The organism is Paraciimarium castrense LEGE 11436 (genome assembly GCF_056633055.1).
In genome coordinates, this window is record NZ_JBSJOW010000006.1 from 54556 (window position 1) to 167486 (window position 112931).

General features: G+C 67.3%; 103 protein-coding genes and 4 tRNA genes (2 of these 107 only partly in view). 53 read left to right on the forward strand and 54 right to left on the reverse strand.

The window, feature by feature from the left end; all coding sequences use genetic code 11:
- The 3 genes from ACWJIO_RS10095 to ACWJIO_RS10105 form a co-directional block, all read left to right on the forward strand.
- On the forward strand, positions 1-267 hold the 3' portion of the coding sequence (locus ACWJIO_RS10095) for a hypothetical protein (RefSeq protein WP_480313232.1). It extends 36 nt beyond the left edge of the window; 267 of the gene's 303 nt are visible here — the last part of the coding sequence; the start codon falls outside the window, past its left edge; the stop codon is at positions 265-267.
- Positions 268-355: 88 nt separating this feature from the next.
- Positions 356-1792, forward strand: coding sequence for a 3-isopropylmalate dehydratase large subunit (gene leuC / locus ACWJIO_RS10100; protein WP_480313233.1), 1437 nt, complete (start codon positions 356-358; stop codon positions 1790-1792).
- 28 nt (positions 1793-1820) lie between these two features.
- Complete coding sequence (locus ACWJIO_RS10105; protein WP_480313234.1) at positions 1821-2480, forward strand: 3-isopropylmalate dehydratase small subunit; 660 nt, start codon at positions 1821-1823, stop codon at positions 2478-2480.
- Here the strand turns inward: ACWJIO_RS10105 and ACWJIO_RS10110 are convergent.
- Together ACWJIO_RS10110 and ACWJIO_RS10115 are read right to left on the reverse strand one after the other, a co-directional pair.
- Positions 2428-4926 carry a DUF3769 domain-containing protein gene (locus ACWJIO_RS10110; RefSeq protein ID WP_480313235.1) on the reverse strand — a complete coding sequence of 833 codons (2499 nt, stop codon included), beginning with the start codon at positions 4924-4926 and terminating at the stop codon, positions 2428-2430. The two genes, ACWJIO_RS10105 and ACWJIO_RS10110, sit on opposite strands and share 53 nt — an antisense overlap.
- Positions 4927-5258: 332 nt before the next feature.
- Positions 5259-5378, reverse strand: coding sequence for a photosystem II reaction center protein I (locus ACWJIO_RS10115; protein ID WP_186697384.1), 120 nt, complete (start codon positions 5376-5378; stop codon positions 5259-5261).
- Between the two features lie 159 nt (positions 5379-5537).
- Here ACWJIO_RS10115 and ACWJIO_RS10120 point away from each other — a divergent pair, with 159 nt between their 5' ends.
- Positions 5538-8462, forward strand: a complete 2925-nt coding sequence (locus tag ACWJIO_RS10120) for an alpha-mannosidase (protein ID WP_480313236.1) — start codon at positions 5538-5540, stop codon at positions 8460-8462.
- A 104-nt stretch (positions 8463-8566) separates the two neighbouring features.
- Here ACWJIO_RS10120 and psbN read toward each other — a convergent pair whose 3' ends face one another.
- Positions 8567-8716, reverse strand: a complete 150-nt coding sequence (gene psbN, locus ACWJIO_RS10125) for a photosystem II reaction center protein PsbN (protein WP_480313237.1) — start codon at positions 8714-8716, stop codon at positions 8567-8569.
- A 137-nt stretch (positions 8717-8853) separates the two neighbouring features.
- Between psbN and psbH the strand changes: the two genes are divergently transcribed.
- The 4 genes from psbH to ACWJIO_RS10145 all read left to right on the forward strand — a co-directional run bounded on the left by psbH (position 8854) and on the right by ACWJIO_RS10145 (position 10406).
- Entirely contained in the window at positions 8854-9054 is a 201-nt protein-coding gene (psbH, locus tag ACWJIO_RS10130; protein ID WP_480313238.1) for a photosystem II reaction center phosphoprotein PsbH, read from the forward strand.
- A 24-nt stretch (positions 9055-9078) separates the two neighbouring features.
- A complete protein-coding gene (locus tag ACWJIO_RS10135; protein WP_480313239.1) occupies positions 9079-9405 on the forward strand; it encodes a TatA/E family twin arginine-targeting protein translocase in 327 nt (108 codons plus the stop codon).
- Between the two features lie 91 nt (positions 9406-9496).
- Positions 9497-10144 carry an aminoacyl-tRNA hydrolase gene (gene pth / locus ACWJIO_RS10140; protein ID WP_480313240.1) on the forward strand — a complete coding sequence of 216 codons (648 nt, stop codon included), beginning with the start codon at positions 9497-9499 and terminating at the stop codon, positions 10142-10144.
- 4 nt (positions 10145-10148) lie between these two features.
- Entirely contained in the window at positions 10149-10406 is a 258-nt protein-coding gene (locus ACWJIO_RS10145; RefSeq protein ID WP_480313241.1) for a DUF3146 family protein, read from the forward strand.
- On the opposite strand, the gene ACWJIO_RS10150 is transcribed toward ACWJIO_RS10145, so the two are convergent.
- Genes ACWJIO_RS10150 through ntcA form a run of 3 tightly spaced genes read right to left on the reverse strand, consistent with a single transcriptional unit; the run spans position 10403 to position 12911 of the window.
- The gene (locus tag ACWJIO_RS10150; protein ID WP_480313242.1) at positions 10403-10849 is read right to left on the reverse strand and encodes a RuvC family protein; all 447 of its coding nucleotides are present in this window, start codon (positions 10847-10849) and stop codon (positions 10403-10405) included. The two genes, ACWJIO_RS10145 and ACWJIO_RS10150, sit on opposite strands and share 4 nt — an antisense overlap.
- Positions 10846-12114 (reverse strand): DUF3084 domain-containing protein, encoded by a 1269-nt coding sequence (locus ACWJIO_RS10155; protein WP_480313243.1) that lies wholly within the window; start codon positions 12112-12114, stop codon positions 10846-10848. The genes ACWJIO_RS10150 and ACWJIO_RS10155 overlap by 4 nt, the downstream gene beginning before the upstream one ends.
- Positions 12115-12170: 56 nt before the next feature.
- Positions 12171-12911: a global nitrogen regulator NtcA gene (ntcA, locus tag ACWJIO_RS10160; RefSeq protein ID WP_480313244.1), complete on the reverse strand. Its 741-nt coding sequence runs from the start codon at positions 12909-12911 to the stop codon at positions 12171-12173.
- 234 nt (positions 12912-13145) lie between these two features.
- Here ntcA and ACWJIO_RS10165 point away from each other — a divergent pair, with 234 nt between their 5' ends.
- A complete protein-coding gene (locus tag ACWJIO_RS10165; protein WP_480313245.1) occupies positions 13146-13793 on the forward strand; it encodes a cob(I)yrinic acid a,c-diamide adenosyltransferase in 648 nt (215 codons plus the stop codon).
- A gap of 11 nt (positions 13794-13804) precedes the next feature.
- Positions 13805-14398 carry a dCTP deaminase gene (gene dcd / locus ACWJIO_RS10170; RefSeq protein ID WP_480313246.1) on the forward strand — a complete coding sequence of 198 codons (594 nt, stop codon included), beginning with the start codon at positions 13805-13807 and terminating at the stop codon, positions 14396-14398.
- 19 nt (positions 14399-14417) lie between these two features.
- Here the strand turns inward: dcd and thyX are convergent, their stop codons facing one another.
- Entirely contained in the window at positions 14418-15143 is a 726-nt protein-coding gene (gene thyX / locus ACWJIO_RS10175) for an FAD-dependent thymidylate synthase (RefSeq protein ID WP_480313379.1), read from the reverse strand.
- 77 nt (positions 15144-15220) lie between these two features.
- Entirely contained in the window at positions 15221-15793 is a 573-nt protein-coding gene (locus ACWJIO_RS10180; protein WP_480313247.1) for a thioredoxin domain-containing protein, read from the reverse strand.
- A 69-nt stretch (positions 15794-15862) separates the two neighbouring features.
- On the opposite strand from ACWJIO_RS10180, the gene ACWJIO_RS10185 reads away from it, so the two are divergent.
- Positions 15863-16276, forward strand: a complete 414-nt coding sequence (locus tag ACWJIO_RS10185; RefSeq protein ID WP_480313248.1) for an NIL domain-containing protein — start codon at positions 15863-15865, stop codon at positions 16274-16276.
- Positions 16273-16782 (forward strand): hypothetical protein, encoded by a 510-nt coding sequence (locus ACWJIO_RS10190; RefSeq protein WP_480313249.1) that lies wholly within the window; start codon positions 16273-16275, stop codon positions 16780-16782. Before ACWJIO_RS10185 ends, ACWJIO_RS10190 begins: the two co-directional genes overlap by 4 nt.
- A 7-nt stretch (positions 16783-16789) precedes the next feature.
- Here the strand turns inward: ACWJIO_RS10190 and ACWJIO_RS10195 are convergent, their stop codons facing one another.
- Positions 16790-18859, reverse strand: coding sequence for a lytic transglycosylase domain-containing protein (locus ACWJIO_RS10195; protein ID WP_480313250.1), 2070 nt, complete (start codon positions 18857-18859; stop codon positions 16790-16792).
- Positions 18860-18873: 14 nt separating this feature from the next.
- On the opposite strand from ACWJIO_RS10195, the gene ACWJIO_RS10200 reads away from it, so the two are divergent.
- Both ACWJIO_RS10200 and glmM read left to right on the forward strand, forming a co-directional pair.
- Entirely contained in the window at positions 18874-19128 is a 255-nt protein-coding gene (locus ACWJIO_RS10200) for a hypothetical protein (RefSeq protein WP_480313251.1), read from the forward strand.
- A gap of 56 nt (positions 19129-19184) precedes the next feature.
- On the forward strand, positions 19185-20573 hold the full coding sequence (gene glmM / locus ACWJIO_RS10205) for a phosphoglucosamine mutase (protein WP_480313252.1): 1389 nt from the start codon (positions 19185-19187) through the stop codon (positions 20571-20573).
- Between the two features lie 33 nt (positions 20574-20606).
- Here the strand turns inward: glmM and hemN are convergent, their stop codons facing one another.
- From hemN to acsF, 3 genes are all read right to left on the reverse strand, one after another.
- Entirely contained in the window at positions 20607-21965 is a 1359-nt protein-coding gene (gene hemN / locus ACWJIO_RS10210) for an oxygen-independent coproporphyrinogen III oxidase (protein ID WP_480313253.1), read from the reverse strand.
- 29 nt (positions 21966-21994) lie between these two features.
- Positions 21995-22699, reverse strand: coding sequence for a biliverdin-producing heme oxygenase (locus tag ACWJIO_RS10215; protein WP_480313254.1), 705 nt, complete (start codon positions 22697-22699; stop codon positions 21995-21997).
- A gap of 110 nt (positions 22700-22809) precedes the next feature.
- Entirely contained in the window at positions 22810-23841 is a 1032-nt protein-coding gene (gene acsF / locus ACWJIO_RS10220; RefSeq protein ID WP_480313255.1) for a magnesium-protoporphyrin IX monomethyl ester (oxidative) cyclase, read from the reverse strand.
- Between the two features lie 9 nt (positions 23842-23850).
- On the opposite strand from acsF, the gene ACWJIO_RS10225 reads away from it, so the two are divergent.
- Positions 23851-24351: an ArsR/SmtB family transcription factor gene (locus ACWJIO_RS10225; RefSeq protein WP_480313256.1), complete on the forward strand. Its 501-nt coding sequence runs from the start codon at positions 23851-23853 to the stop codon at positions 24349-24351.
- The gene (locus ACWJIO_RS10230) at positions 24351-25025 is read left to right on the forward strand and encodes a pentapeptide repeat-containing protein (RefSeq protein ID WP_480313257.1); all 675 of its coding nucleotides are present in this window, start codon (positions 24351-24353) and stop codon (positions 25023-25025) included. Before ACWJIO_RS10225 ends, ACWJIO_RS10230 begins: the two co-directional genes overlap by 1 nt.
- Positions 25026-25059: 34 nt before the next feature.
- Here ACWJIO_RS10230 and ACWJIO_RS10235 read toward each other — a convergent pair whose 3' ends face one another.
- Genes ACWJIO_RS10235 through ACWJIO_RS10250 form a run of 4 tightly spaced genes read right to left on the reverse strand, consistent with a single transcriptional unit; the run spans position 25060 to position 29441 of the window.
- Positions 25060-26076 carry a BadF/BadG/BcrA/BcrD ATPase family protein gene (locus ACWJIO_RS10235; protein ID WP_480313258.1) on the reverse strand — a complete coding sequence of 339 codons (1017 nt, stop codon included), beginning with the start codon at positions 26074-26076 and terminating at the stop codon, positions 25060-25062.
- Between the two features lie 19 nt (positions 26077-26095).
- Complete coding sequence (locus ACWJIO_RS10240) at positions 26096-27415, reverse strand: IctB family putative bicarbonate transporter (protein ID WP_480313259.1); 1320 nt, start codon at positions 27413-27415, stop codon at positions 26096-26098.
- Positions 27416-27441: 26 nt separating this feature from the next.
- Positions 27442-28134: a tRNA (guanosine(46)-N7)-methyltransferase TrmB gene (gene trmB / locus ACWJIO_RS10245; RefSeq protein WP_480313380.1), complete on the reverse strand. Its 693-nt coding sequence runs from the start codon at positions 28132-28134 to the stop codon at positions 27442-27444.
- A gap of 2 nt (positions 28135-28136) precedes the next feature.
- The gene (locus tag ACWJIO_RS10250; RefSeq protein WP_480313260.1) at positions 28137-29441 is read right to left on the reverse strand and encodes an FIST signal transduction protein; all 1305 of its coding nucleotides are present in this window, start codon (positions 29439-29441) and stop codon (positions 28137-28139) included.
- Positions 29442-29499: 58 nt separating this feature from the next.
- Between ACWJIO_RS10250 and ACWJIO_RS10255 the strand changes: the two genes are divergently transcribed.
- Together ACWJIO_RS10255 and ACWJIO_RS10260 are read left to right on the forward strand one after the other, a co-directional pair.
- Positions 29500-30117, forward strand: a complete 618-nt coding sequence (locus tag ACWJIO_RS10255) for a DUF3177 family protein (RefSeq protein WP_480313261.1) — start codon at positions 29500-29502, stop codon at positions 30115-30117.
- Positions 30107-30400, forward strand: a complete 294-nt coding sequence (locus ACWJIO_RS10260; RefSeq protein ID WP_480313262.1) for a DUF7734 family protein — start codon at positions 30107-30109, stop codon at positions 30398-30400. The genes ACWJIO_RS10255 and ACWJIO_RS10260 overlap by 11 nt, the downstream gene beginning before the upstream one ends.
- Positions 30401-30422: 22 nt before the next feature.
- On the opposite strand, the gene ileS is transcribed toward ACWJIO_RS10260, so the two are convergent.
- Complete coding sequence (ileS, locus tag ACWJIO_RS10265; RefSeq protein ID WP_480313381.1) at positions 30423-33344, reverse strand: isoleucine--tRNA ligase; 2922 nt, start codon at positions 33342-33344, stop codon at positions 30423-30425.
- A gap of 90 nt (positions 33345-33434) precedes the next feature.
- Entirely contained in the window at positions 33435-34337 is a 903-nt protein-coding gene (locus tag ACWJIO_RS10270) for a Ycf66 family protein (protein ID WP_480313263.1), read from the reverse strand.
- Positions 34338-34468: 131 nt separating this feature from the next.
- On the opposite strand from ACWJIO_RS10270, the gene ACWJIO_RS10275 reads away from it, so the two are divergent.
- Both ACWJIO_RS10275 and crtR read left to right on the forward strand, forming a co-directional pair.
- Positions 34469-34551: transfer RNA gene (locus tag ACWJIO_RS10275), tRNA-Leu, on the forward strand.
- Between the two features lie 56 nt (positions 34552-34607).
- A complete protein-coding gene (gene crtR / locus ACWJIO_RS10280) occupies positions 34608-35630 on the forward strand; it encodes a beta-carotene hydroxylase (protein ID WP_480313264.1) in 1023 nt (340 codons plus the stop codon).
- Positions 35631-36581: 951 nt separating this feature from the next.
- On the opposite strand, the gene gatC is transcribed toward crtR, so the two are convergent.
- The gene (gene gatC / locus ACWJIO_RS10285; RefSeq protein WP_480313265.1) at positions 36582-36875 is read right to left on the reverse strand and encodes an Asp-tRNA(Asn)/Glu-tRNA(Gln) amidotransferase subunit GatC; all 294 of its coding nucleotides are present in this window, start codon (positions 36873-36875) and stop codon (positions 36582-36584) included.
- Between the two features lie 38 nt (positions 36876-36913).
- The gene (locus ACWJIO_RS10290; RefSeq protein ID WP_480313382.1) at positions 36914-37663 is read right to left on the reverse strand and encodes a creatininase family protein; all 750 of its coding nucleotides are present in this window, start codon (positions 37661-37663) and stop codon (positions 36914-36916) included.
- 177 nt (positions 37664-37840) lie between these two features.
- On the opposite strand from ACWJIO_RS10290, the gene ACWJIO_RS10295 reads away from it, so the two are divergent.
- Entirely contained in the window at positions 37841-38131 is a 291-nt protein-coding gene (locus ACWJIO_RS10295; protein WP_480313383.1) for a DUF6679 family protein, read from the forward strand.
- Between the two features lie 26 nt (positions 38132-38157).
- Here the strand turns inward: ACWJIO_RS10295 and ACWJIO_RS10300 are convergent, their stop codons facing one another.
- Positions 38158-38295 (reverse strand): hypothetical protein, encoded by a 138-nt coding sequence (locus ACWJIO_RS10300; RefSeq protein ID WP_480313266.1) that lies wholly within the window; start codon positions 38293-38295, stop codon positions 38158-38160.
- Here ACWJIO_RS10300 and ACWJIO_RS10305 point away from each other — a divergent pair.
- A complete protein-coding gene (locus tag ACWJIO_RS10305; RefSeq protein WP_480313267.1) occupies positions 38294-38917 on the forward strand; it encodes a DNA-3-methyladenine glycosylase in 624 nt (207 codons plus the stop codon). The two genes, ACWJIO_RS10300 and ACWJIO_RS10305, sit on opposite strands and share 2 nt — an antisense overlap.
- A 26-nt stretch (positions 38918-38943) precedes the next feature.
- Complete coding sequence (locus tag ACWJIO_RS10310; RefSeq protein ID WP_480313268.1) at positions 38944-39966, forward strand: aspartate carbamoyltransferase catalytic subunit; 1023 nt, start codon at positions 38944-38946, stop codon at positions 39964-39966.
- Between the two features lie 4 nt (positions 39967-39970).
- Here ACWJIO_RS10310 and ACWJIO_RS10315 read toward each other — a convergent pair whose 3' ends face one another.
- The 4 genes from ACWJIO_RS10315 to ACWJIO_RS10330 all read right to left on the reverse strand — a co-directional run bounded on the left by ACWJIO_RS10315 (position 39971) and on the right by ACWJIO_RS10330 (position 41234).
- Complete coding sequence (locus ACWJIO_RS10315; RefSeq protein ID WP_480313269.1) at positions 39971-40327, reverse strand: DUF565 domain-containing protein; 357 nt, start codon at positions 40325-40327, stop codon at positions 39971-39973.
- 294 nt (positions 40328-40621) lie between these two features.
- Positions 40622-40819, reverse strand: a complete 198-nt coding sequence (locus ACWJIO_RS10320) for a hypothetical protein (RefSeq protein ID WP_186697351.1) — start codon at positions 40817-40819, stop codon at positions 40622-40624.
- 77 nt (positions 40820-40896) lie between these two features.
- Entirely contained in the window at positions 40897-41070 is a 174-nt protein-coding gene (locus tag ACWJIO_RS10325; RefSeq protein ID WP_480313270.1) for a PCP reductase family protein, read from the reverse strand.
- A 91-nt stretch (positions 41071-41161) separates the two neighbouring features.
- Positions 41162-41234, reverse strand: a tRNA-Ala gene (locus tag ACWJIO_RS10330).
- A gap of 49 nt (positions 41235-41283) precedes the next feature.
- Here ACWJIO_RS10330 and isiD point away from each other — a divergent pair.
- Positions 41284-41502 (forward strand): protein IsiD, encoded by a 219-nt coding sequence (isiD, locus tag ACWJIO_RS10335; protein ID WP_186697349.1) that lies wholly within the window; start codon positions 41284-41286, stop codon positions 41500-41502.
- Positions 41492-42769 (forward strand): bifunctional phosphopantothenoylcysteine decarboxylase/phosphopantothenate--cysteine ligase CoaBC, encoded by a 1278-nt coding sequence (coaBC, locus tag ACWJIO_RS10340; protein WP_480313271.1) that lies wholly within the window; start codon positions 41492-41494, stop codon positions 42767-42769. Before isiD ends, coaBC begins: the two co-directional genes overlap by 11 nt.
- 21 nt (positions 42770-42790) lie before the next feature.
- On the opposite strand, the gene ACWJIO_RS10345 is transcribed toward coaBC, so the two are convergent.
- Positions 42791-43225, reverse strand: a complete 435-nt coding sequence (locus tag ACWJIO_RS10345) for a hypothetical protein (RefSeq protein WP_480313272.1) — start codon at positions 43223-43225, stop codon at positions 42791-42793.
- A gap of 102 nt (positions 43226-43327) precedes the next feature.
- On the opposite strand from ACWJIO_RS10345, the gene psbO reads away from it, so the two are divergent.
- The 4 genes from psbO (at position 43328) to ACWJIO_RS10365 (ending at position 48036) form a co-directional block, all read left to right on the forward strand.
- Positions 43328-44149 (forward strand): photosystem II manganese-stabilizing polypeptide, encoded by an 822-nt coding sequence (gene psbO, locus ACWJIO_RS10350; protein WP_480313273.1) that lies wholly within the window; start codon positions 43328-43330, stop codon positions 44147-44149.
- 146 nt (positions 44150-44295) lie between these two features.
- Positions 44296-45456: a sulfate adenylyltransferase gene (gene sat, locus ACWJIO_RS10355; protein ID WP_480313274.1), complete on the forward strand. Its 1161-nt coding sequence runs from the start codon at positions 44296-44298 to the stop codon at positions 45454-45456.
- A 71-nt stretch (positions 45457-45527) separates the two neighbouring features.
- The gene (gene ftsH3, locus ACWJIO_RS10360) at positions 45528-47372 is read left to right on the forward strand and encodes an ATP-dependent zinc metalloprotease FtsH3 (protein ID WP_480313275.1); all 1845 of its coding nucleotides are present in this window, start codon (positions 45528-45530) and stop codon (positions 47370-47372) included.
- Between the two features lie 22 nt (positions 47373-47394).
- Positions 47395-48036 carry a bifunctional 4-hydroxy-2-oxoglutarate aldolase/2-dehydro-3-deoxy-phosphogluconate aldolase gene (locus tag ACWJIO_RS10365; protein ID WP_480313276.1) on the forward strand — a complete coding sequence of 214 codons (642 nt, stop codon included), beginning with the start codon at positions 47395-47397 and terminating at the stop codon, positions 48034-48036.
- A 6-nt stretch (positions 48037-48042) separates the two neighbouring features.
- On the opposite strand, the gene aroC is transcribed toward ACWJIO_RS10365, so the two are convergent.
- Together aroC and psbA are read right to left on the reverse strand one after the other, a co-directional pair.
- Positions 48043-49134 carry a chorismate synthase gene (gene aroC / locus ACWJIO_RS10370; protein ID WP_480313384.1) on the reverse strand — a complete coding sequence of 364 codons (1092 nt, stop codon included), beginning with the start codon at positions 49132-49134 and terminating at the stop codon, positions 48043-48045.
- Positions 49135-49330: 196 nt separating this feature from the next.
- Positions 49331-50410 (reverse strand): photosystem II q(b) protein, encoded by a 1080-nt coding sequence (gene psbA / locus ACWJIO_RS10375; RefSeq protein ID WP_186697343.1) that lies wholly within the window; start codon positions 50408-50410, stop codon positions 49331-49333.
- Between the two features lie 213 nt (positions 50411-50623).
- Between psbA and cofG the strand changes: the two genes are divergently transcribed.
- From cofG to ACWJIO_RS10415, 8 genes are all read left to right on the forward strand, one after another.
- The gene (cofG, locus tag ACWJIO_RS10380; protein ID WP_480313277.1) at positions 50624-51598 is read left to right on the forward strand and encodes a 7,8-didemethyl-8-hydroxy-5-deazariboflavin synthase subunit CofG; all 975 of its coding nucleotides are present in this window, start codon (positions 50624-50626) and stop codon (positions 51596-51598) included.
- 32 nt (positions 51599-51630) lie between these two features.
- Positions 51631-53211, forward strand: coding sequence for a photosystem II high light acclimation radical SAM protein (locus ACWJIO_RS10385; RefSeq protein WP_480313278.1), 1581 nt, complete (start codon positions 51631-51633; stop codon positions 53209-53211).
- A 74-nt stretch (positions 53212-53285) separates the two neighbouring features.
- Positions 53286-55430, forward strand: coding sequence for a peptidase domain-containing ABC transporter (locus ACWJIO_RS10390; RefSeq protein WP_480313279.1), 2145 nt, complete (start codon positions 53286-53288; stop codon positions 55428-55430).
- Positions 55427-56572, forward strand: a complete 1146-nt coding sequence (locus ACWJIO_RS10395) for an HlyD family secretion protein (protein WP_480313280.1) — start codon at positions 55427-55429, stop codon at positions 56570-56572. The genes ACWJIO_RS10390 and ACWJIO_RS10395 overlap by 4 nt, the downstream gene beginning before the upstream one ends.
- Before the next feature lie 668 nt (positions 56573-57240).
- Complete coding sequence (locus ACWJIO_RS10400; protein WP_480313281.1) at positions 57241-57489, forward strand: hypothetical protein; 249 nt, start codon at positions 57241-57243, stop codon at positions 57487-57489.
- Positions 57490-57631: 142 nt separating this feature from the next.
- Positions 57632-60115, forward strand: a complete 2484-nt coding sequence (locus ACWJIO_RS10405) for a T3SS effector HopA1 family protein (RefSeq protein ID WP_480313282.1) — start codon at positions 57632-57634, stop codon at positions 60113-60115.
- Complete coding sequence (locus ACWJIO_RS10410; protein ID WP_480313283.1) at positions 60100-60792, forward strand: response regulator; 693 nt, start codon at positions 60100-60102, stop codon at positions 60790-60792. The genes ACWJIO_RS10405 and ACWJIO_RS10410 overlap by 16 nt, the downstream gene beginning before the upstream one ends.
- 38 nt (positions 60793-60830) lie before the next feature.
- Positions 60831-62249 carry a sensor histidine kinase gene (locus ACWJIO_RS10415; RefSeq protein WP_480313284.1) on the forward strand — a complete coding sequence of 473 codons (1419 nt, stop codon included), beginning with the start codon at positions 60831-60833 and terminating at the stop codon, positions 62247-62249.
- Positions 62250-62310: 61 nt separating this feature from the next.
- On the opposite strand, the gene ACWJIO_RS10420 is transcribed toward ACWJIO_RS10415, so the two are convergent.
- Genes ACWJIO_RS10420 through ACWJIO_RS10430 form a run of 3 tightly spaced genes read right to left on the reverse strand, consistent with a single transcriptional unit; the run spans position 62311 to position 64747 of the window.
- Complete coding sequence (locus tag ACWJIO_RS10420) at positions 62311-63123, reverse strand: CPBP family intramembrane glutamic endopeptidase (RefSeq protein WP_480313285.1); 813 nt, start codon at positions 63121-63123, stop codon at positions 62311-62313.
- A 32-nt stretch (positions 63124-63155) separates the two neighbouring features.
- On the reverse strand, positions 63156-63479 hold the full coding sequence (clpS, locus tag ACWJIO_RS10425) for an ATP-dependent Clp protease adapter ClpS (protein WP_186697336.1): 324 nt from the start codon (positions 63477-63479) through the stop codon (positions 63156-63158).
- 41 nt (positions 63480-63520) lie between these two features.
- Positions 63521-64747: an LL-diaminopimelate aminotransferase gene (locus ACWJIO_RS10430; protein ID WP_480313286.1), complete on the reverse strand. Its 1227-nt coding sequence runs from the start codon at positions 64745-64747 to the stop codon at positions 63521-63523.
- A gap of 98 nt (positions 64748-64845) precedes the next feature.
- Between ACWJIO_RS10430 and ACWJIO_RS10435 the strand changes: the two genes are divergently transcribed.
- The 3 genes from ACWJIO_RS10435 (at position 64846) to ACWJIO_RS10445 (ending at position 70654) form a co-directional block, all read left to right on the forward strand.
- Positions 64846-67521: a TIGR03960 family B12-binding radical SAM protein gene (locus ACWJIO_RS10435; protein ID WP_480313287.1), complete on the forward strand. Its 2676-nt coding sequence runs from the start codon at positions 64846-64848 to the stop codon at positions 67519-67521.
- Positions 67522-67937: 416 nt separating this feature from the next.
- Complete coding sequence (locus tag ACWJIO_RS10440; RefSeq protein WP_480313288.1) at positions 67938-70016, forward strand: Rne/Rng family ribonuclease; 2079 nt, start codon at positions 67938-67940, stop codon at positions 70014-70016.
- 53 nt (positions 70017-70069) lie between these two features.
- The gene (locus ACWJIO_RS10445) at positions 70070-70654 is read left to right on the forward strand and encodes a ribonuclease HII (protein ID WP_480313289.1); all 585 of its coding nucleotides are present in this window, start codon (positions 70070-70072) and stop codon (positions 70652-70654) included.
- On the opposite strand, the gene ACWJIO_RS10450 is transcribed toward ACWJIO_RS10445, so the two are convergent.
- Positions 70639-71163: a DUF1997 domain-containing protein gene (locus tag ACWJIO_RS10450; RefSeq protein WP_480313290.1), complete on the reverse strand. Its 525-nt coding sequence runs from the start codon at positions 71161-71163 to the stop codon at positions 70639-70641. The genes ACWJIO_RS10445 and ACWJIO_RS10450 overlap by 16 nt on opposite strands.
- Positions 71164-71233: 70 nt before the next feature.
- On the opposite strand from ACWJIO_RS10450, the gene pheA reads away from it, so the two are divergent.
- Positions 71234-72076, forward strand: coding sequence for a prephenate dehydratase (gene pheA, locus ACWJIO_RS10455; protein ID WP_480313291.1), 843 nt, complete (start codon positions 71234-71236; stop codon positions 72074-72076).
- Here pheA and ACWJIO_RS10460 read toward each other — a convergent pair.
- From ACWJIO_RS10460 to ACWJIO_RS10500, 9 genes are all read right to left on the reverse strand, one after another.
- Positions 72045-73079 carry a methyltransferase domain-containing protein gene (locus ACWJIO_RS10460; RefSeq protein WP_480313292.1) on the reverse strand — a complete coding sequence of 345 codons (1035 nt, stop codon included), beginning with the start codon at positions 73077-73079 and terminating at the stop codon, positions 72045-72047. The genes pheA and ACWJIO_RS10460 overlap by 32 nt on opposite strands.
- Positions 73080-73119: 40 nt before the next feature.
- Positions 73120-73767 (reverse strand): LON peptidase substrate-binding domain-containing protein, encoded by a 648-nt coding sequence (locus tag ACWJIO_RS10465; protein ID WP_480313293.1) that lies wholly within the window; start codon positions 73765-73767, stop codon positions 73120-73122.
- A 102-nt stretch (positions 73768-73869) separates the two neighbouring features.
- Positions 73870-74190 carry a 30S ribosomal protein S10 gene (gene rpsJ / locus ACWJIO_RS10470; RefSeq protein WP_186697327.1) on the reverse strand — a complete coding sequence of 107 codons (321 nt, stop codon included), beginning with the start codon at positions 74188-74190 and terminating at the stop codon, positions 73870-73872.
- 212 nt (positions 74191-74402) lie between these two features.
- A complete protein-coding gene (tuf, locus tag ACWJIO_RS10475; RefSeq protein WP_480313294.1) occupies positions 74403-75602 on the reverse strand; it encodes an elongation factor Tu in 1200 nt (399 codons plus the stop codon).
- Between the two features lie 39 nt (positions 75603-75641).
- A complete protein-coding gene (gene fusA, locus ACWJIO_RS10480) occupies positions 75642-77717 on the reverse strand; it encodes an elongation factor G (RefSeq protein WP_480313295.1) in 2076 nt (691 codons plus the stop codon).
- Positions 77718-77802: 85 nt separating this feature from the next.
- Positions 77803-78273 carry a 30S ribosomal protein S7 gene (gene rpsG / locus ACWJIO_RS10485; protein WP_186697324.1) on the reverse strand — a complete coding sequence of 157 codons (471 nt, stop codon included), beginning with the start codon at positions 78271-78273 and terminating at the stop codon, positions 77803-77805.
- Positions 78274-78358: 85 nt separating this feature from the next.
- A complete protein-coding gene (gene rpsL / locus ACWJIO_RS10490; protein ID WP_186697323.1) occupies positions 78359-78733 on the reverse strand; it encodes a 30S ribosomal protein S12 in 375 nt (124 codons plus the stop codon).
- Between the two features lie 69 nt (positions 78734-78802).
- Complete coding sequence (locus ACWJIO_RS10495; RefSeq protein WP_480313296.1) at positions 78803-79144, reverse strand: AIR synthase; 342 nt, start codon at positions 79142-79144, stop codon at positions 78803-78805.
- 49 nt (positions 79145-79193) lie between these two features.
- On the reverse strand, positions 79194-80894 hold the full coding sequence (locus tag ACWJIO_RS10500; protein ID WP_480313297.1) for a phosphodiester glycosidase family protein: 1701 nt from the start codon (positions 80892-80894) through the stop codon (positions 79194-79196).
- A 311-nt stretch (positions 80895-81205) separates the two neighbouring features.
- Here ACWJIO_RS10500 and gltB point away from each other — a divergent pair, with 311 nt between their 5' ends.
- The gene (gene gltB / locus ACWJIO_RS10505; RefSeq protein WP_480313298.1) at positions 81206-85816 is read left to right on the forward strand and encodes a glutamate synthase large subunit; all 4611 of its coding nucleotides are present in this window, start codon (positions 81206-81208) and stop codon (positions 85814-85816) included.
- Positions 85817-86503: 687 nt separating this feature from the next.
- The gene (locus ACWJIO_RS10510) at positions 86504-87445 is read left to right on the forward strand and encodes a glycosyltransferase family 2 protein (protein WP_480313299.1); all 942 of its coding nucleotides are present in this window, start codon (positions 86504-86506) and stop codon (positions 87443-87445) included.
- 123 nt (positions 87446-87568) lie between these two features.
- Here ACWJIO_RS10510 and ACWJIO_RS10515 read toward each other — a convergent pair whose 3' ends face one another.
- Entirely contained in the window at positions 87569-89380 is a 1812-nt protein-coding gene (locus ACWJIO_RS10515; protein ID WP_480313300.1) for a glycosyltransferase family 2 protein, read from the reverse strand.
- A 302-nt stretch (positions 89381-89682) separates the two neighbouring features.
- Between ACWJIO_RS10515 and ACWJIO_RS10520 the strand changes: the two genes are divergently transcribed.
- From ACWJIO_RS10520 to ACWJIO_RS10530, 3 genes are all read left to right on the forward strand, one after another.
- Positions 89683-89889 carry a transposase gene (locus ACWJIO_RS10520; RefSeq protein WP_480313385.1) on the forward strand — a complete coding sequence of 69 codons (207 nt, stop codon included), beginning with the start codon at positions 89683-89685 and terminating at the stop codon, positions 89887-89889.
- Between the two features lie 75 nt (positions 89890-89964).
- A complete protein-coding gene (gene istA, locus ACWJIO_RS10525) occupies positions 89965-91572 on the forward strand; it encodes an IS21 family transposase (RefSeq protein WP_480313301.1) in 1608 nt (535 codons plus the stop codon).
- Entirely contained in the window at positions 91487-92140 is a 654-nt protein-coding gene (locus ACWJIO_RS10530) for an ATP-binding protein (RefSeq protein WP_480313386.1), read from the forward strand. Before istA ends, ACWJIO_RS10530 begins: the two co-directional genes overlap by 86 nt.
- Before the next feature lie 49 nt (positions 92141-92189).
- On the opposite strand, the gene ACWJIO_RS10535 is transcribed toward ACWJIO_RS10530, so the two are convergent.
- From ACWJIO_RS10535 to lipA, 3 genes are all read right to left on the reverse strand, one after another.
- The gene (locus ACWJIO_RS10535; RefSeq protein ID WP_480313302.1) at positions 92190-92984 is read right to left on the reverse strand and encodes a sulfotransferase; all 795 of its coding nucleotides are present in this window, start codon (positions 92982-92984) and stop codon (positions 92190-92192) included.
- 14 nt (positions 92985-92998) lie between these two features.
- A complete protein-coding gene (locus ACWJIO_RS10540) occupies positions 92999-96598 on the reverse strand; it encodes a glycosyltransferase (protein WP_480313303.1) in 3600 nt (1199 codons plus the stop codon).
- A gap of 1147 nt (positions 96599-97745) precedes the next feature.
- Positions 97746-98645: a lipoyl synthase gene (gene lipA, locus ACWJIO_RS10545; protein WP_480313387.1), complete on the reverse strand. Its 900-nt coding sequence runs from the start codon at positions 98643-98645 to the stop codon at positions 97746-97748.
- A gap of 124 nt (positions 98646-98769) precedes the next feature.
- On the opposite strand from lipA, the gene ACWJIO_RS10550 reads away from it, so the two are divergent.
- Positions 98770-98843 (forward strand) — tRNA-Pro (locus tag ACWJIO_RS10550).
- A 7-nt stretch (positions 98844-98850) separates the two neighbouring features.
- Here the strand turns inward: ACWJIO_RS10550 and cobJ are convergent.
- The gene (gene cobJ, locus ACWJIO_RS10555) at positions 98851-100671 is read right to left on the reverse strand and encodes a precorrin-3B C(17)-methyltransferase (protein WP_480313388.1); all 1821 of its coding nucleotides are present in this window, start codon (positions 100669-100671) and stop codon (positions 98851-98853) included.
- Positions 100672-100694: 23 nt separating this feature from the next.
- Positions 100695-102044: a hypothetical protein gene (locus tag ACWJIO_RS10560; protein ID WP_480313304.1), complete on the reverse strand. Its 1350-nt coding sequence runs from the start codon at positions 102042-102044 to the stop codon at positions 100695-100697.
- 524 nt (positions 102045-102568) lie between these two features.
- Here ACWJIO_RS10560 and psaA point away from each other — a divergent pair.
- The 4 genes from psaA (at position 102569) to ACWJIO_RS10580 (ending at position 108011) form a co-directional block, all read left to right on the forward strand.
- The gene (psaA, locus tag ACWJIO_RS10565) at positions 102569-104872 is read left to right on the forward strand and encodes a photosystem I core protein PsaA (RefSeq protein WP_480313305.1); all 2304 of its coding nucleotides are present in this window, start codon (positions 102569-102571) and stop codon (positions 104870-104872) included.
- Between the two features lie 19 nt (positions 104873-104891).
- Complete coding sequence (gene psaB, locus ACWJIO_RS10570; protein ID WP_480313306.1) at positions 104892-107114, forward strand: photosystem I core protein PsaB; 2223 nt, start codon at positions 104892-104894, stop codon at positions 107112-107114.
- A 100-nt stretch (positions 107115-107214) separates the two neighbouring features.
- The gene (locus tag ACWJIO_RS10575) at positions 107215-107604 is read left to right on the forward strand and encodes a fluoride efflux transporter FluC (RefSeq protein ID WP_480313307.1); all 390 of its coding nucleotides are present in this window, start codon (positions 107215-107217) and stop codon (positions 107602-107604) included.
- On the forward strand, positions 107601-108011 hold the full coding sequence (locus ACWJIO_RS10580; protein ID WP_480313308.1) for a fluoride efflux transporter FluC: 411 nt from the start codon (positions 107601-107603) through the stop codon (positions 108009-108011). The genes ACWJIO_RS10575 and ACWJIO_RS10580 overlap by 4 nt, the downstream gene beginning before the upstream one ends.
- A 53-nt stretch (positions 108012-108064) precedes the next feature.
- On the opposite strand, the gene ACWJIO_RS10585 is transcribed toward ACWJIO_RS10580, so the two are convergent.
- From ACWJIO_RS10585 to ACWJIO_RS10595, 3 genes are all read right to left on the reverse strand, one after another.
- Positions 108065-108388, reverse strand: coding sequence for a hypothetical protein (locus tag ACWJIO_RS10585; protein WP_480313309.1), 324 nt, complete (start codon positions 108386-108388; stop codon positions 108065-108067).
- Positions 108389-108581: 193 nt separating this feature from the next.
- Positions 108582-109073: a photosystem I reaction center subunit XI gene (locus tag ACWJIO_RS10590; RefSeq protein WP_480313389.1), complete on the reverse strand. Its 492-nt coding sequence runs from the start codon at positions 109071-109073 to the stop codon at positions 108582-108584.
- Positions 109074-109129: 56 nt separating this feature from the next.
- The gene (locus tag ACWJIO_RS10595) at positions 109130-109246 is read right to left on the reverse strand and encodes a photosystem I reaction center subunit VIII (protein ID WP_006910603.1); all 117 of its coding nucleotides are present in this window, start codon (positions 109244-109246) and stop codon (positions 109130-109132) included.
- A gap of 90 nt (positions 109247-109336) precedes the next feature.
- Between ACWJIO_RS10595 and ACWJIO_RS10600 the strand changes: the two genes are divergently transcribed.
- On the forward strand, positions 109337-109885 hold the full coding sequence (locus tag ACWJIO_RS10600) for a hypothetical protein (protein WP_480313310.1): 549 nt from the start codon (positions 109337-109339) through the stop codon (positions 109883-109885).
- Here the strand turns inward: ACWJIO_RS10600 and ACWJIO_RS10605 are convergent.
- Both ACWJIO_RS10605 and ACWJIO_RS10610 read right to left on the reverse strand, forming a co-directional pair.
- Entirely contained in the window at positions 109831-110796 is a 966-nt protein-coding gene (locus tag ACWJIO_RS10605; protein WP_480313311.1) for a glycosyltransferase family 2 protein, read from the reverse strand. The genes ACWJIO_RS10600 and ACWJIO_RS10605 overlap by 55 nt on opposite strands.
- Positions 110797-110821: 25 nt before the next feature.
- Positions 110822-111586: a C40 family peptidase gene (locus tag ACWJIO_RS10610; protein WP_480313312.1), complete on the reverse strand. Its 765-nt coding sequence runs from the start codon at positions 111584-111586 to the stop codon at positions 110822-110824.
- 17 nt (positions 111587-111603) lie between these two features.
- Between ACWJIO_RS10610 and ACWJIO_RS10615 the strand changes: the two genes are divergently transcribed.
- Entirely contained in the window at positions 111604-112533 is a 930-nt protein-coding gene (locus tag ACWJIO_RS10615; RefSeq protein ID WP_480313313.1) for a serine hydrolase, read from the forward strand.
- Positions 112534-112592: 59 nt separating this feature from the next.
- Here ACWJIO_RS10615 and ACWJIO_RS10620 read toward each other — a convergent pair.
- Positions 112593-112681, reverse strand: a tRNA-Ser gene (locus tag ACWJIO_RS10620).
- 41 nt (positions 112682-112722) lie between these two features.
- Positions 112723-112931, reverse strand: partial view of an alanine racemase gene (gene alr / locus ACWJIO_RS10625; protein WP_480313390.1) — the final stretch only. It continues 979 nt past the right edge of the window; only the last 209 of its 1188 coding nucleotides appear in the window; its start codon lies off the right edge, out of view; it ends in the stop codon at positions 112723-112725.

Genomic DNA, 112931 nt, shown 5'->3' on the forward strand with positions numbered 1-112931 from the left:
ACTGCGGCGCAGGGCCAGGCCCTGGCGGCGGCCACGGACTGGCAGCGCTACCGCGACTTCTACCTCGGCGAAGGACGCCCGCAGCTGCTGCGCTTCTGTGACATCTGGCGCGACGCCAATGCCCAGGGGCACTCGCTCTGGGAGCCGGGGCTGGTGCGTCAGCTCAACGCTCCCCTGGCCCGGGATGGCTTCACGGAGGCCCAGATCGATGCCCTCACCGCCGGCCAGGTGGTGGCCATGAGCCAGGTGTGCACCGGCATCCGCTGAACAGGGAACCCGCGCAAGGCCGGGCCCGAGCCCCTGGCAGGGGAAAGCCATTGACTACCGTGTTCGATTGCGCCTCAAGAGGGATCCGGTGAGCGCCGCCACGCTGTACGACAAGGTCTGGGACCTGCATCGGGTGGCCGAACTGCCCGGGGGGGCCACCCAGCTCTTCATCGGTCTGCACCTGATCCACGAGGTGACCAGCCCCCAGGCTTTCGCCGCCCTCCAGGACTTGGGCCTGGGCGTGCGTCACCCTGAGCGCACCGTGGCCACAGTGGATCACATCGTGCCCACCACGTCCCAGGCGCGGCCCTTTGCCGATCCCCTCGCTGAGGCGATGCTCGCCACCCTGGAGCGCAACTGCGCCCAGCACGGCATCACCCTGCATGGCCTGGGCAGCGGCCGCCAGGGCATCGTGCACGTGATCGCCCCCGAGCTGGGCCTCACCCAGCCGGGCATGACCGTCGCCTGCGGCGACTCCCACACCTCCACCCACGGCGCCTTCGGTGCCATTGCCTTCGGCATCGGCACCAGCCAGGTGCGCGATGTGCTGGCCAGCCAGAGCCTGGCGATGGGCAAGCTCAAGGTGCGCCGCATCTGGGTGGACGGCTGTCTGCAGCCGGGCGTCTACGCCAAGGATCTGGTGCTGCACATCATCCGCAGCCTGGGTGTGAAGGGCGGTGTGGGCCATGCCTATGAATTCGCCGGTCCGGCCATTGCCGCCCTCTCAATGGAGGAGCGCATGACCCTCTGCAACATGGCGATCGAGGGCGGCGCACGCTGCGGCTACGTCAATCCCGACACCACCACCTTTGCCTACCTCAAGGGCCGTCCCTATGCGCCCGAGGGAGAGGCCTGGGAGCGGGCTGTGGCCTGGTGGAGCAGCCTGGCCAGCGGTCCGGAGGCGGTGTTTGATGACGAGGTGCGCTTCGATGCCGCCGCCATCGCCCCCACCGTGACCTGGGGCATCACGCCGGGCCAGGGCATCGGTGTGGACGAGGCGATTCCCACCCTGGAGCAGACCCCCGCCGATGAGCGGCCCCTCGCCGAGGAGGCCTACCGCTACATGGATCTGCTGCCCGGTGCCCCGATCGCCGGCACCCCGGTGGATGTGTGCTTCATCGGCAGCTGCACCAACGGCCGGCTCAGCGATCTGCAGGCGGCGGCCGCCGTGGCCCGCGGCCGCCGGGTCGCCCCCGGCCTCAAGGCCTTCGTGGTGCCGGGCTCCGAGCAGGTGGCGGCCGCCGCCGAAGCTGAGGGTCTTGACGCGCTGTTCACGGCCGCCGGCTTCGAATGGCGCGAGCCGGGCTGTTCGATGTGCCTGGCGATGAACCCCGACCGGCTCGAAGGCCGTCAGATCAGCGCCAGCTCCAGCAACCGCAACTTCAAGGGCCGCCAGGGCTCGGCCTCGGGCCGCACCCTGCTGATGAGCCCGGCCATGGTGGCCGCCGCCGCCGTCACCGGCCGGGTGTGCGACGTGCGGCAGCTGCTGGCCGCCGCGCCGGCCACCCCCGTGCCCGCCGCCTGAATCCCCCCTCATCACCGTGACCAGCGCCATGACCACTGCCCCCTTCCCCAGCGGTCCGATCAGCCAGGTGGCCGGCACCGCCGTGGTGCTGCGCGGCGATGACATCGACACCGACCGGATCATCCCGGCCCGCTTTCTCAAGTGCGTCACCTTCGAGGGTCTCGGTGAGCAGGTCTTCGCCGACGACCGGGCCGAACTGCGGGGGGCCCATCCCCTGGACCGGCCCGAGCACCGCGGCGCCAGGCTGCTGCTGGTGAACCGCAACTTCGGCTGTGGCTCCAGCCGCGAGCATGCCCCCCAGGCCCTGATGCGCTGGGGCATCCGCGCCCTGGTGGGCGAGAGCTTCGCCGAGATCTTCCATGGCAACTGCCTCGCCCTGGGCCTTCCCTGCCTCACCGCACCCCATGGGCTGATGCTGGCCATCCAGGAGGCTGCCGTCGCCGCCCCCGCCACCCTCTTCAGCCTGGATGTGGCGGAGGCCACGCTGCGGGCTCCAGGCCAGAGCTGGTCCCTGGAGCTGGACGCCGGCCCCCGCCAGATGCTCAGCACCGGCCAGTGGGATGCCACCGGCCAGCTGCTCTCCCACCACGAGGCGCTCAGCCGCACCCTGGCGGCCCTGCCCTATGCCAACGGCTTCAGCCGCCGCGGTGCTGGGGGCGAGGCACGAACGGGGTCCCACTGCCGTTGAAGTCGAAGTCGTTGAGGCGGATGCGAATGCCGCCGATGCCGTCATAAGGGCTGTAGAAGATGCCCACCTCGTAAGCCCGCTGCTGCAGCTTCAGCTCCACGTAGGAGTAGCTCACATCGCCGTTGAAGCGGGAGCGGCTGTCGATGTTGATCGTGGCGCCGGCCTCCAGCACCAGGGGGCCGTAGATCTGCTGGGCGGCGTTGAAGCTCACTGTGCGCAGGTCCACGGCCCGATCGAAGCCGAAGGGACTGCCGCCATCGAGCAGGGTGCCTGCCAGGGAGGCGGAGAAGCGGGTGTAGTCGAGCACAGGCCGTTCGAAACGCCCGATGGTGAACGACGGGCCCGCCGCCAGGGTGAGGGTGTTCTGCTGGGCCCCGTCCTGGTAGAAGGCCGTGCTGCCGTTGATGCCGAAATCCAGGCCGAGGCCGGGAATCACCGGGATCGGCGCGTAGCGCAACTGGGCCATGGTGTCGGGGTTGGCGCCATCGCGGTTTTCCCACAACCGCAGGGAGCCGTTCACGCCCCCCCGCAACACGCTGCGCCACTGGGTGTCGAGGTTGTCAGTGTCGAACAGGGCCGCCTGGTAATTGCCGCTGAGGGCCCGCCAGTTGAGGCGCAGCGGGGTGAAATAGGGGGTGCCCTGAGGGGGCTCGTCATCGGCTCGGCTGCCGGTCAGCTGAGCCTCGCCCTGGAGCTCGGCCCCGTAGGAGTACACCAGGGTCTGCAGTCCCAGGCTGCCGTTGTAGATGCGCTCCCGGTAACTGCCGAACAGCGCCCCCTGGGAGCTGCTGTGGCCCGGCAGGGCCAGAGGGGTGCTCAGCTGGGCGTTGCTGCGGGTGCCGGCGCGGAAGTTATCGGGATTGAAGGTGGAGAGGCTGGCATCCCCGAGCAGGCGGAAGCGCCCCACGGGCACATCCAGCAGGGCGGCCAGGCCGAAGAGGTCACCGAAGCGGGCTTGCTGCACCACGTCAGGCCCGGCCAGGGAGGTGCCGGGGCGCACATAGCTCTCGGTGCGATCTTCGATGGCGCGCTGGATCATCAGCTGGGGCTGCAGCCGCAGCACCCCTTCCCGACCCAGCCGCAGCGGCGGCAGGTTGTAGCCGAGGTAGACGCCGTCCCGGTCCCGACGGTCGGAATCCAGGCTGAAGGCGCTCTGCTGCTGGCCGATCTGGGCATCGCGCAGGCCTCGCACCGAGAAGCGATCCCCCAGCAGGATGCGGCTGTCGCGACTGCTGATGCTGGTCACCCCGTCAGGGCGGATCCGGGCCTCCACCCCCCGCGCATAGATCCAGGCCTTGGCGGGGGTGAAGGGGTCGTTGGTGAAGGCCACCGCATCGGCGAACCAGCCCTTGCGCTGGATGCGGATGCTGGTGGCCTGGAAGCGCAGGCGCGTCAGCGGGCCTTCCTTCGGGGGCCGGGGCCGGTAGCTGCCGAATCCCCCGGGGGCGTCACTCTGCTGCTCGATCAGGGGGGCCAGGTCGAGCTTGATCGTGGTGTCCTGGCTCTGGCGGTAGCGCACGCCGCTCACCCGCTGGTCGATCGGAGTGCTGGGCTCTGCTGGGCCGCTGCTGCCGTTCCGCTGTTCGGCCTGCTTGCCGGCCTCCTTCTCGCCCGCCTCCTGGTCGCCCGTGCCCACGCTCTCGCCGGGGGCGCGGGGCTCCATGGCCACGTCGTTGAGGATCTGCCCAAGGGAGCTGTTGCGAGGGCTCCCATCCCCTCCGGGGCAGCCCACCGGTGCGGGCATGGTGGGCTGCGAGCGGCGCCCCGGGGGCAGCAGCTCCAGCAGCGGACGCGCCTGCGGATCGGCGGTCAGCTCCGGACAGGCAAAGCTGTCGTCAAGGGCTACGGCGGGCTCGCTGGGGGCTGGCGCTGGGGCGGCGTCGCTGGCTTCGGCCTGCTCTGGTTCGGGGAGCCCCTGAAGCCCCACGCCCATCGGCCGCAAGGCCCCGAAGTCGCGGGCGAGGGTCTCCTGATCCACCACCCCGTAGACGTCGGTGATGGTGCCGGAGCCCTCCCAGTCGTTGTAGCGGAGGCTGCCGGCCTGCAGCATCTGGTCGCCACGGATCAGCCGCAACTGGCCGGTGGCGAGCACACTGCGCCGTCCGTCGCGCAGCTCGATGCGGTCGGCCAGCAGCCGCCAGCCGTCAAAGCGGGCCTCCACGTTGCCGCTCACCGTCAGGGTGCCCGAAGCGCGGTCGTAGCTCTGCCGATCCGAGCGGACCACCAGCAGGCGTCGCTCAGCGGCTTGCTGGCCGGCGTCGGCCGGGGCCTCCGCGCTGGCTGGGGGCAGAACGTCGGCGGCCTTCTCCGCTTCGCTCGGGTCACGCGGTGAGTCGATCGGGGTTGGGGCGGCGGCCCCCACGGCAGGGGCCAGAGCACTCAGCACCGCCAGGGCCGCCAGCCAGGTCCCGCGCCGCTGGCGCAGACGCCCTGGGTGGGGCCTCATGCTCATCAGGATGATGGCTGGCAGACGACGGGCATCAGGGCCGGGGGGACGGGGCATCGGCAGGACCCACAGTGCTGGCTCATGAGCGGAGCAGGGCCTGTCGGGGGACGGGCATTCAACTGATCGCCCGCTGACGGGCCGTCCGTTTGCCGAGCAGGCCCCATGCGCTGCTCAACCCTCTGGGGGTTGGAGGCCCGACGCAACCCGTCGCTCCCCAGACACAACCTTCAGAGACCTCGATCCGCGGCCTCCATGTTCCGGCTCAGATCCGTAGCCCAGAGGGTTCGCCCAGCCCTGGCTCCATCCGCTGAGCGCAGCGCTGAGGCTGGAGGTCACTCTTCGAGGTCTTTGCGGCTTGGGGTGCGGCTGGGGTCGCTGGCCAGGAAGCCGAAGACGAAAACGCCGATGAAAAAGAAGACGACCGAATAAACCGAGATCTTGAGAGCGAGCATGGTTCGGTCTTGTGCGGAGCGGGCAGGTAACAGGGAGTGACGGCCACCTCTGAGGACTGGGTCGACCCTCTGGCAGCGGCACCATCCTATGGGACCTGGCCTGCCATCCAACGATGCTCAGGGCCAGGACCGCAGGCCTGAAGCCTCACAAGCCTCACTTTGAAACGAATCAGTCCCATTCCCGCTCCGCTCAACCTGCAGGCCCTCTGGCACGGTCCGCGGCCAGGCGGTGGCGTCGGCCCCGCCCTGGAGCATCCCTGGGGAGCGAGGCACCGGCCGGACTGGCAGGCCCGAGGTCTGGTGATCTGGCCCCGGGGAGGTCACTGGACCTGCCTCACCCTGCAGCTGTCCTGCCCCGGGACGTGGCAGGCGGCCCAGGCGGAGACTGCCGGCCTGCGGGCCCGGCTGGCCCTGCGCTGGTGGGCCGATCAGGCCGAGCTCTGGGTCGATGGCGCCCGGATGCACTGCGGCGACCTCTTTGATACTTCCTGCCGCTGGCCCCTGCCCCAGCGCTGGTGGCGGGGGGAGGCGCTGCGGCTGGAGCTGCGGCTGCGCAGCCCCCTGCACGACGACGGTGCCCTGATCCACAGCAGCATCGAACTCGAACCCCTGGATCTGGAGGATCCCCTCGGGGTGCTGCAGCCGACCCGCCAGGCCCTGCTGGCCCTGCGTCAGCAGGCCGGCCAGCCCGAGGCGCTGCCCCCTGGGGCGGGGCTGCACGTGCTGGGCCACGCCCATCTCGATCTGGCCTGGCTGTGGCCGGTGGCCGACACCTGGCGGGCGGCCGAACGCACCTTCAGCTCCGCCCTGGATCTGATCGATCGCTTCCCCGACCTGCACTTCGCCCACTCCACCCCGGCGCTCTACGCCTGGCTGGAGCGCCAGCGCCCTGCCCTGCTGCGGCGCCTCCAGGCGGCCGTGCGCGCCGGCCGCTTTGAGCCGATCAACGGCCCCTGGGTGGAAACCGACTGCGTGCTGATCAGCACCGCCTCGCTGCTGCGCCAGTTCCAGGAGGGCCAGCACGACAGCCGCCGCCGCTTCCCGGGCCTGAGCCATCAGCTGGCCTGGCTGCCCGACAGTTTCGGCTTCGGGGCGGGTCTGCCGGCCGTGGCCGCGGCCACCGATGTGCGCTGGTTCTGCACCCACAAACTGTTCTGGAACGCCACCAACCCCTTCCCGCACCGGCTGTTTCGCTGGCGCAGCCGCTGCGGCAGCGAGCTGCTGGCGCTGATGAGCGCGCCGATCGGCACCGATGGGGATCCCCTCGCCATGGAGCGGCACCGGCTGGAGTGGCAGGGGGCCACCGGGTTGCCCCAGGCCCTCTGGCTGCCGGGGGTCGGCGACCACGGCGGCGGTCCCACCGCCGAGATGCTGGAGCAGCTGGAGCTGTGGCGGCACCAGCCCGAGGCGGCTCCCCAGACCCACGGCAGCCTGCGGTCCTTCCTGGCGGGCCTTGAGCCCCTGCGCCCCCAGCTGCCGGTGTGGCGCGATGAGCTCTATCTCGAGCTGCACCGGGGCTGCGCCACCACCCGGCCCGACCAGAAACGCCACAACCGCACCCTGGAGCGGCTGCTGCGGGAAGCCGGGCTGGCCGCCGTGCTGGCGGGGGGGCGCCAGCAGCCCGACTGGCAGCCCCTGCTGTTTCAGCAGTTCCACGACATCCTGCCGGGCACGGCGATCCCGGAGGTGTTCGAGCAGGCTGAGCCCGTCTGGAGAGCCGCCCGCCGCCAGGCCCGGGCCAGCCGCGATCGCCACCTCCAGCAGTGGCTGGGCCTCACCCCTGCCGGGCCTCCGGACACTGACCAGGGCGGCCCTGAGCGGTGGTGGGCCGTGCAGCTGCAGCCGCTGGCGGCGCGGCGCCGGGTGCGGCGCCTGCCGGCCGGCTGCTGGAGTGCTGCCGGCGCCCTGTTGCCCCAGCAGGGCGCTGCCGCCGGGGGGCACTGGGTGCAGCTCCCCGCCCTGGCCGGGGTGGTGGCCCAGCCCCTGGAGCGCCATGGGGCCGTGGCTGCCGCCCAGCCGCCGGAGTCGCAGTCATCAGTGGTGGAGCAGCCGGTCTGGACCGCCGGCCAGCGGGCCGGCAACGGCCTGATCGCCGTGGAGCTCGGCCCGCAGGGCGTGGAGCAGCTCTGGGACCAGGCCGGCCGCAGCCTGCTGGCCGAGCCCCTGGGCTGGTGCCGCTACGCCGACCGCGGCCAGTTCTGGGATGCCTGGGACCTGGCCCCCGACCACGCTGACCACCCCCTCCCCTGGATCTGGCAGGGGGCACCGGTGTGGCGTGAGCGGGGGCCGCTGTGCGCCAGCTTTGTGTGGCGGGGGCGTCTCGGCCGCAGTCGGGTGCGGCTGGAGGGACGGCTGCTCGCCGCCACCCCCTGGCTCGAGCTGACGTTGAGCTTCGACTGGCACCAGCGCCATGAGCTGCTGCGGCTGGAGCTGCCCCTGGCGGAGCCCGCCCAGCGCTGGGCGGCCGACACCTCCGGTGGGGTGCTGGAGCGTCCGGCTGTGGCCGTGACCGCCCGCGAGCAGGCCCGCTGGGAAGTGGCCACGATCAGCTGGCTGGCCTCCGCGGGCCGGGATGGTGGCCTGGCGGTGCTGCTGGACGGGCCCCAGGGGGTGTCCTGTGATGCCGGGCGGCTCGGGGTGTCGCTGCTGCGGGCTCCCACCTGGCCCGACCCCGGCGCCGACAACGGCCGCCGCCGCCAGCGGCTGGCCCTGATGGCTGCGGCTCCCACCTGGGCTCATGCGGCCATCCCAGACCATGCCCAGTGCTTCCGCGAGCCGCTGTGGCTGGGGCGCGCCGGGGCAGCGGGGCAGGGGGGGGCGGCCCCCCTGGAGGGTTTGCCCCCCCTGGCCGAGGGGCTGGCCCTGGTGGGGCTCTGGCCCAGTCGTCAGTCGGGCGACGGGGAGGCGGCCCAGGCGGTGATCGCCGTGGCCAACCAGTCGGCCTGTCGCCGCCGGCTCGAACTCGGCCACGGCTGGAGCGTGCGGGAGAGGGTCAATGGACTCGAGGAGACCGTTGCAGGAGTGTGGGAGCGCGAGCTTCAGCCCTGGCAGCTGGGGTTCTGGCGCCTGGACCGCAACGGCTGAGACCGGGTCCATCGCTCTGCATGCGGCCGAACCGGCTGTGCCTGACAAATCCCGACGAAGCCCCTGAATCTGGCCTTCCGGACGCCGTCAGCCTCGCCCAGGCCTCAGTCCTCGTGGTCGTCGAAAGGATCGGTGAGCTGGCGGGAGGGCGGCCCAAAGGCCATGTAGATGCCGAAGCCGGTGAGGCAGAGCAGCACGGCGAGCACCGCGAGGGCGACGGAGAGAGCAGGGGAGCCGCTGGTGCTGGGATCCATGGGGGAAGGCAGGGGGGCGGGCGAAAAGTGGGCAGGGCCCCAACGATCCGTCACATCTCTCGAAAGCCTGGCGCGCAAGGCCTTGAGGAGTCCTACAGTAACGATCCCGACACCTCAGGCGAGAGGCCCAAGCAGCCATGGCTCAACGCACACCGCTCGGAGATCTGCTGCGTCCCCTGAACTCCGAATACGGCAAGGTCGTGCCCGGTTGGGGCACCACGGCCGTGATGGGCGTCTTCATGGCCCTCTTTCTGGTGTTTCTGCTGGTGATCCTGCAGCTGTACAACCAGTCTTTGCTGCTCGAAGGCATCAACGTGAACTGGAACGGTGCAGGCTGAGCCTCACCCCTGCAGCGCCCTGCGATGAACATCTTCGGAATCGGACTGCCCGAGATGGCCGTGATCGCTGCGATCGGCCTGCTGGTGTTTGGTCCAAAGCGATTGCCTGAGCTCGGCCGCACCCTGGGCCGCACGCTCAAGGGGTTCCAGTCGGCTTCCTCCGGATTCGAGCAGGAGTTCCGCACCGCCATCAACACCTTTGATGCGGTTGCCTCCGATGACGAGAGCGCTGCGGCTCCAGTCCCTCCAGCCCAGCTCTCAGCCCCACCGGCGGACGCTGATCCAGTGCCAGACACTGCTGCCTCCATTGAGGACAGCTCCGCTGCTGCCCCGGCCCCTCCCGAGGCCTGAGCAACCCTCCCGCCGGATCCAGCCCAAGGGGTCGGGTCACACCGGCGGCGAGTCTGCCTACCGCTGTGCGGCTATGGTCGCCAGCCTTGCCATGACGCGATCCTTGGCGGCAGAGCGGCCCACCAGCAGTCCCTCCCTGCAGCTGGTGGTGGGGCTGGGGAACCCCGGCTCCCGCTATGCGGGCACTCGCCACAACGTGGGCTTCATGGCCCTGGAGCGGCTGGCCGCTGCCGCTGGCGTGACTTTTCGCCAGCAGGGCAAACTCCATGGCCTTGTGGCTGATCTGGGTCAGGGGGAAGGGCGCCTACGACTGTTGATGCCCCAGACGTTCATGAACGAGAGCGGCCGTTCCATTCGCGCTGCCCTCGGCTGGTTTTCAATTGAGCCCGCCCAACTGCTCGTGCTCGTGGATGACATGGACCTGCCCCTGGGTCGGCTGCGCCTGCGCGTCAGCGGCAGTGCCGGCGGCCACAACGGCCTGCGCAGCACAATCAGCCACCTCGGCAGCCAGGACTTTCCCCGACTGCGCATCGGCATCGGTGCCCCGGCCGACAATCCTGCCGAGCGACGCGCCCGCACCGTGGGCCACGTGCTGGGACGCTTCTCCGCGGCCGAGCAGCCTTGCCTTGAGGACGTTCTCACCGAGGTGGAGGCGGGCATCGGCCTGATCCAGCGGCAGGGGTTGGAACGGGCCGGTAATCGATTGAACAGTTTTCAGCCCCAGCACCCCTCAGCCTGAGCGGATGGCCTCTCTGCCCCTCACCACGGCCCAGTTGCGGGTGTTGCACCAGAGCTTCAGCCATCGACGGCTGGAGGGGGAGGTGAGCGCCGCTGGCTTCCACTGGACCTTCAGCTGGGCCTTTGACCGCGGCGAACTGCAGGTGGAGCCCTCCCTGGGCCGGGCGCTGATCCAGGACGCCCTGCTGCGCTTCCTGCTCAAGGCTGACTACCAGCTTGAGCCCGGCGGTGACTACGCCTTCACGGTGCGCGCCCGCTTCTAGGCGGGCCAGTGCCGCAGCAATGCGGTGCCATCCCGGCTGAGCGGGTGCCCGAGCCAGCGCTCCAGCAGCAGCTGGGCCACCACGTCATCGACATCCCGGGGGGGAAGCCGCAGGCCGCGCGGCAGCAGGCGGCGCCAACTGCGGGCTCCCTCCAGCTCCCAGAAGCGGGCACGGGCCTCCAGGGTGGTACCCCGCTCATCCACCGGCTGGGGCTTGAGGCCGCTGCCCAGCAGCTGGGCGGCCCAGGCACGGCTGCCGGTGCCGTTGCCGAACACCACCTCGGTGAGCCCTCGCTGCTGGTGCCAGTGCAGCAGCAGTTGCAGGGCCTGTTCCGGCGGCAGGATCGCGGCCTGCAGCAGCACCCAGGCCCCGCGATCGGCCAGCACCACCCCGCACTTGTTGCGGCCGGGATCGAGACCCGCCAGCAGGCGTGTCCCACTCACGGGCGGCCTGGTCTCGCGGGACTGGCTGCACCGGAGACTCCTTCGGTGGCGCCAGAAATCCTCAGCTCCACAGAGATCGGATCCGGGGTGTCGGCGTCGCGCAGGGCCACCGCCTCGAGCTGCACCACCGAGGCGGCTGGGCGCTCCGCCAGGCGGCGGGTGAGCTGGTTGAAGCCGGCGGCATCGAACTGCAGCCCATCCTCCATCGTTCCCTGGCGCTGGGCCTGGGCATAGGCAGCCGCCAGCAGCAGGTTGAGCCGTCGGGCCAGCTGGTCGGGGCTGCGCAGGCCGGCCTCGATCGTGGTGCGGGCCATCACTTCACCGGCTGCCACCACCCGCCGGTTGGGGCGCAGGTCGGGGAAGGCCAGCACCTGCCGCTCGCCGCGCAGCACGTTGGCAGCAGAGAGAATGCTCACCACCCAGGTGCCGGGCCGCTCCAGCAGGCCCTCGAGGCGGCTGATGTCGTTGCTGGGCACCAGCAGGATCTGCCGGTCCACCGCCTCCCCGGGCAGCACGCGCCTGAAGGCGTTGAGGTTGGCCTGCTGCAGCAGGGCATTGATCACTTCGCGGGCCTGGCCGGGGTTGTCCAGCTTCACCTTGGCACTGGCCAGGGGCTGGCCGGTGGTGATCACCACGTCGCCGCGCCGCAGGGCGATCAGGTTGTTCTCGAGCTCCCGCAACTCCTGGGCCCCTGCCGCGATCCGCTGCCGCACTGCGGCCAGTTCAGCCTCGGTGCGCTGGATTTCAGCGTCCCGGCCCCGTACCACCTCGCTGAGGCGAGCCCGCTGACCCTCCAGGCTCACGTTCTGCTTCTCGAGCGCCAGCTTGTCGCGCTCCAGCCTGGCGCGCTGGGCCTGCAGGGGGGCCAGCTCCTTGCGCAGTGCAGCACTGCGGCGTTCGGCCTGGGCCAGCTCCTGCTGCACCTTGCGCTGACCCGCCTGGGCCCGGGCCACCTCCGCCTGGCTGGTGCTGAGCCGCTGGCGGCTGGCCTCGAGCTGGTTGCGGGTGCCGCTGAGCCGCTCCTCCAGTTGGTCGAGCTCGAACAGGCCCGTGCGCAGGCGCTCACTCACCAGCAGCATCAGCCCGAGGGACATGGCGCTGATCAGGCTGCCCGTGAGCACCGTGATCAGCACGGCGGTACGCCGCGGCCGCAGGTTGAACAGGCTCAGCCTGGCCTTGCCGACCCGGCTGCCCAGTCGGTCGCCCAGGGTGGAGAGCACTCCGCCCAGAACCAGCAGCGCCAGGATCAGGAGCCAGCCCGACACAGGTGTCCTCGTATGGAGCCAGTATCCCGCCCTGGCCGCCGTGCTTCCGGCTGAGCTCAGCTGAAGCGCTTGGCCAGGGCGATCGGATCGAACACGGTGATCTTTTTGCGGTCGATCTGCACCAGTCCCTCGTTGCGAAGGTCTCCCAGCAGGCGGGTGATCGTCACGCGGGTGGAGCCGATGGCCTCGGCGATCGCCTGGTGGGAGAGGCGCAGGTCGATGGTGATGCCCTCAGTGCCGGGCACGCCGAAGTCGCGGCAGAGCACCAGCAGAAAACTCACCAACCGCGAGCTCATGTCGCGGTGGGTGAGGGTCTCGATCATGGTTTCGGTCTGCAGAATCCGCGAGGAGAGGCCCTGCAGCAGCAGCAGCCCCACGCTGGCGTCCTGTTCGATCGCCTTGCGCACGGAGGTGGCCGGTGCGCTGAGGAGCTCCACGCGGGTGAAGGCGATGGCGTGATAGAAGCGATCGGAACGCTGGCCCGTGAGCAGCGACAGCACCCCGAAGAGACTGTTCTCCCGCAACAGGGCCACAGTGATTTCTTCCCCAGACTCATAGACACGCGAGAGCCGCACGGCTCCACGCCGGAGCAGGTAGACCCGCTCGGCCGGATCCCCCGGGAAAAAGATGGTCTTGCTGCGCTCGATCGACTCGACGCTGCTCCCCCCCAGGGCGCGGATCACCTCCAGCAGGGTCTGGTTGGCCTGGCCAGCGGCACCGATGCCGCCCACCACCCCTGGTGTGCCGCTGCTGGGCGTGTTGGCCGTACGGCTGAACCCACGTGTGGCGCCAACCATGGCTGGGTCAGGCAGATCGGCGGACCCTATAGATGCACAGGGGGGCCTCATGTAGCAATGGGCACGCTTTGGGGCCGGTACATCCCAGCGCACCGGCGGGCGTGTGGTTCCGACCAGAGGGCCGTGGGCCTGGAGTCGGCCGCTGCTGGGCGCCTGCACCCACTACAGGTGGTGGTTGTGCCCAGCGCTACGCCACGTGACCGCTACATTCAGTCCTGCGTCGCTGCAGGGTCCATGACCGCCAGTCTCTCGAGCAGCCCCGGTTCCGGAGTCCGGCTTGAGGTGGTGGGCCCGGCGCCTGCTGAGGCCACTGGGCTGCCGGCCCACCGGCCCGTCGCCCCCTTGGCAGTCGCTGGGGCGGGCCTGCCGGCGACGGTGCGTCCGCTGCGCCTGCTGGCCCAGCCGGAGGGCATGCTCCAGGTGCACACCGCTCCGTTCCGGGGCAGCGTGGCGGCGGTGCTCAGCCTGGCCCTGCGCAGCGCCGGTCTCGGCAGCAGGGTGCTGGTGAGCCAGTTGCTCAAGGGTGGGGTGGAACAGGGTCTGGCCGCGAGCCCGTGGCTGTGCGGGCGCCTCCAGTGGCTGCGGCCGGCAGTGGTCACCTGCCTGGCTGAGCCGGCTGCAGACCATGGCGTAGACATCCGCGCCGCGGTGCTGGAGGTGTGGCAATACAGCCGCCAGCAACTGCTCCAGGGCGCCGTGGATCTGATGGTGCTCGATGAGCTCGGCCTCGCCGTGGAGCTGGGCTACCTGCCTCTGCAGGAGGTGCTCGCCACGCTGGAGCAGCGTCCGCCCCATCTGGATGTCATTCTGACCGGACCCTCCATGGCACCCGAGCTGATGGCCCTGGCCGACCAGGTCACCCAGCTCCGCCGCGGCCACTAGGCCGGCCTCCGATGCTCAAGAACGACCGGTGGATCAAGCAGCAGGCGGCCAGCGGCATGCTGGAGCCCTTCCAGGCCACGCTGGTGCGCCACCTCGACCCCGAGCAGCCCAGCGGTCCAGTGCTCAGCTTCGGCTGCTCCTCCTACGGCTACGACCTGCGCCTCTCGCCCCAGGAGTTCCTCATCTTCCGGCATGTGCCGGGAACGGTGATGAATCCCAAGCGCTTCAACCCTGCCAATCTGGAGCCCGCACCCCTGCACGAGGATGAGGATGGGCGTTACTTCATCCTGCCCGCCCATTCCTATGGCCTCGGGGTGGCCCTGGAGCGGCTCACGGTTCCGCCCAACATCACCGTGATCTGCCTGGGCAAGAGCACGTACGCCCGCCTGGGCATCATCGTCAACACCACGCCGGCCGAGGCCAGCTGGGAGGGCCACCTCACCCTGGAGTTCAGCAACTCCTCAGGGGCGGACTGCCGCATCTATGCCGATGAGGGCATCTGTCAGCTGCTCTTCTTTGAGGGCGATCCCTGTGACACCACCTATGGCGACCGGGCCGGAAAGTATCAACATCAGCCTGAACGGGTGACCCTCGCCAGGGTGTGAACCCCTGTCGGGGCCTGACTCAGGGGGCCAGCCGAGCCTTGTGCAGCCTGCTGCGCTGATACCAGTCGGCGATCTGAGGGGCCCACAGTTGCAGCTGGGGCCAGATCAGATCGCAGAGGGCGCGGATCTCCTGCTGGGCGTCGCGTTTGGCCCGCAGATCGAGAAAGTGCAGCAGGGCCCGCAGCGTGAAACTCACCACGAAATGCTGGCGGTAGTCGAAGGGCAGGATGCCGCGGGCATGCTCCTCGGCAAAGCCGGCCGCCAGCAGGTCGGCGTAGCGCTCGGCAGCCCGGCGGCAGAGGTCGAGGTCGATGGCCCGCTGCTCAGCGGTGTAGGCATACTTTTTGCCCTGACGGTCGCTGTAGCTGCCGAGCGGACGCAGGTAGAACACCTCCTCCAGGTCCAGCTCGCCGCTGGCGGCCTTGGTGATGCGATCTCCCGTGTAGCGCATCGACTGCACATCAAAACTCACCCCCACGCGGTGGGTGCGGGCCTGCTGCATCACCGAGTGGGGAAACCAGCCCACGTTGAGCACGATCTGGGCATGCTCGAGCGGCCCGTAGTGACCCCGCTCGCCGGCCAGCAGCCGCTTCACGCAGATCTCGCCCGCCTGCTGCTCATCGGGCCAGGTGGAGCGCTCGGCCGCCACGAAGCCCTCGCTGTAGTCCTGGTGCATGGCGGCATACACGCACAGCTGGGGGCTGGGGGTGGCGGCCAGCAGCGCGACGCGAAAGCGCGGGTCCATCACCTCCGCCTCGGCTGACGGGGCCGCTGTGGGCTCGGGGCCGGACGGTGGGGTGGAGGGGGCTGGCATGGCAGACCTCAGCCGTGGCTGCGCGGGCCTGCCATCGTGCCAGGCGTCGCAGCCGTGCCGGCCGGCAGGCCTTCGCCTGCGGCCAGGGGGCTGACCGCCCCCACTCCGGCCAGGGCCGGCAGCTGCCGGCCCTGGGTGAGGGCCAGGGCCAGGGCCTCGAGTTCCTCGGCGCTGCGGGCGCCGATCGAGCGGCCCACCGGGTCGCCGCCCCCGTCGAAGAGCTCCAGCTGGGGGATGCCATTCACCGCGTAGCGCTCCAGCTCCGGCTGCCAGCGGGGGTTGTCCACATTGAGGAGCACCAGATCGAGCTCACCGCGGTAGTGCCGCTCCAGGCCGTCCATGGCCGGGGCCATGGCGCGGCAGGCCTCACACCAGTCGGCGTAGAACTCCACCAAGGTGGGGCGGCCGTTGGCCAGGGCCACGGACAGCTCGGGGGAGCGCCGGGCCAGGGCGTCCAGCGGCGCCTGGGGTTTCAGTCCGCCTCGCAGCCAGAACACCGCCGCTGCCAGCACCACGCCGATCAGCACGAGCACCAGGCGCTCGCGCTGGCCGAGGCCCTGGGCCGGTGAAGAGCTGCTCATCGTGGATAGGGTTGGGGAGATAGCACCGCTTGCGGTGCACTCTGCCAGCCCTGCCCCGCCACCGGTTCCGTGAAGCGGCGACTCACCCTCCACTTCCCCCGCGAGGCTGTGCACCAGCCGATCACCTACCGCCTGGCGGTGGATTTCGATGTGGCGGCCAAGATCCTCCGCGCCCAGATCGCTCCCAACCAGAGCGGCACCATGGTGGTGGAACTCTCCGGTGACATCGACGAACTCGAGGCGGCCGAAGCCTGGCTGGAGGATCAGGGCCTCGGCCTCAACCGGGCCCCCGGGCAGATCGCCGTGGATCGCGACCGCTGTGTCGACTGCGGCATCTGCTCCAGCGTCTGCCCCAGCGGTGCCCTCGGGTTCAGCGCTCCGGCCTGGAGCCTGCACTTCGATGCCCCCCGCTGCCTGGTCTGTGAGCAGTGCATCCCCAGCTGCCCGCTGGACGCCATCGCCCTGGTGCTGGACCCGCTGTGATCGCCTCGCTGTCTGCGGCGCTGTTGTCGGCCCTGCGCCTGGTGGCGCTGCCCTTCCGGGCGCCGATGCTGCTGGTGCTGGGGGCGATCTCGGTCTATGAGGGCCTGCATTGGAGTCGGCCCCTGGCCGGCGGCACGCTGCCGCCGATCGGCGCCCTCGATGCCGATGCCCTGGCCAGCCTGTTCTGGTCGATCGACTGCCTCCACGCCCTGGTGGTGGTGGTGGTGTGCACGATGCCGGACGTGCTGATGCGCCAGCTCTCCAGCCTGATGGCCGCGAGCCGGGTCATCACCCTGGTGGTCACCTTGTTGCTGGCGGTCACCGGAGGCCTCTACCTGCTGCACCTCAACGCCCTGGCCAACATGTTGATCCTGGCCTCTGCCGTACTGCTGGCCCGGCTCGACCTGGCCCGGGTGCGGGTCGTGCCGCCGCCCCAGAACCTGGCCCTGGCCCTGGGGGCGCTGGTGTTGCTCGGGGCGACGCTGGGGCGCTGGCTGGCCGGTTAGGACCCATTCAGGGACAGACTGGTACCCCCTGGCCCTGGACATCCCAGAGATTCCCCAGCACCTTCTTCACGTAGATCCTGGTTTCGGGGAAGGGAATCGCCTCCACCCACAGCTCCGGAATGGTCTCCAGCCAGGGGCTCTGCCAGTCCGCCACGGCGTTGGGTCCGGCGTTGTAGCTGGCCGTGACCAGCAGTGGATTCTTCCCCCAGCGGGTCATCAGCCCGCTGAGGTAGCGGGCCCCGAGATCGGCGTTGCGCTGGGGGTCTTCCAGGGCCCCTGGGGCGAGGGGGCCAGCAGCCAGCTCGGCGGCGGTTTCGGGCAGCAGCTGCAGCAGGCCCACGGCCCCGGCCGCTGAGCGCACTGCCGTGCTGAAGCGCGACTCCTGCCGGGCCACCGCCGCCAGCAGGGTCGGGGCCACCCCGGCCTGGCGCCCCGCCCGGTTCAGCTCGGCGCTGAAAGCAGGCTCCGCCAGGCTCTGGGCCACCTGTTTGACCGTGGGGCACTGGTCGGCGCGCAGCTGCAGGCTCGCCTGCTCCAGCTGGCTCAGGCCGGTCCAGTGGTCGCCAACACCACGGCGCAGGCGCCCTTCGAGCAACAGGCGCTGCGTCCCCTCCAGACTCCGCTCGGCCCGATCGTCGCGCCATTGCTCCCAGGCCTCCAGCGGTTGGCCCAGGCGCCAGAGCTGGTCGAGATCGTCCTGACCGCTGCTCAGGGGCCGCCATGTCGGTCTGAGCAGGGGTGGTGCCGTGGCGGGGTCGAGATCGATGTCGCCGCGGCCGAGACGCAGGGAGGCACGCCAGCCGTAGTAGCCGCCGGGATGGCGGGCCAGCAACGCCGCCCAGCCCGCCCTGGCCTCGGGACGCTGCCCCTGCTGCCATTGGCTCAGGGCCAGCCAGAACCGACGCCGGGCGTCCACGGGGGCAGGCAGTACCGCCGGATCGAGCGCGCTTGTGCCCAGCAGCACCGCCGCCCCCCGCCAGTCTTCCCTGAGCAGGCGTTCCCTCGCCAGCCGCCACTGCAGCTCCCAGCTCGCCGGATCCTGCGGCCAGCGCTGCAGCACCGCCACGGCCGAAGAGGTCTGGCCCACCACCAGGGCACGTCGCGCCTGCACGGCAGCGCTCTCCTGCAGGTGAGCGGGCAGCTCCCCGAGACGCTCCAGGCTGGAGCTGGTGGTGCCCTCCGCCAGCAACGTCGCGGCCTGGCGGGCGGCGGGGCTGGCGGGGTGCTGCTGCGCCAGCGCCAGCAGCAGGGCTTCGCCCTCCTCGCGGCTGTCAGGGCTGCGGATCAGCAGACGCCCCCTCTCGAGCTGGGTGGCGGGGCTGCCCGGGCTGCCGTCCAGACAGCGCTCGGCGGCCTCCAGGCTGCCCAGGCTCACCAGGCTTCGCGCCAGCAGATCGCGCTCCTGCTCACTGAGGCTGGCCTGTGTGGACTGGCCCTCCATCTGCGGGTCGCAGGCCGCGGCGATCACCGGGTCGGCGCCGGGCCAGCGGGCTCCCCAGCGGGCCAGGTGGATGGCGCCGGCCGGGCCGGACTCCAGGGCGGCGGCCAGGGCAGCCGGGTGGGCCGGGAAGTGGCTGAGCAGGCGCTGGCGCAGGGCTGGCTGGTCACGGCCCAGCGTGTAGAGGGCATCGGCACTGGCCGGATGGAGGGGAAAGCGCGCCAGCAGCTGCTGCCACAGACGGGTACTGGCGGCCTCGTTGCCCGTGCGGTTGGTGCTCTGGGCGGCCCGTTTGAGCACCACCGCCGCGAGGGGATCGGCGCCCCAGCCCTGGTTGCGCAGCAGCTTGGCGATCCGTTGCGGGTCGCCGGCCTGGCCATCCCCAGCCGAGCCGGAGGCGGTCCGGCCGACCCGACTGCCGCCTTCAGCCTCCTGCCGCTCTTCCTCGGCGGCCACCAGCAGCAGCGCCGCCTGGCGACGCCGGACCGGGTCGGGCTCGAACCGCCGCTGGGCCTCCAGGGCTGCCACGGGGGTGAGGGGATTGGGCCAGGCCCGCTGCTGCAACAGCTGGCGGCCGAGCACCAGGGCTACGCCGCTGCCCAGACAGGTGAGCGAGAGCAGCAGAGCGAGGGATCGCAAGAGCGCGGCGGCGAATGCAGGCCATTCTGGAGAGCTGTGATGCTTGCGCTCCGGTGCGGTTGCCTTCCCTGCCCCCCCTGCTCTCGACCCTGCCGGGGGCGGGGCAGCGGCTGCGCAGCCTGCGGGTGTGGGCCCTGGCTGGGGGGGTACTGCTGCTGCGGCCTTTCTGGCCCCTCAGCCTGCTGCCTGGCTGGGTGGTGGGGCTGCTGCTGCTCTGGGCCGTGCTCGAGCTGCAGCGGTGGATCTGGTGGCCGCGGCGCTGGCGCTGAGAGGCTTCGGCCTCCCCCTGGGCTGCACGTAGCCTGCGGCGAACCGATGCGTTGCGATGGCCGACACGGCTCCCCATCCGCTGGGCCAACCCCTTGGCGACGCGGTGCCCGGATTCGGCACGGACGGCATCCGGGGCCATGTCGGCACCCTGGTGACACCGGCCCTGGCCCTGCAGCTGGGCTACTGGGCCGGCCAGGTGCTTCCCCCTGAAGGGCCGGTGGTGATCGGCATGGACAGCCGCCAGAGCGGGCCGATGCTCACGGCGGCCCTCACCGCTGGCCTCACCGCCGCCGGTCGCAGGGTGTGGCAGCTCGGCCTCTGTCCCACGCCGGCGGTGCCCGGTGTGATCCGCCGGGCCGGTGCCGCCGGCGGGGTGATGGTGTCCGCCAGCCATAACCCTCCCCACGACAACGGCATCAAGTTGTTCGGGGCCTCGGGCGCCAAGATCGGCCCTGCCCAGCAGAGCGCCATCGAGGCGGGGCTGGCCGGCGCGGCCCCGCTGGTGGGCTTCAGCGGCAGCGGCACCGTCGTGCAGCGGGCCGACCTGATGGCCGACTACCGCCAGAGCCTGCTCGACAGCGTCGAGGGCCGCCGGCTGGATGGCTGCCGGATCGTGCTCGATCTCTGCCATGGCTCGGCCACCGCCTGTGGCGAGGACGTGTTTCGGGCCCTGGGCGCCGAGGTCACCGTGCTGCACGGCGAGCCCGATGGCTCCAGGATCAACGTGAACTGCGGCAGCACCCAGCTCGAGCCGCTGCGCCAGGCGGTGCTGGCCCAGGGCGCCTCCATGGGCTTCGGCTTCGATGGCGACGCCGACCGCATGCTTGCCGTTGACGGCCGCGGCCGCACCGTGGATGGTGATCAGGTTCTCTACCTGTGGGGCTCGGCCCTGCTGGGCAACGGCCTGCTGCCGCAGCAGCGGATCGTCGCCACGGTGATGTCCAACCTGGGCTTCGAGAGGGCATGGCAGGCCAAGGGCGGCGTGCTGGAGCGCACCCCCGTGGGCGATCAGCACGTGCACCGGGCGATGGAGGAGCTCGGGGCAGGGCTGGGCGGTGAGCAGTCGGGTCACATCCTCTCGGCCCGCCACGGCATGAGCGGCGACGGCCTGCTCACCGCCCTGCAGGTGGCGACCCTGCTGCACGGCGAGGGCCGCAGCCTGGCCGACTGGCTGGACGCCAGTTTTCAGCCCTATCCCCAGCGGCTGGTCAACGTGACCGTGCCGGATCGCCGCCGCCGCCAGCAGTGGCAGCTGTGCGAACCGCTGCGCCAGGCCGTGGAGCAGGCCGAGAGTGCCATGGCCGGCCAGGGCCGGGTGCTGGTGCGCGCCAGTGGCACTGAGCCCCTGCTCAGGGTGATGGTGGAGGCCTCCGAGCCGGCCGCGGTGGCCCATTGGGCCGAGCGGCTGGCGGGCCTCGCCGCCCAGCACCTCAACCCGGCCTAGCCCCCGCTGCCACCAGCCGGCTGGATGGCCCGCTCAGAGCAGCCGTGAGCCGCTGGCCCGGCGGCTTTGCTGCGGATCGAACACGGCGGCGATGCTGCGGATCAACCAGCGGCCCTGGGTCGTCACCTGCGCCTGGCCGCGGCCGCCGCTCTGCTGCAGCTGCACCAGACCATCCCGCTCCAGGGCCTGCAGCCGCTGCCATTCGGCGCCGAAGCGCTGCAGATCCATCTCCACCGCGAAGCAGCACATCACCTGGCGGATCAGCTCGCGCCGCTCCAGCACCTCCGGCTCCCGCACCTCCAGACCCCGCTCCACCGGCAGCCGGCCCTGCTCCAGGGCCGCCGCCCACTGCTTGAGATCGCGCAGGTTCTGGGAGAACAGATGGGGGAACTGGCTGATGGCCGTGGGTCCCACCCCCAGCAGCTCCAGCTCGCCGCCGGTGGTGTAGCCCTGGAAGTTGCGATGCAGGCGGCCCTGCCGCGCAGCCCGGGCCAGGCTGTCGCCGGCCAGGGCGTAGTGGTCCATGCCGATCGCCTCGTAGCCGCTGCCGCCGAGCTGCTGCTGGGCGTCTTCGAGCATGGTGATCCGATCGCGGGCCGTGGGCAGATCGGCCGCGGCAATCCTGCGCTGCAGCGGCAGCTGCTGGGGCAGATAGGCGAAGGAGAACAGCGAGATGCGATCCGGATGCAGCTCCTGCACGAGGTTCAGGGTGTGGCGGAAGCGCTCGGGGGTCTGCAGCGGCAGGCCACAGATCAGATCCACATTCACGCTGGCGAAGGCGGCCTCCCGCAGCCAGCCCATCACCCGGCGCAGCTGCTCCACCGGCACCACCCGGTTCACGGCCTGCTGCACGCGGGGGTCGGCATCCTGGATGCCGAAGCTGAGGCGGTTGAAGCCCAGCTGCCGCAGCTGCAGCACGGCATCGCGGCTGAGGAATTCTGGGTTCACCTCGATGGAGGCCTCCAGCTCCGGCTCCAGATCGAAGTGCCGCTCGATCAGGGCCCACAGCTGGGCCGTTTCCTGGCAGTTGAGGTAGTTGGGGGTGCCGCCCCCCCAGTGCAGCTGGGCCAGCCGCCGCCGCTGGGGCAGCACGGCGCTGATCAGCTCCAGCTCCCGGGCCAGGGAGGCCAGGTAGGGCTCCACCACCCTGGAGCCCAGCTGGGTGGTGACCCGGTTGCAGCCGCAGTACCAGCAGGCATGGCGGCAGAAGGGCACGTGCACATACAGCGACAGCGGTGCCGCGCTGGGCTGGGCCAGCTGGGCCTTGAGCTCGCCCTCCCCGACGGCGCCGCTGAAGGCTGCTGCCGTGGGGTAGCTCGTGTAGCGCGGCACGGGCTGGTCGTACTTGAGCAGCAGCTCAACCGGGCTGAGCGGGGAGGCGACGGGTGGCATCGGGGCAAGGGGTGGGGGGTGGATGGGGCTCAGGCGGGCAGGGGAGTGGGCGCCAGGTCGCCCAGCTCCGCCAGCAGCCGCTGGGTGGCGTGGAAGGCCAGCTCCGCCTCCTCCAGCAGCTCCTCCTCCTGCTGCGGGGTCAGCGTCAGGGCTTCGATGCCGTCGTGCAGGGCCTGCTTGAGGGAGGGGATGTCGCGCCCAAAGGCCCAGAAACTCACATCGCTGAGCCCATGGCGCCTGAGGATCGCCCTGGCCTGCTCGGCCAGTTGCTGGCCGCCGGAGAGGTCGCCGCCGTAGCGCACATAGACGTGGGCCATCAGCCGGTGGGGAGCCTGGGCTGCCAGCGAGCGCAACTGCTCCAGCCAGATGGCGGCCGCCGCTGAGGGGGGGGTGGCCGGCAGGTGGTTCAGCAGGGCCAGGTCGTGGGCCAGGGCGGTGGAGCGGGCCAGGTCCGGCCAGGGCAGCTCGGTGGCCCCCAGGGCTGCGGCGAGGGCCGGCGCGTTCTGCTCCAGCAGGGCGTAGGCGGGAGCCAGGGCCCGCAGCAGGGCGGCCAGCTGCAGGGGATGGGCTTCCCCGGCCAGCAGGGCCCGCGAGAAGTGCATCCCCTCGGCGCGGTGGTGGGCCTGGCCGATGCGGGCATGCAGCTTGCGGACCCGGGGGCCGAGCTGCCGCCGCCGCCGGGCGTCCTCAGCGCTGGCGTGGTCGGAAATGGAGGCGGGATGGGTGGTGGACATGGTGAAACCGGCAATCAACGACATAACGATAGCGTTGTAAAGCCCTGGCGCAACAATGGCAGGGGTGCCTGTTGTGTTGCGTCACGTGCCGGGGGATTGGCCGTGCGGCCTCACGCCGGGGCCGAACCTGCAGCCACCATCGGCTGGCAGAACTGGCGCAGCAGCAGCGTGGCGAAGCGTCCCTGCAGCACCAGGCGGCGCAGAGGCCTGTTCCTGGCCTGGCGCAGCTCCCGAAAGGTGGTCACCAGGCGATCACGCAGGGCCAGGAACGCGCTCTCCTCCAGATCAAACACCACCGGAAAGGCCCGGCGGGCGGTGCGGTTGGTCTGCCGCATCACCTCGGCGTCGAACTGGTTGGGATCGAGGCCCAGCAGCTGGTAGAAGTCGCCGCGCTCACACACGGTGAGGCTGTGGGTGAGAAACACGCTCCAGAGGAAGAAGCGGCTCAGCAGGCGCCCGTGCCAGCCGCTGTTGAGCCCGGGCCAGCAGCGGATCAGCATGTTGAAGATGTCGCCATGGCGGTTTTCGTCCTGACACCAGGGCTCGAAGAAATCAAACAGCGGCGCGAACGAATTCTGCGGATGGAGCTTGAGGTGCCGATCGATCAGGATGTAACGCCAATAGCCGATCTTCTCGGAGAGGTACACCGAATAGAGCACCCAGTTGAGGGGGAACCAGGTGATCGGGCGCTTGCCGCCCATGGCCGGCAGGTCGATCTCGATCCCCTCCGCCACCAGGGCCCGGTTGAGAAAGCCGGCGTGGCGGGCCTCATCGCGGGCCATCAGGCTGAACAGGCGGCTGAGCTCCGGGCGCTGGGCCCGCTGCAGCTGGCGAGAGAGCTCCTTGAACAGCAGGAAGCCGGAGAACTCCGACACGCAGGAGCGCACCAGATAGCTCTCGTAGGCCGTTTGTTCGGTCTCGCTGAGGCTGGAGAGCCGGCCCAGGCCAGCCCGACGATCGAAGTGGTCGCGGTTGTAGTCCGTTTCCATCTCCTGGAGCATCGCCTCGAACGACGCCCGCTGAGGGTCCAGGTCGGTGCGGGCGGCCTTGCCGATCTCCGTGGTGTAGAAGCGCGGCGTCAGCAGGTCTTCGCGCAGGTGCGGAGCGGAGCCGGCTGCCGCCGTGGCGGGGGCTGTGGTCATGGCCGAGACATGAGCAGGGAGGAGGAGGCGCGGCCAGGCAAGGCCCGCACACCCGCCTCAACTTATAACGTCATCGTGATGCTGCGTCATCTGCATGACGCTGAATGGCGTTACAATTCAGCCCTTGGCTCCTGCTCCAACACGCTCGCCCTGCGCCGCCCGCCTCTCACACCCACCCCGCACACCTGCCCCGCACTCCCGCCGATGGACCACCTGGCCGACTACTTCAAAGTGTTTTCCGAGCCCAACCGCCTGGCGGTGCTCGAGGCCTTGCGGGCCGGCCCGCTCAACGTCACCGCCGTGGTGGAGGCCACCGGCCTCAGCCAGGCGCTGGTGTCGAAGCACCTGAAGCTGCTCACCATCGCCGGCGTGGTGCAACGCCGCCCCGAGGGCGCCCTGGTGTATTACGCCGTGATCGATGCGGCCGTGTTCCAGCTGATGGCCGAGGCCCAGCGCCTGCTGCTGCAGTCCCGGCGCCAGCAGCTCGACGCCCTGGCCGCGATCCTCTGATGGCTCCGAGCCCCGGCGCCGGGCCCTTGCCCAGCACGCTCGACGAGCTGCGCGCGGCCCTGGAGGCCGGCGTGCGCGAGCTCGGCGGACTGCAGCTGGCTGAGCTGGATGCCCACGACCTCGACCTCTCCGGCTGCGACCTGCGCGGCGGCTGCTTCAAGGAGGCCCGCTTCGGCCGCGCCAGCCTCAGCCAGGCGAGCGTGGAGGGCTGCCGCTTCCAGCGGGCCCTGATCTGGGGCGCCGACCTCTCTGGCCTCAAGGCCGCCCATTCCTTCTGGCAGGAGGCCGACCTCTCCGGCTCCCGTCTCCAGGCCGCCGACTTCTCGGCGGCCCAGCTGCACCGCTGCTGCCTGCGCGGGGTGGTGGCCGCCGGCAGCTGCTGGGCCCAGGCCCGGCTGGTGGAGGCCGATTTCCGCTCCGGTCTCGACCAGCTCACCGACCTGGGCCAGGCCGATTTCCGCAGCGCCGACCTCTGCTTTGGACTGCTGCAGGGGGCCAACCTGCATGCCGCCAACCTGCGGGGCTGCAGCCTCTATGGCGCCAGCCTGGCCGGCGCTGACCTGCGCCAGGCCGACCTGCGCGGCTGTGACCTGCGGGACACAGACCTGGCGGGGGCCCAGCTGGAGGGCGCCCAGCTCGATGGTGCCCTGCTGCCGCGCCATCTCACGGCCTAGGCCGCTGCCGGCTGCTGGACGTGCGCCGTCGCGCTCAGAGCTGTTCAGCCGCGAGGGCCAGGGCTCCGGCGCAGGCGTCGCCAGCGGGCGTGGCGAGACTGGCCTGGGGCAGTTGGCTTTCCAGGGCCAGCTCCAGCTGCCGGCGCAGGCCTCTGAGGTGCTCCAGGGCTCCACCCATGGGCCAGATCCTGGGCTGCTCCAGGTTCAGCTCGCGGGCGATGGTAGCCGCCATCGCCGCCAGGGCCCCGGCATGGCGACGCACGATGGCCCGGGCGGCGGCATCGCCGTCTTCGGCGCAGGCCACCACCACCGGGGCCAGCCGCGCGAACCCCGCCGGGCCGAATTCCGGTGTCACCACCAGGGCCTTGATGGCCTGGGGACTGTGGGGCTGATCCGGATCAAGGCCCAGCTCGTCCCACAGCCGCCGCCTCAGATCGCTGCCGGGCCGGCGGCCATCGGCCATCTCCAGGGACACACCCAGCCCATCGCGGCCGATGTCCATGGCCGAGCCCATCCCATCCAGCAGCCAGCCCCAGCCGGCACAGCGGTGCTCCCGGCCCTCACGGTTGCGGCCCACGGCGATCGTGCCGGTGCCGCTGATCAGCACCAGCCCCTCCGGGGCGGTCCCCATGGCGCCGCGCAGGGCGGCGCGCTCATCGCCGGTCACCAGCAGGCGACCGTGGGGCAGCTGCAGGGCCTCGGCGGCCAGCCGGGTTCCCTCGGCCTGGATGGCGCTGCCCACTTCGATGCCGCTGGCTCCGATGCCCACCGCCGCCAGCAGGGGATGGTGGCCCGGCAGGTGCTGCTGGCGCGCTCCAGCGGGCACTGGGGCCCCGTCGCTGAGGCCGGAGGCCGCCAGGGCCAGGGCCAGGCTGGTGCGCAGGGCCTGGCAGAAGGCCTCGGGGCCGCCCGGGGCAGCGAGGTGGCGAACGCCGGGGCCCTCGCCCTGGGCGAGGCAGGACCAGCTGCCGCCGGGGTTGCACTGGGCCAGCCGGCAGGTGGTGTGGGTCTGGCCGGCATCGAAGCCGGCGATCAGGGCTGGGGGGGGCATCGCCGGCTGTGCCATCGCTTCAGCCCTGCAGGCGGCGCCGCTGGCTGGCGGCAGCCAGGGTGGCCACGCTGAACCAGGCGCTGAGCTGCACCTCCGGCCGGAAGAAGATCGTGTCGGTGAGTCCCTGCACCGTCAGGCCTGCGATCACGGCCAGGGCCGCCAGGGCGGGCAGGGCGTCACTGCCGCCAGCGCCCCAGCTGCGCAGCCCCTCCCGCACGCTCGTGAGCACCAGGCCCACCCCCACCAGCAGCCCCGGAATGCCCGCCTCCACGGCCAGTTCCAGGGGGATCGAGTAGGCGCTCAGGGCGTTGAACTTGGGCTGCTGGAACAGCGGGTAGATGCGGTTGAAGGCCTCGTTGCCCGGGCCGATGCCCAGCCACGGACGGGCCTGGATCATGTCCAGGACCGCCAGCCACACATTGATGCGGAAATTGTTGGAGCTGTCCTCGCGACCCGCCACCAGGCTCATCACCCGCACCCGCAGAGGCTCCACCTGGGTCACCAGCACCACCAGCACGGCCGAGGCCAGCAACAGCAGCAGCAGCGGAACCAGCCGCCGCCAAAGCAGCGGCCAGCTGCGGGTGAGCCCCAGGGCCAACAACAGCAGCACCACCGCCGCCTGCGCCACCAGAGCCATCCAGGCGCCGCGGCTGTAGGTGAGCATCAGGGCTGCCGTGCCCAGGGCCAGGGCGCTGAGGGCGAACAGCCTGGAGGGCCAGCCCTGCCAGCGCAGCAGGGCCGCCACGGCCAGGGGCAGGATCGGCAGCAGGTAGCCGCCCAGCAGGTTGGGGTTGCCCAGGGTGCTGTAGATGCGCACCGTGCCGTCACTCACCGAGTTGGGATCGGCCCAGCCGGCCAGGGCGCTGGTGTCGGCGTAGAGCTGGCGCAGCCCGATCACCGAGGTCAGCAGCTGGCCGCCCAGCAGGGCTGCCACCAGGCGGTCCCACCAGGCGGGCGCCTGCACCAGCAGCTCCTGCATCAGGGCGTAGACGCCCAGGTAGCTCACCAGCTTGAGCAGTCCCTTGGTGGCCTCCACCGGCACCGGCGAGAACCCTGTGGCCAGCAGGGCCACCGCCAGGATGGCCAGGATCCAGCCCTGCAGGGCGCCGATCCCCCCTGGCGGCCGGCGCAGGGCCAGCAGCAGCCACAGCAGGCCACAGGCCAGGATCAGCAGCGACATCCCCGCCCTTGTGAGGAAGGGGAGTCCGGCCAGCAGGGCGCAGAGGGTGAGGCCGGCGATCGGCAGCAGGCGCTTGGCCAGCGGGCCACCGCCCTGCCCCAGCAGCCCCTGCCAGCGCAGCAGCAACGGGGGAGACGCAGGCCGGATGGATTCAGCCACGGCGGCGATCGAGGTGTCTGGCGGGATTATGGGCGGGGGGCGCTGGCGGCCATCGGACCCGGCTCCAGCTCCGCCAGCGGCGGCACGGGCTGGTCATTGCGCCGGTAGAGCACCCGGTAGATCGGCAGGCCCCGGGCCAGCACGAAACTCTCCCGCTCGGTGGGCACCGGCAGCGGGTTGGTGGGGCGCCAGGGCCAGGGGTCGGCAGCGGGACGCGTGAAGCAGCCGCTCGCCTCGATCAGCGCCACCATCGGCAGCACCACCTGCTCCACATCGCTCTGGATGAACAGCTCGCGGCCTGGCAGCAGGGCGCTGGCCAGGGCGTGGAGCAGGGCGGGTTGCAGCACCCGTCGCTTGTGGTGCCGGTGCTTGAACCAGGGATCGGGAAACTGGATCGAGACGCGCTCCAACTGCCCCGGCTCCAGCCGGGCGAGCCAGGGCGCCAGGCTCACGTTGACATTGGCGTAGAGGATCCGGGCCTGGCCCAGCTGGCGGGCCTTGCGCTCGGCCTCGGCGGCCTCCACCAGGGGCAGGCGGATCTCCAGGCCCAGGTAGTTGCGCTGGGGTTCGGCCTCGGCCATGGCCAGCAGAAAGCGGCCCCGGCCACAGCCGATGTCGAGATGGATCGGCAGCGTGGACTGCTCGAACAGCTCCTCGGGCGGCGGCAGCGGGCGGAGAGCCTGGTGGTAGCTGCTGAGGGGGTTGACGTGCTGGCGCACCATCAGCCGCGTTTCTGCCCGCCGGCAGGGGGCAGGTCGAAGTCAGCACGGGGCACCACGAAACCCCAGCTGGCCGTGTAGCCATGCAGCTGGGTGCTGCCGGCGATCGGGCCGATCTCGCCGTTGCAGAAGGCCCCGGCCACCGGCAGGCTGCCGAAGGCCTCGCGGCACAGCGTCACATCGCCATCGGCCTCGCCGTAGAGCCCCTGGCCCCGGCCCAGGCAGGCGAACAGCAGGGTGGCCAGCGGCTGGGCCGGGCGGCCTTGCTGCAGTGCCAGCAACTGGCGCAGTTCCTGGCGTGAGGCGGTGGCATCCCGCAGCTGGAACTGCACCTGCTGGCCCACCCGCATCCGCTCCGCCACCGCCACGGCGCCGTTGCGGGGATCGACCCCGATCAGATTGCGCACCAGGAAGGCCGTCGGCTCCTTGTTCTCGCCGCTCTCGAGGCTGAAGCTGTTACGGCCCACACCGAGGAAGAGGGAGTGCTTCACCAGGTCCCGCTCCTGCGCTGAGAGGCCGATGAGGATGTCCTGCAGAGCGGCCACCGGGCTGTTGCGGCGGCTGTTCTGGCTCACTTCCAGCACCACGTTGCGCTCGGCCTGCTCCACCTCGAAGATCGGTCCGATCGGCCGGCAGCCCTGGGCCACCACTGGATCGAGCCCCCAGGCGCCCTTGATCAGGCAGCCCACCACCCCGCTGAGCACCTCATCGCCCAGCAGCAGCGAGCCGTGGCGGGCGCTGTGCTGGCCGGCGATGCCCCCCACTTTCACGGCTGCTGGACAGGCGTAGTCGAGGCCACTGATCAGGTCGTTGACGCTGGGGAAGGCCGGGTCGATCAGCAGCAGCATCGAGTGGGCCGTGCGGGGATCGGGATCCCCAAGCAGGGCCAGCCAGGGTTCGGCCGGCCCGTCCAGGTCAGGCAGGGCGTCGCCCTGGATCGCGAAGGGCTGCAGGCTTGCCCCCGGCAGCCGCAGCAGCATCACGCTGATGCCGGGCTCCTGCTCCAGCTCGCAGCTGAGTCCTTGCGCCGGGGTGCCCACCACCCCGCCGCCCAGGCAGCCAAGCCAGTGGCTCGCCTTGATGCGCTGCTGCAGCAGGGGCAGCAGCCGGGGCAGATCGCTGGCGTAACTCGCGGACACGAACACCAGGGCGAGATCGGCGGCGCCCGCCCCCCGCAGCTGCTGGCTGATCTCCTGAAGACTGCCGTCCAGGGAGGCTTCTCTGGACAGGGCTGTGCGGCACCACGGGGCGTTGGGGCCGGGCCCCTGACGCGGGATCAACCAACGGGGCAGTGAGAACGCAGCCATGGGCGGACCCTATCGCCAGCAGCACATGCGGATAATGGCGCCTTACCGAACCATGCCTGTGCCGGATTCGCTGTACCGATCCCTGGTGTGGCTGGACGTCCGCTTGGCGGTGCTGTTCACCGTGGGACTGCCGCTGGTGCTGCTGCTCTGGGCCACCCTGCGGCGGGAGCGGGCGCTGCTGCGGCTGCTGGGGATCTATTGGAAGGTTTCGAGCCTGCTGCTGATCGCGGTGCTGCTGCTCACCGACCGCCGCCCCGCCGGGCTGCTGCTGGCTCTGATCGGCCCTTTGCTGCTGGTGGTGAGCCTCTGGCTGTGGGTGGATCTGAATGAGGAGCTCGCCGACCTGCCCCCCTGGCGGCCGCTGCCGCTGACCCTGCGCATCTGGCGCTGGTCGATCACCTTCTGGGCGCCGCTCAGTGCCCTGTTCAGTGCCACGGCCCTGGGCTGCATGGCCCCCGAGCGGCTGGGAGACGCCCGCTGCCTGGCCTGGCTGCAGGCCCCCCAGGAGCTGCATCGCCATGGGGCCGCCGTGTTTGGCTTCGTGTTCGGGGGGCAGTGGACACCTGCGGTGGCGGCCTTCGTGGGCTATCTGGCCCTGGTGGGCTACGCCGTGGGCCTGCTGCAGTGGCTGCTGGTGCGCCTGCCGCGCCAGGGGAGGGTGGCCGGTGACTTCTGAGTTGCTGCCCCGCCTGGAAGAGCTCAGCCGCGGCCGGCCGGATCGGGTGCTGCGCCTGCGGGGCAGCCTGGAGGCCGACCCGCTGGAGCTGCTGATCTTCCGGGGGTTCTCCTGCAGCACCACCCACCCCACGGCCTTCGATCCCGACCAGCCCGTGCTGCCGGCCACCGCCAGCCTGGAGTCGGCAGAACTGCTCCAGGGTCCCCTGACCCCAGGTTCAGAAGTGGTGCTGGCCGGGCCGCTGCCCGCCAGCGCCTTTCTGGAGCCCCAGGCCTGGCTCTGAGACGCGCCGGCCCTGGGCCCGCTCAGCTCAGGGCGGTCACACAGCGGCCGCAGAGGCTGGGGTGGGCGCTGTGCTGGCCGATGTCCTGGGTGTAGTGCCAGCAGCGCTCGCACTTCTGGCCTTCGGCGCGGGCGATCCCCACGCTGATGCCCTGCTCCTGGGCCGCGGCCAGAACGGTGTCGAAGGGGCTGCCGCCGAGCTGCAGGGAGGACACCAGCAGCCAGTCGGCCAGGTTGTCCACCTCGGGGCAGGGGCTGGCCTCGAGCCAGGCGAGGGCCTGGTGCAGCGGCTCGGCCTCGCTGCCGAGCTCCAGGTGCACCCGGGCCTCCAGGGAAGCCCCCAGGGCGTCGGCGCCTCCCTGGGATTCGGGCCCCTTGCCGCCCTGTTTGCGGCAGTTCTCCAGCTGGCGGTTGACCAGGGCACGCAGGGCCAGGATCTGGTCCATGGGCTCCTCCAGGGCCGGCTGGCGCCAGCCGGCCGGCGCCGTGGGCCAGCCCCGCTCGAACACCGAGGTCTCCGCCACGGCATAGGGCAGGTTCTGCCAGATGTCTTCAGCCATGTGGCACAGCACCGGGGCGATCAGGCCGGCCAGCCGCTCCACCACCAGGCTCAGCACCGTCTGGCAACTGCGGCGCCGGAACGCCCCCGCCGCGCTCACGTAGAGCCGGTCCTTGGCGATGTCGAGGTACACGTTCGAGAGATCCACCACGCAGAAGTTCTGCAGGGCCTGGAAGAAGCGATAGAACTCGAAGCGCTCGAAATCGGCTGTCACCGCATCGATCAGTGAGGCCGTGCGCTGCAGCATCCAGCGATCCAGCAGGGGCAGCGCGTCGTAGGCCACCGCGTCGCCCCCGGCAGTGGCGGGCCGCGGGTCGAAATCGTGCAGGTTGCCCAGCAGATAGCGGGCCGTGTTGCGCACTTTGCGGTACACGTCGGCCAGTTGCTTGACGATGCCGGGGCCCAGGGGCACGTCGGCGGAGTAGTCCACCGAGCTCACCCACAGGCGCAGCACATCGGCGCCATAGGCCGGCTCCTGCTTTTCATTCCTGCCGCCCTCCACCAGCACGGTGGGATCCACCACGTTGCCCAGGGATTTGCTCATCTTGCGGCCCTTCTCATCGAGGGCGAAGCCGTGGGTGAGCACTCGTCGGTAGGGGGCCGTGCCGTTCACCGCCACGGAGGTGAGCAGGCTGCTCTGGAACCAGCCCCGGTGCTGGTCGCTGCCTTCCAGGTAGAGGTCAGCGGGATAGGTGAGCTCCGGGGCCCTGGCCTGGCTGCCGTCCAGGCCGCCCAGCACCCCGGCCCAGGAGGAGCCGGAATCGAACCACACGTCCATGGTGTCGGTGCCCTTGCGCCACTCGGCCGCTTCGGCGGCGTAGGCGGGCGGCAGCAGCTCGGCTTCACTGCGCTGCCACCACACGTCGGCGCCGTGTTCGGCGATCAGGGCCTCGATGTGCGCGAGGGTGTCGGCGTTGAGCAGCACGTCGCCCCGCTGGCGGTGGAAGAACACCGGAATCGGCACCCCCCAGGTGCGCTGGCGCGAGATGCACCAGTCGCCCCGCTCGCCCACCATCGCCTCGATCCGGTTGCGGCCGCTGGCGGGCAGCCACTCCACCGCGGCGATCGCCTCGAGGGCCTGGCTGCGGAAGCCCTCCACGGAGGCGAACCACTGTTCTGTGGCCCGGAAGATGGTGGGTTTCTTGGTGCGCCAGTCGTAGGGGTAGCGGTGCGCGTAGCGCTCCTGCTTGAGCAGCAGGCCGCTCTGCTCCAGGGCCGCCAGGATGGCGGGGTTGGCGTCCTTGAGCACGTTGGTGCCCGCGAACGGCCCCGCCTCGGCCGTGAGGGTGCCGGCCTCATCCACCGGACAGAGCACCGGCAGGCCGTACTTGCGGCCGGTGTTGAAGTCGTCCACGCCATGGCCCGGGGCCGTGTGCACCAGGCCGGTGCCGGCCTCGGTCGTGATGTAGTCGCCGCCGAGCAGCACCGGGCTGGTGCGCTCCAGCAGGGGATGGCGGTAGTGCACCCCCTCCAGCTCGGCACCCTTGAGCTGCAGCAGGGGCGTCAGGCCCAGGCCGAGGCTGGCCTCCAGCTGCTCCCGCAGGGCGCTGGCCACCACCAGGTGGCTGGCCCCAGGAGCAGGCCCGCTCGCCTCCCCGGGCGGCCGGCTCACCGTGCACACCGTGTAGTCCAGCCGGCCATTCACGGACACCGCCAGGTTGGCCGGCAGGGTCCAGGGGGTGGTGGTCCAGATCGCCACCGCCAGGCCGCCGGGGGCGGTGGCGGTCTCGGCGGCCAGCCCCGCCCCGCTCAGGTCCGCCGCCAGGGCGGGCGGCAGCGCCACCACCGGGAAGGCCACGTAGGCGCTCGGGGAGGTGTGGCCCTCGGGGTAGTCGAGTTCGGCTTCGGCCAGGGCGGTGCGGGAGCTGGGGCTCCAGTGCACCGGCTTCAGACCCCGGTAGATGTGGCCGGCCAGCACCATCTGGCCGAACACCCGGATCTGGGCCGCCTCATAGCTCTTCTGCAGGGTGAGGTAGGGCTGCTGCCAGTCGGCCCAGATGCCCCAGCGCTGGAAGCCGCGCTTCTGGCCCTCCACCTGCTCGAGGGCATAGGCATGGGCCTTCTCGCGCAGGCTCAGCGGCGTCAGGGCGGCTCGCTCGGTGCTGCTGAGCGCCTGCAGCACCTTCAGCTCGATCGGCAGGCCATGGCAGTCCCAGCCGGGGATGAAGCGCGCCCGACGGCCCTGCAGCAGGGCTGTCTTGTTGATGATGTCCTTGAGGATCTTGTTGAGGGCGTGGCCCACATGCAGGGCCCCGTTGGCGTAGGGGGGGCCATCGTGCAGGGTGAAGGTCTCGCCGGGGTTGCTGCGGCTGAGGCGCTCGTAGAGCTGGGTTTCGGCCCAGAACGCCTGGATCTGCGGCTCGCGCTGCTTGGCATTGGCCCGCATCGCAAACGCCGTCTGCAGCAGGTTGAGGGTGTCTTTGTAGGAGGCGGGCGCGGAGCTGGCGGTCACGGCGCCTCGGGCAACAAAGAGGGATTATCCCGTTTCGCCTGGAGGGAGCGGAGGGTCTGCGGGGGGGCGCGGGCTGGTCTGAGGGGCTTCTGGGGATTCGGCTGGGGCCGCGTCCGGGGGGCCTTCCAGCTCCTGCAGCAAGGCCTCGACGCCCTCGAGGGAGTCCACCACCACCACGGCAGCCGGGGGATCTGCTGCCTCGGTGGCAGGGGCGGGTTCAGCCCCGGCTGGTTCGGCTCCAGTGGGGGCCTCGGCGCGATCGGCCGGCGCCGAAGTTTCAGCGCCCTGAAGCACCTCCGGTGCGCCGTCAGACACAGGCTCGCTTGCCTCCACCGTCTCCGGTACCTGTGCCGTCGTTGTTTCCTGGGCCTCGGCCTCCTCATCCCTCTGCGCCGCCTCCGACTCCGGGAGCTCCGACTCCGGGAGTTCCGACTCCGGCAGCACTTCTTTCGTCACTGCTTCCCCAGCGGCCTCGACCGTTGCTGCGGCCCCGGAGGGCTCAAGGCGCACCCAGCGCTTGGTTGTCTGGCGAGGCTGTGTCCTCTGGCGCATCCAGCCCAGCAGGCCAGCTCCCAGGCCTCCGGCCAGCTCCAGCAGCCGGGCCAGGCTGGCGCCCAGTTCCGCCAGGCTCTTCTGCCAGCGCTCGGAGGACCACAGGCGCTGCTGCTCCCCAGGCGTCAGCTGGCGCCAGCGGGACTGTCCCACCTCCAGGCCCAGCCGACCCACCAGCAGTCCACCGCAGAGCACGGCCAGCATCGGCGCTCCCCTGAGCCGTTCGGCACTGGTGACCAGCACCAGGCCCAGCAGCAACACCACGCCGCCCCAGAGGGAGTCCCGGGGGCGGCTGAGCTCCGTGGCCAGCACCGGCAGCAGCAGCACGGTGAGCCCGAGCATCAGGGCCAGGGCTCCCCCCAGGGTCGCGAGCATGGCGTCGGGGCAAGGGTCCCCATTCTGAGCCGACTGCGGGCCAGGGGCTGATGGCCGGGGCCCGGTGCCAGTGCCTGGGGCGGCCTGGCTGAAGGCCTGGCACTGCAGGCTTGCTTACAGTTCCGCCACCTGCCCACCTGGCGGAATTTGGTAGACGCGCTGGGTTTAGGTTCCAGTGGCCTTGGTCGTGGGGGTTCAAGTCCCCCGGTGGGCATCAACCATTTCTTAAGTTGCAGGCCATCTGAATTGCTTCGCGGCCCGTCCCAGCCCATGACCCAGGCTCCCGCCGCAGAGCGCCACCTGGCTGTGGGCACGCTCGGTCGGTCACCGTCCAGCTCCGTTCCCCGGCAGTATCTCGATGCTCCGGCCGCCTGGAATCCCACTGTGGGACTCTTTCTGGGCGGTTTTGGCCTGGCGGGGCTGACGATCTGGGGCTGGTTCGTGGGGCAGTGGCCGCTTGGGGTGCTCTTGATCACGGGCTTTCTGGCCCTGCACCTGGAGGGCACCGTGATTCACGACGCCTGCCACAACGCGGCCCACCCCAGCCGCTTCTGGAATGCCGTGATGGGCCATGGGGCGGCCCTGCTGCTGGGCTTCAGCTTCCCGGTGTTCACCCGGGTGCATCTCCAGCACCACGCCCATGTGAATGACCCGAAGCATGATCCGGATCACATCGTCAGCACCTTCGGGCCGCTGTGGCTGATTGCGCCGCGCTTTTTCTACCACGAGTTGTTCTTCTTTCGCCGCCGCCTTTGGCGACGCTATGAGTTGCTGGAGTGGGGAATCGCTCGGGCCATCTTTTTTTCCATCGTGCTGGCAGGTGCCAAATATGGATTCTTGCCCTTCATCTTCAACTGCTGGTTCGCACCGGCGCTGATGGTGGGTGTCACCCTGGGCCTGTTCTTTGACTATCTGCCCCACAGGCCGTTCCAATCACGCAACCGTTGGCACAACGCTCGGGTGTACCCAGGCAGGCTGATGAACTGGCTGATCATGGGCCAGAACTATCATCTGATTCATCACCTCTGGCCCTCTATCCCCTGGTTTGAATACAAGCCTGCTTACCACGCCACCAAGCATATTCTGGATGCCAAGGGATCGCCCCAGCGCCTGGGATTGTTTGAGACCCGCTCTGACGGCCTCAACTTCCTCTATGACATCCTGCTGGGTGTGCGCAGCCACAGTAAGCGCCGCAGCAAGCTGCGCCCCCTGGCGGCCCTGATGCCCACGCGCCATGCCCGGCGGCGTGTGCTTGAGGTGCTGCACCGCACGGCTGTATCCCCTGTGCGTTGACCCAGGCTCGATCAGGTCGAAACCGCTACCCAGGTCGATGCCCACCCCGCCGTTCTGTTTGATGAACGTGCAGTACATCTCAGACCATGGTCCGGCACCGACAAGGCAGAGTGTGCCGCCAAGATCCTGGGGTAATTGGCTGTGGACGTTGCGAAGGAATTTCGGGCTCTTGAGGGGCCTCGTGCCCGCTCGTGTTGATGCGGAACGTCCCGCTTCGATCACTTCGAACTGTTTCTTGGGCCAGCGCTGCTGCAGCGGTTGCAGCAGCTCAACGCGATTGGTGATCAACAGCACTCGCTGGGCAGCTGAGATCAACGTGTCCAGCCCCTCCAGGATGCCGAGATAGAGGTGGGCAGAGGCGATGGTCTTCCCCTTAAGGCCAGAGCTGGCCGCCAGCTGCAGCATCGCATCGGCGGCCCTGCAGATGCCCATCGTGCCACGGGGATCGGCGTTGATCTGCTGTTCAACGGCATCACGCCCGAGCTGGCCCGGGCTTCGCGGCTCCGCTTGGGAAGAGCGGCCCCACCAGAAACCGCGCACACCCACAACATCTGCGCTGGCGATGGAGAGCTGCATCAACTCCCTGAGGCAGAGGAGCCAGAGATCATTGGCGTTGAAGCGATCAGCCTGGCTCTTGATGATGGCTCTGGCCATCAGGCGATCAAGCTGGGGAGTGCCTGGATAGCGCAGGTAGGTGAGCAGATTGGCTTCCCCATCGCCGATTCTCACCACGGAATAGGGAATCTGAGCCTCAAGAGCGGCCCGGATCATGGCCACGAGCTCGAGGGAGTCTGGTTCCCGCACCAGCGCGAGCCCATGGCGGTGATAGGCCTCGATCAGCTTCTCAGGAGGGAAGGCTGCCCGGTGGGCCACGACAAAGTCCGTGGCAATAGCGAGCTCCTCAGCCGGGATGGCGCTGATCATGGTTCCAAGGGTCGCTTACCCTATCGATCAGCCCGCCAGGATCTGGGGCACCCGGAAGAAATCGCCCTCCCGCTGAGGCGCCAGATCCAGCAGTTGCTCCCGCACAGGTGTGGGCGACACGGCATCGTCTCGGGTGACATTCACCACTTCCACGGCCCGGGTGGTGGCAGGAACCCCTTCGGTGTCGACGCTTTCCAGGTGGGCCACGTACTCGAGGATGCGCTCGAGCTGGGCGGTGTACGTGGTGATCTTGTTCTCCGGCAGGGCGAGCCTGGCCAGCTGGGCCACCTTGCGCACGTCATCCGTGGTGATCTGGCTCATGCGGCGATCCGCTCCGGCAGGGGTGCTGAGTGCTGAAACTAGCTGTCGGACGCCAGGAAGCGCTCCAGATCGGCACTGAGGGCGGTGGCCGCCAGATCGAGGAAGTGCTGGCCATGCTCTGGCTGAGCCAGGAATGGGTCGGAGCCCATGCGGCCATCGGGGTGGCGGCGGCGGAAGTCAGCAGGACCGTGGATCGGCCCGGCGGGGGCCGCCTCCGGCAGGGGCCGCTGCTTGCTCTGCAGGCTGGGCTCGAGGTGGAGTGTCAGGGCGATCTCACTCGGGGTGGCGTGGTGGCCCTCCCGATCGCCGTACAGCTCCCGCGCCTTCTGGAACACCGGCGCCGCCATGAACCAGTTGGCCATGCGGCAACGCAGCCGCTCCGCCCCGGGCAATCCCCGACTGGCCGCCGTGGCGTAGGCCTGGGCAAAGGCCGCCTTGCCGGTGGCGATGTTGCCGCCGTGGCCATTGACCACGAAGATCCGCTCGAAGCCATGGCCAGCCAGGGAGAGCACGATGTCGTGCAGCACAGCGATCAGGGTGCTGGGCTGGAGGCTCACCGTGCCGGCGAAACCCAGGTGGTGTTCAGCCATGCCGAAGGCCTGGGCCGGCGTCACCAGCACGCCGCTGCGACGGCCCACTTCCAGCGCGACGGCTTCAGCCGTGAGGGCATCGGTGCCGATGGCGCCGGTGGGGCCGTGCTGCTCGGTGGAGCCCAGCGGCACGATCACGCCCCTGCAGCGCTCCAGATAGGCCTCCACCTCAGGCCAGCTGCGCAATTGCAGGCGGATGGCCTCAACGCTGGCGGTGCCGCTGTCGGCGGCGGCGGGGGTGGCAGTGTCGGGGGTGGCAGTGGCTGGAGAGGTCACGGGCAAGGCTGAGCTGCGTTCATCCTGGCGGGGTCATGGTGAACAGCGGGATGACGGCATGCCCTGCCTAGAGTCCCGGTGCGCTGCGTCGCCGTGCCCATGCTGCACCGCAAGCTCTATCAGTTCTGTGCTGAAAAACGGCCCGTCTGGGTGTTTCTGCGCGATCAACAGCGCTGGATCGAGGAGGCCCTGATCACTGAGATCGAAGGCGATCTGGTGACCCTCCACTACGACGCCGAGGAGGACGACGAGACCCACAGCTGGGAAGAAAGCGTGCGGCTGGACTCGATCGGAGCCGTGAGCACACGCCTTTCGTACGTGAGTCGCAGCGGCATGGACGACCTTCCCACCGCTGAAGACTGCCCGGAGGCTGAACGGCTCAGCAGCTGATCTGAGCAGCTGATCAGAGCAGCTGATCAGTGGGCGGTGCCGTTGCCGTCATAGGCGTCGGTGTCGTAGTAGCCGCCCTTGGTGCCGAAGAACAGGGTGGAGAGGCAGAACAGGCCGCTGGTGAGCAGCAGCACGGTGCCCAGAGTGAAACCGGAGGAGTCCATGGCGAAGCGGCAGGAAAGCCCTGATGGTGCCACCAGTGTGCTCTCTGCCGCCTTCTTTGGCAGGCCTGCCGAGCAAGTGGCCCCGCAGCTGGTGGGCTGCTGGCTGGTCCGCCGGCTCGAGACCGGCGAGCACCTGCGCGGCCTGATCGTGGAAACGGAGGCCTACGCCCAGCAGGAGCCGGCCTGCCATGGGGCCCGCCGCCGCTCCCCCCAGAACGAAACCCTGTTCGGCGAGCCCGGCCGTTTTTACGTGTATCTCACCTACGGCATCCACCACTGCGTGAATCTGGTGACCGGCTGCCGCGATGAGGCCAGCGGCGTGCTGCTGCGGGCGGTGCAACTCCCCGATGAGCCGGCGCGGGTGGCGGCCGGTCCGGGGCTGCTGGCCAGGCGGTTCGGCATCGACCGCCGCCACGACGGCCTGCCGGCGCTGCCGGCCTCCGGCCTCTGGCTGGCACCGCGTCGGCTGCCGGCCGGGATGGATCCCCAGCTCACCCAGACCACGCGCATCGGCATCAGCCAGGCCCAGGAGCTGCCCTGGCGCTGGTACCTGCGCGCCAGCGCCTGCGTCAGCCGCCGCGCCCGCGGCGATCGCCTGGTCCGTCCGGGGGCAGGCCTCTAGGTTGAGAGTGTTTGCGCCTCCTTGGATTGGGCAGCTGGGGTCATCGCCATGTGATTGATCTGGCGACCTTTTCGCTGGCCGATCTGGCCATGGTGCTGGAGCTGGCGCAGCGCTTCCGGGTCATGCCGGTGAGCGGCGCCCGCAAGCTGCCGGCGCTGCAGGGGCGCCTGATGACCAGCCTGTTCTTTGAGCCGAGCACCCGCACCCGCAGCAGCTTTGAGCTGGCGGCCCGGCGCCTCTCCGCCGATGTGCAGAGCTTCTCGCCCTCGTCGAGCTCCCTGGCCAAGGGGGAGAGCCTGCTGGACACGGCCCGCACCTACGTGGCCATGGGGGCCGACGTGCTCGTGGTGCGGCATCGCTGCGCCGGCATTCCGCAAGTGCTGGCGGAGCACCTGGATCAAGCCGGCGAGCGGGTGGCGGTGCTCAATGCCGGCGATGGCCTGCACAGCCATCCCAGCCAGGCCCTGCTCGACCTCTTCACCCTGGCGCGCCACTTCGACCCCCTGGCCCCCACGCCGGAGAGCCTGCGGGGCCGGCGCATCGTGATCGTGGGGGATGTGCTCCATTCCCGTGTGGCCCGCTCCAACCTCTGGGCCCTCACCGCCTGTGGAGCCGAGGTGGTGCTGTGCGGCCCAGCCACCCTGTTGCCGGAGTGCTTCGCGGCCTTCGTGGCGGCTCCCCCTCCCGGTCAGGCCAGCGATCCGGTGCCACAGCGGGGCGGCGTGACGGTGCTGCGTGACCTCGATGCCGCCCTCGACGGTGCCGACGCCGTGATGACCCTGCGCCTGCAGAAGGAGCGCATGCGCAGCCACCTGCTGACCAGCCTGGACTCCTACCACCGCGCCTATGGCCTCAGCCACGAGCGCCTCAGGCGCTGCGGCCGTGCCGTGCCCGTGCTCCATCCCGGTCCGGTGAACCGCGGCGTGGAGCTGGCTTCAGCCCTGCTGGATGACCCCGCCGTGTGTGTGGTGGAGGAGCAGGTGCGCAACGGCATCCCGGTGCGGATGGCCCTGCTCTATCTGCTGGCGACCGAGGCCATGGCGGCCTAGGGCCTCACAACAGCTTGAATCCATCGAGCAGCAGGCCGTAGAGCAGGCCAAACCTGGCCATGTCCAACAGGTTGAGGCCGAGCTGTTGCTCGGCATGGCGCAGCAGGGGCCCCCGGGCGCGAATCGCCAGCTCGATCACCAGCACGCAGATCACGGCACCGATCGGATCGATCTGGGAGAGCTGACCGCTGATCGAGGCCACGACGCCGCCGATCGAAAAGCTCATCAGCAGCACGATCAGCTGCAGCGAGAGGCGCCGCCACGGATTGGTAGCCCAGCGCTGCAGCCGACCGCTGGCCTGGGCGATGGTCTGCTGGAAGCGGGTCTGCTGGAAGCGGGGCTGCTGCTGAAGGTTGGCCACGGACGGATCGGGGGAGTCAGCGGCAAGAGGTGGGCAGGACGGTTGAGCTGGCGATCCCCATCACCCGGCCCGGTCCTGCCTGCCATGGTCTACACCATCTCTGGAGGCTTGACAGCCCCTTGACGCTACTGATAGGGGATTCCAATAAAAAAGCCCGCGGCCTGAGGCCCGGGCGGGTGATGGGGACTCCGTTAAGAAAGCGATCGTTGCCGACCTGATCAAGGCGCCTGGGTCGTTTGACGGAGCGTCCATTGACACCCTTGACGCCAGGCCCAGGGCGGCTCAGGCCGGGACTCAGCTGTCGCTTTCCTTCTTGCGCGACGACTTACCCTCCAGCAATTCAAGCAGCGCCTCCATTTGCGCCATCACCCCACGCACTTCACCGGCTTCAGGCAGCAGCCCGTCCTCCATGACGCCCTGATGCATCTCGCGGAGCTCCTGGCGGATGTAGCGAAGGTGGCTCACCACCTGTTCGCGCTTCGACTGCGACATGGATGGGCAGAAACTGTCACGTCTCTTTTACAACATCGCCGGTTTCGTATGGATCGGGGCCCGGATCAGCTCCTGGATCACTTCTGGCCGAACCGGGCCCGTGCCTCGGCGTAGAAGGCCCTATCCACTTGCCCCAGGCCAGCTTCAGCGGCCATGGCCTCAATGCGCCTGCGCACGGCAGGCCGCACAAAGAAGGGCACTTCCTTCAGGGCGGCCTCGGCCTCAGCTGTCCAGGGCATGGGGGCTGGCATCGGCCTTGGGGCCTGGGGTGTGATGCGGGTCAGCCTGCCAGGCAGCACCCATGAGCTGATGTCAAGGCAGATCTCTGCGCTGGCCTCAGAATGGAGAATAGGGGACTCGAACCCCTGACCTCTGCGGTGCGATCGCAGCGCTCTACCAGCTGAGCTAATTCCCCTCAGGGGGCCATTATCGCCCCAGCCCTTCCGCCTGCCAGCCCCTCCGCCATGGCCTCCCTGTCTGAGTCGATCACTCCGGAGCGGCTTGCCGCCTTTGACGAGGCCATGACCGCCGTGCTGGCCCAGCGCCTGGACGAAGACGATTACCCCACCCCCTTCGACGGCCTCTCGGACTGGCACCTGATGCGGGCCCTGGCGATCCACCGGCCCGAGCTGGCGCGCCCCTACGTGCACCTGGTGGACCAGGAGCCCTTTGATGAGGACTGAGGGGGAGGGCCTGCCCCAGCCCGACCGCGCGCCCTCCCCAGCCCCGCCTGCCGATCCCCTCTGCGGGCGTCAGATTCTGGTGGGAATCAGCGGCAGCATCGCGGCGGTCAAGCTGCCGCTGCTGGTGAGTGCCCTGGTGCAGCGGGGGGCTCAGGTGCGCTGTGTGCTCACCCCCAGCGCCGAGCGCCTGGTGAGCGCCGCATCCCTGGCCTGCCTCAGCCGCCAGCCCTGCTGCCTCGATGCCGATCAGTGGAGCCACCGGGCGCCCCGTCCCTTGCATGTGGAGCTGGCCGAGTGGGCGGAGCTGGTGCTGCTGGCTCCGCTCAGTGCCACCACCCTGGCCCGCTGGGTGCAGGGCCTTGGCGACACCCTGCTCGCCAGCACCCTGCTGGCTTGCGAAGCGCCCGTGCTGGCAGCCGCTGCCATGAACACCTCCATGTGGGCCTCGCCGGGGGTGCGGGCCAACTGGCAGGCCCTGCAGAGCTACCCCGCCGTGCTGCCCCTGGGCCCGGAGGACGGACTGCTGGCCTGCGACCGCCAGGGCCAGGGCCGCATGGCCGACCCCGAGCTGCTGCTGCTGGCGCTGGAATCCCTCGCCCTCTGGGGCCCGCAGCGTGACTGGCAGGACCGCGGGCTGCTGGTGAGTGCCGGCCCCACCCGCGAGCCCCTGGATCCGGCCCGCTGCCTCACCAATCCGAGCACGGGTCGCATGGGCGTGCTGCTGGCCCAGGCGGCCCGGCTGCGGGGGGCCCGGGTGGAGCTGGTGCATGGGCCGCTGGCTCTGCCGGCCGGCTGGCTGGAGGGCCTCAGCGCCGAGGCGGTGCTCACGGCGGCTGAGATGCGGGCGGCCCTGCTGGCGCGTCAGCCGGGGGCCGAGGCCGTGGCCATGGTGGCGGCCGTGGCCGACCACCGCCGCAGCGAGCCCATGCACACCAAGCTGGACAAGCAGGCCCTGGAGCAGGCCCTCGCCAGTGGTTGGGAACCGGTGCCGGATCTGCTGGCCGAACTGGTGAGCCGCCGGCCGCCGGGGCAGCGCATCCTCGGCTTCGCGGCCCAGACCGGCGATGTGCTCCCCCAGGCCCGGGCCAAGTTCGCGCGCAAGGGCTGCGATCTTCTGTTCGCCAACCCCATCGACCAGCCCGAGGCGGGCTTCGGCGGGCTCAGCACCAACGGCTGGCTACTCGGTCCAGATGATCGGGTGTGCGCTCTGCCGGCGGCCCGCAAGCTGGCCGTGGCCCACCAACTGCTCTCGGCCCTGGCGGCCTGAGCGGGCCCAGGCCAGGCTGATTCAGGCCACCAGGGCCTGGTCTGCAGTGCTGGCGGGAGCCCCAGGCTGGGCGGCCTCCTCCTCCGCAGCATCCACCTGCAGCAGGTCGATGAACGTGCGCAGTTGCAGACGGGGGATGTACGGCCAGCCGCCGCTCTGTTCCATGCGGCGCAGCAGGTTGAACAGCTGGTTGCGGTCGGCAGGCAGGCTGCTCCTGAAGGGCCCGTCCTGAATGCTGCGATGCAGCATCTCCAGCTGTCGCAGCAGGTCGAGCAGCTGCTGTGGATCGCCTTGGATCTCCTCGGCCAGGCTGGCGGTCTGGCCGAGCAGGCTGTCGAGCCGCTGTTGGCGTCCGTCTGTGAGGGTGGATGGCTGAGAGGCTGCCTCGGGAGCTTGCTGGGGCGCTGCCTGGGCGGTGGGCTGTGGTGTGGTGATCGGAACCTTCGGCTCTCGCATACAGGTTGTTGAGAGCCGCGACATCGTACGGGGAATCAGGGTTTTGCACCGGTAGGATCCGCCCCGGCCCAGTTACTGCCCACTCTCTGCGGCGTTCTCCCCATGCGTTTTCGTCCTCTGCTGGCCCTTGCGCTGGCGCTGTGTCTGACCCTGGTGACCGCCTGCAGCGGTGGGGCCAAGGCCGTGGATCGCGCCAATCTCACCTACGAAGACATCCACAACACCGGCCTTGCCAACGACTGCCCCACCCTGCCTGAATCGGCCCGCGGTTCGATCGCGCTGGATGCCGGCACCTCCTACCAGCTCAGGGAGATCTGCATGCACCCCGCGGAGGTGTTTGTGAAGGGCGAGCCCGCCAACAAGCGCCAGGAGGCCCAGTTCGTCGCCGGCAAGATCCTCACCCGCTTCACCACCAGCCTGGATCAGGTCTATGGCGACTTGAGCGTCAGCGGCGATTCCCTCAGCTTCAACGAGCAGGGCGGCCTCGACTTCCAGATCGTCACCGTGCTGCTGCCTGGCGGTGAGGAGGTGCCTTTCGTGTTCTCCAGCAAGCAGCTCAAGGCCACGGCCGATGGCGCCGCCATCAGCACCAGCACGGACTTCACCGGCACCTACCGGGTGCCCAGCTACCGCACCTCCAACTTCCTCGATCCCAAGGGTCGCGGTCTCACCACCGGCGTGGACTACACCCAGGGCCTGGTGGGCCTGGGAGCCGACGGTGATGGCCTTGAGCGCGAGAACATCAAGAGCTACGTGGATGGCACCGGCTCGATGGAGCTGGCGATCACCCGGGTGGATGCCAGCACCGGTGAGTTTGCCGGGGTGTTCACCGCCCTGCAGCCCTCCGACACCGACATGGGCTCAAAGGATCCCCTGGACGTGAAGATCACCGGTGAGGTCTACGGCCGTCTGGACCAGGGCTGATCCGGTCGGCCCGTGCCCCAGGCGCACCTGAGCGACCTACCCCAGAGGGGGGCCTGAGGGCCCCCTTTTTTGGTCCAGGCCGGTGGCACCAACTCCAGGCCTGGGCCCATCTGGGAGAATCCGACACCATCTACGCCGTCGTCCTGATGTCTCCCTCCACCCTGGCTGGCCTGATCGCGCCCCACGGAGGCACCCTGGTGGATCTGATGGTGCCCGCGGAGGAGCAGCAGGCCGTGCGTGCCGGGGTGGACCGGGTGCTCGAGTGCAGCGATCGCAACGCCTGCGACGTGGAGCTGCTGGTGGTGGGCGGCTTCTCGCCCCTGCGGGGCTTCATGCACCAGGAGGACTACGACGCAGTGGTGGCCGGCCATCGCACCACCAGCGGCCTGCTGTTCGGTCTGCCGATCGTGTTCGACACCGATGAGGAGAGCGTGGCCGTCGGCGAGCGGCTGCTGCTCACCTACCAGGGCCAGGACCTGGCCGTGCTCACGGTGGAGAGCAAGTGGGAGCCCGACAAGGCCCGCGAAGCCCAGGGCTGTTATGGCACCACCTCGATCGAGCACCCCGCCGTGCGCATGATCAGCGGCGAGCGCGGTCGCTTCTACCTCGGCGGCCGTCTGCAGGGGCTGGCCCTGCCAGAGCGGGTGTTCCCCTGCAAGACCCCGGCCGAGGTGCGCGCCACCCTGCCGGAGGGCCAGAGCGTGGTGGCCTTCCAGTGCCGCAACCCCATCCACCGCGCCCACTACGAGCTGTTCACGCGGGCCCTGGAGGCCGGCAACGTGAGCGACCAGGCTGCGGTGCTCGTGCACCCCACCTGCGGTCCCACCCAGGACGACGACATCGCCGGCGCGGTGCGCTTCCAGACCTATGAGCGCCTGGCAGCGGAGGTGAACAACCCCCGCATTCGCTGGGCCTACCTGCCCTACTCGATGCACATGGCGGGCCCCCGCGAGGCGCTGCAGCACATGATCATCCGCAAGAACTACGGCTGCACCCACTTCATCATCGGTCGGGACATGGCCGGCTGTAAGTCCAGCCTCAGCGGCAGCGATTTCTACGGCCCCTACCAGGCCCAGGACTTCGCCCGCGACAACGCCCCCGAACTGGGCATGGAGACGGTGCCCTCCCTCAACCTCGTCTACACCGAGGAGGAGGGCTATGTGACCGCGGAGCACGCCGAGGCCCGGGGGCTGCACATCCGCAAGCTGAGCGGCACCCAGTTCCGTCAGATGCTCCGAGGCGGAGAAGAGATCCCGGAATGGTTCGCCTTCCGTAGTGTGGTGGAGGTGCTGCGGGCTGCGGCCTGAGGCGCCGGCGCAACGGGCGGCTCCCCGCCGGTTAACATTCCGTTACTAAATCTCTCAGCTGAGGCGAGGCCGTGAACAAACGCTGGCGCAATGCGGGGCTTTACGTGCTCCTGGTGGTCGTGGTGATCGCCGTGGGCACCGCCTTCCTCGACCGACCGGATCCGGCCAACGCGCCGCGCACCCTGCGCTACAGCGACTTCGTGGAAGCCGTTCAGGACAACGAAGTGTCCCGGGTGCTGATCGCCCCCGACCGCGGCACCGCCCAGGTGGTGGAGAACGATGGCCGCCGCGCCGTGGTCAACCTGGCCCCCGACAAGGACCTGCTGAAGCTGCTCACGGACCACAACGTGGACATCGCGGTGCAGCCGAGCCGCGAGCCGGCCGCCTGGCAGCAGGCCGCCGGCAGCCTCATCTTCCCGTTGCTGCTGCTGGGGGGGTTGTTTTTCCTGCTGCGGCGCGCCCAGGGGGGTGGAGGCAACCCGGCCATGAGCTTTGGCAAGAGCAAGGCGCGGGTGCAGATGGAGCCCCAGACCCAGGTGACCTTCGGCGATGTGGCCGGCATCGAGGGCGCCAAGCTGGAGCTGACCGAAGTGGTCGACTTCCTCAAGAATCCGGATCGCTTCACCGCCGTCGGCGCCAAGATCCCCAAGGGTGTGTTGCTGGTGGGCCCCCCCGGCACCGGCAAGACGCTCCTGGCCAAGGCCGTGGCCGGCGAGGCCGGTGTGCCCTTCTTCTCGATCTCCGGTTCGGAATTCGTCGAGATGTTTGTGGGCGTGGGTGCCAGCCGGGTGCGCGATCTGTTTGAGCAGGCCAAGAAGAGTGCTCCCTGCATCGTCTTCATCGATGAGATCGACGCCGTGGGGCGTCAGCGCGGTGCTGGTCTCGGCGGCGGCAACGATGAGCGGGAGCAGACCCTCAACCAGCTGCTCACCGAGATGGATGGCTTCGAGGGCAACACAGGCATCATCATCGTGGCGGCCACCAACCGCCCCGACGTCCTCGATGCCGCGCTGCTGCGCCCGGGCCGCTTCGATCGTCAGGTGGTGGTGGATCGCCCCGATTACAGCGGTCGCCTCCAGATCCTTGAGGTGCATGCCCGTGGCAAGACCCTGGCCAAGGATGTGGACCTCGACAAAGTGGCTCGCCGCACCCCTGGCTTCACCGGAGCCGACCTGGCCAATCTGCTCAATGAGGCGGCGATTCTCGCGGCCCGACGCCAGCTCACCGAGGTGTCGATGGATGAAGTCAACGACGCGATCGAGCGGGTGATGGCCGGTCCGGAGAAGAAAGACCGGGTGATGAGCGAGAAGCGCAAGCGGCTGGTGGCGTATCACGAGTCGGGCCATGCCCTGGTGGGGGCCCTGATGCCCGATTACGACCCCGTGCAGAAGATCTCGATCATTCCCCGCGGCCAGGCCGGTGGCCTCACCTTCTTCACCCCCAGTGAGGAGCGGATGGAATCGGGGCTCTATTCCAGGGCCTATCTGCAGAACCAGATGGCCGTGGCCCTGGGCGGCCGCGTGGCCGAGGAACTGGTCTACGGCGATGATGAAGTCACCACCGGCGCCTCTAACGACCTGCAGCAGGTGGCCCGGGTGGCGCGCCAGATGGTCACCCGCTTCGGCATGAGTGAGCGCATCGGTCCGGTGGCCCTGGGCCGCAGCCAGGGCGGCATGTTCCTCGGCCGTGACATCGCCGCCGAGCGCGACTTCTCCGAAGACACCGCCGCCACCATCGATGAGGAGGTGAGCAAGCTGGTTGAAGATGCCTACCGCCGGGCCACCGAAGTCCTCAGCAACAACCGGGCCGTGCTCGATGAGCTGGCCGAGCTGCTGGTGGAGAAGGAAACCGTGGATGCCGAGCAGCTCCAGGAGCTGCTGCTACAGAGCGATGTGCGGGTGGCCGAGTACGTCTGAGCCCCTCGGCTGATCAGCCCTGTTGATCGCCTCCTTCCCCCCACTTCTCGATGCGCTGCGCCGCCAGCCCCTGCTGGTGGTGCTTCGTGCTGAGCAGCCCCTACAGCTTGAGCCGGCCTTGGGGGCTCTTGAGGCCATGGGGCTGGTCCACGTGGAGATCAGCTGGCAGCCCGACCCGGACTGGGCGCTCCAGTGCCGCGCGCTCCAGCAGGCCCACCCCCAGCTGCGGCTGGGGGCGGCGTCGCTCTGCAGCCTGGAGGCGATTCGGGCCACGGCTGCATCGGGGCTGGGCTACGGGGTGTCGCCCGTGCTGATTCCGGAGCTCTGGCAGGAGGCCTGCCGCCTGGAGCTGGCCCTGGTGCCCGGGGTGTTCACGCCCACCGAGGTGCTGCAGGCCAGGCAGCTGGGCTGCCCGGCCGTGAAGCTGTTTCCCGCGGCCACCCTTGGCTTGCAATACTGGAGCCGTCTGCGGGGCCCCCTGGCAGCTCTGCCGTTCTGCATCGCGGCCGGCGGCCTGGCCCCCCACGACGTGCGGCCCTGGCTGCAGGCTGGCGTCGATGCCGTGGCCCTGGGTGGCAGCCTCAATCAAGGTGGCGCCATGGCCGAGCTGAAGGCCCTGATCAGCGAGCTGCGCTCCCGCTCCGCCTCACCGCGTTCACGCTGACCCCGTTCACCACAGGCTGCACTGCCCCTGCTGGCGCAGCAGATGGTCGGCCAGCACCAGGGCCACCATCGCCTCCACCATCGGTACGGCCCTCGGCAGCACGCAGGGGTCGTGGCGTCCCTTGGCGGCCAGGGTGGTGGCGGCCCCGCTGGCATCGATGGTCTGCTGCTGCTTGCGGATCGTGGCGGTGGGCTTGAAGGCCACCCGGATCACGATCATTTCGCCGTTGCTGATCCCGCCCTGGATGCCGCCTGAATTGTTGGTGGCGGTGTGCAGGCTGCCGTCGTCCGTGGGCAGGAAGGCGTCGTTGTGCTCGCTGCCCTTCAGCAGGGTGCCCGCGAAGCCGGAGCCGATCTCGAAGCCCTTGGTGGCCGGCAGCGACATCACCGCCTTGGCCAGATCCGCCTCCAGCTTGTCGAACACGGGCATGCCCAGCCCCACCGGCGGTCGCCGCACCACGCACTCGATCACACCACCGCAGGAATCGCCCTCCCGGCCGATCGCCTCGATCCGCTCCACCATCTGCTCGGCGGCCACGGGGTCGGGGCAGCGCACGATGGTGGCCTCCACGTCGTCGAGGCTCACGCTGGTTGGGTCGATGCCATGGGCCTCGATGCTGTGGATCCGCTTCACCCAGGCCAGCACTTCGGTGCCGCAAGCCCTGGCCAGCAGTTGTTTGGCAACGGCCCCGGCCGCCACGCGGGCGATGGTTTCCCGGGCTGAGGCGCGGCCGCCGCCGCTGCGGGCCTGGATGCCGTACTTGGCCTGGTAGGTGGCGTCGGCGTGGGAGGGGCGGAAGGCCACCGCCATCTCCTTGTAATCCCCGGGGCGCTGGTCCTTGTTGCGCACCACCATGGCAATGGGCGTGCCGAGGGTCTGACCATCCAGCAGGCCGCTGAGAATCTCGACGCGGTCGTCTTCCTTGCGGGGGGTGGTGATCTTGCTCTGGCCGGGTTTGCGGCGATCGAGATCCCGCTGGATGTCCTCCACGGCGAGCACCAGCCGTGGCGGGCAGCCATCCACGATCACCCCCACGCCGCCACCGTGGGACTCGCCGAAGCTGCTGATGCGAAAGAGCTGGCCGAAGCTGCTGCCCATGGCTGCCACACAGTGCTGCGAGCGTAGGGGCTGGGCCTTGGCGACGGAAGTCATCGCCTCAAGGGTCAGCTGGTCCAACCATCAAAAAGCCCCCCTCTGACGAGGGGGGCAGAAGGGGATTCCGTCTGGTCTGGAGCTGTTCAAGGCTGAGACTCCCTGGTGAGCAAGCTCACAGGAAACCCCAACCCGTTCAGCTTCAGCCGATCGCCGGGGCGGTCAGAGCCACGGGGGTGGCTTCTGCAGCAGCCAGGTCGAGGGGGAAGTTGTGAGCGTTGCGCTCGTGCATCACTTCCATACCCAGGTTGGCGCGGTTCAGCACGTCGGCCCAGGTGTTCACCACACGGCCCTGGCCGTCGAGGATCGACTGGTTGAAGTTGAACCCGTTCAGGTTGAAGGCCATCGTGCTCACGCCCAGGGCGGTGAACCAGATGCCGATCACCGGCCAGGCAGCCAGGAAGAAGTGCAGGCTGCGGCTGTTGTTGAAGCTGGCGTATTGGAAGATCAGGCGACCGAAGTAACCGTGGGCAGCCACGATGTTGTAGGTCTCTTCCTCTTGGCCGAACTTGTAGCCGTAGTTCTGGCTCTCGCTCTCGGTGGTTTCACGCACCAGCGAGGAGGTCACCAGTGAGCCGTGCATGGCGGAGAACAGCGAGCCACCGAACACACCGGCCACACCCAGCATGTGGAAGGGGTGCATCAGGATGTTGTGCTCAGCCTGGAACACCAGCATGAAGTTGAAGGTGCCGCTGATGCCGAGGGGCATGCCGTCGGAGAAGGAGCCCTGACCGAAGGGGTACACCAGGAACACAGCCGAAGCGGCAGCCACGGGGGCGCTGTAGGCAACGCAGATCCAGGGGCGCATGCCCAGGCGGTAGGAGAGTTCCCACTCGCGACCCATGTAGCAGAAGATGCCGATCAGGAAGTGGAACACAACCAGCTGGTAAGGACCGCCGTTGTAGAGCCACTCGTCGAGGCTGGCAGCTTCCCAGATGGGATAGAAGTGCAGGCCGATGGCGTTGCTGGAGGGCACAACAGCACCGGAGATGATGTTGTTGCCGTAGATCAGCGAACCGGCGACCGGCTCACGGATGCCGTCGATGTCGACGGGGGGAGCGGCGATGAAAGCCACGATGTAGCAGATGGTCGCAGCCAGCAGGGTGGGGATCATCAGCACGCCGAACCAGCCCACGTAGAGGCGGTTGTTGGTGGAGGTGACCCACTCGCAGAACTGCGCCCAGCTGCTGGCGCCGGAGCGCTGCTGGAGAGTGGTGGTCATGAGAACAGGTGATGGGTGCTCGAAAGAGCAGGTAAGTAGGACGGCAGAAGCTCTCCTGGGCAAAGCCCGGAAGCAGGAACGGCCGCGGGACGGAACCCCGTCGCCGCTTAACGTAACAGAACGTTGCGGGGTTTGTGAAGAGGGGTTGAGTGTGGTGAACCGACCTTGCGCCTGGCGCTGGACCCCTGGGCGCTTCCGTTCGGGTGGCGGGCGATGAGGGGTCGATCAAAGCTGGTCACCTGGAGTCCGAGCGTCACCCTGGTGCCCACCTCCAGCTGCTTCAACCACTGCGGCTACTGCGGTTTCCGCCAGACGCCCGACCCACAGGATCCCCTGGCGGACGCCCTCACAGAGCCCGAAGCGCAGGCCAGCCTCGAGCGCCGCCCCGGGGCCCGGGAGGTGCTGCTGCTCAGCGGTGAGGTGGCCCCGCAGGCGCCCCAGCGCCGGCCATGGTTGGCTCTGCTGCTGCGCCTCAGCCGCCTGGCCCTGGCCAACGGCCGCCTGCCCCACACCAATGCCGGCCCCCTCTCGCTCCAAGAAATGGCGGCTCTGGGGCGCCTCAATCCCTCCATGGGCCTGATGCTCGAAGGTCTGGGCCCGGTCTGGCAGCGCTGGCATCGCCAGGCCCCCAGCAAGCGGCTGGAGCTGCGCCTGCTGCAGCTGGAGCAGGCCGGCCGCCTCGGCATCCCCTTCACCACCGGCCTCCTGCTCGGGGTGGGCGAGAGCCCCAGGGATCGGCGCCAGGCCCTGGAGTTGATCGCCCTGCTGCAGGCCACCTGGGGCCATGTGCAGGAGGTGATCCTGCAGCCCTACCGACCTCCCGGTCTGTCGCTGGCTGAGCTCGACCCGGCCCGCTGCGACGAACTGCTTGATCTGATCGGCGAGGCCCGCCACATCCTGCCGCCGGAGGTGCACCTGCAGCTGCCCCCCAACCTCTGGCCGCGACAGCGGCTGCTGGAGGCCCTCGAGGCCGGCATCGATGACCTCGGCGGCATCGACGGCGATCGGGATGTGATCAATCCCGCCTATGCCCAGCCCTCGCCTGAGGCGCTGACACGGCAGCTGGCGGCAGCCGGCTGGGAGCTGCGCCCGCGGCTGTGCGTGCACCGGCCCTGGCTGGATCGGTTGCCGTCGCCCCTGCGGCAGCGGGCGCAGGCCATGGCCCAGCAGCTCGATCGCCCTGGTTAGTGTCGCGCCATCGCAGACGAGAGTGACGGCCGTTGAGCACCACCAGTTCCCACAGGGTGCTGCTCGTGAGGCTGCCCTGCAATCCGATTTTTCCGATCGGCCCCGTCTATCTCGCCGACCATCTGCACAAGCAGTTCCCCGATCTGCCGCAGCGGTTTCTCGACTTGGCCGCACTGCCGGTGCTGGATGTGGAACGCATCCTGACCGCCGTGGTGGACAGTTTCCGCCCCACCGTGCTGGTGTTCTCCTGGCGTGACATCCAGATCTATGCCCCGGTGGATGGCCGCAGTGGCAACCCCCTGCAGCACTCCTTCGAGGTGTTCTACGCGCGCAATCCGCTCAAACGGCTGCGCGGAGCCCTGGGCGGCCTGGGCCTGATGCGGGCCTTCTACGCCGAGCTCTGGCGCAACCTGCGGCTGGTGCGGCAAGGGGTGAAGCGCGCCCGGCGCTATCAGCCCGAAGCCCGGGCCGTGATCGGTGGCGGTGCTGTGAGTGTGTTCTATGAGCAGCTCGGGCGTCAGCTGCCCGCCGGCACGGTGGTGTCGGTGGGTGAGGGCGAACCCCTGTTGGAGAAGTTGATCCGGGGCGACTGCCTGGCCGGGGAGCGCTGTTTTGTGGCCGGCGAGGAGCCCCGCCCGGGCCTGATCCATGAGCAGCCGGGCAGCCTGGAGAAAACGGCCTGCAACTACGACTACATCGCCTCGATCTGGCCCCAGCTCGACTGGTACCTCGAGGGGGGTGATTTCTACGTGGGCGTGCAGACCAAGCGGGGCTGCCCCCACAACTGCTGTTACTGCGTGTACACGGTGGTGGAGGGCAAGGCGGTGCGGGTGAATCCCGTTGAGGAGGTGATCGCTGAGATGCGGCAGCTCTACCGCCGCGGCGTGCGCGGCTTCTGGTTCACCGATGCCCAGTTCATCCCCGCCCGGCGCTACATCGAGGATGCCAAGGCGTTGCTGCGGGCGATTCAGGCTGAAGGCTGGGACGACATCCGCTGGGCCGCCTACATCCGCGCCGACAATCTTGATGCGGAACTGGCCGAGCTGATGGTGGCCACCGGCATGGAGTATTTCGAGATCGGCATCACCTCGGGATCCCAGGAACTGGTGCGCAAGATGCGCATGGGCTACAACCTGCGCACTGTGCTCGAGAGCTGCCGGCTGCTGGCTCGGGCAGGCTTCCGACACCATGTGTCCGTGAACTACTCGTTCAATGTGATCGATGAGCGCCCCGAAACCATCCGCCAGACCGTGGCCTATCACCGCGAGCTGGAGCGCATCTTCGGCGCCGACAAGGTGGAGCCGGCGATCTTCTTCATCGGCCTGCAGCCCCACACCCACCTGGAGCAGTACGGCTTCGAGCAGGGCCTGATCAAGCCGGGCTACAACCCGATGAGCATGATGCCGTGGACCGCCCGCAAGATGCTCTGGAATCCCGAGCCGATGGGCAGCACCTTCGGCCGCATCTGCCTGGAAGCGTTCGACCGCAATCCCGGCGACTTCGGCCGCACGGTGATGGACCTGCTGGAGCGTGATTACGGCCTGGCGCCCCTGGATGAGGCCCTCAGGGCTCCGGTGGAAGGCCGCCGCGCCCTGGCGAACGCGGTGCGTTGAAAGCCTGCGCGGCCAGAAACGGGGTCTTGAGCCGACTCCCTCCCTAGCTTGGAGCACCGCGATCCCGCTGCACGGTGCGTTACGAGTGGGTCGAGCAACATGCCGAGGAGGATTGCGGCGCCGCCTGCCTGGCTACCGTGGCCCGGCACCATGGCCGCCGGCTGGCCCTCTCCCGGGTGCGGGAACTGGTGGGCACCGGCACCCGGGGCACCACCCTGCTGGGTCTGCGCCGGGGGGCTGATGCTGTTGGTTTCCATGCCCGGGCCGTGCGGGCTGACGGGGCTCTGCTCGATCGCCTGGAGGCGTTGCCGCTGCCGGCGATCTGCCACTGGCAAGGCAACCACTGGGTGGTGCTGTACGGCCGGCAGGGTCGCAAGCTGGTGATTGCCGATCCGGCCGTCGGCATCCGCCGGCTGTCCCCTGAGGAGTTTCGGGAGGGCTGGGGCAACGGCGTGCTGCTGTTGCTGGAGCCAGACCTCAACCGGCTGCTGCAGCAGCCGCAGGAAGAGCGGCTGCCGTTCCTGCGCTTTCTGCGGCTGGCCTGGCCCTACCGGGGTCTGCTGCTGCAGGCCCTCGCCATCAACGTGGTGATCGGCCTGCTGGCACTGGCCATGCCGCTGCTGATGCAGCTGCTCACCGATGACGTGCTGGTGCGCCGGGACAACCAGCTGCTCACCAGCCTCGGCCTGGCGATGCTGTTTCTGTTTGTCTTCCGCAGCGTCATCAGCCTGATCCAGGGCCACATCGTGGGTCATTTCGCCCAGCGCCTTCAGCTGGGAATGGTGCTGGAATACGGCCACCGGCTGCTGCGGTTGCCGATGACCTATTTCGACAGCCATCGCAGCGGCGAGGTGGTGAGCCGGATCGGCGACATCAGCCGCATCAATGCCCTGATCAGCGATCTGGTGCTGGGCCTGCCCAGTGACTTCTTCATTGCCTCCATCTCGCTGGTGGTGATGCTGATCTACAGCCCGCCCCTCACGGCTGTGTCCCTGCTGGCCTTTGGCGTGCTGATCGCCTCTGGCCTGTTGTTCCTGCCGGCGCAATACGAAAAGAGCCGCCGCCTGATTGTGGAATCGGCTGAGAACCAGGGCTTTCTGGTGGAGATCTTCCGGGGTGCCCAGGTGCTCAAAACCACCGAGGCTTCGCCCCAGGCCTGGGACGAGTACCAGCGCAACTTCGGCAGCGTGGCCCACCTGCGCTGGGATGCCCTGCAGCTCTCGCTGTTCAGTGGCACCACCACAGGGTTGTTGTCACGCGTCACCACCCTGGCCCTGCTCTGGTATGGCAGCAGCTTCGTGATCTCGGGCCAGCTCTCGATCGGCCAACTGCTGGCCTTCAGCGGCATGAGCGGCAATGTGCTCGGCTTTCTGGAAGCCCTCGTCGACTTCACCGACGACTACCTCACGGCCAACGTCGTGATCCGGCGGCTGTCGGAGGTGCTGGAGGGCAGCCTCGAGGACCCGAAGGCCATGGACAAGCCGTGGGTGGCCCTGCCCCAGGCGTGTGAGATCGACTGCCGCAACCTCAGCTTCCACCATGCCGGCCGGCTGGATCTGCTCAGCAACCTCGATCTCATCCTGCCGGGGGGGCGCTGCACCGCCTTGATCGGCGAATCCGGCTGCGGCAAAAGCACCTTGGTGAAGCTGCTGGCCGGCCTCTATCCGCCCCAGAGCGGCTCCATCCACTACGGACCCTATGGCCGCCACGACATCTCGCTGGAATGCCTGCGACGCCAGGTGGTGCTGGTGCCCCAGGAGGCGCAGTTCTTCAATCGCACGATCTTCGAAAACTTTCGTTTTGCCTATCCGGATGTGAGCTTTGATCAGGTGGTGGCGGCCTGCGAGCAGGCCCTCGCCGATGAGTTCATCCGCGACCTGCCCGATGGCTACCAGACCGTGCTGGGCGAATTCGGGGCCAATCTTTCGGGCGGCCAACGCCAGCGCCTGGCGATCGCCCGCGCGCTTGTGTCTTCCCCCTCGGTGTTGATTCTGGATGAGTCCACCGCAGCACTGGATCCGGTGCTGGAGCGCCGCTTGATGGACAATCTGTTGGCGGCACGCCGGGGACTGACCACAGTGATGATCAGCCACCGTCCCAGCGTCATCCACCGCTGTGATTGGCTGGTCTATCTGGAGCGGGGCCAGGTCATGTCCCAGGGGCGCCCGCAGGACCTGCGCAGCAGCGAACCCCTCGCCCCCTTCCTGCTGCCGGCATGAGCGAGCATCCCGTCCGGGTGGCTGATGCCACCGAGAGCGAGCAGCTGCGGCCGGCCTCCGTTCAGGAGTTCCTGCCCTCGGTGCGTCCCTGGGTGCGCCTGGCCGGCGCCGTGCTGGTGGGCAGCTTTCTGGCCGGCGTGGCGCTGATGGCGGTGTGGCCCTACCGGGTGGTGGTGAGGGCCTCCGGTTCCGTGCGGCCCAGTGGCGAGACCAGCCTGGTGCACGCGCCGCGGGATGGGCGGGTGAGAGAGATCCGCATCCAGCCCAATCAGCAGGTGGAACCGGGTGAGGTGCTGGCGGTGATGGATCCCGCTGATCTGGAGGGCAGGGAGCTGAAGCTGCAGCAGGGCGGCATGTCTGTCGCCAACCAGCTGGCGGCGCAACGCAGGGAGAACACGGCTGCTCTGGAGGCGGCGCGACTGGAAGTGGAGAAGGCCCGGGCCAGCCTTGATCTGGCCCGTTCGGAGTACCAGCGCTACAGCCAGCTCGTCAGCAGTGGTGCCGCCTCCCGCGAGCAGATGGAGGAGAAGCGCGCCAGCCTGAGCGTGGCGGAATCCAACCTGGCCAAGGCCCAGCGGGATGTGGAGCAGCAGCAGTCCCGGGGAGAAAATGCCCTGGCGCGCCTGGGCCAGCAACAGAGCGAAAACCAGGCCGAACGGGCCCAGCTCAGCCGTGATCTCGGACGCCAGCTGATCAGGGCGCCGGTGGGTGGGGTGATCTTCTCCCTCGCCCTGCGCAACCCCCTCCAGGTGGTGACGGCCGGCCAGGAGCTGGCGCAGATCGCGCCCGAGGGAGCGCCGTTCCTGGCGAAGGTGCTGGTGTCGTCTTCGGACATCGCCAACGTGGAGGTGGGCCAGCGGGCCGATCTGCGCCTGGCGGGCTGCCCCTTCCCCGACTTCGGCACCCTGCGGGCCAAGGTGGTGTCCGTGGCTCCCGATGCGGCCGCGGCTGCTGCGGCCCCGGGCGGGGCGGCGGCCAGCGGCTATGCGGTGACGCTGCGCCCGGAGCAGACCGAGCTGCGCTCATCGTCCCGGAGCTGCGGGCTGCGGCTGGGCATGGACCTCACCGCTGACATCACCACCCGGGTCGAGACCGTGCTCCAGTTCCTGCTGCGCAAGACCAGGCTGCTGGTGGGGCTGTGATGGCCGGTGGCTCCATCGGCGTTCAGGCATGGTGAGGTCGGCGCTGGCTGTTGCCAGCCCAGCCCCCATGGGGTCGCAACAGCGCGGGTAAGAGCTTTCTTGCCGCTTTCCTGTCGTTTTCTTGCCAACCGGCTTCTAAATTTTGTCAGTTCAGTTGATCAGGCGAAACAGCCAGTGCACACAGAATCCACGCAAGATGTGACATTGCTGGGGCTCAATCTGCTTTCTGGAGCAGAGAGCTTCATTCACGATCTCAACCCAGAGGATGAAGCCGCCATCGCAGGCGGCAATCGCAGGCGCAGCCGTCTGCGCAGTCGCCGCAGCCGCCTGCGGAGTCGCCGCCGCAGCCGTCTGCGCAACCGCCGTAGCCGTCTGCGCAGCCGTCGCAGCCGCCTGCGCAGTCGCCGCAGGGGTTAGGAGGAAGGGTTGCCAGGCCTGCCCATGGCCTTCACGGCAGGAAAACGGTAAGAGAACTCTTACGGTTTTCCTGCCGTTCTCTTGCCGTTCAGCCGTTACATTCCATTCAGTCCAGCCAGGAAGGCCGGACAGGTGGAAAGCTCCGAAGGCTGCAGACCGCAGATCACAGAGCACTGATGATCTCGCGCCGCCAACCGTTCTCTCCATCGCTCAACCAACCCTGGCCCTTTGCCAGAACGGAGACATACCGCATGAACACCCAACCCACCACCGACCTTGCGTTGCTGGGCCTTGACCTGCTGCTGGGGCCAGACAGCTTCATCAGTGAGCTCACTCCTGAGGATGAGGCCTCGATCTCGGGCGGCCGCCGTCGCCGCAGCCGCAGCGGCATCAGCCGCCCCAGCCGCCCCAGCCGCCGCAGCCGTCCGACGCGCCGCCGCCGTCGCAGCCGCCCCAGCCGTCCCAGCCGCAGCTTCAGGCGCAATCGCAGGCGCCGTTGAGCAAGCCACTGACAGTAGGGGCCCCTCCCTGTCGTGAGCTTCAGACCCCGGGGCTGCTGGATGGCAGCCTCGGGGTTTTTCTATAGCCTTGATCAAGCCGCTTGGGGCTGGGGATGGTCGTTGACGTGGTGAGTCTGGGGACATGGTCGTTCGTTTGAATTCGGCGGGCATCCACGAGTATTTGATGCATCAGGGCCTGTGCGATTCAACGGATGTCGTTGAAGACGTTCAACAGTTGCTGGGCAAAAATCTGAATCTGCTGGTGCAGATCAGAAAGCATGATGCCCCACCTTCAAGCGCCAGTCAGTTGCTGATCAAGCAGGCGCCGATCGGCCGCACTGAGCTTCCCAGGCAGGATTTTGAAGAGGAATGGAGAATTCACCAGCTGCTGGCCTGCCACGAACAACTGCTGCCCTTGCAGGCCTTGCTGCCGGAGGGTCTCAAGTTTGATGCCGTCAATGCCATTCAGATCTTTCGATACCTTGGGCCCTATAGCGATCTGGGCGACTTCTATGACGATGCCGAGCAGTTTTCCACCAAGATTCCTGTGGCCATCGGTAGCGCCCTTGCCACGCTGCACCAGGCGACTTTTCAGCGCCAGGACTACCATCTGGAATTAGACCCAGAAAGCGCTGGACATGAGGCTGAACCACCTGACTTCCGTGACGAGCTTGAAAATCTGACTCCAGAGATCTTTCGGCAGATCTCGATTGATGGCTTGAAGTTCTACAGGCTGTATAACCGCTCAAAGGAGCTCTCAAAGGCCATTGCCGAGTTGGAGCATGACTACGAGCCATGCTGCCTGGTCCACCATGACTTGAAGTTCAGAAATATCTTGCTTCACGATGATTGGTTCCGCTGGCAGCCCCCGTCCTGCCTGCCTGCTGCTGTCGAGGCGTTGTGTCTGCCGGATGCACAGGGCCTTGTACGCCTGATTGATTGGGAGCAGTGGGCATGGGGAGACCCGGCCTTTGATGTTGGCGCCCTGGTGGCTGAGTATCTGCGGCTGTGGTTGAAGAGTCTGGTGCTCAGCCGCGATGTAGACCTGTCGGTGGCCTTGCAACTTGCTGCTGTGCCGCTGGACAGGCTTCAGCCCTCCCTCTCGGCTTTCATGCAGGCCTATCTGGCCCAGTTCCCGGGAATCCTGGCTGCGTTTCCGGCCTTTCCGGAACGGGTGCTTCGCTTCGCAGGCCTGGGTTTGATTGGAGCGATTCAGGATCGCCTGCACTATCGGGAGTCTTGTGGAAATCTGGAAATCGCGATGCTGCAGGTGGCCAGGTCATTGCTCTGCAATCCCGAAGCGGCCATGGTCACGGTGTTTGGCCGCAGCCATTTTTCACCTGACGACTTTCAACCTCCCGGCCCCGAGCCTGACCTTGAGCCTGACCTTGGTGACATCGGCAGCACTTCTTCTGCCGCCCGATCCCCTCAGCACACATTGGAGCCGCAGGCCGAGGTGCCTCAGCCTCACTGGCTGCAGCATGGCTCTGGCCAGGAGGCCCTCGCCGATCTGATCAGCAATGTTCGCATTGAGCCTCCATTGATTTGTCATCCGGGGTATCAGGACCTCGACCTGGTGCACCCAGGGGAGCCTGCGAGCACGGGAATGGATCAACGGCAGCATCGCTTGAGCAAGCTGCCCGAGCAGCTCCGCCAGGCCTATCTCGTTGGTCAAGTCAGAAACTACCTGCATGATATCTACTTCAGCGGAGAGCAGGAAAGGAAGAGCGCTGGCCCTGTGGTGACCAAGGAATTCAAGAACGATGCTGTATCTGGACTCAACGTGGATTACTTTCATCGAATCCAGCTGGCCAATGGCGGCAGCGGCTTCCTTGACCCCGACTGGATGGTCATTGGCTGGGATGATCATCGTGCCCAGGTCGAGAAGGATGGTCTGCGGCTTTGGGTTGATCCCAACGTTGATCTGGTGTTGCAAGACGGCTTGAAGGCAGGCTGCGGCAGTGCTGAGGGTGCGCCGGCGGCTGTGGGGACAATGGTGGTGTTGCGGTTGCCCAATGCCGTTTTGACGGAAGAGAGCTACAGCGCGATTGGCAATGCCGGAGAGCCAGCCCCCGATCAGGCTGGCATCACCATCTACTTCAATATCAATTCCGAAGGTGCACTTGTGCTGATGGATGTTCTGACCAAGGCCCTGAATCAGCGGGATTACCCCTTCGCTTTGACCATCCTCGCGGATCCTGAGTCCTACGGCAGATACAACAGTGCCACCTTGATAACTGAGGCTGCTAACTACCAAGAACTGCGCACGATTCTCTGCCAGCACCTGGTCAGACTGCAGCCCCATCTGAGCCATCCGATTCCCCTGTTCACCTGGCCTCTAGCCCCTGGCATCGGTCTGGCCGAATCCCCGCAGGGCCGGGATGACTTCGGTCTGGATCGGTGTCAGATCCTGGCCGAAGCCTTGATCCTGGCCGATGCCGGTCCCCAGTCCCGACGGCACGCCATCCAGGACAAGTTTGCCGAGCGCAAGCTGGACTGGCAGCGCCCCCACCTCAATCCTGGGTCAGACTCCCACTACCCACCGCTGCAGCCAGCGGCCCCAATCCAGGCTGAGAAGGTCCATCCCAACGAACCAGCGATCAGGATGCGATGCGAATTCTATTGATTGAAGATGATTCTGGGATTTCCAGGTTCATCCAGCAAGGACTGAACGAGGCTGGCTATGCTATCGATGTCGCCTCTGATGGCCCCGAAGGCGTGCGGTTTGCCGAGGCCGCTGACTACGATGCCGTCGTGCTGGATGTGCTGCTGCCCGGCCAGGATGGCTTGAGCGTCCTGAAGATCCTGCGCCAGCGCGGGCTTCAGACCCCTGTGCTGCTGCTGACGGCCCTCGATACCGTCGAAGACCGGGTGCTGGGTCTGGATGCAGGGGCTGATGACTACCTGACCAAACCATTTGATTTCACAGAGCTGCTGGCGCGCCTGCGGGCCTTGCTGAGGCGCCCGCCTCTGCATGCGGATGTTGTGCTCAAAGTGGGTGATCTGCAGATGGACACAGCCCACAGGATCGTCAAGCGGGATGAGCACCAGATTGATCTCAGCCCACGGGAGTACTCCCTGCTGGAATACCTGATGCGCAATGCAGATCACGTTCTCAGTCGCACTCAGATTGCCCAGCATGTCTGGAGTTTTGACTTCTATGGAGATTTCAAGGTTATTGATGTTTATGTTGGCTACCTCCGTAGGAAAATTGATCACCAGGGATCCCCTTCGCTGATCAGAACTGTTCGTGGCGTTGGCTATTCAATCAGTGCCAATGTTGAATCTTCCCCTGCCCAATGAGTTTGCGCTCTGATGCCATTCCTACTCATACCTAGATGATGAAGCAGCGAAAGCCCTGGCAAAGTCTGCGCCTGAGGCTGGTGGCCTGGTACAGCCTGCTCGCGGGTGTTTCGATGCTCGTTTCAGATGGGTACACTTATCTTGAGTTTCGACAGACCCTGCTCGCCCAGATTGACCGTTCGCTGGAAGTCAGCGCTATTCAGGCACGCAAAAATCTCGATGATGAGGTTGATGCCCTGGTGTTTGATCCTCGCCGTGACGCGCCGCTGCTTGCCTCCTTGCTTAATGATGCGGGCGTAGAAATCTATCTGATCAGCCTGGATGGTTCAGTCAAAGAGCAGTTTGGAGACTCGCTACCATCACTCAGCACATCAAACCTCAGACCTGGATATAATACTCTAGACAGATCTAGCGGGCGCTGGCGTATCTACACGAAAGAGCTTCTGAGCAATGCAGGTGAGCTCTCAGGGTGGCTGAAGGTGGCTCAGTCTCTCAAGCCTATGGACGCCACCTTGGCCAGGGTATTTCAGCGCAATCTCCTCAAGCTACCCATCCTGCTTGGCATGATTGCCCTTGGCGGTCTGTTCCTCGCTAACCGTGCCCTGCAGCCCATCGCCCAGATCACAAGAACGATTCAGCGTATCCGGGTGAGTGGTGATCTTGCCCAGCGCATTCACTACAAGAGCAGTGCGGATGATGAACTGGCGCGGCTGGCCACACTCTTTGACGGCATGCTGGATTCCATCCAGGCGACCTTTGAGCACGAGAGGCGCTTCACTGCAGATGCATCCCATGAGCTCCGCACCCCCCTGACGGCCATGAAGGGGCGGTTGCAGGTCACCCTGAGCCAACTCCGCACAGTAGAAACCTATGAGGAGACGCTCAAGGCGATTGGCCAGGAAGTGGACCGCTTGATCAGGCTCAGCAATGATCTGCTGCTGCTCTCTCGCCTGGAGCAGAATCACATCGGTGGACCGATGGAGCCGGTTGACTTGGGAACCCTACTGGCTGAATCGGCTGCCCAGATTCAACCCCTGGCTGATCTGCGCCAGCTTCAGCTGACCACGGACCTTGCCCCTGCACTTCAGATCCTGGGATTCCCTGACCATTTAATCCGCTTGTTTCTGAACCTCCTGGATAATGCTGTCAAGCACACTCCGGCTGCTGGTGAAGTCGGCTTGCAGGCACGCGCCACTGAGGCCGGCGTCCAGGTCATCCTTCGGGATACGGGCATCGGCATCCCGCCAGAGCACCTGCCCCACTTGTTTGAGCGCTTTTACCGCGTCGAAAAGTCCCGCTCCCGGGCCCTGGGTGGCACCGGCCTGGGCCTGGCCATTGCCCAGGAAATTGTTCTCCGCCATCACGGCCAGATCTCAGTGGCCAGTGAGCCTGGTGTGGGCACAACATTCACGATCACCTTCCCGCGGCATGGCGATCAACCCGTGGCCAAGCCATGAGACGCTTCCGGGCGGTGCGGCAGGCCCCACCGCCGAGGGCTTCATGACACCAGGCCTGAGCTCAGCGACCCAGGCTGTGGCCACGCCGTTGCTGGTAGAGCAGCAGCCCCAGCAGCCCCAGCCAGCCGATCGCGCCCCCCAGGGGATTGGTGCCTGAGGTCATTCCGCTGGGCCCGGCCCACCAGCCCGGCGCCTGGGCAGACACCGTCAGCAGCCCGTTCTGCAGCAGGAACCAGCCGCCCACCAGGCCGCCGTGCAGCGCCGCCGGCCCCCACAGCGCGCCCTTGCCCAGCTCCCGCTCCCTGGCCAGCACCACCCCCAGCAGGGTGAGGGCGCCCAGCAGGCTGAGGGCCAGCAGGCCGGGTTCCCGGTACCAGGGGTGCACCAGGCCGAACACCAGGGCCTGCGCCAGCAGCGCCCGATGACCGTTCAGCCGCAGCCGCAGCTCCCCCCAGAGCCAGCCGCGAAACAGCAGCTCCTCGGCCAGACCCACCCCGCAGGCCAGCAGCAGAGCATTGGCGAGCAGGCCAGCATCCGTTGCCCCCTGCCAGCGGGCCTGCTGGCTGAACAGCAGCGCCAGGCTCACCAGGAGCAGCAGGGCGATGGCCTTGGTCAGCCCCATGGCGATGCCGGCCAGCGCCTGGGCGGGGCTGACGGCCAGACCAAGGGTCCTCCAGGGCTGCGTCGCTCCCCAGGCGGTCCGCAGCCGCCAGGGCAGGGTGGCCAGCAGCAGGGCAAACGAGAGCGACACTCCGGCCAGGTCCACCTGGTCGGGGCGCCAGGCTGGGGCCACCCAGGCGAGGGGCCTGGAGAGCAGGAAGCCGGTGATGTAGAGCCCCGGCACGTAGAGCACCGTGCCCCACCAGCGCAGCATGGGTGCAGGCCCGGCTGGGCCTGGCGCCGCCATCAGGTTTCCGGTTCGAGGCTGCTGGTGAGCCCCTTGCCTTTGAGGGTTTCGCAGTAGAACTCCGCCGGCTCCAGATCGCACACGATCACCAGGCCCACGCCGGTGTTGTGGGCCTCCAGCATCACCGCGATCGCATCCTGCTCACTGAGCGAGGGCACCACCTGGCGCAGGGTGGTGACCACGTAGTCCATCGCGTTGACGGGGTCGTTGTGGAGCAGCACCTTGTAGCGGGGCGAGGGTTTGCGCACCCGCTGCGGTGCCTTCTCCATCACCGCGGCACCGCCGCTCTCGCGGCCCGGGGCCGCCGTGGCTGTGGTTCGCATGGCTGCCTCCTGGGTCACGACTGCTCTATTTAAGGACGGGATCACAGGCTGTGGATCCGCTGCATGGCCTCATCCACATTGGCGCGGCTGTTGAAGGCGGAGAGGCGGAAATAGCCCTCTCCGGCGGCGCCGAAACCGCTGCCGGGGGTGCCCACCACGTGGGCCTGGCTCAGCAGCTTGTCGAAGAAGCCCCACGAGTCGAGTCCGGCGGGCGTTTTGAGCCATACATAGGGCGCCTGCTCGCCGCCGAACACCTGCAGTCCGGCTGCCGTCAGCTCGCGCCGGATGATCGCGGCGTTCTCCATGTAGAAGGCCACCAGTGCCTTCACCTGGGCCTGCCCCTCGGCGGAATACACCGCCTCGGCCCCGCGCTGCACGATGTAGCTGACGCCGTTGAACTTGGTGCTCTGGCGCCGGTTCCACAGGCCCCACAGCTCCACCGCTTCGCCATTGGCTGCCTGGCCCATCAGCCCACGGGGCACCACCGTGAAGGCACAGCGGGTGCCGGTGAAGCCGGCGTTCTTGGAGAAGGAGCGGAACTCGATCGCGCACTCGCGGGCCCCTTCGATCTCGTAGATCGAATGGGGCAGCTCCGGATCCTGGATGAAGGCCTCGTAGGCGGCGTCGAACAGGATCAGGGCGCCGTGGGCGCGGGCGTAATCCACCCAGGCCTGCAGCTGCTGGTGGCTGGCCACCGCGCCGGTGGGGTTGTTGGGGAAGCAGAGATAGATCAGATCCACCGGTTCTGCGGGGATCTGGGCCGTGAAGCCGTTCTCGGCGTTGATCGGCAGGTAGGTGAGGCCGCCATAGCGGCCGCCGGCATCGGCCGCACCGGTGCGGCCCGCCATCACGTTGCTGTCCACATACACCGGATACACCGGATCGGTCACGGCGATGCGGTTGTCCGGCCCGAGGATGTCGAGGATGTTGCTGCTGTCGCACTTGGAGCCGTCGGAGACGAAGATCTCCTCGGCACTCACCTGGCAGCCGCGGGCCTGGAAGTCGTGGCGGGCGATCGCCTCGCGCAGCCAGCCATAGCCCTGTTCCGGGCCATAGCCATGGAAGCCCTCGGCGGTGCCCATGGCATCGATCGCCGCCTTCATGGCGTTGCGGCAGGCCTGCGGCAGCGGTTCGGTCACATCGCCGATGCCGAGGCGGATCAGGGCGGCATCGGGATGGGCTTCACCGAAGGCCTTCACCCTCCGGGCGATCTCTGGAAACAGGTACCCCGCCTTGAGCTTGAGGTAGTTGCCGTTGACCTGCACCACAGGGTTGCTGCCGAACTCCAGGCGGCATCCTGCTACGCCAGGTGGCTGTCGCGTGGTCCTGGGCTGCATACCATCGGGCCAGGCCTGCCCGCGCCACCATGACTGCCTCCTCGACTGTCGTGGCCGCGGCGACCGAGCCGATCGACTTCGACGCCCTGATCGACCTCTCGATCAGCAAGCCGGCCCGCTACCTCGGCAACGAGCTCGGCGTGGAGCCCCGCGACTGGCAGGCGGCCGCCGTGCGCTGGGCCCTCACCTACCCCGAGGTCTACGAGGTGGGGGCCAGCAACCTGGGCCACATCATTCTCTATTCCCTGCTCAACGCCGTTCCCGGCCAGCTCTGCGACCGCGCCTACCTGCCAGCGCCCGACCTGGCCGAGCGGCTGCGCCAGCGGCAGCAGGCTCTCTTCGCGGTGGAGAGCCGCCGCCCCCTGCCAGCCTTCGACATCCTCGGCTTCAGCCTCAGCTACGAGCTCGGCGGCACCAACATCCTCGAGATGCTGGACCTGGCCCGCTTGCCCCTGCGCGCCGACCAGCGCGGCGATCTGCCCCTGGGCCATCCCGGGGCGCCGCCCCTGATCTTCGCCGGTGGGCCAACGGCCACCAGCAACCCCGAGCCCTTCGCCGCCTTTTTCGACTTCATCGCCCTGGGCGATGGCGAGGAGCTGCTGCCGGAGATCGGCCTGGTGGTGGCCGAGGCCAAGGCGACCGGCCTCAGCCGCCGCGACACCCTGCGGGATCTGGCCCAGGTGCCGGGCGTGTACGTGCCCGCCCTCTACGGCCCGGGCCCCGATGGGGTGGCGATCGTGCCCCTGGAGCCCGGGCTGCCGGCGCGGATCCAGCGGCGCACCGCCACCCCCATGCCCCACTACGCCATGGGGCTGGTGCCCCACATCGAAACCGTTCACGACCGCCTCACGGTGGAGATCCGCCGGGGCTGCACCCGCGGCTGCCGCTTCTGCCAGCCGGGCATGCTCACCCGCCCGGCCCGGGATGTGGAGCCCGAGGCGGTGATCGAGGCGGTGGAGGAGGGGATGCGCCGCACCGGCTACAGCGATTTCTCCCTGCTCTCGCTCAGCTGCTCCGACTACCTGGCCCTGCCGGCGGTGGGGGTGGAGCTGCGCAACCGCCTGGCCGAGCAGAACGTGAGCCTCACCCTGCCCAGCCAGCGGGTGGATCGCTTCGACGACGACATCGCCCACATCCTCGGCGGCACCCGCAGGGCGGGGCTCACCTTTGCGCCGGAGGCCGGCAGCCAGCGCCTGCGCGACATCGTCAACAAGGGCCTCACCGACGCCGAGCTGCTGCGCGGCCTGCGCACGGCCATGCAGAACGGCTACCGCAAGGTGAAGCTCTACTTCATGATCGGCCTGCCTGGCGAGAGCGATGCGGATGTGCTCGGCATCGCCGACACCTGCCGCGCTCTGCAGGAGCAGTGCCGTGATCTGGGCCGCCTGGAGCTGAACCTCACGATCAGCACCTTCACGCCCAAGCCCCACACCCCGTTCCAGTGGCACAGCGTCAGCGGCGAGGAGCTGCGGCGTCGCCAGGGGCTGGTGCGCCAGGCCCTGGGCCAGCTGCGCGGCATCAAGACCAACACCACCGACCTGCGCCTCTCGGCGGTCGAAGACTTCGTGGGCCGGGGCGATCGGCGCCTGGCGCCGGTGATCGAGGCGGCCTGGCGGGCCGGCGCCGGCCTGGACGCCTGGTTTGAGTCGGCGGAGCGCAGCCATGCCGCCTGGACCGCTGCGATCGAGGCGGCGGGCCTGGGGGGCCGTTACCGCGCCCTGGAGATGGGGGCCTGGAGCGCCGCCGAGGCCCTCAGCCCCGATGATCTCGATGCCTTCTGCCGCCAGAGCCTGCCCTGGGATCACATCGACACCGGCGTCGACAAGCGTTGGCTCGCCGAAGACCTGCAGCGGGCCCTGGCCGCCACCGTGGTGCCGGACTGCTCCTTCGAGGGCTGCAGCAGCTGCGGGGTGTGCGGTCCGGAGCTGGGCCACAACGTGGTGATCCCGGCGCCTCCGGTGCCACCCCAGCTGCCGCCGCGGGCCCCCGCCTCGGAGCGGGTGCAGCGGCTGCGCTTCGGCTTCGCCAAGACCGGCAGCCTCGCTCTGATCAGCCACCTCGACACCCTGCGGCTGCTGGAGCGGGCCCTGCGCCGCAGCGGCCTGCCGGTGAGCTTCAGCGGGGGCTTCCATCCGCTGCCACGGCTGCAGCTGGCCCTGGCGCTGCCGCTTGGGGTGGCGGGCCTGGGCGAATGGCTCGACCTCGAGTTCACCGAGCGGCTGGATCCCGCTGAAGCGCGGCTGCGGCTGCAGCGGCAGTTGCCGGGCACGTTGCAGCTGCTCTCGGTGGCCGAGGTGCCCAGCTTCGGCCCCAGCCTCTCCCAGGAGCTGGAGGCCTCCCACTGGCGGCTGGAGCTGCGGCCGCCGGCGGGGGTGGCGCTGCCCGGCCCGGAGCGCTGGCAGCAGGCGATCGCAGCGGTGCTCGGCGCCGACAGCCTGCCCTGGCATGACACCGACAAGAAGGGTCGGCCCCGCAGCCGCGACTGCCGGCCCGTGCTGCGCGATCTGCGCTGGCTCTCCCCCCAACCCGCTGATGCCGCCAGCGCTGGCTCGGCCTGGTTCGAGCTCGAGGCGGCCATCGATGCCAGCGGCCGCAGCCTGAGGCCGGCCCAGCTGGCCCACTGGCTGGCAGAACCGCTGGGGATGCCCCTCAGCTGCGGGGCCATGCAGCGCACGGCCCTGACGCTGCGCAGCCCGATCGCCTGAAAGCAGGGCCAGGCCCAGTCAAAATCGTGCAGGGGCCCATGCTAATTTGCAGCCAAGGCGACAGGCCGTTTGCCTGTGAGCTTCCGCCGCGATATCGCAGCACCCAAAGCTTTTTCAGCGCAGACCGCAGTCGGCAGCCACCTCCGTTGGCCTGTCCTGCTCCGGGGTTCAGACCCTGGATTTCGCCCCTTCGCTTTCATGTTTTCAACCCATTGAAAGCAGCCGTGCCCAAGCGGCATGGAGAACTTCCAGCAGCATTGCGCAGCTTCGCGCCATTCCCGCTCCATGGCGGCCAAGGCAGGGCCTGGCCCTGACCTCCCGCATTTCGTTCAGCCCTCTGGCCCGCCGGTCTGTCATCGGCCTGCAGGCCTGCCTCATCCCCTGGCAGGACCCCGATCGGGTCCACCCCATTCCCCATGCCCCAGCAGATCGTCATTGCCGAGCAACTGCGCATCGCCGCGGTGCTCAACGACGAACGTGTTGATGAGTTGATCGTGGCCCAGGGCCGCTATCAGATCGGAGATGTCTACCTCGGCACCATTGAAAACGTGCTTCCCGGCATCGATGCCGCCTTTGTCAACATCGGCGAAAGCGAGAAGAACGGCTTCATTCACGTCACCGATCTCGGCCCCCTGAAGCTGAGGAAGGGGGCCTACGCCATCACCGAGATGCTGGAGCCCCGCCAGAAGGTGCTGGTGCAGGTGATGAAGGAGCCCACCGGTAACAAGGGCCCCCGGCTCACCGGCAACCTCTCCCTGCCGGGCCGCTACCTGGTGCTCCAGCCCCACGGCCAGGGCGTGAGCATCTCGCGGCGGGTCGACGGCGACAACGAGCGCAACCGGCTGAGGGCCCTGGGCGTGCTGATCAAGCCCCCCGGGGCCGGCCTGCTGATCCGCACGGAGGCCGAAGGGGTCAGCGAGGACTTGCTGATCGACGACCTCGAGTCGTTGCTGCGCCAGTGGGAGGCCATCCAGACGGCTGCGGAGGACGCCGCCCCGCCGGTGCTGCTCAACCGCGACGAAGACTTCGTCCACCGCATCCTGCGCGACCTCTACAGCCCCGACCTGCTGCGGGTGGTGGTCGACAGTGCCGAGGGGGTGGGCCGGGCCCGGGCCTTCCTCGGCTCTGACCACGGCAATGTGCTGGTGGAGGCCCACGCTGCTCCCACCGACATCCTGGATGCCTTCCGGGTCAATGCCGCCATCCATGACGCCCTCAAGCCCAGGGTGGACCTGCCCTCAGGCGGCTACGTGATCATTGAGCCCACCGAGGCCCTCACAGTCATCGACGTGAATTCGGGCTCGTTCACCCGTTCGGCCAACGCCCGCGAAACGGTGCTCTGGACCAACTGTGAAGCGGCCATCGAGATTGCCCGCCAACTCAAGCTGCGCAACATCGGCGGGGTCGTGGTGATCGACTTCATCGACATGGAGCTGCGCCGCGATCAGCTGCAGGTGCTGGAGCACTTCACCCAGGCGGTTCGCGATGACGCCGCCCGCCCCCAGATCGCCCAGCTCACGGAACTGGGCCTGGTGGAGCTCACCCGCAAGCGCCAGGGCCAGAACGTCTACGAGCTGTTCGGCCGCGCCTGTCCCAGCTGTGGCGGACTGGGCCATGTGGCCGTGCTGCCTGGTCGGGACAGCCTGCAGCCCCTGGCCAGTGCCGCGGGGCTGGTGCGGGCGACGGCACCGGCGGCCCGGGGCGAGACGGCCACCGCCACGGCGGCCACGCCCTCCGAGAACGGCCACGGCAGCCGCCGCCGCCGCGGCGGCCGCGGTGGCGGCCGCAGCCAGGCTGAGCCTTCTGATGCCACGGTGTTCGTGCCGGTGGCCCCGTTGCTGGAGCAGGACCCCTCCTACACCAATCCCTACAACGCCTCTGACAGCCCCAGGCCCGCCACGGAAGCGAGCCAGCGGCGCCCGGAACCGGAGGTGCTGGTGGTGCCCATGAGCGAAGACCAGGAGGCAGTTTACGGCTGGCTGGGCCTGAGTCCTGCCCTGCTTCTTGACAACCCGGAAGCGGCTGAAACGGCGGTGTTACGCGTGGTGCGCCCCGGCGAAGATGCCGACACCGTGCTGGAGGCGGCCCGCCAGGATCTGGCCGCCAGCGGTTCGCGGCGGCGCCGGGGCCGGGGCGGGCGCGGCAGCCGTGACAGTCAGGTCTCAGGAGAGGAGTCGGCCCGGGGAGGCACGGCCACCGCGGCTGTCCCTGTCGCGGCTCCGGTGCCCGCACCCGTGGAGATCACGCCGCTGCCGGAGGCCCGGGTGGCTGAGGAAACTGTGCTCACCGTGTCGGTTCCCAGTGCCGCCGCCGCTGCAGCCCCAGCCGAAACGGCCGAAGCGGTCGCCGCCCCCAGCCGTGGCCGCACTCGCCGCAGGGTGGCTGACGCCTCAACTGCCCCCCAGGCTGTGGCCGTGGTGACGCCCACGGCGGAAGCGGCTGCTGACGGGGGCGAACCACGCCGCCGCCGCCGCCGCTCCTCCGCCGCCGTCTAGGCACGTTGGCCGAAGATCCCTGGCTGGGATGGCCCCCCGCTCGGTGCGCCGGAGTGGATGAGGTAGGTCGGGGCTGCCTCTTTGGCCCCGTGTTCGCTGCCGCCGTGGTGCTCGAGACCACCGCGGCGAGCGCCCTGCTGGCCGAGGGCCTCACCGACAGCAAGAAGCTCTGCCCCAGGCGCCGTGCCGCCCTGGTGCCCCGGATCGAGAGCCTTGCCCTCGCCTGGAGCCTGGGCGAGGCCTCTGCGGCCAGCATCGATCAGCACGGCATTCGTAGGGCCACGGAGGCGGCGATGCTGCAGGCTCTGCAGCGGCTCCCTGCGGTGCCTGGGCTGGTGCTGGTGGATGGGGTGCTGCCCCTGCGGGGCTGGCCGGGAGAGCAGGTCTGCCTGGTGCGGGGTGACAGTCGCCAGCCAGCGATCGCCGCGGCCAGCGTGCTCGCCAAGCAGGCGCGCGACGGGTTGATCCGCCAGCTGGCGGCCTCCTATCCGGGCTACGGGCTGGAGCGCCACGTTGGCTACGGCACGCCGCAGCATCGGGCCGCCCTGCTGCAGCTGGGGCCCACGCCCCTGCACCGCACCAGCTTCCTGCGCAAGCTCTGGCCAGGCCAGGCTGCCGGGCCTCAGGGCAACCGCTGATGCTCCTGGCACCAGCTCTCGAAGTCAGCCACCAGTTGCTGGCCCACCCGGGCCTTGATGCCCAGCAGGATGCTGGCGAGGATCGAGCGCCCGGTGGCCTCCAGCACCTTGTGGGGAATCAGCCGCAGCAGCTGGGGCTGGCCCACGCTCACGGCCAGGTTGGCCTCGCCTGCGAGCCCCTCGTCACCTGCCTCCAGCCAGGAGCCCAGCCGCAGCTGAAAGTCGTCCACCAGGCCGAGGCCCTCCAGCTGGCAGTCGCTGGCCACCAGCTCCAGCCGCCCGGGCTCAAGGTGAGTGCGGAGATCCACTACCGGTTGCACCTTCAGCTGGAACACCTCCAGGCGGCTCACGGCGTAGCGGTAGTGCCCCGGCCCCAGGCGCTCCAGCTGGCTGGGGTCGAGCAGCGCCTTCACCACCCGGTCTTCATCCGCCAGGTAACCGGCGAGCCGCTGCTGCTCCTGCCGCACTCCAAGTTGCAGTTGCTGACTGGCTCGGAAGGCCAGGGGCATGGCCTGAGGGCCGGCGCGGCATGATCTTATCGGTCGCCCCGCGGGGCTCCTGTCCCCCCTGACGGTTGTGATGCGCGTTGCCTTTCTGGGTCCCAGCGGCACCTATGCCGAGCAGGCCACCCAGCAGCTGGTGGCCCTGGAGGGCCTCACGCAGGCGGAACTGGTGCCCCAGCCCGGCATCCGGGCGGTGGTGCAGGCCCTGGCCCACGGCGACTGCGCTGCTGCCGTGGTGCCGGTGGAGAACTCCGTCGAGGGGGGGGTCACCACCTGCCTCGATGCCCTCTGGGAGCATCCCGACCTCACCATTGCCCACGCCCTGGTGCTGCCGGTGCGCCATGCCCTGGTGGGCAACGGCAGCCTGGAGGGGATCAGTGAGGTGCTTTCCCATCCCCAGGCTTTGGCCCAATGCGCCCAGTGGCTTGCGGAGCACCTGCCGCGGGCCCTGCAGCTGCCCACCAGCTCCACCGCCGATGCCGCACGGATGGTGGCCGGCAGCCGCTTCCGGGCCGCGGTCGCCTCGCAGCAGGCGGCCGCCGAGCACAACCTTCAGGTGCTGGCCTATCCCGTGAACGACGTTGCGGGTAACTGCACGCGCTTCCTGCTGCTGCGCCGCGGTACCCGCTCCCATGCCGGTGCCCTGGCCAGCCTGGCCTACTCGCTGCACTCGAACCAGCCCGGCGCCCTGCTGGAAGCCCTGGGCTGTTTTGCCCGCCGCGGCCTCAACATGAGCCGGATCGAGTCGCGCCCATCGAAACGGGAGATGGGCGAGTACATCTTTTTCGTGGATCTGGAGCTCTCCGCGGGGCCTGAGCTGCTGGAGGCGGCCCTCGACGACCTGCGCCCCCTCTGCGAGCACCTGGCCCTGTTCGGTGCCTATCCGATCACCAGCCGGGTGTCGGAGTCGTCGTCGTAGCCGCACCAGCTGTCCGGCGGCCGCCCTCCCGCTGCTCCAGGGGCTTGTGGCCGCGGAAGACGCCGAACTGCATCAGTCCACTGCGAAAGGCCCAGTCCATCAGCAGGATCGTCGGCGTCTCGCGCAGGCCCTGCAGCACCGCACCCGGCCCCAGGCCCAGGATGGCGCCTGGCCGGCGCAGGCCCTCCAGGATCGAGTCAATCCAGGAGGGCAGGGTGGCCGCCGTCCAGTCGGCGCTCTCCACGGCCATCCCGCCCGCCCAGGGACTTTCGCCGAGGTTGGCCCGCAGCGAACGGATGCTGGCGAACTCCGGATGGGCCCACTGCTCCAGCAGCTGCCGCATCACCCAGCGCTCGCGCCGATTCATGGCCCCGTCGCCGGGATCGCGCCGGTTCCAGTCGGCCACGGCCAGCAGGCCTCCGGGGCGCAGGCTGCGCAGCAGCCCATCGGCATAGCCCTGCTTGTCTGGCATGTGGGGTGAGGCCTCCACACTCCAGACGGCGTCAAAGCTGCCTTGTTCCACCTCCAGGGCCATGGCGTCCATCACGGCGAAACGGCAGTGCTGGCTCAGGGAAGCTGGCGTGAGCTGCCTCGCCCTCTCGATCTGCAGCGGGCTGATGCTGATGCCGAGAACATCGAGGCCGTAGTCGCGGGCGAGGATGCGGGCACTGCCGCCGATGCCGCAGCCCACATCGAGCACCCGGCTGCCTGGCGGCAGCTGGTCGAGGCCGCTCCAGCGCACCAGTTCATGCACGAAGTCGACCTTGGCCCGGCGGAAATCCCGGCTGCCGGGCCGCCCCGGTGGATCGCCGTAGTGGCCCAGATGGATGTGCTCGCCCCAGAGCTGCTCCAGCAGGGCGTCCTGGGTCCAGCGGTCATAGGCCGCGGCCACGCTGGCGGAATCCTGATAACGGCGGCTGCGGCGCAGCCAGAGGGCTGCTGCCGTTGCGGCGACGGTAGCCAGGCCCACGCCGGCTGCCACAGGCCAACTGATCAAGGGCATCGCAGATGCAGAGGGATGGGGGGCCGCAGGCGAAGCGGCGCTACTGGGGCTGAAAGGTGTCCTTGAGCACTGTCCGGGCTGCCAGCTGGCGCCGGGTCTGATCCAGCAGGTCGTACTCCTGGCGTAGCCGTTCGCCCGTGTCGGTGAGCTCCAGCAGGGCCTGCTGGTGGTCGGCGACGGGGCCGCCCAGGTGGGAGCCGATCCAGAAGGAGAGTTCGCGGGGCAGGTCGGGCAGATCGCTGGGCAGGCTGGCTGGCTTGCCAACTAACTTCGCGGTGAGTTCCACCACGTCGCGCAGGGCCTGATCCACGCTGCCGGCCAGGGTCCTGAGGTCTTCGGGTGAGTCGGGATCGGTGTCTTCGATCCAGCTCACCAGGCCCACCCGAAACGGGGCTTCCCGCACGATGTCCAGCACTCGGAAGCGCTGCTGCCCCATGGTCACGACGTTGCTGCGGTCGTCGTCCTGGGTCTGGCAGTGGATGATCTCGGCGCAGCAGCCGATGTCCGCCATCTCCTGCGACTTGGGATCCCAACGCACCACCCCGAAGCGGCGGTCTTCGGCCATCACCGTGCGGAGCAGCATCCGGTAGCGGGGTTCGAAGATGTGCAGTGGCAGCACTTCCTGGGGGAAGAGCACCACGTCAGGGAGGGGGAAGAGCGGCAGCTCCCTTACGGCCAGTTCACCCATGGCGAGTTGAGGAGTTGCCGAGCCATCCTAGGAACAAGGTCCGGGCCTCGCGCCCTGTGGGGCCAGGCATTGCCCTCGGGATCTGGGGCGGCCGGATCTGGCTCAGAGCTTCACCTCGATGTCCACACCGCTGGGCAGATCGAGCTTCATCAGAGCGTCGATCGTCTTGGCCGAGGGGCTGTAGATGTCGATGATGCGCCGGTGGGTGCGGGTTTCGAAGTGCTCCCGGGAATCCTTGTCCACGTGGGGCGAGCGCAGCACGCAGTAGATCTTGCGCTTGGTCGGCAGGGGGATCGGCCCGATCGCCGTGGCGGCTGTGTGGTCAGCCGTTTCAATGATTTTTTCGCAGGAGAGATCGAGCATGCGGCGATCAAACGCCTTCAGGCGAATGCGGATCTTCTGCTGGGGGATGGCGGTGGACATGGAGATCAAAAGCTGGCCGAATGGCGCAGGAGGAAACGTCCTTGGACGGCGGTGATGGCTGGGCAGTGAATGCGTTGACCCCCAAGGGGGATCTCAACACTGGATTGTCGATGTTCTGGTTCCGGAGGCGACAGGCTGCGCCTCTGGAGTGCCTGGTGCCAGGGGAACGAGGGGCAGCGAGACAGAATCTGCCTGGCTGCCCCGGGTCGTGATCAGGCGATGATCTTCGAAACCACGCCGGCACCGATGGTGCGGCCGCCCTCGCGGATGGCGAAGCGCATGCCCTGCTCGATGGCCACAGGGCAGATCAGCTCACCGGTCATCTTGATGCGGTCGCCCGGCATCACCATTTCCACGTTGGAGCCGTCGTCGGCTGTGAAGGCGGTGATCTGGCCGGTCACGTCCGTCGTACGGATGTAGAACTGCGGCCGGTAGCCGGCGAAGAAGGGGGTGTGGCGACCGCCCTCTTCCTTCTTGAGCACGTACACCTCACCCTCGAACTTGGTGTGGGGGGTGATCGAACCGGGCTTGATCAGCACCATGCCGCGCTCGATGTCCTCCTTCTGGATGCCGCGCAGCAGCAGACCCACGTTGTCGCCGGCCATGCCCTCGTCGAGGAGCTTGCGGAACATCTCCACACCGGTCACGGTGCTCTTGCGGGTGTCCCTGATCCCCACGATTTCGATTTCCTCGCCCACCTTCACCTTGCCGCGCTCGATCCGGCCCGTGGCCACGGTGCCGCGACCGGTGATCGAGAACACGTCCTCGACCGCCATCAGGAAGGGCTTGTCAATCTCGCGCTCCGGCTCGGGGATGGAGGCATCCACGGCATCCATCAATTCATCGATCTTGCCTTCCCACTCGGCATCGCCTTCGAGGGCCTTGAGACCAGACACCTTGATCACGGGGATGTCGTCGCCGGGGAAGTCGTAGCTGCTCAGCAGCTCGCGCACTTCCAGTTCCACCAGCTCGAGAATCTCCTCGTCATCCACCATGTCGCACTTGTTGAGTGCCACCACAAGGGCGGGCACGCCCACCTGCTTGGCCAGCAGGATGTGCTCCTTGGTCTGGGCCATCGGGCCGTCGGTGGCGGCCACCACGAGGATGGCGCCGTCCATCTGGGCGGCACCGGTGATCATGTTCTTCACGTAGTCCGCGTGACCGGGGCAGTCGACGTGGGCGTAGTGGCGGTTGTCGGTTTCGTACTCGACGTGGGCGGTGTTGATCGTGATGCCGCGCTCGCGCTCCTCAGGGGCGCCGTCGATCATGTCGTAGGCCTGGGCCTTCGCGAAACCCTTTTTTGCCAGCACGTTCGTGATGGCGGCCGTGAGGGTGGTCTTGCCGTGGTCAACGTGGCCGATGGTGCCGATGTTGACGTGGGGTTTGTTCCTTTGGAACTTTTCGCGAGCCATGGGAGGAAAGAATCGGGGGTTTGTTGGGTAAGGTGAAGATCAGGACTTGCCCTGATTCTTGGAAATGATGGCCTCGGCCACATTGCGAGGAACTTCCTCGTAATGGCTGAACTCCATCGAGAAGATACCCCGACCCTGGGTCATGGATCGGAGCTGGGTGGCGTAGCCGAACATCTCGGCCAGCGGCACCTTGGACTGGACTTTGGACCGCCCATCATCGATGGACTGCCCTTCGACCTGACCACGGCGGGAGGAAAGATCGCCGATCACGGATCCGAGGAAATCCTCGGGGATCTCGACCTCGACCTTCATCATCGGTTCAAGCAGCACAGGATTGCACTTCTTGACGCCGTCTTTGAAGGCCATGGAGCCGGCAATCTTGAACGCCATCTCAGAAGAGTCGACGTCGTGATAAGAGCCATCCACCATGGTGACCCTCACATCGATCATGGGGTAGCCCGCGATCACGCCGGATTCGCAGGTTTCCTTCATCCCGGCTTCGGCCGGGCCGATGTACTCCTTGGGCACGATGCCGCCAACAATCTTGTTGACGAACTCGAACCCTGTGCCCGGTTCGCCAGGCTCCATCTCGATCACGACATGGCCGTACTGGCCCTTGCCGCCTGTTTGACGGGCGAACTTGCCTTCGCCCTTGGCGCTGGCGCGGATCGTTTCCCGGTAGGACACCTGGGGAGCACCAATGTTGGCCTCCACCTTGAACTCCCGCAGCATCCGGTCCACCAGGATCTCGAGGTGGAGTTCCCCCATGCCGGCGATCACGGTCTGGTTGGTTTCCGGATCGGTGGACACCCTGAAGGTGGGATCCTCTTCCGACAATGATTGCAGGGCCTTGGACAGTTTGTCCATGTCGCCCTTGGTCTTGGGCTCCACGGCCACCGAAATCACGGGCTCGGGGATGTACAGCGACTCGAGAATAATCGGATCGTTTTCCACGCAGAGGGTATCCCCAGTGGTGGTGTCCTTGAGGCCGAGCACGGCGCCGAGATCGCCAGCACGAAGTTCATCCACTTCTTCGCGATCATCGGCTTTGAGGATGATCAGTCGTGAGATGCGCTCCTTGTTGTCCTTCGTGGAGTTCAACACATAGCTGCCCTTCTGCAGCACACCTGAGTAGATGCGCACGAAAGTGAGCTTGCCGAAGGGATCGGCCATCACCTTGAAGGCCAAGGCGCTGAAGGGGGCGCCATCCTCAGCGGGACGCAGGGCCTCGCTGCCATCAGGGAGAAGGCCCTGGATCGGAGGCACGTCGATCGGGGCGGGGAGATAGTCGACCACCGCATCCAGCAACAGCTGCACGCCTTTGTTCTTGAAGGCCGATCCGCACAGCATGGGGACCAGGCCGTGCTTGAGCACGCCGGTGCGGATGCCCTTGCGCAGCTGCTCATCGCTGAGCTCGCCGGTTTCGAGGAACACCTCCACCAGGTCTTCATCGGTTTCGGCGACCGACTCCATCAGCTTGTTGCGCCAGTGGGCGGCTTCCTCGACCATTGAGGCGGGGATGTCGGTCTCCTCGATGTCCTTGCCGAGCTCATCTTTGTAGATGAAGGCCCGGTTCTTGACCAGATCCACGATGCCGCTCAGTTCGCCCTCGGCGCCGATCGGCAGTTGGATCGGGGCGGCGCTGGCCTTGAGGCGATCCTTGATCTGCTCGTAGACCTTGAGGAAGTCGGCTCCGGTGCGGTCCATCTTGTTGACGAACACCATGCGGGGCACTTTGTAGCGATCCGCCTGGCGCCACACGGTTTCCGACTGGGGCTGCACGCCGCCCACGGCACAGAAGACGGCGATCACGCCGTCGAGCACCCGCATCGAACGCTCCACCTCAATGGTGAAGTCGACGTGACCGGGAGTATCGATGATGTTGATGCGGTGATCTTTCCAGCTGGTGGAAATGGCCGCCGCCGTGATCGTGATGCCCCGCTCGCGCTCCTGGGCCATCCAGTCGGTGACGGCGGCGCCGTCATGCACCTCGCCGATCTTGTGGACCACCCCGGAGTAGAACAGGATCCGCTCAGTGGTGGTTGTCTTGCCCGCGTCGATATGGGCGGCAATGCCGATATTTCTGACGCGTTCCAGTGGAAAGGCGCGAGCCACGGGGAATGTCTCCGAAGGGTCTACAAAAAACGGTGGGTATTCTACTGATCAGCCTGCAGGCCGAGGCCCGATCACGCTGCCGCAATCAGTAGCGGTAGTGGGCGAAGGCCTTGTTGGCCTCGGCCATCTTGTGGGTCTCTTCGCGCTTGCGCACGGCGCTGCCGGCCTCGTTGGCGGCATCCATCAGCTCACCGGCGAGCTTCTGGGCCATGCTGCGGCCGTTGCGGGCCCGCGAGAAGTTGACCAGCCAGCGCAGGGCCATGGCGGTGCCCCGTTCCTGGCGCACTTCCATCGGCACCTGGTAAGTGGCACCTCCCACGCGGCGGGCCCGGACCTCCACCAGCGGGGTGGCGTTGCGAACGGCGGTTTCGAACAGCTCGAGGGGATCGGAGCCGGTGCGCTCGTTGATCATCGAGAACGCATCGGAGAGGATGCGCTGTGCCGTGGACTTCTTGCCGTGCTTCATCAGCCGGGCCACGATCATCGAGGCCAGTCGGCTGTTGAACTGGGGATCGGGCAGGATCGGTCGCTTTTCAGCGGCGTTGCGGCGGGACATCGGGATTGCGAGGTGCTGGGAGAATCAAGGGGACCCTGCAGGAGGGGCCGGCCCTGGGCCGTGCCTGTTGCCTGCTGGAGTCAGATCACGACTTCGGCGTCTTGGCGCCGTACTTGGAGCGAGACTGGCGGCGGTCCTTGACACCGGCGGTGTCCAGCGTGCCGCGGATGATGTGATAGCGGACACCGGGCAGGTCTTTCACCCGGCCGCCGCGGATCAGCACCACCGAGTGCTCCTGGAGGTTGTGGCCAATGCCTGGGATGTAGGCCGTCACCTCAAACCCGGAGGTGAGCCGCACGCGGGCCACCTTGCGGAGTGCCGAGTTCGGCTTCTTGGGGGTGGACGTGTACACGCGGGTGCAGACGCCACGGCGTTCCGGGCAGGAGCGCAGGGCTGGTGACTTCGTCTTGCGTGTCAGACGCTGCCGTTCAGTGCGGATCAGTTGCTGGATAGTGGGCATCGAGGGCCGGAGAAGACAGGTCGGACGTCCGACCGATTGCGACAATCCGCCACCTTACTGGGTCGCCCGTCACCGCTCCGTCGAGCGGCTGAAGGCGGCGCCGCAGGCGCAGCTCGCCACCCCGTCGCCGGGGCGCACCAGGAAGCCGCCGCCGCTCAGGTCACTGCGGTAGTCGAGGGTGAGGCCGGTGAGCAGCTCCTGCTGCTCTGCCGGGGCATAGAGGGTCACCCCGTCGGCCCTGGCGATCGGCACCCCCGCCAGATGGCCGGGGCGCACCCTGATGGTCCAGCGGGCACAGCCCCCGTCCATGAGATCCAGATGGATCAGACCGGGGGTGCCGGCCACGGCCGCCTGGCGTCCCAGCTCGGCGGCGGCCCTGGCCGAGAGGCGCAGGCTGTGGCCCTTGGGCATCGGAGCATTCGGCGCGATCAGACCAGTGTGACAGGGGCGGATCCCGGATTCAGCGCACCAGGCCCACGCCGTTGTGCACCGAACCGGCCACGCCGCGGCCCTTCACCTGGTGACTGCCGCCCATCACCAGGCCGGTGGAGCTGCCGCCATCGAGGTTGAGGGCATCGCGCAGGCCCAGGCCCAGCAGCAGCTGGGCGGTCTTGGTCAGCGTGGGGCCGCTGTCGTTCACCCCCTCCAGGGTGATCAGCCACACCTCGCGGCCATCGCTGCCCAGCACCGTGCGAGGCGCCCCCTGGCGCATAAAGCTGGCACTGAAGGTTTCGGCGGCCCCGTTCAGCACCACCCGCCCGCCCTGCAGCAGCAGCGGCCCCCCCCCCACCACCTGGGGCTTGGCCCCCAGGGCGGAGCTGGGGCGGCTGCTCAGCTGCAGGCGGCTGCCGGGGGCCCAGGGCAGGGTCACGCCACCGCGTCCCACCAGCAGGGTCTCGCCCGGCCGGATGGCCACGCCCTGGGCCAGTTCAGGGCTGCTCAGCCGCCGCAGCACCTGGTCGTCGGCCCCGAGCAGCAGGGCTGTCTCCGAGCCACTCAACGCCCGGTAGACCGGGCCCCAGTCGGCCGTGTAGCGGCTGACGCCGCGCTGCACAAAGCCACTGTTCACCACCACGATCGGCAGCCGCGGCCCGCCGGAGCCGCTCACCCACTCCTCCAGCCGCAAGCGGCCGAAGCTGGGCAGCTCCCGGCCGCTCCAGGCGGCGACGCCGCGGCCGAGGATCGGCCCGGAGAGCCAGCGGCCATCGCGCTTGAGGGCCCCCAGGGGCAGGCGCCGCACCCTGTTGAAATAGCCCCCATTGATGGCCACCACCGCCTGGGTCTGCCCGGCCAGCTGGGTCAGGGAGCTCAGCCCCTCCATCGGGCCGGGGCGCACCAGCGGCCGCAGCTGCAGGGGGGCCGTGCGCGGGTCGATCCGCACCGCATTGATGCGCACGCCATCCCGCACCAGCCGATCCCAGCGCAGGCTGCGCCCCACCATCGCCAGCACCTGCGGGTCGATTGGCGCGGGCGGCGCGGCGCCGCTGCCCGCCGTGCCGCTGGCGGGAATGTCGATCACCAGGCGGCTCGGTTCGCCGAGGCTGAAGCTGCGGCTCACGGAACCGCTGCGGGGCCGCACCGCCACGCCACGCCCGGCGCGTCGCACCACCAGGCCGAGGTTCTGAAGTTCGCTCAGTTGGGTGGGACCCAGGTCCACATCCAGCAGCAGGTCAGCACCGCTGCTGCGCACCAGCGCCGGCCCAGCCAGATCCAGCACAAGGCGCTGCACCCCGGGCTGGCTGCCGCCGCGCACCCGCAGCACCGGGGCTGCCGGCAGCGTCAGCGACAGCTGGCCCCGCTCCAGGGCCACCCTGACCCCCACGGCCCGCAGCAGGGGCATGGCGTCCACGGCCACCTCGTCTTCGAGGCTGCGCTGCTGGGCCGGAGGCACCAGCAGCGGCTGGCCGAACCACTCCAGATCGAGGCTGCCGTCCGGGCGGCTTCGGCTGCTCACCCCCAGCTGGTTCTGCAGCACCTCCAGAGGAATCCAGAGCTGCTGCGGTGGGGTGGCCTCGCCCCCGAGCCAACGCCAGAGGGCCTGCTGGCGCTGGCCGTTGATACTGATGCTGGTGCCCTGGCGCTCAGCGGCCGCGGCTGCCGAGGGGCGCGCAGCCGGAGCCTGGGGCAGGGGCGGCGGCGGCTGGCGCGGGGCGGCCTGCACGGCTGCCGGTTCAGCAGCAGGGCTTGGCAGCAGCAGGGCGCCCATGGCGATAGCACTGCCGAGCCGCCACGGCCCGCGGGGGCGCCGGGGGCTGGGCTGTGGCGGCCTGCTCGCTCTGACGGAATCCATCCAGGCCGTGGGTGCCAGCTGAAGTTAGCCCTGCCCGCCAACTGTGCTGTCCCAACCTTTCTGGGAGACAGGGATCCCTAAGATCAAAGGCTCTGCTGTCAGTGCTCGGTTGCCGCACGTCCCCCCGGGGAGGTTGGCCCACCGGTTGGCCGGCTGACACCCCACTCCAGAAGCCCTGGGCTATGCCACGACTGACCCGCCCTGTTTGGCCCCACTGCGACAGCCCTGCGCCGGCTGCCGTGGCGGGGGAGAAGGACGCCTGCGGGGTGGGTTTCCTGGCCGCGTTGAACGGCCAGACGTCCCATTGGGTGCTGCAGCAGGCCCTGCGGGGACTGGGCTGCATGGAGCACCGCGGCGGCTGCGGTGGGGACGGTGACTCGGGCGATGGCGCTGGCGTGCTCTGCGGCATCCCCTGGACCTATCTGGAGGCCGTCTGGCCTGCGGCGGCGGCAGCGGCAGGCGAGCCCCGCGGACTCGGCATGGTGTTCCTGCCCGCCGACCCAGCGCGCCGCGACCAGGCCCGCGCCTTCTGTGAGGCGGAGGCGACCAGCCTGGGACTCCGCTCCCTTGGCTGGCGAGCCGTGCCCGTGGATCCCGCCGTGCTGGGCCCGATGGCCCGCTCCACGGCGCCGCTGATCGAGCAGTGGCTGCTGGCCGCCGATGTGGATGGTGACGGGCTGGAGGGCCTGCTGTTCCGACTGCGTCGCCGCTGCGGCGACCGGGCCCGCGAGGCCTGGGGCCCCGGTCCGCACGACCTCTACTTCGCCTCCCTCAGCAACCGCACGGTTGTGTACAAGGGCATGGTGCGCTCGGAGGTGCTGGCCGCCTTCTACGCCGACCTGCGCGATCCCCGTTTTGCCGTGAGTTTTGCGGTGTATCACCGCCGCTTCAGCACCAACACCCTGCCCCGCTGGCCCCTGGCCCAGCCGATGCGCCTGCTGGGCCACAACGGCGAGATCAACACCCTGCTCGGCAACATCAACTGGGCCAAGGCCTCCGAGGTGAACCTCGAGGCGGTGTGGGGCCATGCCGCGGCCGACCTGCGCCCGGTGGTGAACCCCGCCTTCAGCGACTCGGCCAATCTCGACGCCACCCTGGAGCTGCTGGTGCGCAGCGGCAGGCCGATCACCGAGAGCCTGCTCACCCTGGTGCCCGAGGCCTTCCGCGATCAGCCCGAGCTGGCCGACCGGCCTGACATCCAGGCGTTTTATGAGTATTCCGCCTGCACCCAGGAGCCCTGGGACGGCCCGGCCCTGCTGGTGTTCGCCGATGGCCGCAGCGTGGGCGCCACCCTCGACCGCAACGGCCTGCGCCCGGCCCGCTACTGCATCACCAGCGACGGCTTTGTGGTGATGGGCTCCGAGACCGGCGTGGTGGATGTGCAGGAGAGCAGCATCGTGGAGAAGGGCCGGCTCGGGCCCGGCCAGATGCTCGCCGTGGATCTGGAGAACGGGCGGCTGCTGCGCAACTGGGATGTGAAGCAGGAGGTGGCCGAGCGCCATCCCTACGCCGTGTGGCTGGCGGAGCATCGCCGCAGCCTGCTGGGCCAGCCCTGGCAGGAGCAGCGCCAGCTGAGTGACCTCGATCTGCTCCAGCAGCAGACCGCCTTCGGCTTCACCGCCGAAGACTTCGATCTGGTGATCGAGGACATGGCCAGTGCGGCCAAGGAGCCCACCTACTGCATGGGAGATGACATCCCCCTGGCGGTGCTCTCCAGCAAGCCCCACCTGCTCTACGACTACTTCAAGCAGCGCTTCGCCCAGGTCACCAACCCGCCGATCGACCCGCTGCGCGAGAAGCTGGTGATGAGCCTGGAGATGCATCTGGGCAAGCGCGGTTCACCGCTGCGGCCCGATCCCGCCTCGGCGGCGGTGCTGCATCTGGGCAGCCCGGTGCTGAACGAGGCCGAGCTCCAGGCCCTGGGCCAGCAGGGCCTGCCCACAAGCACCCTCAGCACCTTGCTGGCGATCGACGACGGGCCGGCCGGTTTCGAGAGTGCCATCCAGCATCTCTGCCGCGAAGCGGAGGCGGCCGTGCGCACCGGCAGCCAGATCGTGGTGCTCTCGGATCGCACCGACCGGGACGGACGGCCTGGCGCCCCCACTGCCACCACCACCTACATCCCCCCCCTGCTGGCGGTGGGCGCGGTGCACCATCACCTGCTGCGCCAAGGGCTGCGGCTGCAGACCTCCCTGGTGGTGGAAACAGCCCAGTGCTGGAGCACCCACCACCTGGCCTGCCTGATCGGCTTTGGCGCCAGTGCGGTCTGCCCCTGGCTCACCTGGGAGACCTCCCGCCACTGGCTGGCCCACCCCAAGACCCAGAAGCTGATCGAGCGGGGCAAGCTGCCGGCCCTCACGGCCTCCCAGGTGCAGGCCAATGTGCGCAAGGCCCTCGAAGACGGCCTGCGCAAAATCCTCTCCAAAATCGGCATCTCGCTGCTGGCCAGCTACCACGGCGCCCAGATCTTTGAGGCGATCGGCATCGGCGCCGATCTGATCGAGCTGGCCTTCGCGGGCACCACCAGCCGGGTGGCTGGCCTGAGCCTGGCGGATCTCGCCAGCGAGACCCTCAGTTTCCACGCCAAGGCCTTCCCGGAGCTGAACCGCAGCAAGCTCGAGTTCATGGGCTTCGTGCAGTACCGCACCGGTGGCGAGTTCCACCTCAACAGCCCGGAGATGGCCAAGACCCTGCACGCCGCCGTGGCCGAAGGGCCGGGCTACGACCACTTCGCCACCTACAAGACCCTGCTCGAGAACCGTCCGGTCACCGCCCTGCGCGACCTGCTGGAGCTCAGGCCCGCCCCGGCCCCCCTGCCCCTGGATCAGGTGGAGAGCGTGGAGAGCATCTGCAGCCGCTTCTGCACCGGTGGCATGAGCCTCGGAGCCCTGTCCCGCGAGGCCCACGAGGTGCTGGCGGTGGCGATGAACCGCATCGGCGGCAAGAGCAACAGCGGTGAGGGAGGCGAGGATCCGGCCCGCTACCACCCGCTCCCGGATGTGGATGGCGAGGGGCGATCGGCCACCCTGCCCGGAATCCGCGGGCTGCGCCCTGGCGACAGCGCCTGCTCCGCCATCAAGCAGATCGCCTCAGGCCGCTTCGGGGTGACCCCGGAATACCTGCGCAGTGGCCAGCAGATCGAGATCAAGGTGGCCCAGGGCGCCAAACCCGGTGAAGGCGGCCAGCTGCCCGGCCCCAAGGTGGATCCCTACATCGCCTGGCTGCGCAACAGCAAGGCCGGGGTGGCCCTGATCTCGCCGCCGCCGCACCACGACATCTATTCGATCGAGGATCTGGCCCAGCTGATCCATGATCTGCACCAGGTTCACCCCGCCGCGAAGGTGAGCGTGAAGCTGGTGGCTGAGATCGGCATCGGCACGATCGCCGCCGGGGTGGCCAAGGCCAATGCCGATGTGATCCAGATCTCCGGCCACGACGGCGGCACCGGCGCCTCGCCGCTGAGCTCGATCAAACACGCCGGCACCCCCTGGGAGCTGGGCCTGAGCGAGGTGCATCGCTCCCTGCTGGGCAACGGCCTGCGCGATCGCGTGCTGCTGCGCGCCGATGGCGGCCTCAAGACCGGCTGGGACGTGCTGATCGCGGCCCTGCTGGGGGCCGAGGAGTATGGCTTCGGCTCGGTGGCGATGATCGCCGAGGGCTGCATCATGGCCCGCGTCTGCCACACCAACAACTGCCCGGTGGGGGTAGCCACCCAGAAGGAAGCCCTGCGCCAGCGCTTCACCGGTCTGCCGGAGCACGTGGTGAACTTCTTCCTGTTCGTGGCCGAGGAGGTGCGCCAGCTGCTGAGCGTGCTCGGCGTGGCCCGCCTCGAAGACCTGATCGGCCGCACGGAACTGCTGCAGGCCCGCGAGGTGCCCCTCACCAAGACGAGCTGCCTGGATCTCTCCTGCCTGATCGATCCGCTGGTCGAGAGGGCGGAGCGCTCCTGGCTACGCCATGACCCCCAGGCCCACGGCAACGGCCCAATCCTGGAAGACGCCTTGCTGCAGGATCCCGAGCTGATGGCTGCCATCGAAGGCCACGGTGCCATCAACCGCAGCCTGGCGATCGTCAACACCGACCGCAGCGTGGGCGCGCGCCTGGCCGGCGAAATCGCGGCCCGCCATGGCAACCGCGGCTTCCTGGGCCAGCTCAACCTCAGCTTCACCGGAGCCGCCGGCCAGAGCTTCGGGGCCTTCCTGCTGCAGGGCATGAACCTGCGCCTGGTGGGCGACGCCAACGACTACGTGGGCAAGGGCATCAACGGGGGCCGCATCACCGTGCTGCCTCCCCCAGGCGGCAGTGATCCCGGCAGCCAGGTGATCCTCGGCAACACCTGCCTCTATGGCGCCACCGGCGGCGAGCTGTTTGCCCTGGGCCGCGCCGGCGAGCGCTTCGGCGTGCGCAACAGCGGTGCCAAGGCCGTGGTGGAGGGCACCGGCGACCACTGCTGCGAATACATGACCGGTGGCGTGGTGGTTGTGCTCGGCCCCACGGGCCGCAATGTGGCGGCGGGCATGACCGGTGGTGTGGCCTTCCTGCTGGATGAGGCCGGTGGCCTGGCCGATCGCCTCAATCCGGAGACGGTGGTGCTGTGTGACCTCACCACGCCTGAGCAGGAGGGGCTGCTTCGTCCGCTGCTTGAGACGCACCTGGAGACCACCGGCAGCAGCCAGGCGGCCAGGATCCTGGCGGACTGGAGCAGCTGGAAGAGCCGGTTCAAGGTGCTGGTGCCGCCCAGCGAGAAGGAGACGGTGGGACTCCTGGCCGATCGCCAGGCCGTGGCAGTCTGAGGTTGCTGGCTTGTCAGAGAGTCTGTTTTGGACCACGGGACCCCTGAGACTGTGATTCACTGGGATCAAGGCCTTGTATGCGCAGAGAGTTAAAGGCAAGTCGTGCCGCTCACGCGTCGATTTAGTCCTGAATGATTCATGCCTGCACAAGTAGCAGACATGAATCATCACTGCTTCTCAGCCATTCCTAAAGGTACATTGATGTACCTCTCCTTGGCTTCTCGGCAAGCCTCACTTGCTGCGCACGAATAATGATCCTAAACCTGTCGTCAACGCGTGGCGCCACAATGAGTGGACAAGCAAGACTGAGATGATGGCTCTCCTCCAGTCCGTTGAGACATTGATTTTTGTCACTACTGACTTGAGCCCTGCTAAACTGCAAAAGACTGCAGTCTAACCATTCGCACTGATGGAAAGCGTGTCAATGTCTACAGGATGTCTGAAGCCTTCTCTGGCCTCGATGTTGTCACACCCATTCGATCTGGTTTGATGGCCTATTTAACATCAACTTGCACCCCAACCAGTCTACTCCTAGTCATTGCTACGGCCACAAGGACCACCGATGCTGCTTAGCTGGACCCATCTCAAGGCTCATGCCAAGCCACTGCTTAGCGGATGTCTGGTTTGGTCCTTTGAAGCGATCGATCTCGAATAAGCTTGGCCTGACCAAGACAACAGCACTGGCTCTTGATTTCACCAAAAGAATTACAGATGTCTAGAGATATTCCCGAATCCTTGGCCATCTGCGCGGCAAAGAATGAATGTCGCTATATCTTAGAATGGATTGCCTACTACAAAGTCTTGGGATTCGATCAACTCCTCATCGTTACTAATGATAATACGGATCAATCTGTGGAGGTGCTGACCAAACTCGTCAGCACCTTTGATTGGATTCATTTCATTGAACATTCAGTCTCAAGCGAAGATATTGCTCCCCAGGTCCAAGCCTACTCACTGGCCAAGCAATGGATGGATGAGCGCAGATACATCGGCCTTGTAGGAGTATTTGATGCTGATGAGTTTCTTGTCATTAATTCTGGTCAAGGAGTCAAGGAGTTCTTTGCTGCTTACTCTCCAGCAGATGTTGTTTTAATTAACTGGAGAATCTATGGATCTTCTGGGCGGCAGAGCCGTCAGGATTCACTTGTAATCGAATCTTTTTCTTATTGTTCTATGGTGAACTTTAATCACAATATCAACTTCAAGGCCCTGTTTATGGTCGATGAAAAGTTGCGCGGATTCGGGCCCCATTTTCCTCGATATAAAGATCCGCAAAGCAGAAGCTATGTAATGGCTGACAAGTTACCAGTCAATATTCGTTTTCTTGGCGAGAAACCCTATACAAAATATGCACGGATAGCGCTTGAGCGTGCACAAGTCAATCACTATGCTGTTAAAAGCTTTGAAGAGTTTCTTTGGCGCGGAAATCGTGGAAGAGGAGCGCAGTCACTGAAGCAGTCAAGGCAACAGCCACGCCATAATAGTGTCTATTTTCAAAGGATGGACCAAAACGATGTTCACATGCCAATGACACCACTGCTGGCCACGGAGACACGAAAGATGATGCATCACCTCTACATTAACTCTGGGCTTCAAGACCTACTTCCATCCTCTTACTTTGGTTTGTGAAAAGTCTCTTCAAACACAGGCAGAGCGTGTGAGGAGGCTAAATCCATTACAGTCGACCTTTGAAGCCCGAGAGACTCAGGACTTCCTTGGCCCCAATCAGACCAAAAGACAGTAGATAATAAACTATTCATCGGCAAGACTTCTATAGTCGTAATCACCATACCCAAACTCTTCAATGTCATCTGAATAGATTTGCGCAACTGCCATAATCTGGCTATCGGTAAAGTACTTGGCTCCCTTCTCTCTTTCGATTGTTTTCTCTGGATGAGAAATGGATAGTCTAAGACCTAAAAACTCCTCAAGCCCACTCCGATTGCCTATATCTTCAAGATGGTGATACATGAAAGGACTCTCTATCTTCGAAGGAGACACGAAGGTGGCCATTGGGCGAAAGTGCAGAATATTAATAAAGTCTCCTGGGCGATCTACAAAGTCTACAAGGAAGCCGCGAAAGTCTCCTTGATAGCGATCAAGAAACTCTTTTTGAATTGACTTGTCAAGGCGATTGCCTGTGCCCCCTGCTGACAAGTATTGAAACGCACTGAAGAGTCGATCCCACGGATTACGAGAGAGAGTGAACCCGCGGTAGTATTCAATGGCTTTGCCAAGAATCCGTTTCATCTTTCTATAGCTCGTATGGCCTGCAGCCCTGTGCTGAAAGAGATTAGAGGCGCACACTTCAGTTCCTCCAGTCTTGGGAATATGGATGAAATAGATGTGATTCAAGTCAGATACCGGCGCATTGGGGCTTATATCAGACCAGCTCCGTTTGCCGAGCTCCACCTCAAGATCCTCAATCCCAGCGCCTATATGCCTGTCAAATGGCATCATCTTTTTCGCAACTAACATGAGCTGTAGCGATAGCTCGGGCTCTGTATGTCGCAGCGCCATACTCACTTGTTTTATGGCTTCTGCATCCCCAGAGTTTAAGAGCTGACTGTTGAAGTGCGAGCCATTAATTCGTGATAAGATGTTATGCATCGGTAGGTTGGGGCTGTAACTCTGTCGAAACACTCGCTTGGTGCCATGCCTCTTCGTTAAGGTGATTTGGTTTTGAAGTTGATGGATGGTGAATGGTAGTCTCTCCAACTCCTCCTTGAGCCTGCTGAGATACTTGTCAGCGGCAAAGGTATCGATGTCCCGGTTGCAGTTGTGCTTGTTAAAGTAGTTTGACTCCCCAGTTAGCAAGGCCTTTTCGGAAGCAACTCTTCCATTCCCACGCAGACTCTTCCAAAGGTACTCTTCTTCAGAGCGCAGGGCGTAATGGTTGAGCTGAGATAGGCAGTGATAAATTGGCGCATCATCATCTCTAATGGGACTCTTGCCATTGATGTAGGCTTCGGGGACGCTTTTGACTGGAAGGCATGAATAGACAACTTTTGGCTTGCATCCCTTTTGTCTGACAGGCCGATGGTTGTTGATCTGAGTGTAGAGAGCTGGATCGCATCTAGCGATGCATTTGTAGAGTCGATTCAGAGGTGTATCCTGATCTGATAAGACAAATCGTTCGACTGTAGGCCTTGAATCATAGTGGTAAATCCCAGATGATCCAAAGTGTTTCCAATTAATCATCACCCCATCTGGGTATCCTAAGTCTGCAAGCCACTGATCGACTGTATCGTGCTTTTTGAGAACCAGGAACTCGTCACAGTCGAGCCAGGCTAAATATGGGTATGGCTTGCGGCTCAGGCCAAGCAGCTCCTTGGAAAGCTCTTTAAATGCCAGTAATTGCGGGTTTCGGTCGATGCAGCCTTCTCGTGGTCTCCATTCAATGAGTTCCTCTTTCTGGAGTTCGCGCAACATGTCGTCTGATCCATCGTCATTGTCATTCGAAAAGACGACGACCCTGTTGAATCCAAGTTGCCTATGGTGTAAAATCCATTCTGGCAGGTATAGGCCTTCGTTTCTTGTGGTAGTGGCCAGAATAAAGTCCATTCTTGTGTGTGGTTGAATGTTGATCAGTCCGATGATCCGTCGTGCCTTGGTGCGGTGCAGTTAATAGGCATGCAGGACAGGACAGTCTCTAGGCGTAGCAGCGTCCCATTGAGTGGTGTAACTCGGGAGGATCAGCCCCGGCGTAGCCGGGGCTGACGGCTCACCTCCCTCAGATCTCAGCTGTGGCAATGGGTGGGGACCCCAGGGTGGGCCGGTCTGTGACCCTGTTCGGAGCACTACCACCAAACCGAACACAGACCATGACCCTCACCCATAGTGGCGCCTCCGAGCTGAGCCAGCTCATGGAGGGCACCACCTCTGGCGCGCTGATTCCAGAGATCGTGCGCCGGGGCTTCCAGGATCTCCTGGAGGTCGAGGTCTCCGCTGCCATTGGAGCCACGCGCCATGAGCGCTGCCCTGATGAGCGCACGACCCACCGCAACGGCTACCGCCAGCGGGGCTGCTCACCACCCAGGTGGGCGACCTCTGTCCGGCGACAATCTGGTTGAGGGGTCGCGCCGATCTGGTTGACCGCTCCTGAGGGGCTGAGCTGAATCCGGGTGCCATGCGCAGGGCACCCGTAGATGCCTGCTCCCCTCACCGCCCAGCAGATTGCGCTGTACATGTCGAAACGACGAGCCGGCAGCCGCCAGGAGGTGGCTGCCGCAGCGGCCGGCATCTCGGTGAGCAGTGCCCACCGCATTGATGCCGGCCGCCTCCAACCCAAAGCCGCCACTCCCCGCACCAGGCGCCGACCCGATCCTTTGGCCGAGGTGTGGGAGCCGCTGTTGCAGCCGCTGCTGGAGCGCCATCCAGCGCTCACGCCCACCACGCTGCTGGAGCACCTGCTGGAGCACCTGCAGGAGCAAAAGCCTGATCAGGACTGGAGTTCGCTGAAACGCACCCTGCAGCGGCGGGTGCAGCAGTGGAAGGCCCTCCACGGGCCGGCGCCGGAGGTGATGTTCCCGCTGGCTTACCAGCCCGGCGAGATCGGCTTCTGTGATTTCACCAAGGTCAAACGGGTGCCGATCACCCTCCGTGGTGAACCGTTCCCCCACCTGCTGTTCCATTACCGCCTGGCCTGGAGCGGCTGGGCCTACGGGCAGATCGTCCACGGCGGTGAGAGCTTTGTCGCCCTCTCAGAAGGCCTGCAGAACGGCCTGGCTGCCTGCGGCGGGGTGCCCAAAGAGCTGCGCACCGATCGGCTCTCGGCCGCCAGCCGCAACCGGGACGGCAGCTATGCCCTCGACATCACCCCCCGCTACCAGGCCCTGTGCGCCCACTACGGCCTCAGCCCCAGCCGCAACAACCGGGGTGTGGCCCACGAGAACGGCATCGTCGAGGGTCCCAACGGCCATGTGAAACGGCGGCTGGAGCAGAAGCTGATCCGGCGCGGCAGCTGCGATTTCGAGGAGCCGGCCGAATACGGCGAGCTTCTCGCTGAGGTGTTCAGCGCCCTTAACGCCCCCCGGCAGCGGCGCTATGAGCAGGAGCTGGACCATCTGGCCCCTTTGCCGGCGTTCCGCTTTGCCGACTACGAGCGGCTCACGGTGCGGGTGCGCAGCACCAGCACGATCGAGGTGCGGCAGGTCGTTTACTCCGTGCCACCCACCCTGATCGGGCGCCAGGTCACGGTGCGGCTGCACCACGACCGGCTGGTGGTGTTCCTGGGCAGCGACTGGGTCTGCCAGCTCCCCCGCGCCTATGGCGCCGCAGGCGAGAAGCGGGCCTGGTGCATTGATCTGGAGCACCTGATCGATGGCCTGCGGGCCAAGCCCCGGGCCCTGCTCCATTGCCGCTACCAGCGCCACCTCTTCCCGGATCAGCGCTGGTGGGAGTTCTGGCAGCAGTTGCTGGCCGGCGGTGACCGTGACGGTGCGGCCCGGCTCATGGCGGAGGCCCTGTATGTGGCGGTGCGGGTGGCCTCGTTTGAGTTGGTGCTCGCCTTCCTGGAGCAGGCCCAGCGCCGCCAGTCCCTGTCCCTCTCAGCTCTGCAGCAGCGCTTTCGCGTGCCGCCCCGCTGCCCGAGCCTCCCCGATCCCGTCATTCCCCAACACCTGCTGGCCTCCTATGACCACCTCCTCCCCGCTGCCGCGCTCCCAGGCGGTGGAAGCGGCCCTGCCGCTGCTGCTCAAACAACTCAAGCTGGCGCGGTTTCGCAGCCACTGGCAACCGCTGGCCGAGCAGGCTGAGGCCCAGGGCTGGAGCCCGGGCCAGTTCCTCTACGCCCTCTGCGAGCAGGAGCTGGAACAGCGGCAGACCGCCCGCCAGCAGCGGCTGCTGCGCGGTGCCCATCTCCCCTGGCAGAAAGGCCTCGACGGTTTTGACCACCAGCACCTCGATCCCCGCCAGTGGCAGGAGCTCCAGGGCCTGGCGCGGCAGACCACCTGGCTGCTGCAGGCGGAGAACCTGCTGCTGTTTGGCCCCAGCGGCGTGGGCAAGACCCACCTGGCCATTGCCATCACGACGGCGATGGTGGCGCAGGACCAGGTCTGTCGCTTCTTCCCCGCCACCACGCTGGTGCAGTTGCTGCAGAAGGCCAAGGCGGCCTACGACCTGCCGGCGATGCTGCAGAAGCTCGATCGCTACGCCCTGCTGGTGATCGACGACATCTCCTACGTGCGCCGCAGCGAGCTGGAGACCTCGGTGCTGTTTGAGCTGATCTGCCACCGCTACGAGCGCAAATCCCTGCTGGTGACCAGCAACCAGCCCTTCCGCGAGTGGGACGACTCTGAATGGAGCCTCCTGGCTATCGAGTAGTCAGCTGCCTCAGGGTTGTGATGTGCGGCCATGGGATACCTTCCTGATTTTAATCGAATTTGTAAAACCACTTCTTCATGTGGCCGAAATCGTCTAGTACCCGCTGCTGGATTGCCTCTGGAAGTCTCGTGAGGTGCTCGACAGCCGTTGAGATGTTGATGCTTTTACCTCGAGTATTTGGATATCGGCTGTCGATGATGTTCAGGTATCGCAGCGATGGCTTCAATCCCACGTGGGTAAACATCCTGTCCAGCGTCTGCCTTGTATTCAGACACAAATCCTCTAGGGGGGCTACTAGACATTGTTCGGACTCCCATGCATAGAGATAACCTTCATAGGCCTGCTCCATGTATCCGCGCTTCGCTGGCATCCACTCCTTATACCAGGCTTCGATGTCTTCAGCTACCCGCTTGGATCGGCGGAAGTCAGACCATGCTATCGCTCTCGGATCCTTGATCATTGCGATGATCGGCGTCTTCGTGATCTCGGCAACAACGGGTAGATTAATAATGTATCGCGGTGTTTTGTCAAATCGTATCTTCGGCTGCTTGTCCTGAAATAAGCCAGAATGTTGATAAAGCTCGCCGTAAAACTCCTCGAAGCTGTCGGTGTCGCAGCTGCTGGCTAGGTCCCTCTCGGAAATCTTCCAGCCGGCCAACATGTGCTGGTAGAAAGGTTGTCTCTTGGGGAAGTCGCGTGGTGTGATGCAGAGCAGCACGCCACACTCGAATCCCGAGTCACAGCCAGGCACCTGCCGGAATAGGTCTGATGCCAGCGTCGTGCCACTGTGCTCGAGGCCGCAGATGATGAAATCAATTCCATCTCTATGTTGCGCTTCTGTCATACTCGCTGTCTCGCTCACAGGGCAGCATACACAACCTCATGCAACCAGTCCTTGGCGCCATCACTCGCCGAGAGCCTTTGCTCGGCGTTAGATACATCCTTGATCTGCTGCTGATTCCAGTGCTCATGATCATGCCCTGTGAGGTCTTGTATCGCCCGAGCGAGTGCAACTGATTCATTGGGTTTAACGATCTGTCCGGCGTCAGGTTGCTGTCGGAGGGGATCAGCGAGAGCGCCGACATCGGAGGCGATGACGAAGAGTCCGGCGCTGATGGCTTCCCGTGTGACGAGGCCAAAGCTTTCGGGCCAGATGGAGGGAGCGATGAGAACGTCCTGGCTGGCATAGAAGTCGGCCATGTGGGCCATAGCGACGGGTGGAATGAAGCGCACGGGGTAGCCATTCCAGAGTGAGGTGTAGGGCTGCTCCTCTTCCTGGAGGCGGTGATCGATGATCGTGAAGGCAAGGTTCAGCCCAGTCGGCAGCTGGTGAACGGCCTGGCGAAGGATGGGGTAGCCCTTGTGCATGGCCATGCCGCCGATGTGGCAGAGGCGCAGGGGCTGATCGGGGTCCCGGGGTGTGCGTGGCTGGGCCGGTGCCATGGGCGTCCAGCTATTTTCGAGCACCTGCACGTTCTCGATACCGGTATGTTCGTAGACATCGCGGAAAGTGTCTGAGACGGCCAGGCGTGTGCGGGCGCCCTGGAGAATGGCGGCGAGGCTGGCGCGGCGTTCAAGAGCGTTGCCTTTCTGTTGGGGTGTGGGGCTGCCGTCGATGTGATCGAAGGGCTTGGCGGGATCGACCACACGGCCGCCGGGTGTGACGAGGAAGAGCTCTGGGCTGAGCCACCAGCCGTCGTGGAGGCTGACGATGTAAGGAACGCCGAGCTCCTGGGCAACGGCCAGGGGAGAGGCGGTCAGCACCTGGCAGCAGTGACAGTGGATCAGGTCGAACTGCTCCTGCTGGAACCAGCGCCTGCAGAAGGCCTCGACGCGGGGATCGTGGATGTCGGCCCAGGACCTGGGCGGCACGGCGAGCCGCACGACCCGAGCGCCGTGCCAGTTCCAGACATCGAGGGGGAGGGCGTCGGAGTTGGTGTCCTGCCAGGTGTCGTGGTCGATGCAGAGCACGGTGACGTCGTAGTCGTCGCCGTGGTTCTGGAGGATGTCGAGCACCTGGTCCTGGGCGACGCGTGTGGCGCCGCCGAAGCTCTGGGGGGCAAAGAAGACGTTGATGACGAGGAGTTTGCGGCGCTGGCTGGTGGCGAGGCTTGCGGTGCCGTTCAGCTGGTACGGCGTGCGGAGCTGCTGCTGCCAGAAGTGCTCGGCGACTCCGTCGTTGAAGAGGCTATGGATCTGCTGCTGGGCTTGGACGACGAGCTGCTCGGCCAGGGCGGGATCGTCGAGGAGGCGCTCCACCTGGCTGACCCACTGGTCCTGGTCGGTGGCGGTGAGCAGGTGCTGCCCGTCCTGGCCCACGTCGGTGTAGGCGCGCACGGGGGAGGTGATGCAGGCGAGACCGAGCAGGCTGGCCTCCATCCACTTGATGGCGCTCTTGCCGTCGGTGGTGGGGTGGGGTTCGAGCGGCACCAGGCAGATGGTGCCGTCGGCGAGGTGCTGGAGGTACTGGGCGTAGTCGCCGTAGGGGAGATGGCGGATGCGGGTGGTGTGGGGCTCGAGGCAGCTGGGCAGGTTGAGGTGGCCTAGCAGGGTGAGCCGCAGAGCGGGGTGGCGCTTGAGCAGGAGGGCGACGGCGGGAGCGAGCTGCTCGGCCCAGATCTGCTTGTGGGCGAGGGTGCCGGAGCTGACGACGAGGTGGGGAGCTTTGGCCTGGGGGGAGTCGGCCAGGCGCCTGGCGAGGCCCTGGAGCTGAGGCAGGGGCAGGTTGGGAAGGATCAGGGGCTCGTAACCGGCGTCGCGGAGGGTTTCGGCCAGGGCCGGTGTGGAGGTGATGACGGCGTCGGCCTGGGTGAGGGGCCAGCGCTGGAGGGGATGGTCGAGGCGCAGCCGGAGATGGTGATCAGGGGTGATGGAGCCGCCGTAGCTGGGATAGGGGGCCGGGAAGTCTGCGGTGAAGACGAGGTCGTCGACCTCGGCGAGCACGCGCTTGCCGGCATGGCGGGCGAAGGTGAGGGCTCGGATGAGGCTGTAGGTGGCCGGGGTGCGGCAGAAGATGACGGCATCGGCCCAGGCGATCAGCTCGGTGCAGCTCCAGTCGTCGAGCTGGCCGCGGTCGATGCAGCGCACCTCGGCGCCGAGGCGCTCGAGCTGAAGGCGTTTCTGTTCAACGCGGTAGAGCCAGCACTGGGAGAGGGCCTGCTCGCCGATCAGGAGCCAGCGCCGGGGCGGCTGAGGGGATGGGGGAAGGGGCTTGCAGCCGGAGCCGGGATCGCTCCAGAGGGCCTGGGCGATCTGGCTGAGCATGGCGATGGCCTGTTCACGCACAGCAAGGCCGAGGCTGGCGGGCTGATCGAGGGCGATCAACTGATCGACCACAGCGAAGGCCTGGGTGTTGATGTGCCCGCCGAGCTGATCGAGCAGGCGGCGGGTGAAGGAGAAGCGTGGGTTGCTTTGCTGCCAGGTGGAGACCAGGGGCAGGAGTCGCTGGAGGGCGGCCTGCGTGGTGACAAGCGAGTCCTTGCTGAGTTCCAGTAGGGCAAGGGCCTGATCGAAGGCCCCGAGAGCGGGGTCGCCCTGGGCGATGCGCTGGTGGTGGAGCGCGATGGCGACGTTCAGGGCCTCGCCACGGCGGAGCTGGAGGCGCAGGCGGTCGGGGGAGTCATTGCTGCCGTTGGGCTCGAGCAGGTTGAGGAGGGTGTCGGCGAGCTGGAGATCCCCGAACACCTGGTCGACAAGACGGGCGAGGCTGCGAATGAGCGGAGCCAGGTCTGAAGGTTGGGGCGGTTCGTGCTGGTTCAGCAGGGTGGCGACAACCACGTTGAAGAGTGGTCTGAGCTGATCGGCCCAGCAACGCTGTTCGCCGGCGGTGGGGGCGAAATGACACCTCTCGGAGAGCTGGGCTGTCAGGTGTTGGGTGAGATCAGAGGCGTTAGGGAAGGGAGTGGAGGGAGAGCTGAACTGATGCAGTTTTCGGTTATCCCAGCTCTGGCAGAGATAGGCAAGGGCGAGAAAGATGAGCTCGGCACGGCCGCAGCTTTCGGCTTCAACCCCCAGAAGGAGAGCTGGGTTGTCGGCGGCGGCGCACTGGGCGAGGGCGATGGGTGAGGTGTGCCAGACGCCGGCTAGGGCGGAGAGCGCGCACCACTCCACCAGCAGATGGCGACATCGTGAGAGGTGTGCGGCCGACAGTTCCTGGGAAAACAAAAGGCTGAGTTGCTCGGTCTCAGGTTCGCGCAAGGCCCGCTTCACCAGATACTCAAGAAGGAAGGCCTTGCCCCCTGGCTTTAATGACCAGTCACCACGGCCCAAGGTGGCCAGATGATCACTGGTCACGACCTTGATCTGGAGATGATCGAGAGCCTCCAGGGTCTGGATTGGCAGAGTTGAAAGATCCAGCTCGATGGCGAAGCCGCAATGGATGCGTTCGATACCCCGACGGGCTACGTCGCTACGGGGGAGATCGGCCTTGCCGCGCCCGACCACGACTCCTGCGATCATTACCTTGAGTTCAGGAGAGACTCCTGGGATCAGTTGGTGGCACCAACCGATCAAAACCCCCTGGTCGTTGAGCTCCTCTACGACTCCGCCGACCCTGGTTGGGTTAATCGGGCAGAATGTAGTCGTGGTGTCCATGGCTTTTAAAAAGCGAACCAGGGGAGGCGTTGATCGTCGGTCGAATTGGACATGTAGATTCATTTCTTGGCTCTCCCAAAGAGTGGGATTAAAATCCCTTGCGGTTGCGATCAGAGAGAGGCGAGGAAAAGCTTCTGCTGTCCTAATGTAATCCAGAAGAGGATGCTCGCTGGCTGGGAGTCCTGCGCTGAGTGCCTTCCTTCGTTCGCGAAGATAGTGTTGACAGTCGAACAGTGGGTGTGGGCTGATAAGATGCTGGAAGGGTGGCCGAAGAGCTGCGAATTGAGTTAGTGTCGACTGATTTGTATCGAGTGAAATGCGCCAATAACTTAGTTGTGCCAGAATGTGCTCTGGAATGAACAGAAGGCCTTGAGGTTCTTGGCCCCTAGCGCTGAGATTCAGATGGTTAAGCAGTCTTGGGACTGTAGCTCTAGAGGGTTTGCCGAATGCGGGCATTCCCGTCAGCAAGACGCAAGCCACCTCGGCATGGCTTTCGGGCCGTATAAATGCTTTCAAAATGGCATTTAAGGGCCATTTTTTGCGCCACTTGTGCTGATTGACTGTGGGCTTGACGACGCTAAGCCATCCCGAAGCGCTGAGTTTGCCAAGCTCGTGCAGCAGTCTTGTCGGCTGAATATGATTTAACCGATATCTCTCGATGATTTCGAGCGCAATACTTGCTAAATCACTCTGTTGTGAATTGTCTGTTGAAGCGCTAGGCGATCCCGTTCCCGTTAATCTTGTTAAGGACTGGCCGTGGTATCTCGCCCTGCTGACCTTGAGGAAGTGCTGAAATCTAGTGCTCATTCTCGGGGTTGGGAGTAAGTAGGCCCCTGCTCGGCGGCTTCCTGTTGTGACTGAGCCAAGCTCACCCCGGCTTGCAGGCATGTTGGCTGGTCTGATACCTGAAGGCTTGGTCTTTCAGCGCTGCAGGCTTTAGTTAGATGACAACCCTAATGCAGCAGGGGGTTATGCTCGGTGCCAAGCGAAGCTGCGAATGGTTGGTTTTCGGTTATCGAGGATACTGCGCCATCAGGCGCTGAACCTCTCCCGCGTGGTAGCTGCTCCGCGTCAGAGGCGTGCTCACCACCTGGAGGAAGCCCAGGGACCCCTCGCCGTGGTGCTGGTACGCCTTGAATTGCTCAGGGGTCACGAAGCGATCCACCCGTAGGTGCTTCGGCCCTGGGGAGAGGTACTGGCCAATGGTCACGATGTCGACAGCGTTGGCGCGCAGATCACCCAGCACCTCCAGCACTTCGGCATCGCTCTCGCCCAGCCCCACCATCAGCCCTGATTTTGTGTAGGTGCGAGGCCAACCCTGTCTCACCCGCTGCAGCAGCTCCAGGGATCTGCCGTATAGCCCTTGTGGCCGCACACTCTTGTAAAGGCGAGGCACCGTTTCGATGTTGTGGTTGAGCACATCGGGTGCCGCGGCCATCACCGCCGCCAGGGCCTGCCAGTTGCCGCAGAAATCCGGGATCAGCAGTTCGATCGTGGTGCGGGGGGAGCGCTTGCGCACTTCGGCCATGCAGGCCACAAACTGGCTGGCCCCGCCGTCAGCCAGGTCGTCCCGATTCACCGAGGTGATCACCACGTGGCTGAGGCCCAGCCGGGCCACCGCCTCCCCCAGCCGCTCCGGCTCGCTGGGGTCGAGGGCCCGCACGCTCTTGTCGAAGTCGATGTCGCAGTAGGGGCAGGCCCTGGTGCAGCCCGGGCCCATGATCAAGAAGGTGGCGGTTCCCCCGGCGAAGCATTCGCCGATGTTCGGGCAGCTGGCCTCCTGGCAGACCGTGTTGAGCTTCAGATCCAGCAGCAGTTCCGCCACCTCGCCGATGCGCTCCCGCTGGGGGGCCTTCACGCGCAGCCACTCGGGTTTCAGCAAGGGGGCAGACCGGCCCGGAGCAGACCGCAGCTGAGGCCCACTCACTCTAGAAAGCTGGTTGCCCCGCAGGTCTGGCTGCTGCTCTCGGCACCCCGCCGCCAACTGCTGCGCCGGCGGCGCTCCTCCATCGGCGGTCCTCTAAAGTCCAGCCCATCGGGATGTAGCGCAGCTTGGTAGCGCACTTCGTTCGGGACGAAGGGGCCGCAGGTTCGAATCCTGTCATCCCGACTTTGGCTCAGCTCAGCTCGGCTCCCGGGTAGCCCCTGGGGGTCACCATGCGGCCATCACGGCAGTAGCTGGTGCTGTTCCCCACCAGCACCAGGGTCAGCATGTCCACAGTCTCGATCGGCAGCTCCCCCAGGCTGTGCAGGCTCACCTGCTCATCCGCACGCCCCAGCTGCCGGGCGATCACCACCGGGGTTGTGGCGGGCCTGGCGGCCAGCAGGATCGCCCTGGCCTGCCCCAGCTGCCAGTCGCGGTCGCGGGAGCGGGGGTTGTAGAGCGCCACCACGAAATCCCCGGCGGCCGCGCTGCGCAGGCGCTGCTCAATCACCGGCCATGGGGTGAGCCGGTCGCTGAGGCTCACGGTGCAGAAATCGTGCATCAGGGGGGCCCCCGCCCGGGCCGCCGCCAGCTGGAGTGCCGAGATCCCCGGGTGCACCGTGAAGGAGGGGCGGGCATCGCCCGCTTGCTCCAGCCACAGCTCCAGGGCCAGGCCGGCCATGGCATAGATGCCGCTTTCGCCCGAGGACACCAGGGCCACGCTCAACCCCTGGTTGGCCAGGTCCAGGGCCAGGCGGCAGCGCTGGCGCTCCTCCGTGAGGCGGCCGTCGAGGCGCAGCTGATCTGGCCGACGCAGGGGCTCGAGCAGGTCGAGGTAGAGCCCGTAGCCCACCCACACACTGGCCTCGGCCAGGGCAAGGCGCCCATCCGGGGTGAGCAGATCCAGCCGCCCCGGACCGCTGCCCACCAGGTGCAGGTGGCCCCGTTGGGGAGCCCACTGCTCCTTGGCCAGGGCAATGGCCAGGGTGGCGGCACCCCGTTCGCCTGGGTTGGCCCGTTCGATCACTTTGGCCTGCAGCAGCTGGGCGCCGGGACCCGCCGCCAGCAGGGCAGCGGCTTCGGCCACGCTGGCGGTGCCCATCTCAGCGGCCACCAGCGCCGATGGCGTGGGCACCGCTACGGCGCTCAGGGCCGCGGCAGGCAGCCAGCGCAGCGGCCAGTGGCGTTGGCGGGCCAGCTCCAGAAGGGCCGGTTCATCGGCCTTGCGGTCGATGCTGGCCAGCCCGGCGATGGCCTCCTCCGCCAGGTTGAGGCCCTGCAGCTGCTGGTTCACCAGCCGCTCCAGCAGGGCCAGGCTGGTATGGCGTTCGCAGCCGATCCCGAGCCACAGCCCCGGTGGGTGCCAACGGCAGCCGGGTCCCCGCTGCACGGTGATCAGCAGCTGGTGCGCCGGATCGCCGTCGCTGGGGGCCCAGGCTTGAACGGGCGGCAGCCTGCGACTGGCCTCGAGCTCCAGCCAGCGGCGACTGCCCTGGTTCTGCTGCAGCACCAGCTGGCCTGGATCCCGGGCCGCTCGCTGCATCAGGGCGCTCCAATCGCCCCCGGGGCCGCGCCGCCAGCCCCATCGCCTCCCGAACTGATCCAGGGCCAGGGTTCCCGTGCCGCTGCTGCTGCCCGTGCGCACCACCTGACCCCCGAGCAGGGCGGCGACCCGCTCGGCCAGGGCTTCGGCTCCGGCTGCGTGGGCTCCCAGCAGGGGAATGGCGAACTGGCCCTGGGGATCGAGCACGACCACGGCGGGATCGTGGTGCTTGTCCACCAGCAGGGGCGCCACCAGCCGCAGCACCAGGCCACAGGCTCCCACCACCACAAAGCCGCGGGCCTGCGACCACTGCTGCAGCAGGGCTTCCCTGGCGCTCGGGGCGTTGTCGCTGCCCACGCGGTGGGCGATCAGGCCCGCCTTCAGCAACGGCCCCAGCAGCTGATCTCCGCCCGGACTGAAGCTCAGCCCCCAGAATCCTTCAGCAGCTGCGGCGACGTCCGGCGCCGCGATGATCGCGTCCCTGGTCGCTTCGCTCACGGGGCCCACCGCTGGCGCAGCCGGGTCCAGGGGGCCTGGCGCTCAGCTGCGGCCAGGTTGCCGTCGGCCTGGCTCGACTCGCGCTCGGACGCAGCGGTCGGGCTGCGGCCCTGCTGCGCGCTGGCCGGCTGCGATTCCGGTGCTGCCGGCTGCGGTTCTTTCTGGGCCAGTGGCTGGTCATCGGGTTTGGGCTGCTCAGGCTCCCCAGCGGTCTCAGCGTCATCCGGGAGGGCCGCCTTGGCGGTGCTCTGCTGAGCAGACGTTGGCTCAGCTGCAGGAACCGCGGTCAGGCCCGCGCCTGCGCCTTCCGCTTCGGCGCTGCCCCGGTCGCCCCTGTCCTGGTCGCCTCTCTCCTGGCCTGCGCCGGGGAGGCTGACACTGCTTTGCTGTTCAACTGGTTGGGTTGCTTGGCTGGCTGTGGCCTCAGCGTTGCTGGAGGCTGGCTCGACGGGCTGCTCTCCCAGGAGCTGGGCCAGTTGCTGGGTGCTCAGGGATGGGGCTTCCCAGGCGGCGGCTGGAGCCAGCGGATCGATCCACACCTCGCGCACCAGGCTGTTGAAAGGTGGGTTCAGGGCCGCCCCCTGGCCATCCACCAGCTCCAGCAACACGGCGTTGGAGCCTGGTTGCCAACCCTTGAGCCAGAGCGGCGTGCTGTCGTCCACCAGAAAGCTGTCGCCGTTCACCGTGATGCGCAGCCGCCAGCTCCCATCCCCTGGCCGCAGCCCCTGCAGCGGGGCATCCCGCAGCAGCCAGTCCACAAGCACTGGTTGGTGCCGGGCGCTCGCCAGGGCGGCCGTGGGGATCAGCTGGGGGCTGCCTGGGGCCGGCTGGCTCAGGGGGTTGGTGTTGACGCGGGCCAGCCGGATCTGGTCGAAGGCGCCGGGATCCTTGACGGCCTCGCCCCATGGCCTGGCGGCATAGGCACTGATCCGGTGGCTGCCGGCGCCCAGTTCCGGCAGCTCCACCTGCAGGCTGGCGGTGCCTGGGGCTGGAGCCTGGCTGAGGCGGATCGGGTCCCGGTCGTCGATCTGCACCACCACATGGGCGCCCAGCCCCAGCTCGCCCGCATCGGCCAGCGGCCAGTCGCGAACGGCCAGCTCAAGGGTCCAGGGCCCGGCCTTCAGCAGGCTGTTGTCGGCAGGGGCCTGAATCCGCACCCCGGGGTGGTGACTCGCCAGGGCCGTCTGCAACTGGGCCACGGCACCCGGAGGCGGCACTTCCTGCAGTCGTCCCGAGGGTGCCAGCGGGCTGATCGGCCCAGGAGCCGGCTGGTCCGGACTGGCTCGCAGGGCACGGCTGCCACAGGCTGTGGCCAGCAGGGAAACCAGCAGCAGAGCAACTGCCAACGGGCCCAACCGCTGCCTGATCCTGGCCAGACCCCTTGCGGCTGGTCTGAGCCGCGCCTCTGCGCTCAGCTGCGCCCTCACCCTCTCTGGCCCCCGGAAGCTTGCCCGCATTCTGCTGGCAGGGGGCGATGCAGATCCGCCTGTGTCATCGACAGACTTCTTTTCAGGGCGACGTTGTAACAAAGGGCCTGGAAAGTGCTCAGATGGGGTATCTCTAACTGCCTTGCAGACCCCAGTGCTGGCCTGGGAAAGCGCCGCATTGAACCTTTGTAACTGGGTGCCCAAGGGGCATGGATTTGGCCCTTATAGTGCCGCCAGCGGTCCCCTACCTGGGGCCCAAAGCCCCAGCCATGGCAACGGATCTCGCGGCTTCGCGAGCCTGCTGCCGGCTGGAGCCCATGACCGGTCCGGCTCCGGCAGGTCCAGTCATGGGGCCCATCCGTCATCGATCTCCGCCCCGTGCGGATGCGATGGCTTCCAGGGGTGGATCACCACCTCGACCCCGTCCCTCGAGGAACGTCTCGATGACCATCAGCCCACCAGAGCGTGGGGAAAAGGCCAAGGCCATGGTCGACCGGAACCCCGTTCCGGCCACGTTCGAGCTTTTTGAAAAGCCCGGACACTTCGACAGAACCCTGGCCAAAGGTCCCAAAACCACCACCTGGGTTTGGAACCTCCACGCCAACGCTCACGATTTCGACAGCCACACGAGCGACCTCGAAGAGGTCTCTCGCAAAATCTTCTCGGCTCACTTCGGCCACCTGGCCGTCATCTTCATCTGGCTGAGCGGTGCCTTTTACCACGGTGCCCGCTTCTCCAACTACACCGGCTGGCTGGCTGACCCTCTGCACGTCAAGCCTTCAGCCCAGGTGGTCTGGCCCATCTTTGGCCAGGAAATTCTCAATGGTGATGTGGGTGCCGGCTTCCACGGCATTCAGATCACCTCCGGACTCTTCCATGTGTGGAGGGCCTGGGGCTTCACCAATGAGTTCCAATTGCTCTGCACGGCAATCGGCGCTCTGGTGATGGCCGGCCTGATGCTCAACGCAGGCGTCTTCCACTACCACAAAGCAGCCCCCAAGCTGGAGTGGTTCCAGAACGTTGAGTCGATGCTCAACCACCATCTGGCTGGACTGCTGGGTCTGGGCTCCCTGTCCTGGACAGGACACCTGCTGCATGTGTCTCTGCCCACCACGGCCCTGATGGATGCCATTGATGCCGGCCAACCGCTGGCCATCAACGGCAAGACCATCGCCTCCTACGCCGACATCCCTCTGCCGCACGAGTTCATCAACCAGGATGTGCTCTCGCAGCTCTACCCCGGATTCGGTGCTGGCATCTCCGCCTTCTTCACCGGTAACTGGGCGGCCTACAGCGATTTCCTCACCTTCAAAGGTGGCTTGAATCCTGTGACAGGCAGCCTCTGGATGACAGACATTGCGCATCACCACCTGGCGATCGCCGTGCTGTTCATTGTGGCGGGCCACATGTACCGCACCAACTGGGGCATTGGCCACAGCATCAAAGAAATCCTCGAAGGTCAGAAGGGCGACCCCCTGCTGTTCCCGGCTCCCAAGGGCCACGATGGTCTGTTTGAGTTCATGACCACCAGCTGGCATGCCCAGCTCGGCGTGAACCTGGCCCTGTTCGGTTCGCTGACCATCATCGTGGCGCATCACATGTATGCGATGCCGCCCTATCCCTACATCGGGATTGATTACCCCACTCAGGTTTCACTCTTCACCCACCACATGTGGATTGGAGGCTTCCTGATCGTCGGCGCCGGTGCCCACGCTGCCATCGCCATGGTGCGTGACTACGACCCCGCCAAGCACATCGATAACGTGCTTGATCGTGTCCTCAAGGCCCGCGATGCCCTGATCAGCCACCTGAACTGGGTGTGCATCTGGCTCGGCTTCCACAGCTTCGGCCTCTACATCCACAACGACACCATGCGTGCCCTGGGCCGTCCCCAGGACATGTTCAGCGACTCCGCCATTGCTCTGAAGCCCATCTTCGCGCAGTGGATCCAGGGTCTGCACGCCGCTGCAGCCGGCAGCACCGCTCCCAACGCCCTCGCCGGCGTGAGTGAAGTGTTCAATGGCGCCGTGGTGGCGGTGGGTGGCAAGGTTGCCGCTGCGCCGATCCCCCTGGGCACGGCGGACTTCATGGTCCACCACATCCACGCCTTCACGATCCACGTCACCGTGCTGATCCTGCTGAAGGGTGTGCTCTACAGCCGCAGCTCCCGCCTCGTTCCCGACAAGGCGAACCTCGGTTTCCGCTTCCCCTGCGACGGCCCCGGCCGTGGCGGTACCTGCCAGGTGTCGGCTTGGGACCACGTGTTCCTCGGCCTGTTCTGGATGTACAACTCCCTGTCGATCGTGATCTTCCACTTCTCCTGGAAGATGCAGAGCGACGTGTGGGGCACCGTCAATGCCGACGGCACCGTCCAGCACATCACCAACGGCAATTTTGCCCAGAGTGCCATCACCATCAATGGTTGGCTGCGTGACTTCCTGTGGGCCCAGGCCGCACAGGTGATCAACAGCTATGGCTCGAGCTCCAGTGCCTATGGCCTGATGTTCCTGGGTGCCCACTTCATCTGGGCCTTCAGCCTCATGTTCCTGTTCAGTGGCCGCGGCTACTGGCAAGAGCTGATTGAGTCCATCGTCTGGGCTCACAACAAGCTGAAGGTGGCGCCGGCCATTCAGCCCCGCGCCCTTTCCATCACCCAGGGCCGTGCCGTGGGTGTCGCCCATTACCTGCTGGGCGGCATCGCGACCACTTGGTCCTTCTTCCTGGCCCGCATGATTGCGGTCGGCTGACCTTTCCTGACCTTTCCCAATGGCAACGAAATTTCCTTCGTTCAGCCAGGGTCTGGCACAGGACCCGACAACCCGCCGTATTTGGTACGGCATTGCCACGGCTCACGACTTCGAGAGCCACGACGGCATGACCGAGGAGCGGCTTTACCAAAAGCTGTTCTCCACCCACTTCGGTCACCTGGCCATCATCGGCCTCTGGGTTTCGGGCAACCTGTTCCATATCGCCTGGCAGGGCAACTTTGAGCAGTGGGTCACCGATCCTCTGCATGTCCGTCCCATCGCTCACGCGATCTGGGATCCCCACTTCGGTGAAGGCGCCATCGCTGCCTTCACCCAGGCGGGTGCTTCTTCTCCGGTGAACATCGCCTATTCCGGTCTGTACCACTGGTGGTACACGATCGGGATGCGCACCAACGCTGAGCTCTACCAAGGGGCCATCTTCATGATGATCCTCTCGGCCTGGGCCCTGTTCGCCGGCTGGCTTCACCTTCAACCCAAGTTCAGGCCTTCCCTGGCCTGGTTCAAGAACGCTGAATCCCGGCTCAACCACCACCTGGCTGTGCTGTTCGGCTTCAGCTCGATCGCCTGGACCGGACACCTGGTTCACGTGGCCATTCCTGAATCCCGTGGTCAGCACGTCGGTTGGGACAACTTCCTCTCCGTGTCGCCTCACCCGGCAGGTCTGGGTCCCTTCTTCACCGGTAACTGGGGCGTTTACGCCCAGAACCCTGACACCGCTTACCAGGTGTTCGGCACCGCTGAAGGCTCAGGTACCGCGATCCTCACCTTCCTGGGTGGTTTCCACCCCCAGAGTGAGGCCCTCTGGCTCACCGATATTGCCCATCACCACCTGGCGATTGGCTGTATTTTTGTGATCGCTGGCCACATGTACCGGACCAACTTCGGTATCGGTCACTCGATCAGGGAGATCCTTGAGGCTCACAACCCACCCAAGGGCACCCCTGGTGACCTCGGCGCTGGCCACAAGGGTCTGTACGACACCATCAACAACTCGCTCCACTTCCAGCTGGGTCTGGCCCTGGCCAGCCTCGGTGTGGTGACGAGTCTGGTGGCTCAGCACATGTATGCCCTGCCGTCCTATGCGTTCATCGCCAAGGACTACACCACGCAGGCTGCCCTTTACACCCACCACCAGTACATCGCCATCTTCCTGATGTGCGGTGCCTTCGCTCACGGTGCGATCTTCTTCATCCGTGACTACGACCCCGAGGCCAACAGGAACAACGTTCTTGCTCGGATGTTGGAGCACAAGGAAGCGATCATCAGCCACCTGAGCTGGGTCTCTCTGTTCCTCGGTTTCCACACCCTGGGTCTCTACGTCCACAACGACGTGGTCGTGGCCTTCGGCACTCCCGAGAAGCAGATCCTGATTGAGCCGGTGTTCGCCCAGTTCGTGCAGGCTTCCTCCGGTAAGGCCCTCTACGGCATGGACATTCTGCTCTCCAATTCCGAGAGCATTGCGTCCACCGCCTGGCCCAACTACGGCGCCGTCTGGCTGCCTGGTTGGCTGGACAGCCTCAACTCCGGCACCAACTCCCTGTTCCTCCAGATCGGTCCTGGTGACTTCCTGGTGCACCATGCCATCGCGCTTGGTCTCCACACCACCACCTTGATCCTGGTCAAGGGCGCCCTGGATGCCCGGGGTTCCAAGCTGATGCCCGACAAGAAGGACTTCGGTTACTCCTTCCCCTGCGACGGCCCCGGCCGTGGCGGCACCTGCGACATCAGCGCCTGGGACGCCTTCTATCTGGCTGTCTTCTGGGCCCTCAACACTGTGGGTTGGGTCACCTTCTACTGGCACTGGAAGCACCTCGCCATCTGGCAGGGCAACGTGGCCCAGTTCAACGAATCCAGCACCTATCTGATGGGCTGGTTCCGCGATTACCTGTGGCTCAACAGCTCCCAGCTGATCAACGGCTACAACCCCGCCGGTTCCAACAACCTGGCGGTCTGGGCCTGGATGTTCCTGTTCGGCCACCTTGTGTGGGCAACGGGCTTCATGTTCCTGATCTCCTGGCGTGGTTACTGGCAGGAACTCATCGAGACCATCGTCTGGGCACACCAGCGCACCCCGCTCGCCAACCTGGTGGGCTGGCGTGACAAGCCTGTGGCCCTGTCCATCGTTCAGGCCCGGGTGGTTGGTCTGGCCCACTTCACCGTGGGTTACTTCCTGACCTACGCGGCGTTCCTGATGGCCTCCACCTCCGGCAAGTTCGGCTGAGTCTCAGCCTCAAGCTTGTCTCTTCGAGGGACTTCTCCAACCCCGGCTCGCGCCGGGGTTTTTTCTTGTCGTTGCACCGTCTGCCGTCACTTCTGTCCCCATGAGTTCTCTCTCCACGGCCACGTCGTCGGTGTTGGTCGCCCTTGGTGTGGTGCCGGGAGCCTGGTTGCGTTACAGGGTGGTCAACCACCTGGAGCCGGCGCTGCCCCGCAAGCACTGGGGCACCTTCGTGGTGAACGTGGTCGCCTGTTTTGCCCTCGGCCTGTTGGCGGCCATGCAGCTCGGCGGCGGGCCGGGGGCCCGCAGCACGATGTTGCTGCTTGGCACGGGCTTCTTCGGCGGCTTCAGCACCTTTTCTTCCTTCGTGGCTGAGCTCCACCAGGTGCTGCAGCGCCGCCATTGGGGCGAGGCCTGTGCCCTGGCCGGGGGCTCGCTGCTGGCAGGTCTGCTGGCCATGCAGGCTGGGCTGCTGATCGGAGCCCTGCGATGAGGGAGCCCCTGAAGCGGGAGTCCACGGAGCTGCTGCTCCTGGCGGTCGGTGCCGTGCCGGGTGGGCTGCTGCGCTGGCAGCTCGACCTGGCGGCGGCAGCGCAGGTGGGATCAGGGGCAGCCCTGCTGCAGGCCTCATTGTTGGCGAATCTGAGCGGTTGCCTGCTGATCGGCCTGCTGATCGTGCAGCCTTCCAGCCGCGCCAGGCTCTACCTCTGGGCCGGCGTGGGTTTCTGCGGAAGCCTCACCACGTTCTCGTCCTGGATGCTGTCCATCGCCCAGCAGTTTGCCCTGGGGCAGTGGCTCAGCCTGGCCGCGATCGTGGCCGGAAATCTGTTCGGGGGCCTGCTCCTGGTGGCCTGCGGAGCCTGGCTCGGCTCAGCACTGTTGAATCGCCACCGCCCCTGAGGCCCCACCCGGCCCTGAGGCCCCCAAGGGCCGGGTGGGGCATCGGCCAGCTCTCAGAGGGCGCTGGCGTAGTTCTGGCGCACATAGGCCCAGTCTTCGCAACGGAGTTCATTACCGTCGGTCTGGGCCCGCTCGCCCCGCAGGCAGGCCACTGTGGCCGTGTGGCCCTCGACCAGTCCACTGGCTCTGCCTTTGTCCTGCAGGGCCTTGGCTGCAGCGGCTGTGGGCGCTGCTGGGGTGCTGGGGGTCGGTGTGCTGCTGGAGGTCGGTGGCAGGGCCGGGGCAGTGGGTGGCTCCGGCTCAGGCTGTTTCTGCGTGCGACAGCCTCCAAGCAGCAGGATGGCGCAGGCTCCCAGCGCCAGGCTCGCAGGCCCCACCCCTTGTTGCCTCAACCTGAGGCGCCGACGAGCCAGGCCGCGCTTTGGCCGGGAATCTTGCTTGCCCATGGAGCTCTCCGGCGACTGCCTCTTATCCTCACCTGTCCAAGCAAAAGCCCCGCCAACGGCGGGGCTTGAACGGAGCTGGGGGGAGCAGCGATCCCTGGTTTGGGGACAGCGCAAAGCCAGAAGTTCAGCCCATGCTCCAGACGCCACCGGCAATGTTCCCCAGAGGGGAAACCATGGCGGTGGTCGCCAGGAACCAGGCGAAGGCGGCACCACCGCAACCACCCAGCCAGAAGCCGCTGGCGAACTCAGCCCAGCCGGCCTTGGTGAACAGGTCCGCAGGCGGATTGTCCACCGTGGCGTCTGCAGGCTGCACGTTAGGACCGGTGCCCGCGGTGCCATAGATGGAAAGGCAGACCGTGAGGATCGACACCAGGCCTATTGCCGCCAGAAGCCCACTGGTGCTGGCGTACTCGGTGAGCCGCAGGGGGCCGGTGAACGCGAAGGGTCCGTAGAGCAGGAAGCCATGGGCCATGCCCACCTCCAGGCCACGCCGGTTGGGCGAGAGGGAGGGGCGATAGGCCGGCAGGGCGTTCAGGAATGCCTTGCTGAAATAGCTGCTGTTGACGGGAGTGGCCAGATTGCCGACGCAGGGGTCGGCCACGGGGGTCACGGTCATGGGGATGGAAGTGAGGGTGATGAAAGGGGGCGTAGGCACTCCGAGGCCCGGAGCGCTCAGTCGCGGGCTTCAATCACGTTGAACAACAGCGCCATCGCCACGGCTGGGCCGAGGATCCCAACGAGGGGCACGAACACCGAGGGCATCCAGGCGGCAGCAAATTCTCCAGTCATGGCGCAGGCCAGTAGCAACCGCCGGTACTGTAAGGATCGTTTTCAGCACGGCCTTCTTGGCCCCTGCTGGGCGACATAAAAGTTCAATCCATGCCCCCCTCCAGCCTCGCTGCCCTGGGCGGTCTTCTGGCCCTGGTGCTCTGGTGGCTTGGTCGCCGCCCCCCCGCCCGCCTGTTGCGCTCCACCGATACCAGCGCCGTGGCGGCCCTGAACCGCAGCCAGTTGCACCAAGCCGTCGCTGTCGAGCCAGACGCTGGCTCCTCCCACTCCGCTGGCCCTGACGTGCGCTCCAGGCCACCGACCGCCGATGAGGCCGCCGCCACCTTCGTGGCCGCCACGCCCCTGGCCCGTCGCCCCGCCGGCGTGGCGCTCAGTGCCCGCGATCAACAGCAGCTGCTCTCGGCCCTGCGGAGCCAGTTCAAGGGGGACAACCCCAGTCGCCTGGTGGCCGTGAAGGTGGCCCGGCGCTGGGGACACCGCTGCACCCTGCCGCTGCTGCAGAGGGCCAGGCACGACCCTGACCCCCGCGTCGCGCTGGAGGCGGCCCAGGCGCTGCAGCGCTTCCGGGGCAGGCAGCCCGGGGTTCAGGCCGCCGCGCCCGCCGCGCCGCTGCCCCGCAATGTCTCCCGCACCCGGTAGATCGGCCGCCCCTGACTCTCGTGGTAGGTGCGCATCTGCAGTTCCGCCAGCAGCCCGAAACAGAACAACTGCACCCCGGCCACCACACTGATCAGGGCCACCAGCAACAGGGGCCGATCACCGATCTCTGCCCCCAGCAGCAGCTTTTCAGCCACCAGGGCCAGGGTGAGCAGGAGCCCCACGCCCATGGCGGCCAGCCCGGCTGAACCGAACACGTGCATCGGCCGGGTCAGAAAGCGCTTCATGAACCACACCGTGAGCAGGTCCATCAGCACCCGGAAGGTGCGGTCGATGCCGTACTTGCTCTGGCCATGGCGGCGGGCGTGGTGGTCCACCAGCACCTCGCTGATGCGGGCGCCCTCGATGAAGGCCAGGGCTGGCAGAAACCGATGCAGCTCGCCGTAGAGGTTGAGGTCGTCCACCACCTCGCGCCGGTAGGCCTTGAGGGAGCAGCCGTAGTCGTGCAGGCGCACTCCGGTGACCCGGGCGATCAGGCGATTGGCGATGCGGCTCGGCAACAGCCGCGACACGGCATGGTCCTGGCGCTGGTGGCGCCAGCCGCTCACCAGGTCGAAGCCCTCCCCCAGCCGCTCCAGCAGCAGGGGAATGTCGGCAGGGTCGTTCTGCAGGTCGCCATCGAGGGTCACGATCACCTGCCCGCAACTGGCATCGAAGCCAGCCGCCATGGCGGCGCTCTGGCCGTAGTTGCGCCGCAGCAGCACCACCACCAGCTCCGGCAGGCTGGTGCTCAGGCCGCGCAGCACCTCGGCGGTGCCGTCGCTGGAGCCGTCGTCCACCACCACCAGCTCGTGCTCCAGCCCAAGGGGGCGGATCGAGCGCAGCACCTGCTCCACCAGCAGCGGCACGTTCTGCTCCTCGTTGTAGAGGGGCACCACCACCGAGAGATCCATCACGGCCAGATCGCAGGCAAGGAACCTAGGCGGGCAGAGGACTGCCATCGTGGCAGCGCATCACCCGCCCGGCGCCCCGCAGTTCGGCGCGGTAGTGCCCGGCCACGGGGTGAGGATTGTTGGGGTTGAGGTCGTCGATGCCGATGCCGTTGCGGCCGTGCTCGCGTCCGGAGCTGTGCAGATAGCGGCCATTGCCCATGTGCAGGGCTACATGGGTGCAGCGCTGGGGGGGGCCGAAGAAGATCAGGTCGGCCGGCTCCAGCCGGTGGAACACGCCCGGGCGCACCGCCAGGGGCTGGCAGAAGCGCTCCTGCAGGTAGGCATCGCGCGGTAGCCAGATGCCCGCACTGGCGTAGGCCGCCTGCACCAGGCCGGAACAGTCGAAGTCGGGCCCGAGGCTGCCGCCCCAGAGATAGGTGTTGGACCGGTGGCTGGCGGCCATGGCGAAGGCCAGCACCGCCGCCAGCCGTTCCTCGATGGCGGCGCGAGCCAGCAGCAGCGGCCTGGCAGCGCCGCTGGCCCTCGCCTGCCCCAGCAGCGCATCGGCCTCGATCCAGCCCGGGTAGCCGTCTTCCAGCAGGCGCACCCGCAGGCGACCCTGCCGCAAGCCGCTGCAGATCTGCAGGCAGCGACCGCCGGCTGCCTGGGTGGCCAGCCCGGTGCCGCTGGGGCGGCTGTAGAGATTGAGGGGGCCATCCAGGCGCCAGAGGCTGCCTGGCAGGAGCAGTTCCGGCGCAGCCGCCGTGCCTTTCGGCAGAGGCGGGGCCTGGGGGGTTCCTAGGGTCGTCACAGCTCGTGCCGGCATTGATGGCGTTCTACAGCCAGGACCCGGCCATGGCGCAGACCCTGGCTGAGTTGATCCAGGCGCTGGAACTGGAGGGTCGCCCGGGTCTGGGCCAGCAGCTCTCGATCACCTGGCTGCGCTTTGCCACAACGCAGGCGGAGCGAGCCCTGGAGGCGGAGCTCGCCTGCTTCTGGGCCCTTCCCAGACGGGGGGCGAGCTGGGGGGGAGATCGCCAGCGCTATCCCGCCAGTGTGGTGAAGCTGGTGTTTCTGATCGCGATGGAGGCCTGGCTGCAGCAGGAGCTGCTTGAGGATGGGCCCGAGCTGAGACGGGCGCTGGCCGACATGATCCGCGATTCCAGCAATGACGCCACCGGCCTGGTGGTGGATCTGCTCAGTGGCACCACCAGTGGACCGGCGCTGCCTCCTGAACGCATGGAGGCCTGGACGCGGCAGCGCCAGCTGGTGAACGACTGGCTGGCGGGGCTGGGCTGGCCGGAGCTGCAGGGTTGCAACGCCTGCCAGAAAACCTGGGGCGACGGTCCCTACGGTCGGGAACGGGCCTTCTACGGCCCGGAGCTGGAGAACCGCAACAGCCTCAGCAGCGAGGCCGTGGCCCGGCTGCTGCTGGCCGTGATGGCCTCGGCCGTGGTCTCGCCACCGGCCTGTGCACGCATGCGACAGCTGCTGGAGCGCAGTCTGGAGGCGGCCACCCGCGCGGCCGACCCGGAGAACCAGGTGGACGGATTCCTTGGGGCCGGTCTGCCCGAGGCGGCCCGGCTGTGGAGCAAGGCGGGCTGGATGAGTCAGGCACGCCACGATGCCGCCTACGTGGAGGCCGAGGGCCATGACCCCTTTCTGCTTGTGGTGTTCAGCGAGGGGCGCGAGCGGGCCCTCGATGAACGGCTGCTGCCGGCGATCGCCAGCCACCTCTGCCGGGCCTGCAGGCACTGAGGGCCGAAGGCATCACAGGCCAGCTCAGTGCTGGGGACGTGGGCCGTTCAGCAATTCAACGGAGAGGGAGGGATTCGAACCCTCGACAGAAGTTGCCTCCTGTAACTCCTTAGCAGGGAGCCGCTTTCAACCGCTCAGCCACCTCTCCAGGGGCCCGCTGAGCTTATCAGCGTGACTTCCGCCAGTGGCTCAGGTGCTGCCGGGCTGGGCCTCGAGCCTCGGCAGGCGCAGCTTGAAGCCGCACAGGATTTCCCAGGGGATGGTGCCGCAGCGCTCGCTCCAGTCGGTGGGCTGAATCTGCTGGTCGCCATCGCTGCCCAGCAGGGTCACCACCGAGCCCGTCTCCAGATCGGGGCATTCGGTGGCATCCACCACGAGCTGATCCATCGTGATCGCCC

Excerpts from the sequence above, each read along its gene's own strand:
- ACWJIO_RS10200 (WP_480313251.1), top strand. The coding sequence starts at position 18,874 with ATGCAGGCCATTCTGGAGAGCTGTGATGCTTGCGCTCCGGTGCGGTTG.
- ACWJIO_RS10595 (WP_006910603.1), bottom strand. The coding sequence starts at position 109,246 with ATGACTGGAGAATTTGCTGCCGCCTGGATGCCCTCGGTGTTCGTGCCC.
- dcd (WP_480313246.1), top strand. The coding sequence starts at position 13,805 with ATGCTCAAGAACGACCGGTGGATCAAGCAGCAGGCGGCCAGCGGCATG.
- ACWJIO_RS10250 (WP_480313260.1), bottom strand. The coding sequence starts at position 29,441 with ATGGCTGCGTTCTCACTGCCCCGTTGGTTGATCCCGCGTCAGGGGCCC.
- ACWJIO_RS10400 (WP_480313281.1), top strand. The coding sequence starts at position 57,241 with ATGAACACCCAACCCACCACCGACCTTGCGTTGCTGGGCCTTGACCTG.
- ACWJIO_RS10535 (WP_480313302.1), bottom strand. The coding sequence starts at position 92,984 with ATGACAGAAGCGCAACATAGAGATGGAATTGATTTCATCATCTGCGGC.
- ACWJIO_RS10440 (WP_480313288.1), top strand. The coding sequence starts at position 67,938 with ATGCCCCAGCAGATCGTCATTGCCGAGCAACTGCGCATCGCCGCGGTG.
- rpsJ (WP_186697327.1), bottom strand. The coding sequence starts at position 74,190 with ATGTCCACCGCCATCCCCCAGCAGAAGATCCGCATTCGCCTGAAGGCG.
- ACWJIO_RS10575 (WP_480313307.1), top strand. The coding sequence starts at position 107,215 with ATGAGTTCTCTCTCCACGGCCACGTCGTCGGTGTTGGTCGCCCTTGGT.
- ACWJIO_RS10230 (WP_480313257.1), top strand. The coding sequence starts at position 24,351 with ATGGCTCCGAGCCCCGGCGCCGGGCCCTTGCCCAGCACGCTCGACGAG.
- clpS (WP_186697336.1), bottom strand. The coding sequence starts at position 63,479 with ATGCGAACCACAGCCACGGCGGCCCCGGGCCGCGAGAGCGGCGGTGCC.
- rpsG (WP_186697324.1), bottom strand. The coding sequence starts at position 78,273 with ATGTCCCGCCGCAACGCCGCTGAAAAGCGACCGATCCTGCCCGATCCC.
- ACWJIO_RS10395 (WP_480313280.1), top strand. The coding sequence starts at position 55,427 with ATGAGCGAGCATCCCGTCCGGGTGGCTGATGCCACCGAGAGCGAGCAG.
- istA (WP_480313301.1), top strand. The coding sequence starts at position 89,965 with ATGCCTGCTCCCCTCACCGCCCAGCAGATTGCGCTGTACATGTCGAAA.
- tuf (WP_480313294.1), bottom strand. The coding sequence starts at position 75,602 with ATGGCTCGCGAAAAGTTCCAAAGGAACAAACCCCACGTCAACATCGGC.
- ACWJIO_RS10215 (WP_480313254.1), bottom strand. The coding sequence starts at position 22,699 with ATGTCCACCACCCATCCCGCCTCCATTTCCGACCACGCCAGCGCTGAG.
- ACWJIO_RS10580 (WP_480313308.1), top strand. The coding sequence starts at position 107,601 with ATGAGGGAGCCCCTGAAGCGGGAGTCCACGGAGCTGCTGCTCCTGGCG.
- coaBC (WP_480313271.1), top strand. The coding sequence starts at position 41,492 with ATGAGGACTGAGGGGGAGGGCCTGCCCCAGCCCGACCGCGCGCCCTCC.
- rpsL (WP_186697323.1), bottom strand. The coding sequence starts at position 78,733 with ATGCCCACTATCCAGCAACTGATCCGCACTGAACGGCAGCGTCTGACA.
- gatC (WP_480313265.1), bottom strand. The coding sequence starts at position 36,875 with ATGAGCCAGATCACCACGGATGACGTGCGCAAGGTGGCCCAGCTGGCC.
- pheA (WP_480313291.1), top strand. The coding sequence starts at position 71,234 with ATGCGCGTTGCCTTTCTGGGTCCCAGCGGCACCTATGCCGAGCAGGCC.
- ACWJIO_RS10110 (WP_480313235.1), bottom strand. The coding sequence starts at position 4,926 with ATGAGGCCCCACCCAGGGCGTCTGCGCCAGCGGCGCGGGACCTGGCTG.
- ACWJIO_RS10145 (WP_480313241.1), top strand. The coding sequence starts at position 10,149 with ATGGCCTCTCTGCCCCTCACCACGGCCCAGTTGCGGGTGTTGCACCAG.
- ACWJIO_RS10495 (WP_480313296.1), bottom strand. The coding sequence starts at position 79,144 with ATGCCCAAGGGCCACAGCCTGCGCCTCTCGGCCAGGGCCGCCGCCGAG.
- ACWJIO_RS10405 (WP_480313282.1), top strand. The coding sequence starts at position 57,632 with ATGGTCGTTCGTTTGAATTCGGCGGGCATCCACGAGTATTTGATGCAT.
- ACWJIO_RS10135 (WP_480313239.1), top strand. The coding sequence starts at position 9,079 with ATGAACATCTTCGGAATCGGACTGCCCGAGATGGCCGTGATCGCTGCG.
- ACWJIO_RS10320 (WP_186697351.1), bottom strand. The coding sequence starts at position 40,819 with ATGTCGCAGTCGAAGCGCGAACAGGTGGTGAGCCACCTTCGCTACATC.
- pth (WP_480313240.1), top strand. The coding sequence starts at position 9,497 with ATGACGCGATCCTTGGCGGCAGAGCGGCCCACCAGCAGTCCCTCCCTG.
- thyX (WP_480313379.1), bottom strand. The coding sequence starts at position 15,143 with ATGGACCCGCGCTTTCGCGTCGCGCTGCTGGCCGCCACCCCCAGCCCC.
- psbO (WP_480313273.1), top strand. The coding sequence starts at position 43,328 with ATGCGTTTTCGTCCTCTGCTGGCCCTTGCGCTGGCGCTGTGTCTGACC.
- psbN (WP_480313237.1), bottom strand. The coding sequence starts at position 8,716 with ATGGATCCCAGCACCAGCGGCTCCCCTGCTCTCTCCGTCGCCCTCGCG.
- ACWJIO_RS10295 (WP_480313383.1), top strand. The coding sequence starts at position 37,841 with ATGCTGCACCGCAAGCTCTATCAGTTCTGTGCTGAAAAACGGCCCGTC.
- ACWJIO_RS10450 (WP_480313290.1), bottom strand. The coding sequence starts at position 71,163 with ATGCCCCTGGCCTTCCGAGCCAGTCAGCAACTGCAACTTGGAGTGCGG.
- cofG (WP_480313277.1), top strand. The coding sequence starts at position 50,624 with ATGAGGGGTCGATCAAAGCTGGTCACCTGGAGTCCGAGCGTCACCCTG.
- ACWJIO_RS10235 (WP_480313258.1), bottom strand. The coding sequence starts at position 26,076 with ATGCCCCCCCCAGCCCTGATCGCCGGCTTCGATGCCGGCCAGACCCAC.
- ACWJIO_RS10615 (WP_480313313.1), top strand. The coding sequence starts at position 111,604 with ATGGCGTTCTACAGCCAGGACCCGGCCATGGCGCAGACCCTGGCTGAG.
- ACWJIO_RS10605 (WP_480313311.1), bottom strand. The coding sequence starts at position 110,796 with ATGGATCTCTCGGTGGTGGTGCCCCTCTACAACGAGGAGCAGAACGTG.
- ACWJIO_RS10300 (WP_480313266.1), bottom strand. The coding sequence starts at position 38,295 with ATGGACTCCTCCGGTTTCACTCTGGGCACCGTGCTGCTGCTCACCAGC.
- ACWJIO_RS10105 (WP_480313234.1), top strand. The coding sequence starts at position 1,821 with ATGACCACTGCCCCCTTCCCCAGCGGTCCGATCAGCCAGGTGGCCGGC.
- ACWJIO_RS10415 (WP_480313284.1), top strand. The coding sequence starts at position 60,831 with ATGAAGCAGCGAAAGCCCTGGCAAAGTCTGCGCCTGAGGCTGGTGGCC.
- ileS (WP_480313381.1), bottom strand. The coding sequence starts at position 33,344 with ATGCGGGCCAATGCCAAGCAGCGCGAGCCGCAGATCCAGGCGTTCTGG.
- sat (WP_480313274.1), top strand. The coding sequence starts at position 44,296 with ATGTCTCCCTCCACCCTGGCTGGCCTGATCGCGCCCCACGGAGGCACC.
- crtR (WP_480313264.1), top strand. The coding sequence starts at position 34,608 with ATGACCCAGGCTCCCGCCGCAGAGCGCCACCTGGCTGTGGGCACGCTC.
- aroC (WP_480313384.1), bottom strand. The coding sequence starts at position 49,134 with ATGGGCAGCAGCTTCGGCCAGCTCTTTCGCATCAGCAGCTTCGGCGAG.
- ACWJIO_RS10225 (WP_480313256.1), top strand. The coding sequence starts at position 23,851 with ATGAGCAGGGAGGAGGAGGCGCGGCCAGGCAAGGCCCGCACACCCGCC.
- ACWJIO_RS10460 (WP_480313292.1), bottom strand. The coding sequence starts at position 73,079 with ATGCCCTTGATCAGTTGGCCTGTGGCAGCCGGCGTGGGCCTGGCTACC.
- ACWJIO_RS10465 (WP_480313293.1), bottom strand. The coding sequence starts at position 73,767 with ATGGGTGAACTGGCCGTAAGGGAGCTGCCGCTCTTCCCCCTCCCTGAC.
- ACWJIO_RS10305 (WP_480313267.1), top strand. The coding sequence starts at position 38,294 with ATGGCGAAGCGGCAGGAAAGCCCTGATGGTGCCACCAGTGTGCTCTCT.
- ACWJIO_RS10435 (WP_480313287.1), top strand. The coding sequence starts at position 64,846 with ATGACTGCCTCCTCGACTGTCGTGGCCGCGGCGACCGAGCCGATCGAC.
- ACWJIO_RS10115 (WP_186697384.1), bottom strand. The coding sequence starts at position 5,378 with ATGCTCGCTCTCAAGATCTCGGTTTATTCGGTCGTCTTCTTTTTCATC.
- isiD (WP_186697349.1), top strand. The coding sequence starts at position 41,284 with ATGGCCTCCCTGTCTGAGTCGATCACTCCGGAGCGGCTTGCCGCCTTT.
- acsF (WP_480313255.1), bottom strand. The coding sequence starts at position 23,841 with ATGACCACAGCCCCCGCCACGGCGGCAGCCGGCTCCGCTCCGCACCTG.
- ACWJIO_RS10590 (WP_480313389.1), bottom strand. The coding sequence starts at position 109,073 with ATGACCGTGACCCCCGTGGCCGACCCCTGCGTCGGCAATCTGGCCACT.
- ACWJIO_RS10600 (WP_480313310.1), top strand. The coding sequence starts at position 109,337 with ATGCCCCCCTCCAGCCTCGCTGCCCTGGGCGGTCTTCTGGCCCTGGTG.
- ACWJIO_RS10515 (WP_480313300.1), bottom strand. The coding sequence starts at position 89,380 with ATGGACTTTATTCTGGCCACTACCACAAGAAACGAAGGCCTATACCTG.
- psaA (WP_480313305.1), top strand. The coding sequence starts at position 102,569 with ATGACCATCAGCCCACCAGAGCGTGGGGAAAAGGCCAAGGCCATGGTC.
- gltB (WP_480313298.1), top strand. The coding sequence starts at position 81,206 with ATGCCACGACTGACCCGCCCTGTTTGGCCCCACTGCGACAGCCCTGCG.
- ACWJIO_RS10410 (WP_480313283.1), top strand. The coding sequence starts at position 60,100 with ATGCGAATTCTATTGATTGAAGATGATTCTGGGATTTCCAGGTTCATC.
- ACWJIO_RS10520 (WP_480313385.1), top strand. The coding sequence starts at position 89,683 with ATGGAGGGCACCACCTCTGGCGCGCTGATTCCAGAGATCGTGCGCCGG.
- glmM (WP_480313252.1), top strand. The coding sequence starts at position 19,185 with ATGGCCGACACGGCTCCCCATCCGCTGGGCCAACCCCTTGGCGACGCG.
- ACWJIO_RS10270 (WP_480313263.1), bottom strand. The coding sequence starts at position 34,337 with ATGCTCGCGACCCTGGGGGGAGCCCTGGCCCTGATGCTCGGGCTCACC.
- ntcA (WP_480313244.1), bottom strand. The coding sequence starts at position 12,911 with ATGGTTGGCGCCACACGTGGGTTCAGCCGTACGGCCAACACGCCCAGC.
- psbA (WP_186697343.1), bottom strand. The coding sequence starts at position 50,410 with ATGACCACCACTCTCCAGCAGCGCTCCGGCGCCAGCAGCTGGGCGCAG.
- ACWJIO_RS10540 (WP_480313303.1), bottom strand. The coding sequence starts at position 96,598 with ATGATCGCAGGAGTCGTGGTCGGGCGCGGCAAGGCCGATCTCCCCCGT.
- hemN (WP_480313253.1), bottom strand. The coding sequence starts at position 21,965 with ATGCCACCCGTCGCCTCCCCGCTCAGCCCGGTTGAGCTGCTGCTCAAG.
- ACWJIO_RS10345 (WP_480313272.1), bottom strand. The coding sequence starts at position 43,225 with ATGCGAGAGCCGAAGGTTCCGATCACCACACCACAGCCCACCGCCCAG.
- ACWJIO_RS10420 (WP_480313285.1), bottom strand. The coding sequence starts at position 63,123 with ATGCTGCGCTGGTGGGGCACGGTGCTCTACGTGCCGGGGCTCTACATC.
- ACWJIO_RS10165 (WP_480313245.1), top strand. The coding sequence starts at position 13,146 with ATGACCGCCAGTCTCTCGAGCAGCCCCGGTTCCGGAGTCCGGCTTGAG.
- ACWJIO_RS10180 (WP_480313247.1), bottom strand. The coding sequence starts at position 15,793 with ATGAGCAGCTCTTCACCGGCCCAGGGCCTCGGCCAGCGCGAGCGCCTG.
- psaB (WP_480313306.1), top strand. The coding sequence starts at position 104,892 with ATGGCAACGAAATTTCCTTCGTTCAGCCAGGGTCTGGCACAGGACCCG.
- psbH (WP_480313238.1), top strand. The coding sequence starts at position 8,854 with ATGGCTCAACGCACACCGCTCGGAGATCTGCTGCGTCCCCTGAACTCC.
- ACWJIO_RS10325 (WP_480313270.1), bottom strand. The coding sequence starts at position 41,070 with ATGCCAGCCCCCATGCCCTGGACAGCTGAGGCCGAGGCCGCCCTGAAG.